This window comes from Corticibacter populi (assembly GCF_004217315.1).
Taxonomy (GTDB): Bacteria; Pseudomonadota; Gammaproteobacteria; order Burkholderiales; family Burkholderiaceae_C; genus Lampropedia; species Lampropedia populi.
Genome location: NZ_SGWR01000003.1, coordinates 1 through 115343, shown reverse-complemented (window position 1 = coordinate 115343; position 115343 = coordinate 1). Strand labels below are relative to the sequence as shown.

Sequence of the window (115343 nt, the reverse complement as noted above, 5' to 3'; positions counted from 1 at the left end):
GGTGTCGGGGACGCCGGCTGCACGGCGGCCAGCCTCGATCGTCGAATCGGCGGCGTCCTCGAGCGTCTTCTGCGCCGGCCCGAAGCTGGTCGGGAAGCTGAAGCCACCGGCTCCCGTTCCCGAGCGACGATCATTGCTCTGGCTGGCGTCTTCGGGCTCCACCCAGCGCAGCGCCTCGCCGCCGAAGCTCGCGCCAGCGCCCTCGTCCAGGCCCAGCCCCACCGGCAGGTCGGCGTGTCCGTCCCTGCGGCCGCCGACACCTTCCAGGCGCTGTTGCAGTTCCTGCAGCAGGCCCTGCGTCTGCTGCCGCTCGGACGCCACCGTCTCGCGATCCTGGCGCAGCTGGTTGCGCTCGGTCTGCAGAGCGCTCTCGATGCGGCGATCGACCGCGCCTTCGCGCTGGCGCAGGCGCTCGTTCTCCTCGCGCTGCGTGCGATTGTCGCTGAGCGCGGTCTGCAGCTCGGTGCGAAGCTGCCGCACCTGGGCGACCAGGGTCGCCACGGTATCGCGCGGGGTGTCGCCTTCGATGCCCAGGGCCGCGGCTTCTTCGGCGGTCAGCCGGGCACCGGCCTCCCCCGCAGGCGCCTGCCCGCCGCCGGAGAACAACCGGATCCCGACGAACACGAGCAGCAGCGCCAGCGGGATCATCAACCACTTGAGAAGGCCGTTACTCTTCATGTGCCCCTCCGTGGCCGCTCAGGTTGGTTGCCGCATCCACCGGGCTGATGGCCGGCAGCAGTGCCTGCGGCAGGCCATGGCCGCGCGTGACCAGGTAGACGACCGTGGTGTCCTCCGGCGTGCCGGCGGGGCCGAGGTCGGCGTGCTGGAAGGTGGCGGTCATGAAGTCGCCCTGCAGCTCGCGCGGGTCGAGCCCGAGCCAGTGCGGCGACAGGTTGTTCAGGCGGATGGCGCTGACCCACAGGTCGTCCAGACGCCATGCCGCCAGGACGCGCGCGCGGATCGGCTTCGTCGGCATCAGGGTGTCGAGCGGCAGGTCGCGGCGCAGGTTCGCGCGCACGATGCCCGGCACCGGTTCGACGGTGCGCAGCGGCGCGTACAGGCTCTGTGCCGCGTAGCGGGTCAGTACGACCGGCAGCGGCGTCTCGCGGGTGCGGGTGGCGGGCGCCGCGCCCGCGCGCTCCTGCTCGCCGTCGATCTGCGCGCCGTAGCGCGGGGCCGGCGATGCGCCTTCGACGATGCGCACCGGCTCCAGCGGCGGCGCGTCGTCGCCTGCCGGTTCCGCGGCGATGTCCAGCAGGATCACGGTGCCGCTGTCGGCATCCTGCAATTGCAGCCGGGTCGGTTCGATCGGCTCGCTGGCGCGCAGGTAGACGGCCCCGGCCGCGCTCTGCACGCGCAGGCGCGCGCCGACCGACGCCGGCACGCCGACGCGGACGTTGCGATCGATGAAGATCACCCGTTCCTGGCCGACCACCAGCGGAACGGGAAGCGGCAACCGCTCCCAGCGCAGGATCTCCACGGCGTGCGCCGGGACGCAGGCGAACAGCAGGAACACCGCGCAGGCGTGCGGAAGGAAGCGGGTCATGGCGTTTCTCCCGGGGAGATGGCGGGCGGCGCGGCAGGCGCCGCGTCCGTCGGCGCGGCGATGCGCTGCGGCGCGCCGTCGTAGCAGTCGATGGCCAGGCCGAAGGGGTTGCGCTGCGGATCGACGTCCATCCGCGTGACCTTGAGCGGATAGCGCACCAGCGCCCGCTTGACCTGCTCCGAGCCGTGGTACTCGTCCGCGGTGACGTCGAGGGTCACCACCCAGTCCCGATCCGAGATCGCGCGCACGCGCAGCGCCGGGTTCTCGCCGTAGCCGCGACCCGGGATCTCGTAGATCCCGCGAACCCGCTGACGCAGTTCCCCGGCATTGCGGCGGTACTCGTAGTCCTGTTGCAGGAAGGCCTGGCAGGAGGACGTGAAGTAGCTCGACAGCGCGTGCAGGTTGCGCGGGTAGTCCTGGTCGCCATTGGTCGGCCAGCGCTGAAGCTGCTGCCAGACGTAGAACGTGAAGCTGTAGACGGACTCCGGCGGCACTTCCCACCACTTGCGCGTGCTGCCGGAGCGCAGATCGGGCGGCACGTGGATCGTCAGGTCGCGCGGTGCGCTCCACCAGCCGACGCCCATCACCAGCGCGAGCGCGAACAGCGCGCCGGCGCCGATCCGCAAGGTCTTGATGTGCGCCTGCAGGTGCGCGATCTCGTTGCGGAACCGGCTCACGGTCGCTGGCTCCTGCGCGTGCTCCAGTGCCCCGAGCGCGTCACCAGCACCTTGCCGCCGACGAAGGACGCGAGCAGCGGGCGGCGGACGGCCAGCCACCACTGGATCTGCCGGTACAGCCAGGTCTCGGGCCGGCCGCGCTTCATGCGCCGCAGCAGCCCGCCACCGACGAAGACGCCGGCGGCGATGGCGAGCACGATGGCCGTGGGAACGATGGCGATCGTCGACAGCGCGAACGCAAGGGGCACCCCGATCGCCAGCCCCGCCGCGGCCGCCAGGCTGGCGCAGACCCACAGCTCGTCGGCCGTGAGCCCGCGCACGACGACGGGGTGGCGGTTGAGGCGATGCGGCAAGAACGCCACCGTCCCGTCCGGACGGATGTCCTGGTCAGCCATGACGGCGCCTTCAGAGGATGCCGGTGGCTTCGGTCAGCAGCCAGATGCCGACGACCAGCAGGATGGCACCGACGGCGACCGTCAGGCCGAACTGGCCCCACGTGGCGCGGCCGGTGTGGATCTCGGCATAGCGCGTGTAGGCGTGGTAGCAGACGCCCACGAACATGGAGGCCACGACCAGCAACGCGATCAGCAGCACGATGTCGTAGCCGTAGTTGCGCAGCGTGTCCATGATGCCCGAGCCCGTGCCGCGGGACGGGTCTTCGATCGTGGGCAGGCCCTGGGCCTGGACCAGCGGAGCGACTGCGAACAGCATCGGCAGCGCGGCCAGGCGCGCAGCGCGGGGCGAACGGAAGAGACGGGCGAGCGGGTTCATGATGGCGACCTTTGCGAGTTACGAGAGCAGGAAGAAGGTCAGCACCAGGTACATGGCGATGAAGCGCACCACGACGCCCAGGAACTGACGTTGGGAAAGGCGTTGCTCGGCCCAGCCGGTGTAGGCGGTGCGCATGGCCCACACGCCCCAGACCAGCAGGACGGCGAACACGGCACCGACCAGCACGACCGACACGGCTGCGGGCGCGAACCCGCCGTTCGCCTGGAAGGCGCTGATCTGCGCGGCGTTCATGGCGCGGCCTCCGGCACGCGCGGCGTCGGCGTGGGCTGGCGGTAGTCGCCGAGCAGCTCGGCCGGATCGCGCGGCTGCGCGCGGGGCGGGCTCAGGTAGTCGCCGATGCCGGCGCGCATGCGCGCCAGGTCGGCCGTGAGGCGGGCGTAGTCGAAGTGGTAGCGGGCGCGCTCTTCGCGCGAGACCCCGGCCTCCTCCACCAGCCGGTCGATCGCATCCACGTGACGCAGCACGGCTGCGAGACGGGCGCGCTCGGGCGTCGCGTCATCGGCGCGGGCCGGAGCCGGAATGCCCAGGCACAGGCACAGCGCCAGGAGGAACCCGAAGATGCAGCGCCAGTCGGTGGAGGGAGAGAAGGACATCGGCATGTGCCAAACCGCGAATCACGAGGAATGGCCACATGCTCTCGGCGCGCTGCCGATCGCGCCGCTATGAATGCGCAACACGAGACGACCGCGTTGTTGCCGTTCGAGGTCGAACGCGGGCGCCGGTCAGGTATGGCTGACTCCGGGATCCAAAGGAGGCGCTACAGGTACTTCTTGAAGGTGCTGGCGGCGATGCAGACCGCCGCGCCGAGCAGCGCGGCGCTCGGCAGGAGGATCAGCAGTGGATGCAAGCTGATAGGCAAGGCCAGGTAGGCGATCCACGGCAGCACCACTAGCGGCATGAGCGAGGCCTTGGCGCGGTGGTAGATGAATCCGGACTCCCGGCCCGCGCCGAACTTCCGGACGTCGCGCCGCACCAGCCCGTCGACGAAGCCGACGAAGGTGCTCATCAGGAACAGCGGGAGCGTCAGGAACAGCACCAGCAGCCTGACGATGAAGGTCAGCGTGGTGAACGCCGCGGCGATCAGGTAGCTCTCGGTCCAGACATAGACCTGGCTCAGGTAGTAGCGGAAGTCCCTGGCCGCTTCGTGGCTCGGTGCGCGCGCCTGGGCCGAGGCGTTGCTCATCCAGTCGAGCAGTCCGGTCTTCACGAAGATCCACTGGTAGGCGGTATCGACGAGCCAGTGCGCGGTGCGGCCGGGCTCCTGCACGAGGGCGCTGCGCGTGAAGTAGCTCGATAGCTGGTCCAGCTCGTACTGCAACATGCTTTGCGAGTGGCGCCAGCCCTGGTCCGGCCAGAACAGGTGCATGCCGATGCACTCGATGACGATCGACAGCAGCAGCGAGCCGATCAGCACGCCGAGCAGCCGCAGCGGCAAGGTGACGAGGTTCGCGAGCAGCCCGCGCTTCTGGGTCTGCTGGCGCTGGGCGGTGTTGGCTGGGTCCTTCACGGCCGGGCCTCGTCGCCGTCGCCACTGGACTCGGCTTCCGAGGCCTGCCGGAACCCTTCGAGCAGATCGTCGGGCAGGGACTGGTTCTGCAGGCCGGGCAAGCCGTGGTCCTCCCACCAGTCGCCGGCGTCGGCGTAGTTCCGGCGCATATAGCCGGCCAGTTGCTGCAGGTTCTCGGGCATCACCTCGTCGGCATCGGGTGCCGGCAGCGGCATGCGGATTTTCCAGAGGTTGCCGCCCTGCAGCAGCGCGAACGCCTGGCCCTTCGGCAACGCGACGACGTGCGATGGCTCGATCAGCGGCACGCTCTGGGTGCTGATGCGGTCCTGCGTATTGCTGGTGAAGTCCGTCGGGCCGTGGATGTCGGAACTGTCGGTCGCGCCGCTCACCACGGTGGTGGTGTAGACCTCCACCTTGGGCAACTGCCTGGTGAGCAGTTCCGCGGTCGCCGTCTCGCGCACGCGCAGCATGATCAAATTGTTGAAGTTGCCGATCACCTGGCCGGCCTTTGCCCGGTTGCCGATGCGCGCTTCGATGTCGCTCAGGGTCTGCGTGTAGGCGGTCACCTGCATGCCCGCGCCGCCGCCCTTGTTGATCAGGGGCACGAACTCCGCGCCCATGAGCTCGTTGAACTCGTCCGCATGGACATTGATCGGCAGCGGCTTGCCGGCCATGTGCTTGGGCAGCCCGTCGTCGATGCCGAACTTGTAGATGTGTCCTGCCACGGAGACGAGATCGGCGAACATCGAGTTGCCGACGGCCGCGGCCACGTCCGTGTCGGACAGCGCGTCGAGGCCCACGTAGACGATCGCCCGCTTCCGGATGATCTGCATCCAGTCGAAGATCGGACGCGGGTCGTTCAGGTCAGCGTAGTCGGGTGCCAGCAGCTGCGCGATCTTGCCGGTCGTCAGCTTCTCCAGCAGCGGCAGCAACGATGCAACGATCTTGTCGAAGTACGTGCGGTCGTACCGGACGGCGCTGCGCAAGCCATCGAGCACGGGGTCGTACACGCGCACTTGGGAGAGGTACTGCTCGAGCGCGACCACCCGGCGCTCGCGTCCGATCATGTTGCGGGGGATGTTCTTGTCGTTGATCCTGGCTTCGAGCTGCACGATCACCTCCCAGGCCTTGGGGTCGTGCTGCGCGAAATGATGCTGCGCGTATTCCATGAACAGCGCGTCGATGTTCACCACATGCCGCTGGATCAGCATGTAGTCGGGCCGCATGCCCAGCTCGACCAGGGCGCGCGCAATGATGTTGACGAAGCGCCATGCGAACTCGCGAAACGCGGCGCTGTTGCCCTCGCCGGAGAGTTGGCCTGCGACGCGGGTGGCGACCTCGCTGACGCGACCGAAGCGACCGACCGCGTTGTAGCGCGCCGACACGTCCGGCCAGCCGAGGTGGAAGACATAGAACTCCCCTTCGCGGCCCGCGCGCTTGGCCTCGACGTACATGCGCTTGAGCAGATCCGCGTCGCCCTTGGGATCCAGGACGATCACGACCTCGTGCTCGCCATTGACCTTGCGGCGGATGTCCTGCGTGATGAGCAACTCGGCGAGGCGTGTCTTGCCCACGCGCGTGGTGCCCAGCACCAGCGTGTGGCCCACCCGTTCGATCAGCGGCAGGGAGACATCGGCTTCGTCCGGCTCGATGCCGTGCAGGCGCGGCATCCCGCCGACCGGCGGCAGCGGGCGCACCGGATTGAGCGGGATGTCCCAGGCCGTGAGCCTGGCCAGGCGCGACAGCGGGAACGGCGCGAACTCCAGCCGTTCCTCCAGCCGGCGGGCCGCGCGGTAGGCCGGTGTGGGCTCGACATAGCGGCGGAACTCCGGCCTGTACGTCTGGACCAGGCGGTGCGTGTGCCGCTGCTCCCAGAGAAAGCCCCGGCCGATGAAAAGCCGCTGCTGGCTGACGGGCACGTCGCGGCTCGTCATCACGTAGCGCGGCAGCCGGCGGATGTTGCGCCGGTAGCGCAGGATGACTATGGCGTCGCGGAAGCGGACCGCGCCGAACGCGGCGAAGGCCAGCGCGCTACCGAAGCCGAGCAGCGGATTCAGCGCGAGCGACCACGGTGCCACCATGCACAGAAGCGCGGCGGCCGCGCACACGGCAACGGTATATAGCTCCACGGCTGGCCGTAGCAGCACCTCGATCGTGTGCGGCTGCGCCATGGCCGGCGTTTCACTGCTCGATGCCCGTGGAGGTCACGAGCACCGGGTAATGACGCAGGTCCAGGCGCCGGGCCAGGTCGTCGCCGGGCGCCGGCACCAGCGTCAGGCCAGCCGCCGCACGGCGCAGCGCGTCGAGCGCGGCGGCCGATTCCACGTTGACCACGATGCCCACCGCGCCGAGATCGCGCAGGATCGCGGCGCGCTGTTGCAGCCAGGCGCGCGAGCGGTCGTCGTCGCCGATCAGGAACAGCGGCTTCAGCCCGGGCGCCTGGATCACCCGGCGGGACACGTCGCCGGGCGAAAGCGTCGGCGAGCGCACCGGGAGCATGGCGGCCTCGGCCGAACGCCCGGACGGCGCACGCGGCACCTCGATGCGCGGTGGCGCCTGATCGCGGCGCGGCTGGAGATCGAGGGCTTCGTAGTACGGCAGCGCGGACGCGCCGCCATGGTCGTCCACGACGATCAGCGGAGGCGACTGCGCGAGCGCCGCCGGCATCGCAAGAAGCGACACCAGGCCATACAACGGGAAGCGGAAGCAGCGGCGCGTCATGGGGACTCCTCCAGGGCGGGTTGGGTGGCCGATGCCGGCGCTGTGCAGGCGCTGGCAGCCGCGGTTTCCGGGTCGTGTGGCGCCGTCTCGCACAGGCCGAGGTCGGAGGTGCATCCGCCGCCCGGCTGCTCGTCGAAGAACAGGGCGAACTGCCTGCCGCCGTGGGTCGTGCGGCTCCACGCCACCAGGGTGTCGATGCGCGAGTAGGTGCCGGGACGGTCGGCGTCCGTCGGATCGGTGACCGCGGGGAAGAAGGTGGCCGAGCGGCGCTTGTTGGCCGCCGACACCACGTTCTCCCACCGCCGGATGCGGTCGATGTGCGCGGGGAAGCGATCCGCGATGCGGCGCAGCTCGTCCTTCCTGCAGTTGATGCACGGCAGGCAGCCGACGCGCCGCATGCCGATGGCGTACAGCGGGTTCGGGCGCAGGCCATGACGGCGGTGCTGCGCCCACACGTCCTCGACGCTCCAGCGGAAGATCGGCCGCCAAAGCACGGATCCGGACTCGTGGCGATTGAACCGGGGCTGGCGCGCACGGTGCGCGCTCTCTTCGGCGCGCACGCCCAGCCATTGCAGCACCCGGCCACGCTTGAGCATCGGCCCGACGATCTGCGTCGTGATCGGGATTTCCTTGAGCTCGCCCGTGCAGAACTGGGCCATCCGCGACGGAAACCGGCCTTTGCTGATGCACAGGTCGAGATACGGATTGCCGGTGGGCGTGTGGAGTCGCGCCGCCTCCTGCACGATCTCATCGTCGATGCCTTGCTTCGGCCATTCGCGCAGCACGTACTCGCGATGGACGGCGAGCTGTCGCGTGAAATCGGCCCTGACGGTCTCGACCTTCGGCCCGCCGGTGCGCTCATGCAGGCGGGCGACGTATTCGTAGGTCAGTTCGTGCTCGTTCCCCGTGTCCGCGAAGACGGCGCGGTACGGCCGGCCCGATTCGAGCGCGAGCAGGTAGGTGGCGGTCGAATCCTTGCCCCCGCTCACGCTGACCAGGTGCTGCGTCTGCGTGCCCGTCGGCGCCGGGCCGGCGTGCCGGGCCGCCGTCATGGCAGTGCCCTACGGGTGTCGGCATCCAGCCGGCCGCGGCCGAGCACGCGCGCGAGGTGCTGATCGACACTGCGGCGGTAGCGCGCGGCCGGTGCGCCGCCGGCTGGCCGGTGGTAGCGGCCGATGGCGAGCAGCCAGTCTTCGCCGGGGCTGTGCTGCTCACGCAGGATTTCGGCGGCGATGCGCAGGTTGTCGTAGGGGTCGAGCAGGTCGCAGGGCTGGCGATAGCGATGCTTCTGGTAGCCGAGGTTGATCTGTCCCAGGCCGGCATCGATGCGGGTCGGCGGCACGTCGCGCAGGGCGCTGCGCAGTCCGGCGCAGGCTTCGGCGCGACTGGCGTAACGGCGCGACGCGCCGGCCACGTTCAGGCTCCAGGGCCAGGGCACCAGCCTGCCGTTGATCCTGGCGCCGCTCTCTTGCAGCGCGACGGCATACAACACGGTCGAGGGAATGCCGGCGCACTGGGCGGCGAGCTGATAGGCCGGCGGCGGAACTTCCTGTGCCGAAGCGATGCCGGCAAGCGTGGCGCCGAAGAGCAGCAGCGCGACGCGCGCCAGGATCAGGGCTGGCGCAGCCATTGCCCGTCGACCTGTCGCACGACGGCGGGCAGGTCGCCCTGCAGGCCGATGGACAGCCAACGGCCACCGTCGTGGTTGAGGGTGATGCGTCCGTTGCGCACCCGGGCGGGATCGATCTGGACGCGACGCGCCCATTCGCGGATGCGCGTGTCGTCGGCCCGGCTGCCGACGACGTAGATGTCGAACTCCGCGCCGGAGGCCTGCAACTGCCTCACGGTCTGGTCGCAGGTCGTGCAGGCGTCCTTGACGAACACCGCCGTGCGCCCCGAGCCCTGCGGAACGCCGGGCGCCGCGGCCGCGCTGGCGCCGGGCAGCGTGACGCGCCGCAGGGTCGGGTTGAACTGCTGCCACGCCGCGTCATAGGCGCGCTGGTACGCCAGCAGTTTCTCGACGCGGCGTGCTTCGGCTTGCACCTGCAGCTCGGCGTAGCGGCGGCGCTCTTCATCCGACCGCGCCTCGATGCCCAACGCGGTCAAGGGATCGAGGTTGGGGGACGAGATGCCGAGCGGACCCTGCATCAGTTGCTGGTAGCGGGCCCACTCCTCCGCGCGCAGTCCCCAGTCGCGCGCCAGTTGCTCCTCGCTGTGGGTGGTGGCCGCCGGCCGTTGCTGGCTGGGACTCTCGGTCGGCATCGCGCTGCGGGGGTTCTGCGCGATCGCCTGTGGAGCGCCCCAGGTCGCAAGGCCGGCGACCATGAAAAGTGTGAGGACGGCGGGCTTCATCAGTCCCTCGACGGCGCCAGGCGCCGAACCTCGCTGCCGTTGCGGAACACCGCGACACGGCCATCGATGGCCTCAAGCAGCCAACCGGCCTCCGATTCGCCCGTGCGCAGCAGGCGCGCCTGGCCGACCGCCGCCGCACCGGTCGGCAGGATCGAAACGAACCGCTCGCCGCCGCGCAGTTCCAGGGCCGTCACCGTGAACGGCGGTTCCGTGGGCTTGGGCGCCGATGCCTGTGGCGCACGCGGCCGCGAGGCCGCGGCGGGAGCGGTCCGCGCGCGTTCCTGCCGCGCCTCCAACTTGGCGATGCGGGCTTCGAGCGGCTGCAGGCCTTCGAGCGGCAACCGCTCGCCCACGGCCTGTTCGATCGCGGCAAGACGCTGTTCCAATCGCTGGCGATCGGCGGCGTACTGCGCCTGAGCCAGCGCGGGCGGCTGCTGGCCCTGTTGCTGGATCTGCTGCTCCAGCCCGGACAGGCGTTCCTCCAGCGACAGCACGCGCGATGCGTGGGGCGCGTCGGCCGTCTGTTCGGCCAGGCGCGACAGCGCGACGTGGTTGACCACCGTCGCTGCGCTGATGAGCACCAGCCAGGTCAGCGCGGCCGCGCGCATCAAGGTCGGGCGAGCACCCGCTCGCGGCACCGTGTTCATGGCTGGCCCTCCGACGGGATCGGGAACACCTCGACCACCGGCTCGCCGGCCGGCGCCGAGGGCGATGGTGGGTCGATGAAGGGCACGGGCGGGACGGCCTGGACGAAGCAGACCTGGCGCGCGCCGTCGTCCACCTGCAGATCCCAGGCCGGCCCGGCCAGCGTCAGCAGCGCGTCGCGCAGCATCAGCGGGCCGAGGCGGTAGTGGGCGGCCGGCAAAGGCATGCTCCGGAACACGGACGCGCCGCCGCCACTGCAGGCGCGGTAGCCCGAGCGGAGCAGGACGTAGGTCAGCGCATCGCCAACGGTCGCGTGCGGGGTGTCGGGGATCGAGACATCGACGATCTGGAGCAGCAGATCGCGTTGCGCGCTATCGGGAACGAGTTCCACAAGGGTGTAGCGCCCGTAGCGCACGACCGGCACGGCCTCGAAGTCAGGTTCCGGCACGACGGCCGGCGCCTCGCCGAGATCGATCCGCACGTCCTTGGGCGAGGTCGTCGCACAGCCCGTGCCCAGCAGGCCGACGGTGAGGCAGCACACGGCCAATCGCAACGTGGCCAGCGGCGCGGGGCGGAAAGGCAGCGGCATCGACCGGACTCCTGAAAGTGTTCAGGCCACACGATCGCTGCGTCGATTGCTTGGGTCAGCCGAGAATGGGCTTTGCACCGCACCCGCTTTTCCCTGGAACGCACGTCCCCCGAGGTCGTGGCGTGGTCGAGCAGCGAATGTCGGGGCGGAGCGTCCAGCCCGCTCGTGATCAGGCAGGCCCACAAGGGCGCGGTTGTTCGGTGACGGTGGTTATGCGAGGTGTGGCTCGCAGTGCGAGCGCGGAAAAAAAAGCGGCGGCCCGTGAGGGGCCGCCGCGCAGGGCTGGGTAGAGATCAGGCGGCGACCAGTTGCCGGGCCAGCGCCACTTCGACCGAATCACCGTCCTGGTTCAGGACGTCCAGCCCGGACTCGGGCACGTCGCCCGAGGTGGACTGCGAGACCATGATCTTCTTGGCCATCAGCCCGAGGCAGGTCATCTGCGAGGAGTTGGCGTAGCCCAGGTAGATCACGCGCACCCGATGCTTCTGACCGATGCGCCACGAACGCCTGGCCGCCTGTTGCAGGCTGTAGACGTTGTAGCCGCTCTGCATGAACACGATGGTCGGGAACTCCAGCAAATCCAACCCCGTCTTGACGAGCTCGGGGTTGGTGATGAGCACATCGATGCCGCGATCGAGCTGCTCGGCAATCCAGTCCTCCCGGCGGGAGGCCTCCACGCTCGCGCGCAAGACCGCCACCTTCAGACCTTCCTGCTCCAGCAGCACCTTGAGCCGCGACGTCGTGTCCCGCGTGCCGGTGTAGACCGAATAGACCAGGGTCTTGCGACCTTCCGCCTTCTCCTGCTTGCAGATCTCGATCAGTTCGCGCTCTTTGGGCATCAGCTCCAGCTCGTTGAACTGAGCCGGGACGAATGCCAGGGTGTTGCGCGTGCGTGGGTGCGTCACCACTTCCGAGCGGAAGCAGCAATCCGGCCATGCCAGCAGCACGTTGAGGACCACGCCGAGAAGGGTCGTGTCGCGCCGCGCCAGCGCCTGGCGCAACTCGGCCGTCAGCCGCCCGGAGAGGTCGCGATAGGCCGTGGCTTGCGCCGGATCCATCGCCACCTCGCGGAACTCCTCGTCATACGGCGGCAGGACGTTGCCACCGATGTCTCGCAGCTTGAGGAAGATCGTGAACGGCAGGATGCAACGCAGCACCCCTTTCGGGCCGAACCCCGGCGCCTTGACCGTTCTGACACTGACCTTCGTGCCCTTCGCGGTCTTGTGCGCGGTGCCGGTGCTCTCGGAGTAGATGTCCTTCAACACCCCGTGATCGCGCATGAACGCCATCGCGGCCGAGGTCATGCTGCCGGCCTTGGTCGGCCGGTAGCCGTCTTCGATCATTCGCCCAGGCAGGGCGCGGAACAGCAGATAAAAAAGATCGTCGCCGTAGCCGCCCATCAGCGTGCCGGTGAGCAGCAAGGTCTTGCGCGACTTCGCCGCCAGCACGCCCATGGCCTGGCCCTGTGCGGATCCGCCGTTCTTGTACTCGTGAGCCTCGTCGGCGATGAGCAGGTCGAACGTGCCTTGGGGCAGGTATCTCTTGATGAACTCCGAGGGTTGGTAGCCGCCCTCGCCGAACCCGAACTCCATGTTCGCCATGGCCCGTTCCATCCGGTGCGCCTGGCGGTCCGAGAAGACCAGTTCGCCGTCGCCATCCATGAGGTTGATGAACTCGTGGATGTTGTCGCCGAGCATCGAGGCGAGAAAGGCGTCGCCGAACTTCTGCATCAGCTTCTGCGCGGTGACTTCGCCGATGGTCGGGATACGCTTCAGCGCCTTGAGCACGGAGGAAGACTGGTCGCTGGCGGACAAGCCCCTCGGACGGATCAGCGTCCACAGCGGTGCGGCGCAATGGCTGCACTTGCGGCGGTACTCCTCGGCTTCGAGTTCGATCGGGTTGACCGGCTCGCCGTCCAGGTCGGTGATGACATGCCCGCAGTCCGGGCATGCGCCCACCTCGCCGTGGCGGGTGCGCCGATGGGTGAAGACCGGCTTCCAGTGGAACCCCATCCGCATCCTGACGCGGCCCAGGACGAAGAACTCCTGACCCGTGGGCTGCACACCCAACTGCTCGCGCAGCTTGATGAGCTTGACCAGCGTATCCGGGCCGTTGAGCACCCAGACCTTAGCGCCGGCCACCGTCTCCTGGATCTCGCGCCGCCACTTGTAGACAAGGTGCGGAGGCGAAAGAACCAGGGTGCGACGGTAGCCCTCGGCGTTGAGAACGGCGGCCGTGGCGATACCGACGGTCGTCTTGCCGCACCCCATCTCGCCGTTGACGATGGCGGCGCGTTCGCCGCGATCGACCAGCAACTCGGCGGCGGCGTGGACCACGTTGGCTTGCGCCGGGAACAACTGGCGCTTGAGGCCGGCCAGGAGAAGCTGACGTTGCGCCTTCGGTGTACCGGTGTAGACCGGCGGGTTGGCGCGGTTGAGGGAATCGAGCAGCTCGTCACCGAACTCGGTGACGAAATCCTGAAGGCTCAGGGTGAGAAGGGACGCATCCGCGTCGAGCAGATCGCCCTGGGCAGGTGCTATCTGCGCGGCGGTGGCTTCGAGATCGAGGGACATGGTGATGCTCCAAATGAAATGGGGCATGCACCACCCCCACGGGGCGATGGCATGCCCCGGTGTGGGAAGAGAAGAGCGGCGTGGCCGCCGTGCGTGGAGAGGATCAGTACTCGCTGGGCAGCAGCAGCGTCGTGACGCTGCGGTCCCGCTCGGTGATGATCCAGAGCTTCAGGTCGGGCGCGACCTGGTAGGACGAGAACAGGCGATCCTCGCCGGACTTCAACGCGGCGTCGTTCTGGCGCCGGTCGCTGTCGTCAAGGTCGCCCCAGTCGCCGCCGAGGTGGCGGCGCAGGTACGGCGCCGGGTTGAGCCGGCCCTGACGGACCAGTTCGTCAACGCCGAGGGTCATGACCGTCTGGCCGGGCGAGAAGCGCCGGGTCGGGGTCTGGGTGACGGGAGATGCTTGGGTTGCCATGGTGTGCTCCTTGGAGAATGAAGGGGCCACGGCACCCCGGCGGGGTGACGGAACCCCGTTGGGTGGATGAGTACGGAACAGGCGCTGGCGGCCCGTCTGGAGGAAGCGGCTACCGTCCCGAGGTCAGTCCTCGGACGGCAGCACGATGCGGGTCGCGCTGCGATCGGCTTCGGTGATGACGCGGATGTTCAACTCGCGGGTGACGATGTAGAGCGAGTCGAGGCGCTCGCCGGACGTCAGCGCAGCGTTGTTCTGCTGCCACTGCTCATCCGGGATATCGCCCCAGTCGCCCTGCGTGTGGCGCTGGAAGTACGGCATCGGGTCGAGCCGGCCTTCACGCATCAGATGGTCGATGCCTTCGCTGAAAATCAACGCCCCGATCGGGAACAGCAGACGCCTGCGATAGCGGTCACGAACGTCGTTGGCCATGGGATCTATTCCTGTGGGGATGGATCGGGCCACGCCCCCATCGGGGCAGTGACCCCGTTGGGTGGATGGAATCGACGGCGAGCCGTCGTGGATGAACCGCGATCAGCGGATGGTCAGCACCTCGCCTCGCGTGGACGAGTCGGGGGTCATGTCCCAGGCGCGGATGACGGGCACGAACTTGTCGGTGAGGATGCGGGTCTCGGCCACGGAGCCATCGTCGCGCTCGGTGTATTCCGTCTGGAGGGTCTTCTCCTTGTGGGTGTCCCCTTTGACGACCAGTACGCGGCCGCTCTTGGAACGCACCACGCCGGAGATCGCGCCCGCGGCCAGGGCCAGGGCGAGATGCCAGTGCGACAACGCACGCGCCGGAGGCCGCAGCGCTTTCTGCGCGGTGCCCAGGTGCGTGTCCAGCGACGGCCAGAGCCCTTGCAGCCGGCCGACTTCATCGGCGAACTGCTCCGGCTCCATCGTCACGCGGTAGAAGTGCTCCGGCTCGGCTTGCGCCGCGGGGACGGTGTACGGCAGGAACGGCCATTCATTCGGCAGTTCCTCGGCTTGCGTCTCGCCTTGCCCGATCTGCAACAGCAGACCGCGCGTAGCCTTGACCGCTTCCGATGCCTGGTCGCGCTGGCGAATGCGCCGACCGAAAATCACCACCTGCCGGAACTGCCTGTCCACCGCTTGGTAGATGCGCAGTTCGGCGAAGTGCCGGGTGAGCCAACCGACGAGTTCGGCATCGAGCACGTAGGACGGCACGATGAAGACCAGCACGCCGCCGTATTGCAGCAGCGGCAAGCTGCGTTGGTAGAACAACTTCTCCAGCCGGGCACGGCCCTGGCCCTGGTAGCCGATGTTGCCGTTGACGTCCTTGCTCAGGTCGCCATAGGGCGGGTTCAACCACAGCAGGCCGAAGGTCTGGCGGGAGATCAGCGTGTCCATGAGGTCGCCGTGGATGCAGTAATCGACCAGGTTGCGGGCATGGCGTGCCCGCTCGGCGTCGTACTCGACCGCGAAGGCCTTGGCCTGCTCGCGCCCGAGGGCATGGGCGGCTTCGGCGATCGCCACGCCTTCGCCGGCGCAGGGATCGAGGATGCACATGGGGCCGTTTGCCGGCGCCAGTGCGTTGAGGGCTCTTTCGAGTGTGGGTTCATCCGTGGGGAAGTACCCGTTCTTCACGAAGTTGCGGGCAAGCCGCGGAAACATGAGGGCCATTGAAATCTCCAGGTTGGCGGGGATGAAAAAGCGGAAGCACGCCGGGGCGTACTTCCGCGGGAGGGTCAAGCCGCTACCGCTTCCGGCGTCCAAATCCTGGCCGGATAGGGATAGGCGGTCAGCACGTCACTGCGGATCAGAGAACCCAGCGCCTGGGTCAGCGCCGGCACGTCGATGGCGAGCCGGTGGCCTTCCAGCGGCCCGAGGGCGAACGGAAGGCCAGCCAGCATCTGGCGGGTCTGCAACAGTTCCAGCACGGTCGCGCGCCAGTGGTCGAGCAAAGGCAATGGGCAGGTGTCCTGCACCAGCGTCCACAACCGGTCGAGCCGGTGCGTGGAGTCGCGGGGCAGCAGCGCCAGTGCGCTGGCGTTGGCCTTGTCCGGCCGCACGCAGCGCTTGTCGAACAGCCACACGTTGGAAAGCGACCCGAACAGCGTGCGCCGGTAGGCGCGTGTGGTGCGCTTCTCCAGGCGTTCGACATTGCCGACGAACAGCGGCAGCGAGCCACCCTCCGGGGTGATGATGTGGAACTGGTCCAGTCCCTGCTCGTCGCGCCCGAGGGTCAGGCGAGCGAGGAACTCCTGGACGGCGGTGTCGCGCGCCCATATGGACAGGAAGATCAGGTTGCCCTGGTCGTCGCCGACGCAGGCGTCGGCCATCAGATCCGGGCATTCGTCGATGCGGTACAGCGTCTTGGATGATTCGGCAGGCATGGTGATGTCCTCGGTGAAGGGGAACAGCACCGCCCGCTGGGGCCAGTGCTGCCCCGTGGGGTGGAGAAGGAACCGCTCAGTCCGGCTCGAACTGCCGGGTGTACGGGTTGAAGTGAAGGGGCTCGTCTGCCGCAGTGATCGGTGTGAAGCCGTCCAGGTAGATGTTGTTGAGGTAAAGGCCGCGGTAGGTCAGTGCCCGCCGTGCCTGCTCCTCGGTGAGGCCGTTGGCGACGAAGTAGTCGAGCATCTCCTCATCGGAAGACACCTCGTCGTTGGATAGCTGCACCTCGACGTAAGCGAGCGACGAGGGCGGGAGCGAAGTCAGGATCGGATCCATATCGTCTCTCCCAGGCTCAAGCCACAAGCACCGTTGCCGGCATCGTGGGCGTTCGCCGACGCGCGTGGAACGCACGCACGCCCTCGCGCCATTCGCGGGACTGCTCCGGTGCCATGTCGAGATAGGACGCCGGGCACGAGTAGTAGTACGGGTGCATGGCCTCCTCCATCGGCTTGTAGCCCCATTCGCCGCCGCTGCGTTCCAGAAGATCGCAGCGGATGTAGCGAAGGGACTGGCCGGGGGCGAGATTCCGATGCACGCCTTCCACCTTGGCGGTGACTTCGGCGACGGACCACAGGACGTTGCCGCGCAGCGCGTGGGCAACGACCTTGACGCTGGCGCGTTCGGTTTCCTGCGGTTGGATCAGTTCCGCGATCAGCTCGGATCGGGATTGCGGTGAGAAAAACCAGCCCATGAGGGTCTCCTGAAGAAAAGGAGCCGGAGCTTCCCCATCGGGGCAGAACCCCGGCGGGTGGTGAAATGCCGCCTGAGCGACGATGGAGCCAGGTTCCGGTTCTCAGTACGAGCCGCAACCGGCCGGGCAGCAGCCCAAGGTGATGCCGTGGGAGCAGCAGCCGTTTTCGGCAAGCCAGTCCTGGGTTTCCTGCCGCTCGGCAGGCGTTGCGTAGTCCCATTCCTGGGCTGCGATTTCCAGGGCATGAGCGCGCTGGTCTTCCGGCAACCGACTGACTTGCATGTCGATCTCCGAGCTGAAAAGCGTGACCCAGTGCTCCCAGGCGAGGCCGCAACCACGCTGGGCGTGCTCGGCAGCTGTCTTGCAGACAGCCTGCCACGCGGGTTCATCCAGCGCGGAACGGGGATCCCCGATGGGGTGTGAAGGGGTATCGCAAGCGATCATGGACATGATGGAAGCCTCCAGTAAGAAGTAGCCGGAGTCCTCCCCCGCAGGGAAGAACCCCGGCGGGCGGTGGAACGTCGCCGAAGCGACGGGTGGATCAGGCCTTGGCGAGATGCCAGTCCTGGGACAAGGGCTCGAAGGTGTAGCCCAGCATGCCGAGACGGTCGCGCTGCTGACGCAGGACGCGGCGATCGACGGTGGCATCGAGCTTGACGATCTCGTCCAGCGGCCAGAGCGTGCCGAACAGCGCCGCGTCGTCCGCCTCGGCCGAAGCCTCGGAGGTGACGGGGGCTGTGGTGGCGCTGCCGAAGGGCGTGGTATCGACCAGCGGATCACGCGGGCCGCGGGACTTCGCCTTGGCCGGTGCCTTGGCCTTGGCCGGCGCGGGGGCCTGCGCTTCTTCGTCGATCGGGTCGACTTCCTGCGGGCTCAACTGCCGGGCTTCGTCCCCGCTCAGGGCATCGACGTTGGACAAGGTCATTCCGCCCAGCAAGGCGCGGATTTCGATGACCATGCGGCCGTTGGCGTGGTACGTGGACGGCCGGATCTCGGCGATGACGAAATCGCCCTCGTACTTGCCTTCGTCGTACTGGTCGAGTTCGGCGTTCTTCACGACGAACTCGCCGATGGAGGTGGCGAGGCGGCCGACGTTGAAGTCGCCGTTCCTGCCGTGGATGGTCTTGATGGCCAACTGGCCTGGGAGGGTGATCATGGGTGGGCTCCTGCGGATAAAGGAACAGCCGTCCGCCATCGGCGCGAATGGCCGGTGGCGGATGGCTGCGGGGAGAAGAACAAGGCCCCGGAGAACGGGGCCTTGTGGATCAGCGGGTCAGAACGACTCGGCGGCCGCCAGTTCGGGGGCCTCGACGGGGGCTTCAGCGGCCGGCGCGGGGGACGCCTGGGCCGGAGCTTCCTGCGGGGCCGGCGCTTCGGAGGGGGCCGAAACGTCGCTCTCGCGTTCGTCGGAGTCGGTCGGCTTGGGCTCGGCCTTGTAGACGAGCTCGCCATCGACCTTGATCCAAGAGATGAACAGCAGGCGGGCCTTGAAGCTCACCCCTTGTTCGCCGACGCGCTTCCCCTTGGTGTAGGTGAAGACGTCGGCCCAGAGGTCGCCCAGGCGGAAGCCGATCAGGACCTTCTTTTCGGCCTTGACGGCGTCCTCGCAGCGGCGGACCAGGTGCTGCGCTTCGTTGCCGGAAACGCGGGTGTCGAAACGCACGTAGGACACGTCGTCGCTGGGACCGTTGAGTGCTGCGATGTCGCAGGCCAGGAAGGGGGACCCCTTCTTGGGCTTCACCTCGCGGATGCGATTGAGGTAGCCGAAGCCGGTGATGTGCAGGTCGAAGTAGGTTTTTTCGGTGGACGTGGTCATGATGATCTCCAGATGACAAAGATGCGGAGACACACCCGACCCTGGCGGGGAGGTGTGGAACCCCCGCGCGGGTTGAAGGAACGCTTGTGGCATCACCATCGTTGCCGATGGGCGTTCGCGCATGGATGCCGGTGCGAACTGGGATGATCAACGCGGTCGGAACCGCGCCGTAGCCTTGAAGATCCGGCTACCTGGGCATGTCGCTGACCGAGATCAGCGGAACATGGCAGCAGCGTGGCACGGTGGCGAACGACAGGCAGCGATGAATCGGCATCCGGTGCCCTCCCTTTTTCCCGAATGCACGCACTGCCCGCGCCCCCAAAGAAAAGCCCCCGCGAGCGGGGGCTGGATGGAGGTGGCAGGCGCTACCGTGCGCTGGAGATGGCCGGGACCGCCTGCAGGGACAGGTGCGTCTCGGTGGCGGACAACTCCAGGTCGTCTTCGCTGTGCAGGATGCGGGCGAATACGCCGTCCTGTATGTCGAAGAACTCCCCGAAATCATCGCCGCCCAGTTCGGCGTTCACCAGCGCCCACCAGTCGTCGAACGGATCGACGTCGGGGTTGCAGCCGACCGCGTAGGCGATCAGCTTCTGGCGTCCGCCGGGAAGGCGCTCACCGCGCTCGGCGAGGAAGTAGGCGCCTTGGTCCTTGGCGAGGACGACGCGGCACTGGTTGGCAACTGCTTCGGCTAACACCGGGCGCAGATCGACCCCCTTGAATCGCAGGGACATGGAGAAATCTCCTCAAGATTGGATGGAAGGAAGGCCGCGAAAGCCGCAGCCCGGCGGATCACGCCGAGAGGGCTTTGCGCGTGCGTTTGGCCTGCTCCAGGACGGTCACCTGGATCTGGCGCCAGCGACCGTCGTCGATACGACGCGCCAGCACCTCGCCGAGGCTGTCGAAGTACACCTCGTCGATGCGCTCGATGAGTTCATTGCCTTGATGCAGTTCGATCACATACACGTCGCCGGCACGGTCGTAGAGCACGGTGACCCGACCCTCGAACTTCGTCGTGGAGACGGAGAAGCTGATCGCCGGAGGCGTCTCGATGATCTTGGCCGGTGCCGGATCGACCCAGCTGAAGTCCTTGGCCCCGGCATCGACCAGCATGTGGGTGATCTTCCGGAAGCGGTCGGGCGCCGGCAGTTCCTCCAGTTGCTGGATCAGGTCGTGCAGTTCGGGGCACTTGGGTTCGGGGATGGGCAGCTTGGCCGGTGCCGAACCGAGGATGTGCGTCTGGATGGTGTACGGCTTGCCATCGGAGGTGTACTCGGTGCGCTCTTCCGGGGTGTCCGCACGCAGGCCGTCGAAGCGGCGCCGTGCGTAGGGCTGGACGTGCACCTTGGCGCCTTCGTCGGGGACGACGGTCACCAGGTCGCGGTCCAGCACCGCGAACTCGGCACGAGAGGTCTTGAGAACGATGGCGTCATCGGTCATCGCCACCACCTTGCCGTCGAAAGGCTTGGGATCGATCACGAATCCGAGGGTGGATTCCTGCGGCTGGCTGTCGAATAAGCGGAACTTGAACGAACGCACGTTGCGCGGGACGTGACCCGCAACGAGCGTGGCCATCTGGTTGCGAATAGCGGTACGGTCCATGGGAGACTCCTTGAAGAAATGCAAGGGACTCCCGCCCACAAGGGAGGAAGATCCCTTGGGGGGTGAATGGACGCGGTATGCGTCCGACGAGGACAAACAACCGGCACGGAGACCCGCGCCACAGTCTTGAAGGTCTCGACTGCCTGGGCATGCTGCCGGCAACGCCAGCGAACATGCCGCCAGAATGGCGAGGCGATGGCCTCAGTGTCTGGCGCAAATCGAATCCGCCCGTTCCCGTATTGGTTTCACGCAGCCAAAAAAAGCCCCTCTGTGGAGGGGCAGTGGGAAGGGTCAGAGATCCTCGTAGACGAAGTAGTGCATGCGCTGGGCCGGGAAGAACACATGCTTCCAGCGGTCACCGTGACTGTTGCCGCCATCGAACAACACCATCTCGTAGCGATCGAGGCCGGGGCCTAGAAGATCCAGTGTGTTGATGTGGCGCATGTGCAGCTTGCCGTCATTGCGCAGGAACGCCAGGGTCTGGCCCATGGCATCGTTCTGGCACATGGCGTTGATGCAGGCGATGAGTTGCTGATCGAAGTCCGTCTCTGCACCATGATCGCGCAGGAGGTGATCGACGATGCTGGGTAGGTCAAGGTTGTCGAGAGACCGATGCTTGTCGACCTGGCGCTGGCACAGGTCGCGGACGGTGCTTCCCAGGCGTATCAGCAGCGCGTTCAAGGCCTGGTTGGGAGGGGACATGCGACCGGCATCGTGCGAGCCGGGTGTCGGCTGTGAGTGGAACATGGGGATACTCCTGAACAAGAGCGGATCGGCGCTCCTCGCGGGTGGCCGATCCGCAAGAACGGTGGATGCTCCGGAGAGCGCGGGGACTACCAGTCGTACAGCGGCAAGCCGTCCAGCACCGGCGCATCGGCGTCGAACACCAGCATGCGCACGTCGGCGAGCGCGGCCAGGTGAAGTACCTCGACGAGGCACTCGGGCATGCCCTTCTTGCGATGCTCCTGCCGCAGGCGCTCGGCGGTCGTGCCGTCGACCATCTGCAGGTTCTCGTCCGTCCACGGCGTGCAGTACAGCTTGACGCCGATCGCCGGGCTGTACGGAATCCGGAACGCGATGAACAAGAAGCGGGTCGGCGTCGCGAGGTCGGCCAGTTCGGCCAGGTAGCGGCTGGCCTCCTCGGTGACGTGGGCGGAACTGATCTCCCAGCACCGGCTGTAGAAGCCGGTCTCGAATCGCAGATTGCGCACCACTTCCTGTGCGGCCTCCAAGGTGTAGCTGTCGCCGACGTGGATGAAGCCGCGCTCGACGGTTCGACCGTAGACGCTGTGAAACACGGCCTGGACCGTTCCGCTGCCGCCGCAAAGCGCGTCGAGTTCGGATGCCACGCTCTGCCCTTCGGTGATCAGCGCAAAGTCGTCATTGAAGACGCATGCCTGGAATGCCACCTTGTCGTCGGTAAGATGAGCTTGGGACGGATGCAGCGGCAGGAAGGTCTGAGGATGGCGGTCGTCGTAGCTGATGACGACAACGCGCCGGATCTCGAAATCGTGGTAGCCACGGGCGAAAGGATTTTCAGGTTTCGACATGGGATTTCTCCAGCAGAGGATGGCCGAGCCAATCCCCTGCGGGGGATTGAACCCCGGCGGGTGGATGAAGTGGTAGCGAGTTACTCCGCGCTGTGGTCGGAGAGGCTTTCGATCAGGTGCCAGATGACGCGTCGATGCAATTGCTTGCGCAACTGGTCGTCGCTGATGGCGCAGAGCAGGTCGAGTGTTTCCTGGGCGATCTGGGTGGCACTGGTCTGGATGTCATTGGCCAGGAGCGCCTTGCGCAGGTCGACCCCCAGATACAGAACATGCTCGGATGCGCTGAACAGGCTGAGTTCCCGGCTGAGAAAGCAGCCATCCCCGCCGAACTCGAACAGGCGGGGCTTGCTGCAATGCCAGCAGCCTTGCATGTGCAGTTCGACCAGGTTGTGGCCGTCGTCGAAATGCGTGGCGATGAGGAACAGCGCATCGAGATCCGCCGGGCCATCGAACGGGTCGTTGTCGATAAGCTGGTTCAGCGCTTCGCTGTTGTCGGTGCCGAAATGCCGCGACAGCGCTCTCAAGACCGATGCGACCGTGGGCGGTTCGTCGTCGGTGGCCTGTGAGGCAAGGTCCAGTTGCTCGGCCAGATCCGTGAGGGTTTCAAGCAGGTCGTCCCATTGCGGGTCGTTGCTCTCGGAAATGCGCGCGATGTAGACCTTGCCGTCGCCGGGATAGGTCTCGTCGAGGTTGAAGCCGCCGAAGAGCGCTCGGATGACCGGGGTTACCCGGTCGAGCACGAGCACACCGGTAGCGTCGTAGTAGTTGTTTGCCATGGGTTGGCTCCGGATAGGATGAAGCGGAGCCAGCCCGTGCGGACATGGCATCCGCAGGGGAAAAACCCGACGCCGGATGACGTCGGGCAGGTGGAAAGGCGCTGGATCACTCACCGAAATCGGTGGGGTCTCCCAGTGCCTTGAGGACATCGATCAGGCCGCAGTTCGCGAGGACGTACAAGTGGTTGTAGTCGTCGCCGGTGGGCGGCTGCTCGGACTGATTGATGCGAGCGTCGAGGTCGAGGATGCTCTGGCGGACGCTCTGCGCGAGCGCGAGCGGCGGTTCGCCGTCGTCATCCGGCGGCGGGTCACCCAGTGCCGTCAGGACGGCCAGCGGGGACAGCGCGTCGGTGAGGTGTTCGTACACCTCCGGTACGTCGCTGCGACAGACCGCCTCCTCCGGCTTCCCGCCGATCAGGAAGTGCGTGATCTCGTCGTCGTCGGCGCCTTCGGTGTCGTAGTCCACCACGGCGATGCATGGCAGCGGGACATGTGCAGGCCAGTCCTGGACCAGGAGGGCTTGTACGAGGCCGCCTTCGAGGACGACGGCCAGGGATGCAGGTCGGGTCATGTTCGCTCCTGGAAAAAAAGGAGGGACATGGCCCCGGTCGGGACGCATGTCCCTCTAGGGGTGGAAAGGAAAGTCGGGAGGTATGCCAGGCGTTGGCTTACCAGCCGTTGTAGTTGAGCGTGAGGTCGGCGATGACCTTGCGCCGCTGCAGGTCGAGGCCGCCGAAGTCGGACAGCCCCTCGAAGCCGCAACGCTTGAGCATCGCGCCGCCTTCGCGGGAGTTGTAGAAGCTGACCATCGCGGAGAGGAACATCCGCTGACCGCTGCTCAGGACACCCAGGGCGTCGTTGAGCAGCAGCATGTTGGGCCGCAGATCCCACTTGCTGGTGGCACGCTGCAGGCCTTCGCGTGTGCCGTCGCCGAACCACTCGACGCCGGCGATTTCCGCACCGCGCTTCCAGGCTTGGAAGAAGGCCTCGGGCGCTGCGGCGAAGTGCCGGTCTTCCATCGCGATCTGGTCGATGACTTCGGGGGGAATAGAAACAGACAGGTTCATGACAGTGCTCCGGATGGTTGGATGTCAGGGATGGAGACGCTGCTGCCAACGCCCCGTTGCCAGGGCGTGGCCTGCCGCGTGGTGGGAACGGAAGTACTCGACGGACTCACGAGAGACCGGTCCGTCGTCGTCGGCAGTGCCGATGTAGTGGCCGGCGGCGCTCTGACGCACCTGCAGGGGCAGGCGCTTGTCCGCATAGACCAGGGCGAGATAGCCGATGGAATCGGCACGGGCTTGTGCAACGCTCAACGGCGCCGATGTGGACGCAAGGGACATGGGTTCTCCTGGCTGAAGGAACCGGGAGGCCATGGCCCGACGGGCATGGAACTCCCGAGGGGTTGGACACGAAGGCATCTGCGTCACGTGGACGCTCGTCCGCGGTGCGATGCGAGGCGGACTGGTGGGTATCGCGGGAAATCCCGCGGCAGCCCCGAACCCCGGGCTGCTGGCATGGTGCTGACAAGGTCAGCGACGCATGTCAGCGAGCATCGATCGCGTTGTGCGCCTCGGTCATGCCGAAATGGGAAGTGGTCAGCGCCCCGATTGCCGAACTCCGTGGACAAAAAGAAGCCCCGCAATGCGGGGCTTGGATGGGCACACGACGACGCGGGCGGATCAGGACGGATCGTCCTTGACGACATGTTGCTGCCACAGGGCGAACGCTTCGTCTGCCGGCAGCTCGGCCAGGATGACGACGGGCTTGTCCTGCCGGGCGCGCAGCGACGCGAAGTAGGCGGCCTTGTCGGCGATGGCCTTGAGCTTGGCGCCTTTCACGAACAGCAGCCTGCCGTCCTTCACGAACAGCACCTTGTTGCCGATGTCGCGCTGAAACGCCGATCGGATCTTGCGTTCGGCGTGCATCGTCTCGGCCAGGTGATCGACGAGATAGTCCAGCGTGATGTCGATGGTCAGCCGGCGGGTGCTGTCGTCGGGGTCGGGATAGTCGGTCACTTCGGGCGGAAGCGTCTCGGCGTACGCCGCGGCTTGGCGAATCTGTTCCCGGATGGGTTCTCCGAGCACGCAGGGCCAGACGATGGTCTGGCCGCCCTGGCCGTCGTTCTTGGCATAGGCGATGGCCTGGCCGTCGAACAGCACGGTGGCGGTGAAGCACAGGGTTTCCTCGCTGGCGAACTCGGCTACCTTGAGGTTCTTGAGGGTGATGCGCTGTTGGGTCAGATGGGTTTCCATGTGGCACTCCTGCTTGAAAAGACGGGACGTGCCGCATCCGCCGGGATGTGGGTATCCCGTGCGGGTGGAAGGAAGAACGAGCATCGACGCCCTGGGGCGTTCGTCCGCGGGACGATGCGAAGCGGACGGGTGGGTCGGCGCGGAAGGCTCCGCGGCGCAGCCTGGACGACCTTGGCTGCTGGCATGGTGCTGACGGATCAGCGACGCATGCGCGGCAGCTTCGGCCGGATCGCGGCGGCCGTCATGCCGGAATGGGGAGCCGGGGGCGCCCTATTCGAGGACGGATGAAAAAAGAACGCTCCCGAAGGAGCGTTCATGCGATGGGCTCAGGACGTGACTTCCTGCAGCTTTCCTTCGCCATCGAACACCAGGTGTACGGTCGCCCCGGCCAACCGCTGCAGCGGACTGTGGCGCAGCGAGTTCGGCAGCAAAGCACTGACGACAGCGGCCGGATCCAGCGAACGGCCCACGGCGATGAAGGTGGCGATGGCGTCCGCGTCCTCATCCTCGCGATTCTCGTCGTAGCGATCGTCGAAGATGTAGTCGCAGACAAGCCGCGTGACCTGATCTGTCCCAGGCGTGAGGTAGAGGGTCTCGCCCTGGCGCACGGCTTCGACCGTATAGTCGCCCGGCTCGCCTTCCAGGCTGACCTGAAGCGTCTCGACCAGTTTCAGCACCAGCGGATAGTCGGCCAGCGGAGGATTGGCATCCTCATGCAGGGTCGCCCCTTGCCTGACGACGATCTGGCTCGGATCGACGGTCTTGACCAGGCCATTCAACCAATGCCCGGGATCGAGGTGGGCTTCTTCGAGCAGGAAGGCTTCGCGCGCCTCCAGATAGACCTGTGCCACCAGTTCGTCGACCACATCTTCCTCGACGTGCCAGACGCCGGTGGCTTCGAGCGCCTCCTTGGGGACAATGCCTTCGAGCACGTAGCGCTCCCAGTACCGCCGGTAGCCGGGCGGCTCGCCGGCCCAGTCCCGGAACCAGCTTCGCTGCGCGAATGGCACGTCGTTGAGCAGGTCGGCGTTCGAGGAGCCCAGGCATGTCGATCCATACCGTTCGACGAACTCGCTGCCGGTCAGGCGTGCCTTGGCTTCGATCAGGGTCTCGCGATAGGCCTGATCGATCGCGGCCTGGATGCGCTTGTGGTCCTCCGTCTCGTTCAGCAGATGCTGCCGATCCGGAAGCCGGGCGATCAGATCGTCGCGCAGCAGGATGACCTGATGGTGGTTGCTGAACGTGGGTTGCGTGCCGATGGGCAGCCCTTGCAGGAAGCATCGCCACTGGGTGCGCGACGCGGACAGATCGAGCAGCACGCGGCCCATCCCGGTCTGCCTCCATTGCAGGGAGGGGTCGGAAAGCGGCCGGGCGATCTCGACGCCGTTGAACAGCACGGGGACAGGGAATGCCTCGCACAGCCGCGCAAGCTCGCGTTGAACCCACTCGGCCAAGCCCAAGCCCGCCTGCGGGGAAGCAACGCCCTCCAGGCGGATCTCGGTGCCGTTGCACAGTGGCGCGCGAACCACCTCGACGTCGCCGCCGCTGATGATGGTTGCGGTATCTGCCTGAAAGGCTTGATCGATGGAGCGCACGCTCAGGCGCCGGGCGAAGTACAGCGTGGACAACACGCCCAGGCCAAAGGCGTTCTCGCGGGCGATCAGCGCGTCGTCCCAGCCGGACTCGGCGATGTGGATGAGGGTTTGCAGATCGTCGATGCCCGTGCCGTCGTCGCCGACGGTCAGCGTATCGTCGTATGCGGTGACGTGTATGTATGTGGCCTGGGCGCGTCGGGCGTTCTGCAGCAGTTCGCCCAGCATGGAGGTCTGGTTGAACGCATGGCGCAGGTTGGCGATCAGGCGGTGCTGATTGGTCTTGAGACGAATCGTGGACATGGTTGAACTCCTTGGACAAGTGATGCGCCCATCGAGGCGCGTGGAGGAATGGCGCTCAGGCAAGGCGAGCGCAGGCGATGGCAGAACTGGATGGGCCAGCTACCGGGCGAGGTGAGGAAAGAAGAGGCATCGACGCCATGGCTGGCGTGCGTCCGCCGGTGTGATGCGGCGCGGACTGGTTCGGTCGGTGCGGGAGACCGCATCGCAGCCTGGAAGACCGTGGCTGCTGGCATGGCGCTGACGGATCAGCGGCGCATGGCGTGAGAATGAAAGCTCGGCGCGGCGGCGTCGCCGGGGAATGGCGGTCGCGGACTACCCGGTTTTCTGCATCGCCTGGAGCAGCCGCCCTCCCAGCCACGCGACGCACGGCACGGCCATGGAGTTGCCGACGGCCTTGTAGCGAGGCGCATCGGATGCAGGTTCGCCGCGGTACGGCACCAGCGTGTAGTCGTCCGGCATGCCCTGCAGGCGTTCGCACTCCACCGGCATCAACCTGCGCACCTGCCACCGCGGCCAGCCCGTCCCGCCAGGCTCGATCGGCGTGTAGCGGAAATGGGCTTCAAGGTCAGGTGCCAGCACATGGCCCTTGTCGCTGCCGCCGCTGCTTGCGCGCAGAGCCGACGCGATCTCGTCGCCCAGCTCAGTAACCAGGCCCTGCTCGCGGCCACGCAACGCCAGGCTCAGCACCATCGGCCGGCCCTGGCCCGGCTTGCCCCCGCCGGTGGAGAGCACGCCTGCAATCTGCCCGTGGCCTGCTTCGTAGCGCAGTTCGCCACGCGAGTTCTGTGCGAAGGCGATCGCCGGCACCACCCCCGCATTCGCATGGCTGTGGCGGTGTCCACCCGCGCGCAGCGTCGGCGCCAGTTCCACCGCAGCATCCGCACCGTGATCCTGGGCGGTGAAGGCGATGATCGGAATGCCGCGGCCGGTGCCATCTTCGCTGCAGCCCTTGCCGCCGTTAGCGGTGCTGAGCGTGTGACTGATGCTGCCGGTCACCGACTGCGCCAGGAACGTCTCGACCTCGAAATCATTCTTGGGGCCGGGCGCCGCGGTCAGGCAGGCGGCGACGTCGATCGGCCCCGCGGTGTTGCCGCCGCCGAAGCCGAGCGTGACCGTCACCTTGCCGTAGGGTGGGTTCAGTCCTGCATAGCCGCCTGCTGCCGCAGGGCGAGCGCCAGCAGCGTGGGCAACGTCTTCCCACGGCGCGAAGCCCGGCGAAGAATCCCCACGCAGGCCGTCGCGCTCAAAAAGTACTTCTGCGGGATCGAGGTCGTTTCGACCACTTGCCACAAGAAACACACGGCGACGGCGCTGGGCGAGGCCGAAATATTGAGCGTCGAGGACGCGCCACGCGATGCGGCGGCGGGGTCCAGACACACAACCTGCGTGCGTCCAGCGCGGCCCTGCCGGTTCGAGCGCATGGCCTTCGCCGGCAAGTGCACCCAGCAGGCAGCCAAAGGCATTGGAGCGGTCGGAGAGCACGCCCGGGACGTTTTCCCAGACGAGCGTTGCTTCCGGGCGGTGGTCTTTGGTACGGGCTTGATCGATGGCATTGGCTAACTCCACATAGGCAAGGGTGAGCGCGCCGCGCGGGTCGGACAGACCCAGGCGGTCGCCGGCGATGCTGAAAGACTGGCAAGGGGTGCCGCCGACCAGGATGTCCGGGGCGGGCACGCGGCCCGCGCGAACCTGGCGGGCGATCCCGGTCATGTCGCCGAGGTTCGGGACACCGGGATAACGGTGGTGGAGCAGCGCGCTCGGGAAGGCATCGATCTCGGCAAACCAGGCCGGTTCCAGCCCGAGGGGCTGCCACGCCAGGCTCACGGCTTCGATGCCGCTGCATACGCTGCCGTACCGCAGGGCGGTCGGGGGGTGGGGGTTCATGGGCAATCTCCTGTTCAAGGGGGTGGGTAGGCAGGAGAAAGGCGCCGAAGGCTTGCGCCTTCGGCTGCGGAGGAAGAAACCACCCGTGGGCTGTCGCAGGACGTGGCCGTCGGTGGAGCCTGTCGCTGCATCAGCAGTCACCCGACCCGTGTCGTGGTTGGGGTCGATATCCTTCGGCACACATCCGCGCACAAAGGGAGCCCGTCTTTTCACCGGTGGGCGCCGGTACGGAGTACGGTCGACCCGAGAGGTCTCCCGACGACTCGCGTGCGGCGCTGGCCGGCAAGCCGTGGGGAGACCTCTCGCGGTGGATGCAAGCAAGAACGATCAGCGGAATGGCGGCAAGCGCGATTCGTGGAAGGGAATGGCCTTCTCGTCCCGCCGGGTTGGCCGGACGGGACGCGCACACCGTTGCAGAAGGAGACGCGCGCTGGGGACTCCCGCCGGGGAGGCGGGACAAGTGCCGCACCGGGATGGCGCGGCAACGGGGTTCGTGGGCGTCAGTGCGCCCTGGTCTTGCTGCTGCGCTTGCGCGGGGCGCTACGCTTGCTCGGCGACGACGATTCGACGGGCTGGGTGCCCTTGCAGTCGGGATAGCGGCTACACGACCAGAACGCCCCGCTCTTACCGGTGCGCTGGCGCATCGGTGAGCCGCACAGCGGACACGCCGGGGATGGCGGCAGCTTGATGGAGAGCGTCGCCCCGCGGTACTGCTGGACGAGCTGGGAGATCCATGACGACTGCTTCTCGACGAAGCTGTCCAGGGTCATCTGGCCGGCTTCGATCATGTCCAGTGCCTGTTCCCAAACGGCGGTCATGCCAGGATCGGCGATAGCGCCGGGCACGGCGTCGATGAGGGTGAAGGCAGCATCCGAGGCGCGGACCGCACGCCCCTTCTTCAGCAGGTAGCCGCGTTCGAGCAGTCCCTTGATGATGTTGGCGCGGGTCGCCTCGGTGCCGATGCCGGTCGTCTCCTTCAGCTTCTGCTTCAGCCGCGGATCGGTGACCAGTTTCGCCACGCCCTTCATCGCCTTGACGAGCTCGCCCTGCGTGTACGGCTTGGGCGGCAAGGTCTTCAGCGCCTTCAGCTCGACGTGGCCGACCTGACAAGATGCGTTCGCCTGCAGCGCCGGCAACACCTGGCTGCGCTGCGCGTCCTCGCCATCGTCTTCGGAGGGCGCCGCGGCCGCCAATGCCTGGCGCCAGCCGGTGACGACGATCTGCTTGCCGACGGCCAGCAGAGACTGGCCGCCGCATGCGATCCGTGCCTCGGTGCGGTCGAACTCGTGGAACGGCAGGAACTGCGCGAGGTAGTGCGCGCGGATCAAGCGATAGACGGCCAGCTCCTTCTCGCTCATCGCGGACAGCTTCGCCGGCTCAAGCGTGGGGATGATGCCGTGATGCGCGGTCACCTTGCCGTCGTTCCACGCGCGCGAGCGCTGGGTGCGGTCAAGCTGGTCGATCAATGGCCGCACGCCGGGATCGGTGGCGAGCACGGCATCGAGCACGGCCGGCACTTCGGCCAGCATGCTCTCCGGCAGGTAGCCCGAATCCGAGCGCGGGTAGGTCGTGGCCTTGTGGGTCTCGTAGAGGCTTTGCGCGATATCGAGCGTTTCCTGCACGTCGAGGCCCAACTGCTTGGAACACACTTCTTGCAGCGTGCCGAGATCGAACGGCAACGGCGGGCCTTCGCGAACCCGTGCGGTGTCGACCGAAAGCACCTGCGCCGTGCCGGCCGCGCGCATGCGCTCGGTAGCCTGCTGGGCCACGGGATGCTGCAGGCAGCGGCCGGCGTCGTCCGTGCAACCTGCCGGAGGGATCCAGTTCGCCGTGAACGACTGGCCGGCGTGGGCCAGAGTCACGTCGATCGCCCAGAACGGGACGGAGACGAAGCGTGCGATCTCGCGATCGCGGTCCACCACCAGCTTCAGCGTCGGTGTCTGCACCCGGCCCACCGACAGTACGCCGGTGTAGCCGGCCTGGCGCCCGAGCACGGTGAACAGCCGGCTCAGGTTCATCCCGATGAGCCAGTCGGCTCGCGATCGGGCGAGCGCGGAGTAGTACAGCGGCAAGGTCTCGGCCGACGGCTTCAGCGCACCCAGCGCCTTGCGGATGCTCGCGTCGTTCAGCGCGGACAGCCACAGGCGCTGGATCGGGCCGCGATAGCCGCACAGATCGAGGATCTCGCGGGCGATCATCTCGCCCTCGCGATCGGCGTCCGTCGCGATCACCAGCTCGGTGGCCTGGCCGACGAACTGCTTGACGGTCTTGAACTGCGCCGCGGTCGTCGCCTTGTGTTGGACGCGCCAGCGCTCGGGAATGATGGGCAGGTCGTCGATCGACCAGCGCTTGTAGCGTTCGTCGTAGCCCTCGGGCGCGATGGCTTCGACGAGATGACCGATGCACCAGGTGACGACCACACCGGAACCGCTGTAGCAGCCGGAACCGCGCTGTCCGGCGCCCAACACCCGGGCGATGTCCTTGCCTTGCGAAGGCTTCTCGCACAGAAACACGCGCATGAAGCCTCCTGGATGTGCGTGACGATCTACGAATGAGCGTCAGCATTCCCATCAGGCGGGCGTGCGACAGCAAACAACACGGAAGCGGGAGACACCCACTTGTGCAGGTGCACTGCACGGACACCACGCTGGCGCATGGGAGGCGGGGGATGGCTGCTACAGCCGCTTCCGGTGGGCGCTGGGGGCACGCCTGCAGGTCAGTTGCGAGGAACGGTTCTCGGGCGTAGGATCTTGAGTCAGGCGCCCGCCCAAGCTCTGGACAGCTTGAAACAGGCAATCAGCAGTTCCTGCAGCATCCTTCGCGTTCAACCATCCGGGATACCGGCTGTTCGAGATCGCGACAAAACGTCCAGCGCACCGATCGAACAGCTTCGGAGTATTCGGATGAGCAATCTCGTACGTTCTGCCGCCTATGCGGCTTCCCAGGCGCTGTCCGCACAAGGCCTGACGGTCAAGCGTTCCCACCTGTCTGAAATCATCGCCGCACTGCTGGGATATCGCACCCACGCGGCCCTCGCGGTGGAAGAGGCCGATCCCAAGCTCGACTACCACCTCGACGACGCCGAGGTCTATGTGCTCCACCTGCCGATGGGGGAAGCGCGGGTCGGGGAACTCGGTCTCTCCGAGGGAGGCATGAACCCGTCTGCGGTCACCACGGCATGCATCGACGCGTTGAAGGCCAGCGCCGGATCGGTGGGCGTGTACGTCGGCGTGGCCGATTTCTATGACTCGCATGCCCGGCAGGCCTTGGCCGAGGCGATCTACGACGATGACGACGTGGCCGGCGCGATGGCCGAGAGCAATGCCTCGTTCCCCGACGAGCCCGAGATGGACATCGAATGCCCCGCCACGGCGGATCTGTGGGCGGCGGTCGGCGAGTGGGCGATCGAGGCCGACGGTGACATGACGGGCGAGTACGACCCGGAGGGTGACCGCATGTTCAACGGCGACACCCTGAACTGCCGCGGCCGCCTGCTCTACAACAAGGCGGGACGTGCGGGACTGGTGCTCATCGAAGCCGGCGGGATGGCCGGCGCCGACGATGGCTGGCGCGACCTGGATCGCGAGGACGAACTGGAGTACCGCCAGAGCCTGGAGACCCAGCAGATACCTTGATGGAGAAGCAGCAAGCCCCCGGCGGCAGTCTCCATGCCGCCGGGCCTTCGTAGTCGGCCGGTCATCGCCTGGCGAGGTGATTCCTCAGCAGATATTCCGGCAGGCCCACTGGACGATGTAGGCCGGAGCTGAGCAACCCGAACACGTACGCCAGGCTCTTCGCCTTCACATCTCTGGGTCACTCTCGCGGTGTCCGGATTCCTCGCAGCATGAGGTTGAGCAGGTAGTCGTTCCGCGTCTCATCAGCAGCGATCGATAGCACGATGCCGCCGATGAGTTGCACGAGGTCACCTGGGGTGAGGTCCGGGTCCACCGCGCGGGCGGCAAGCGCCCGGTCCAGCACGTTGCCGACGGCGTCGTCGATCTGTTCTCGAGCGCGGCGGTCGAACTCGGGATCCCGTTCGGAAGGCTGGCTCAACTCACAGATAATAGCCCGGTTCGCCTGCGAGAAGGCAACGAACGCCTGCAGCCATTCGACGAGCCCCTCCCAGGGTTTGTGCGTTATCGCCAGCTCTGCGGCGAGTGGACCGAGCTGCTGGAGATCCTCTTCATAGAGCGCTCGGACCAAGTCGATGCGTTTAGGGAAATTTCTGAAGAGCGTGCCGATACCGACGCCCGCCCGTCTCGCGACATCGTCCATGGACGCATCGTGCTGCTTCTCGGCGAAGACCTCGCGAGCGGCAAGGAGCACCCGCTCCCGGTTTCGACGGGCGTCGAGCCGCATTGCCCGCCGGAGCGGAGCCGCCTCACCTGACGCGGGGGGATCTGTTGCCAACGTTGCACCTCCTTCGCAGACTGAGTGTAGTGGAGTTAAACTCCGGTTATAGTGGAGCGGCACTCCGCTTAGCGAGCGCTAAGGACTTCAAACGCCATGACGAAGACACCCTTCATTATCGCCGCGCGGCGCGGACCTGGGCGCAAAGGGCCGCGACATGCGCCCTCCATCCACCGGATGCGGCGATCGGATCGCATCACCCGGATACGGAACCTCGTGTCGGAAACGGGAGGCGGTGAGTGATCGGCGATTTCCCGACGCAGCATGCCCTCGCGGGCGGGCGAGGACAAGCCACCGACGACCGCCTCGCACCCGGCACGCCGCTTGTGCTGGGCATTCTCGTGGTCTCGACCTTCGTGGTCGTGCTCAACGAAACCATCATGAACGTGGCCCTGGCGAGCATCATCCACGATCTCGGCATCTCCGCGGCGACGGCCCAGTGGCTGACGACCTCCTACCTGCTGACGATGGCGATCGTGATCCCGACCTCGGGCCTGCTGCTGCAGCGCTTCAGCGTCCGCCAGGCATTCATCACCACCATGTCGCTGTTCAGCCTCGGCACCCTGATCGCGGCGCTCTCGTCGGGCTTTCCCATGCTCCTGACCGGACGCATCGTGCAGGCGGCAGGCGCCGCGGTGATGATGCCCCTGCTGATGACGGCGGTGCTGCACACGGTGCCGGCACGCCGACGCGGCTCGATCATGGGGACGATCTCGATCGTGACCGCGGCCGCGCCCGCGCTCGGCCCCCCGGTGTCGGGTGCGGTGCTCAGCGTGCTGGACTGGACCTTCCTGTTCTGGACGGTGCTGCCGATCGCGGCGGCGATGCTCCTGCTGGGCATTTTCCGGCTGCGCAACGTGACGCAGACGCGCCGCGTCCCCATCGACGTGCTCTCGGTCGTCCTCTCCGCGCTCGCATTCGGCGGCATCGTGTTCGGCCTTGCGAGCATCGGCGAGTCCGCACACGGGGAGGCGCCCATCGCCCCCTGGATCCCGCTCGTCAGCGGCGCCCTCTTCATGCTGGTGTTCGTCGTCCGACAACGACGCCTCGCCCGTCACGACCTCGCGCTGCTGGACCTGCGCACCTTCCGCACGCCCCAGTTCGCGGCCGCGATCATCGTCACAGCCCTGGTGGCGATGACCCTGTTCGGCACGCTCACCGTGCTCCCGCTCTACCTGCAGGACGGGCTGGGCGTCGGCGCGCTCGCCACTGGCCTGCTGCTGCTGCCGGGCGGCCTGCTCCTGGCAGTGCTCTCGCCGATCGTCGGGCGCCTGTACGACCGGGTCGGTCCCGGCCCGCTCGTCGTGCCGGGGGCCATCCTGCTCGCCCTGTCGCAGGTGGTCTTCGCCCTGACCCTCTCGCAGGACGGTTCTCCACTGCTGGCGATGGCCATGTTCACCGTGATGCACATCGCCCTGGCCTTCCTCTTCACGCCGCTGATGACCTCGGCGCTCAGCCCGCTCCCCGCCTCGCTCTACTCGCACGGCAGCGCGACCTTCTCGACCGTGCAGCAGCTCGCCGGCGCCGCCGGCACGGCGACGCTCGTCACGCTCATGTCCATCGGCTCCACCCGAGCCGGACCGGAAAGCGGTATCGCCTCCGGCATCCAGGACGCCTACATCGGTGCATCGGTCATCGCCCTCATCGCCGTGGTCGGCGCAGCGGCCCTCACCCTGATCGCCCGAAGACACCGCCCAGCTTCCTGCAAAGAGATCGAATGAGCCATCGCAGGATGCCGGATTTTCCGCTAGACACGTCCACTAAAGGAGCCACCTCATGAAGAACGATGGTCCGGGAATTTCGAAAAGACAATTCGCTCGCCGCGAATTTCTGGCGGCGGCCGGCGGCGTTGCCCTCGCGCCGCTCCTGTGCGGCCTGGCCTCCACGGCATTTGCGCAATCGACACCTGCGGCCTCGTCGCCTCGGACCGCCCGTGTGGAAGGTCGACGCCGGCTCGGTGACCTGGAGGTATCGAGCATCGGCCTGGGATGCATGGTCCTGATCGGCGAGTATGGTCCGGCCGGGGAAAAGAGCGAGCAGATCAGGCTCATCCGCGACGCCCATGACCGCGGCGTGACCTTCTTCGACACCGCCGAGATCTATGGTCCCTTCACCAACGAGGAACTGGTCGGGCAAGCGCTTCGCCCGATCCGCAACGACGTCGTCATTGCCAGCAAATTCGGCTTCAACGTCGATCTGAAGACCCGCAAGGCGCTCGGCGGCTTCAACAGCCGGCCAGAGCATATCAGGCAGTCCGTCGAAGCCATGCTGGTGCGGCTGAACACCGACCGCATCGACCTGCTGTACCAGCACCGCGTCGATCCCGAGGTTCCGATCGAAGACGTCGCGGGCGCGGTCCGGGATCTCATGGCCGAAGGCAAGGTGCTGCACTGGGGTCTGAGCGAGATGGGGCCGAACACCCTGCGCCGCGCCCATGCCGCGCTGCCGGTCACGGCGGTGCAGAACGAATATTCGATGCTGTGGCGTGGGCCGGAGCAGCAGATCCTGCCGATCTGCGAGGAACTCGGCATCGGCTTCGTGCCGTACAGCCCGCTGGGCACGGGCTTTCTGGCCGGCCGCGTCAAGCCGGGCACCGCTTTCGGCCCCAACGACCCCAGGCCGCAGGCGTCGCGCTTCCAGGGCGGGAACCTGGAACACAACCTGGCCCTATTCGACCTAGTGAGCGCCTGGGCCGAGCGCAAGTCCGCCACCCCCGCCCAGATCTCCCTCGCCTGGCTGATGGCGCAGAAGCCATGGATCGTTCCGATTCCGGGCACGACCAACATCGAGCACATGCGGGAAAACCTCGGCGCGAGCTCGGTGAGGTTCACCCCGCAAGAGCTCGCCGAACTGAACACCGCCGCTTCGAAGATCGAGGTGCGGGGCCAGCGCCTGCAGGAGACGGTTCTCTCCTGGTCGGGCGTGGAAGCCCCGCCCAAAAAATGACGGGAGATCTCTTCATCCGCGTCGCGGTTCGCAGTTGCAGGCCGGGAAAAAGTCGATGGGCATGTTGCCACGCGGTCCAAGCGCGGCAACACGGCCATGGGGCGCACCGGGCATTGCATGCTGAAGCGCCGGCGAGCGCTGTCGCGGTGATCGGTGTCCGCGATAGCGGGGCCAGTCCAGCGGCGACCAATTACGACAATTCCCGCACCGCGGCCATCACCCGCGGCCGTGGGCAGCGCGAAAACACGAAAACGGAGGAAATCAGATGAAGCATTACGCACCCCTCGGCCTGACGCTGCTGGCTTACGCATTCGCGGCGATGCCGGCGATCGCTCAGCAGACGCCCCCCCATCCATCCGAACACGCCTTCTTCTCCAGGCCGGACCTGCCCACGTCCGTGTTCTACGATGCCACTGCCACCCACGTTCCGCTTGCGCCCAAACTCAACGCGCTAGATTCGGTTCTGGTCGATGTCGACAATGACGGCGATCTCGATGCCGTCATCGCGGTCGAATACGGTGTCAACCGCCTCTATCTGAACGAGGGCGGCGGCAGGTTCAAGTACGTGCCCGGCGCCTTCGGCAACGTCATGCACGACAACGAGCATGTGAGAGCGGCCGACTTCAATGGCGACGGCAATATCGACGTGGTGTTCGTGGCAGAAGAGGACGAGGTCCACCAGCTGTATTTCGGCGACGGACGTGGCGGCTTCACCGATGTCAGCGACCGCCTGCCACGCTCCAGTCAGGGCAACGCCCTGGCGGTGGGCGACCTGAACGGGGACGGCCTCCCGGACATCCTCGTCGGCAGCACCGGCGAACAGGGACACGGCGGCAAGGTCGTCCCGGCTCGCAACCTCCTGTTCCTCAACGATCCGGCACGACCGGGGCATTTCCGCGACGCCAGCGACACCCTGCCCGGCGAGGACGACCAGACCGGAGGCCTGGCCCTGGCCGACATGGACGGGGACGGCGATCTGGACATCGTCGTCGGCAGCCCGACCCAGCCAAACCGCCTGTTGATCAATGATGGCGCGGCACGCTTCACTGACGCCTCGGAGCGGCTGGACCTGCGCGTGCCGATGGAAACGACCGAGGTCCATGTGTTCGACGCCAACGGCGACGGGCTGAACGACATCCTCTTCTTCAACATCACCAGCAACAACGGCCAATGGGACAAGGACCCGCAGACGCGGCTGTTGGTCAACGACGGCAAGGGACGCTTCGTCGACGAGACCGCCGCGCGGCTGCCGGCGCACACCTTCTCTAGCTGGGCCGGAACCGTCGTGGACTTCGATGGCGACGGCGCGCAGGATCTGCTGGTTGGCGCCGTGCAGGTGCCCGGCTTCGTCCCGCTTCAGATGCGTGCGTGGCGAAACGACGGCAAGGGCCACTTTACCGACGCGACGCTGGACGTCGTGCCGGGAATCACGGTCGGACGCAGCTGGAGCACGAGCACCGGTGATCTCGACGGCGACGGCAAGACCGACGTGCTGATCGGCGGCTGGAGTACGCAGGCACGCCTGCTGCTGAGCGATGTCGAGGGCTACCGTGCGACCATGCCGGAATCGCCAAAGCTACCCGCCCCCGCGCCATTCTCCGCCTTTCAGCGTCGCTGAAGCCGCGCACAACCGTAGTCGGCGGACGCCGCCGCGCATTGGATGACACTCGCCTTTGCGACATCAGGGCGGCGGCACGCTGTTTCGTGTGGCAGCAAGCTGGTTCAGCTCGGCATTGCAGATAGGTAGGAGAGAAAGCGCCGAAGGCCGCAAGGCCCTCGGCTCAAGAGAATGTCACCACCCGTGGGCTGAGTCAGGAATCGGTCGTCGTCAAACCCTTTCCTGTCACAGCAGCGGGCGCGTCGTCGCAAAGTGGCAGCGGCGAGGCTCGCCGCCGCCAGTTGCCCACGCTACGAGTCCGCGGCGCCTTCGTGCTCGGCGTTCGACGGCTTGGAGCTGAGCTTCACCGACTCGACACGGAACGGCAGGATTCCGACGCGCCGGGCCTCGATCTTGAAGGTAACGCGCTCGTTCTCGTCGGCGTCTTCCCACTCGTCGCGGACTGTGCGGCCATCCACCAGCACGCGCATGCCCTTCTGGTACAGCGTCTGCCAGTGCTCGGCATCGCGATGCCATAACTCGACCGGTGCCCAGTACCCGCCGCGATCCTCGAACGAGCCGTCCGGCTTGGGCACTGGATTGTCGAAGTAAACGTTGAGGCGAAGAAGCCGGCGGGGCTCTTCGTTGCCGTTGGGGAACTCGCGATACTCCGGCGCGGAGCCGATGTTGCCTTCGCCGTAGAAGTGGGTGCTCATGGTGCCTCCTGGGGGGTGGTGGGGGAAATCGACGCGCCGTCCCTGGGGTGGATGCGGCGCAGGTAGTCCGCTTCGGCCTGAGCCAGCTTGCTGGCGCACTCAAGGGCCTGGCGGGCGATGCTGTGGGTGAGGCTGATCTGCATGTTCAGCACGAGTCGCTGCCGCTCCATTGCGTACAGGTCGTCGATCAGGCGCTCGGGCGTGGCGGGGCTGGCGATCAGTCGCTGCCACAGCGCCACCCCCATGGATGAACGATCGGTGTTGCGCCAGCGAAGGAAGGTTGTGCCTGCGCCAGTGGCCTGCTGGGCCAGATGCACGTCGAGGAGATTGAAGGGGTAGGCACGCGCCTGCGGCAGTACCCGCTGCGTCGCCAGCGCGATCAGGCCGTCGCGCAGTGACACGCATTGGCTGGCCCAGGTCTCCAGACTCCCCTTACCTTTAAAAGGCAAAGGGCTTAAAAGGCCTTTTAGGTAGCCCGCGTGTTCCAGCCGCTGGAAGTCCGCCTGTTCCAGCGGCGCGAAGTGCCAGCGCGCTTCGGGCAATTCCCCGGTCATGCCGGTTCATCCCCATCGGCGGATTCGGCTGCCTTGGTGGACTTCCTCGAACGCCTGGGTTTGTCGGGTCGCGCCGGATCCTCCGCAGGCAGATCCGAAGATGCTTCCGCAGACGCATCAACGGGCGTGTCGACAGACGCACCGCCGCCAACTTCATCCGCCGGTTCCGCAAGAGCACTGGCCCTGGCCTCGGTAGGCGTGCGTGGCGTCGCAGACAGCGGACTGCGGCGCAGCACCGGCGGCGCAAAACGGGACCGTCGCGCGCCTTCCAGCACGTCCTGCGGCAGCTCGCCGAACTTCTCCAGCGCTGCGTGCGCCGCCGCGTTCTTCGCCGCGAAGTCGTCGCGGGTGCAGCCGGAATAGCGATACTGCTGGGCCAAGCTGAAGAGGCTGCGCAGCGCGTGCGCGCCGTCGTTGAGCCAGCGCTCCAGCGTGCCGCGATCGATCAGGGCGGTGTGATGGGCCAGGATCAACTTGCGCGCGAGATCGTCGTAGTCGGCCAGCAGGTAGACGGCCATGAAGCCCAGCTGCGCATTGACGAACAGCGGAAGCTTCACGGGCTGGACGTTCAGGTTCTCGCCCAGGCTGAGTGCCGGCGGCACGTCGGCAAGCGCTTGGTCCACCTGTTCGCGCAGTGTTTGGAGCGTGGCCTTGGTCTGCTCCAGCTTCTCCTCGACCCGCAACATCCACCAGTCGCTGTAGGGATCGTCCTGCTCCGATCCCCGCTTCATCTTGTTCATGTTGCCGATGAAGCCGTTGAGACCGATGATGCCCGGGCGTCCTTCCGCGGGCGCGCGCCCATGCCAGATGCGGGACGCATGGTGCGTATGGAGCGTCAGCGTCATCGCGCTGCGCAGCGATCCGAGGTTGAGCTGCAGAGGTTCGTTGGCCATGTGGGCGACTCGCTGAAGAAGAAACGAGTCGCCAGCATCGGGATTGCCCGGAAGGCCGTCAGTCAACAAACCGCATCCGACGCCCGCCCGGTTTGTCTGTCGCGGGAAGGCCGTGTGTCCCAGCTATCCCCCGGGGATAGCTCTGCCGCAGGCCAGGGTTGTGTGCTGGCGACGGCGGCGTGCCGGAAGGCTGTCTGTCCCAGCTATCCCCGGGGGATAGCTCGTTGCCTCATGTTCTGCGCAGGACTTCGCGCAACCGCGCAATGTGCGCGCGCACCACCTCGGGATCCGCTGGGGTGAAGGTGCTGGCCGATGGTGGCGTCGCAGCGGGCGGTGGCGATGTTGCCGCAGGAGTTGTTGGCTGAGCGGCGTCGCCGGCCCATGCCTTGAACTCGCCGCGGATGGCCTTCTGGATGATCCCGAACAGGTAGCCGGCCGGGTTGCGTACCGTGCTGCTTCGGCAACGTGCCGCCCATTCGTCGAGTACCGCCTGGCGCTGCCCTTCGTCCACCTGCCGAAGGGCCACCAGCGCGCCGGCCTGCTGTTCGTCTTTCAGGGCCAGGAAGCGCTCGGGCAGCTGCAGGTCGTGCAGCCCGCGTGCGCGCGGTACTGTACGTACTTCATTGATACTGTCTTTCAGTACTGTACGGCCCGTCTTCGGAATCCGAAGTGAGCCGTTTGGCGCGGCTTTCGGGCCTGCTTCGGATTCCGAAGACGGGTGCGCGCCATTCCGAAGAAGGGCATCCTGGCCTTCTTCGGATTCGTGAGGGACGCCGTCCTGTGGATAACTGCCAGGCCCGAATCCGCCCTCGGCCATCCGCTGCGCCAACACCTGCAGGCGGGACGGCAGCGTGCGGCCGCTGACCAGCGGATCGTCGGCGATCTCCTTCAGGGTATGCAGGCCCACGATCTGCACCGCCTTGCTGGCATGCGTAAGCGCCTGGCTCACAAGCCCCAGGTAATCAGGATCCAACTGCATCGCTTCAAAGGGCGTCAGAGGCTCGTCGTGCAGCACATAGAGGTTGCCCTGGATGCGACCTGTCTTGGGGTCGCGCCGGCGACGCACGAGGCTGATCCAGCGCGTCAGGCGCAGCAGTGTGAGCGCGCGTGCGATGGTCTCGTGAGAGGCCAGTGCCGTACACGGCATCGAGGCCAGGTAGGGCCTGAGCTGATCGTAGGTCGGGAACGCGGTGAGCCCATCGCCGTTCAACTGCAAGCGGAAGACTTGCCAGGCGTTGCGTTCCAGCGGGGTCAGGCGCTTGTCGAGAAAGAGCGTTCTCGGCACGCTTTCATGGCGATTGCCGCTGAAAAGGAATCCGTCTTGGGGCGATGCCGCTCCCCGCGGCGGCTGCAGGTTTTGCAGGGCCTCGTCGAACAGCGCGGACAGCGCAACGGGGCCTGCCCGCCTTGGCGACGCGTCCGTCGCCATCGTCTACACCTGTCCCTGTTCGATCCAGCTGCGAATCGCTGCCCAGATCACCGACATCGGCACCGCCATGGATTCGGCCAGGTCCATCGTCAGGGCCAGCATCTCCGTCTCGTCGCCGGGAGTGATGCCGCGTTCCTTCATGCCGGCCTGCCATTGCCGCCACAAGGCCACGTCCTGCGCTTCGTCCAGCACCGGGTAGCGTCCCCGGCGCTTGGGCAGGCCAAGGATGTTCCGACGCAGCGCGACTTCCTGGTGGGTCAAGCCGAAGAACTTGCTGATCATCTCGGTGCTCGAACCGAGCTTCAGCATCCGGTCGACCGTGGCGATCTCCTTCTCCACGTCGTCCACCTGGGTCAGCAGACGCTTGAGCACGTCCCGGTTCACCGATACGGAGCACCAGGACACGTTGGCATTGGCCAGCACGCTCACCAGCGCCGGATGCTTGAGTGCATCCAGCTCTTCCTCGCCGAAGCCCATGGCTTTGCAGCGGCGAAGCTGACCGTTTCGCAGGTCGTGCAGCGCCTGGGCGATCACGGCTTGGTTGAGCGGATGTGGTGCCGACATGCTGATCTCCCGCGCGCTCAGGGGCTGCCCGCATCGGCGGATGGCATGCCGGCGTCCAGATCGGCGAGGCGGCGTGCCAATCGAAGCAGCCGGAACAGCTTCACCAGCGCCGTATCGCTCAGGCGCGAGGTTGTGCCACCCCAGCCATGCAGCATCGGCGCCAGGTCATCGGCAAGACGGGCGGGATCGGATCGCGCCACCCCTTCCTGATGCCCACTCAACGCGCTCAGAAGGTTCAGCACGGGGGCAGACGCATCGGGGAGCGCCGCGGCCGCCCTGGGCGCCCCGCAAACGAAGCCGATGCCCCCGGTGCTCGGCTGGACATGGCTGGCCAGTCCTGCTTCCTCGGCGATCTCGCACGCGAACTGAGCGATATGGACGCGCAAGCGATCGGGTACATCGAGACCGGGCTCGATGTACCAGACGTCCGAAATCGGATACAGGCCGCCTGCCTGGACAGGGATTGCGCGCAGCGCGTCGGCCTCGAAGTCAGGTGGAGAGTCCCCCATCTGATCGGCCACTAGGCGCTGGATGGATTGCAGCCGTTCCGTGGTCGGTGCCGGCGAGACAATGTGTGCCTGCAGACGCTGGTCGCGATCGTTCTGCTGGGTGGTGTCCTGATGCGCTTGGCCCTGATCTTCTGTCGCTGTCGGCGTCGCGGTCGAACGTGTGGTCGGAGGCGCGGTGGGCAGGATCGTGTCCGGCGCAGCGGGTGCATCAGAAGGTGGTGAGGGACGCGGTGTAGTCGCGGCCGGTGGCGGGACCTGCGGAGGTATGACGGCAGGAGGTGCGGCCGTGCTGTCCGGTGCCGGTTCACTCAACAGCGCCCGCTGCCGACTCTCGCTGTCGTCGACCTCCAGGCTCAAGGTGTCGTAGTCCGCCTGTAGCAGCTCGGACATCTGTCCGATGAGTTCATCCTGAACTCGCCGGGTAGAGAACTCCTCCGGCTTGGTGTCGAACTGGGTCAGCACGTCCTGGAACAGCGTGGCGAAATCCACCGTGAGGTGCTTGGCCAGCGCGCGGCGTTCCCAGACGCGCTCGCAGGCGCGCCGCAGCACGGCGATCCTCTCGACCTGCCGCCGGCCCAGGCCACCGTAAAGCACGGTGGGAATGGCTGGCAGCAGGTACTGCACGGCATCCTGCATGCGGCTGATGTGCGATTGCTGCACCGGAAGGCCGTCGGTCGTCAGGCGCCTGGCGAGTTCGGATTGCGACAGCGGCTTGCCGGACTCCTGCTCGTAGAGCGCCTGGGCCTTCTGGATGCCCAGCGCGCGCTCGATGAAGGTCAGGCCGCCACGCAGTTCGTTCTCGGCCAGGTGACCGGTGAGCGCCACGATCTCCCCGCGCTCCGGCCAAGGGCGGAACATGCATGGAACGCGAAAGAAGCGCTCATCCTTCATCTCGGCCCAGAGCTCGCGCAGGATGGCGAGCCGCGTGTTGCCACCATTGCGGATGATGTAGTGGGGCTCGCCGGGACGACGGGTGATGGCGGGTGCGGCATCGAGCCCACGTTCGCGTATCGACGCCTTGATTTCCTCGTATGCCGGGTTGCGCTTAACGCGTGGATCGTGATCGTAGGGGCGCAACTGATCGAGGGTGACGACCATGGGGGTGTCGGCGATCGGGTCGCTCAGCGCTGTGGCCGACGGGCCGTTACGCTCAAAGCCGGCGGCCATGAGCTTGCCGGCCATTTCCTGGTGCGTAAGATCAGCCATGACCAGTTCCCCGGTCCGCACGGCCCTGGCGGTCGGCGCGCCGAATCTGCGCGCGGGCATTCAGGCCGGCCCGATGATCGCTGGCGGTTGAACTGGTGTAGATCGGTGCGCAACCGGTCTTTGTGAACTTCAGGTGCCCGCCGGAAGTTCGCTTGACGCGCCAGCCCTCACCAATGGCAAACTCGATCAGGGCACGCAGTCGCTTGTGGCCGCGCGCCAGTTCATGCGCGTTGGCCATGGGGCAGCCTCCCTGACCGGTCAACCTTCAGTGGGTGACCGGTCACCAGGATCAGGCGGTCGCGCCACTGCGGAAAGAGCTCCATCGCGAGTGCGCGCATTGTGTCGAGCGCTGCAGGCGCGACTCTGCCGGGCGGTTGTCGATATTCGACACGGTGTACCGGCAGGCCGCGTGTGGAGGCGCGTGGATAGGCCTCGATGGCTGGCACATTGGTGTCCAGCACGCGAATGCCGACATGCTCCTGGAACAGGTCGCGTAAAGCTTGCTGGATCAATCGCGCGTTCGAAGAAACGGAAAGTACGCGATTGATGAGCAGGTTCAGCGGAGGGGGCTCGATACCGAGATGGCGGTACGGCGCGATGTCCTCAAGCAACTGAATGGTGCCGCGACGTAGCTCGCGCGCGGCCAGGATTTCAGGTGTTACGGGCGACAGCGCCAGATCGGAGGCAAGCACCGCCATCTCAAGAATGACACTGCGAGCACCCTGAGTGTCGATCAGCACGAGGTCGTACAGCGGCGCCAATGCCGGCAGCAGGTGGCGCAAGCGCAGGCGACCATCTGGGGCATGCAGCAACAGCGTGCTCAGTTCTCCCCGGTCATCGTTGGACAGAACCAGATCCAGGCCCGGGATGGCTGTCCGAGAAACCAATTGCTCGAAATCCCGCTCATTGAACGCCAGCATCTCGTAGATGCCACGGGATGCGCGATGCGTTAGTTCGTAGTAGGACGACAGCGTGGGTTGCACGTCGAGGTCGATCAGCAGAACACGCAGACCTGCATCGGCCACGATGCCGCCGAGATTGGCAGCGGTCGTCGTCTTGCCGACGCCGCCTTTGGTGGAGATGATGGATACGACGCGCATCTTCTCCCCCTCAGCCGTTGCGTGAGAGGGAGGGTTGCGGCACCCTGTTCTTGAGGCGTTCGCTGATCCAGAGGTCGATCTCGGCCGAGTCCCAGCCCACCGCACGAACGCCGAGGCGAAGCGCTTGAGGGAACTCCCCCTTCTTCATCAGCGAGTAGAGGTGCGCGCGCTTGAATCCTGTTTTGGATTCGACCTCCTCTAGCCGCAGGATGCGGCGTTCGCCCGGCGGTAATGCAGGCGTTTGCAACATGGCGGTCACTCCTTAACGCTTAGTGGCGTTTGTTGGCGTGACCCTCATTAAATAGAGCGAATTGAGGAAATGCACTGCAAATGCAATATTGCGGACTGCACATGCAAGCTTGCAAATTTCGGCAAGTGGTGATCAGTGAGATGGAGGCTAACCGGTGGCAGCGCGGAGTTTGCGGCGTGACTGAGCGAACTTCCCGTTCAACGTGCGCTCGGCGATCCCCATGATCCCGCCATGATTCGCAACCAGCGCAGTGACGATCGCCTCTTGGCTCTTGAAGCTTGAATAGGGTGTGCCAGCTGGCGACTGGCTCAGCATCAGGTCGAGCATGCCGCCGATGATGTGCTGGTAGGTGGACTCGGCCCGATCGGTGATCGGGCATTCATGGCAAGCAGGGATCGTTTCACTTTGCTTGAGAAGGTTCTGGTGCGCTTCTCTCAGCGTCTGGAGTTGTTGACGGCATTGCGCGAGTTCCGCCTTCAGCGCTTGGCGTTCGACCAGCAGGGCTTGTCCGGTTTCCAGGGTGATGGTGGGATGAGAGATTCGCTCAGCACGACTGAAAAGGAATCCAGGTCGCTGTTCGGGGTAGTGGTGGGTCATCCAGCGCTTGAGATCTACGTGCCTGATTGTCAAATCGGGCGAATCCCAAAGCGCCTCATCGCTGCGCGTGATTCCAAGGTGTCCGTAGGGGAGCTCGCCATTGAAGATGGCGTCGTAGATGCGCTCATTGCAAAGCCGCAGTTCGGTCCAGCGTGGGCAATCGACTGTCTCCGGCATACTCGGTGGCGACGTGATAAGGCCAATGATGTACTTCTTGTACTTAAGTAAGCCTGCCCAACGGATTGCTGCTTCGATGGGGCGATAGTAGACCTTGGCTATGGGAGGGCTGTCGTGCATGCGTCCATCTCCTACGATCAAATCTCTACATCCAAATCTCCTGGGGCCAGGAAGCTCCTGGCGCTATGAATTCGTTGGGGGCGAGCGGTGATCGAGCCAATGCGCGTGCCCGCGCGTGCTCATCGCAAAGATGCCCCGTCCCTGGTGATCACAGACCGTTTGCTATTGACTGCCGGTTGTCGCGGGAGCCCAATCTCGATGCAGGCCACGGCGGGCCGCATCGGGATAGGGCTTGTACCCGCTTACGTGAGCGTTGTTGCTTGGTGATTTATCTGCAAGACCGCTCTTGCATCAGCTGTTTCGTTCTCGGTCTCGACGCCACGGCTTGCATGCTGATCTGCGCCGGTGGAGATGGCGGAGGGCTATGTGGTGGGGCTTGCACCAGGCCGGCTCAGACCAGCGCGGCATGCTGTCTGACTGAAATAGGCTCACGGTTGCTGTTGCGCGTGCGCCTCAGAGGCTTGAGCGGGTAGACGCATGGCGCAATGGTCACTCGACTTCTAGCGCGGTCATGTCTCGATGTTGGCAATGTGCGCCCCGATCACGTCATCCGCCGAACTACACGCGTGTTCGCGCCGCTCGCCAAAGGCAGATCAGCTTGCGGATCTGCTCGATAGGAAGTCCCAGTTTGCGAGCATGGCGCACGAACTACCGTCGTCGCTGACCATGCATGCTGTGGTGGCGGTAGTTGCCCGCGCAACGATGTAGCGGGCAACTGGATACGCTAGGCGCCGGTAACGGCTTGGTGCTGGCCGAGCACGGCTGATCCGACATGATGGTAGGCACGGTCATCGTGCCGTTACTCCTGAAGTCGACGATCTGTGATCGCGCCAGCACGGCCAGCTTGGAAGGTTGCGTGATCAGCGTATCGTGGCGGTTGGTGGTGCTCGCTGGATGTCCGTGGACAAAGGAGCTTGTCAAGTGATTGTCCGTGGGCCAAAATATGGTCGCAACTCGGAAATCGAGTTCAAATAATCCCTTTGGAATCAGCGGCTTGGGTGTATCTTCCTGTTCCCTTCACCCGCTCCATTTCGGCTTTGGTAAGCAATGCTTCGTTGCGGCCGCACACCCTGACCTGCCCCCAACAGCCGTACCAGTCTGAAGTTAGTGAAGTCCGCCAACCCCCAGGAGAATGACGGACATGAAGAAGAGCAGATTCAGCGAGGAACAGATCATCGGCTTCCTCAAGCAGGCCGAGGCCGGCATGCCGATCAAGGAGCTGTGCCGCAATGGCGGTTTCAGCGACGCGACGTTTTACAAGTGGCGCGCCAAGTTCGGCGGCATGCAGGTCTCTGAGGCCCAGCGCCTGCGTGAGCTCGAATCCGAGAACGCCAAGCTCAAACGGCTGCTGGCCGAGGCCCACCTGGACATGCACGCACTCAAGAGCGTTCTGGGGGTAAAGCGCTAGCCCCACAGGCCAAGCGCGAGGCGATCGGGCTCATGGTCAGCGAACACCATCTCTCCGAGCGCCGCGCGTGCCCTCTTGTGGGGCTCTCCCGCGACAGCTACCGACATCCGCCTCAGACCGATCAGACTAACGTGGAACTGCACGAAAAGATCGTGGAGATCGCACACGGGCGTCGCCGGTTTGGTTACCGCCGCATCCACGATCTGCTGCGTGCGCAGTTTCCCGGGGTCAATCACAAGCGTGTATACCGCCTCTACCGGCAGGCCAACCTGGCTGTGCGTCGTCGCAAGAAGGGTAAATGCCCTGCCAACGAGCGGGTCCCGCTGCAACTGGCACGCACGCTCAACGAGGTCTGGAGCATGGATTTCGTCAGCGACAGCCTCTCGAGTGGCAGACGTCTGAAGTACCTCACAGTGGCTGACGATTTCAGCCACTGTGAGCGTGGAGATTGCGGTGGACTTTGGCATCTCAGGTCAGTACGTGACCCGGGTACTGGACCGCGCTGCGCTGTTTCGTGGATACCCGCAGGCGGTGCGCACTGACAACGGCCCGGAATTCACCAGCCGGGCCTTCATGGCGTGGGCGCAGTCACGTGGCATCCGCCACATCCTGATCCAGCCAGGACGGCCCATGCAGAATGGCTACATCGAGAGCTTCAATGGCAAGTTCCGTGATGAGTACTTGAACGAGAGCTGGTTCGAGACTTTGCAGCAAGCCAGGACAGCGGTGGCCGTCTGGCGAACAGACTACAACGAAGTCAGGCCGCACAGCAGCCTCTGACGCACTCCACCGGCTCGCTTCGCCGAGTTGCATCGCCAGCGCGCTGGCGATGCAACTCAATTCCCATTAACCCCGAAACCCATCAAGTAATCTTCAACCCGGACTTCCACTTTTGATTGGTACGTCTACAGGGGGCAGGTCAACCCTGCCGGCAAGCAATCTTGTCACCATCCTCCGCCATCCCCCTCATGGCCTGCCCGCAGGCACAGACCATGCCGACAGCCAGGAGCGGCCAAAGGAATACAATGCCCAATCAGTTGCAATGCCAACTGTTGCCATGACACCCGTCTATTCCACACCCAGCATCGGTGACTATGAGGCCCTTGGCGCGCTGGCGGGCCAACTCAACCGGCTGTGGCGCAAGGCTATCAACGAAATCCTTGCGCCGCTGGGTCTGACCGAAGCCACCTGGCGCCCGCTGATCTACATCCATCGGGCGCGACAGAACCTCTCGCAGAACGATCTTGCCGATCTGATGGGTCTGGACCGCTCCTCGATCGTTCGCCTGCTCGACTCGCTCGAGAAAGCCCAGCTTACCGTCCGCCAGGAAGACACCGCGGACCGACGTGTCAAGCGGCTGCACCTGACCGATGAGGGGCGGCAGATCGCATTGCAGGCCGAGGATGCCTCCGCACAGCTGCACCGGCGCGTGTTCGCAGCCATCCCGGCCGACGTGCTCGCAACCACCCAGGCCGGCTTGCTGGAAATCCAGCGCCTGCTGGGCAATCACCAGAAAACATAAGGCCCGGCGATGTCCTCAGGCCTGTCTTCCGCGCCCTTGCGCAAGCCCGATCCCCCCCTGTGGGGTTTGGCCTTGCTGACGTTCAGCGGCACGCTGGCCATGCACATCTTCGTGCCGGCGCTGCCCGCCGCCGCCGCCACGCTCGGAGCGTCAGCCTCGCAAATGCAGCTGACCATCAGCTGCTACATCATGGGCCTGGCCGTCGGCCAGCTGATCTACGGCCCCGTCTCGGACCATTTCGGCCGTCGCAAGCCGCTGCTGGCAGGGCTGCTGCTGTATACCCTCGCCAGCGCAGCCGCCATGGCTGCGCCGGATGTCTGGACATTGGTGGCGGCGCGACTGCTGGCAGCACTCGGAGGCTGCGCAGGCATGGTGCTCGGTCGCGTCATCGTGCGCGACACCACGCGGGACACGCAGGACGCTGCCGGGCGACTGGCGTTGATGAACATGATGGTGGTGATCGGCCCTGGCCTGGCCCCCATCATCGGCGGCCTGCTCGCCGGCCATCTCGGCTGGCGCCTGATCTTCCTCTTCCTGACACTGCTGGGCCTTATCAGCATCGCCTACACGCTGTGGCAATTGCCAGAAACCCGGCCACCGGATGCGACCGCGCACCACACGTCAGCGCTGCGCGAATACGCGGCTCTGCTGCGCTCGAAGGAATACCTGGGCTTTGCGCTGGGCGGCGGCTTTGCGACGACCTCCATCTATGCCGTCATTGCCGCTGCGCCCTTTGTTTTCTCGGAACAGCTCGGACGGCCATCGCAAGAAGTCGGTTTCTCCCTGGCGCTGATCATGGCTGGCATGGTGTTCGGCAACATGCTGGCGCGCCATCTGCTGCGCCGCATCAGCATCAGGCGCGTGTTGCTGGGCGCCAATGCCCTGAGCCTGCTGAGCGCCCTGTGCATGCTGGGTATCAGCTTGGTGGCCGGTCCAAGCGTGGCATCCTTCGTCGTGCCGGCTTTTGCATTCTCCGTCGCGGCCGGCTTGACCAGCCCGGCAGCAGCGACCGAGGCCATCAGCGTGAAGCCGGAGATGGCCGGCGCTGCATCCGGCCTCTACGGCTGCGGACAGATGCTCATTGGTGCTGTCTGCACCTTGTTTGCCGGCGTTGGCAGCAACCACGCCGTCTCGGCCGCAAGCACACTCATGGTGGCCAGCCTGATCGGCCAGGTGATGCTGCGCAACGCGTTGGGAAAGGTCGGAACGATCGACCGTTCAGCCAGTTGACGCCATTCGGGCAACAGGCCCCCCCCGAAGCCAACGCCACAAACGAAAAGGCCTGGCGCATGACGCCAAGCCTTTGGATATTTGGTGGGCCCTGTAGGGATCGAACCTACGACAAACGGATTAAGAGTCCGAAATCGCTATTTTTATTGGTATTCTTCTTTGTTGATGGTTTCATTGATTATCAATGAGTTAGGTGAATACTGTCGGCAGGTCTGACCATCTTTCGTTGATTCGCATTGCTAAAAATTCTAGAATCTTGGCTACACAGTGGCTACATGGATGCGGCCCTGTAGCCACCAGCGAGAGCAATGCATGGCACGACCCAAGAAAACTGAATCCCCCGATCTAGCCGAGCGCGTCAACCTGACGGCGGGCGCCATTGCGCGCTTGCGCTGTCCGGTCGACGGCAAGACGCAGGCCTTCCTGCGTGACAGTGAGGTTCCCGCCCTGCGGGTGCGCGTGACTAGTAACGGCGCCAAATCCTTTGTGTTCGAGCGCAAGCTCAACCGCCAGACCATCCGCCTCACCATCGGCGATGTCCACGCATGGAGCATTGAACAGGCGCGCACGGAGGCGCGTCGCCTGGCAGTCATGATCGACGCCGGTATCGATCCCCGTGAGGTTGCGCGTCAAAAGCAGGCAGAACAGCAGCGGCTGCGCCAACAGGCACAAGCGTGCGAGCGCGCTGCACAGTTCACCTTGGCGCGGTTGCTGGATGCGTACTGCCACTATCTGAAGGATATGGGCCGCTCATCGCACGCCGATGCGCGCAGCATCTTCAACTTGCACGTCAAATCCGCCTGGCCAGAGATCGCCGCAATGCCCGCTCGGGAGGTAACCAGTGAGCAGGTTGCCGCCATGATGCGCAAGCTGATCGAAGCTGGCAAAGCGCGCACGGCCAACAAGCTCAGGGCCTATATGCGCAGTGCCTACCAGATCGCCAAGGCGGCCAAATCCAAGCCTTCCATTCCTGTCGCCTTCATGGACTACGGCATTGTCAGCAATCCCGTGGCCGACACCGCCCCCGATGAAGCAGCAAACCGCCCGGACAAGCGGCCCTTGACGGCACAGCGACTGCGTGAGTATTGGCGTGCCATCTGTGCGGTGGAAGGCTTCAAAGGTGCGCTGCTGCGCGTGCACCTGTTGACCGGAGGGCAGCGCATCGCGCAGTTTGTGCGCTTGCGCACGGCCGACATCAGCGCGGAATCCATCCTGCTGTATGACACCAAGGGGAGGCCCGGGCATCCCCCTCGGCCCCACGTCGTGCCGCTGACTGCGGCTGCCGCCAAGGCGCTGGCCGAGTGCGAGCCTGCGGGCGAGTGGGCATTCTCCACCGATGGTGGCCACACGCACGTTGCGCCCACCACACTGAGCCATTGGGCTGCGCAGGCGGCAGGCGAGAGGATCCCTGGCTTTCAGGCCAAAAGGCTGCGTTCGGGTGTGGAAACCTTGCTGGCAAGCGCGCGGGTTGCCGCCGACATTCGTGGCCGCATTCAAAGCCATGGCATTACAGGCGTGCAGGCCCGGCATTACGACGGCCATGAGTATATGGACGAAAAGCTTGAAGCGCTGCAGACGCTTTATCGACTGCTGACGCAACCACAGGACGGCAATGGATAGGGCGTGGAGCAGGGCCTGACGCAGGAGGCCGAGGCGACCGCGTTGTTTGGCGTGACACAGCCACGCGTATCGGATCTGGTGCGGGGAAAGATCACCCTTTTCTCGCTGGACACACTGATGGACATCGCTGCGATGGCGGGCATGGCGCCTGTTGTGAAAATCTCCAAGCCGAAGCGAGGTGTTCTCGGCAGGCCAGATGCCAAGCCAGCGAAGGCGCTAGCTTTAGCAGTTCGCACCAGCATGCAGTTGCATGAGTGGCGATGCAGCGTAGATCGCGTGCGATGTTGATGATTCACCAAAGAATGCAGTAAGATAGAAGTGTTGATTGCCTGATTGGGCGACCAACGTGGGAAGCTGTAGCGCAGGAGTGCTCAGTGTTTTGGGATTGACGCTTGCCTGTTCGTCAGGCATGCGTCTCGTCAAAAGCTGATGACCATGACGATTGCGCACACCATTCCATGCTCTCTGGACCGCGAACTGCGGTCTGCACTCTCGACGGCAGAAGCTGCCGCACATCTCAATCGCAAACCCCAGACATTGCGCATCTGGGCCTGCAAGGAAAACGGCCCGATACGCCCCATTCGAATCAATGGGCGGCTTGCATGGCCTGTCGCTGAACTTCGCCGTGTGTTGCAGCTGACCCAGGAGTAATCCGCCATGGCGGGCAACTCAGGGTCCCCCGCTCTGTTCATGCGGGTACAAAAAATCAATTCCCCATCGACGTTCGGTGCTGCGTGTCGGCATAACAAGCGCGAGCAATATGGCAAGGGCATTGACCGCAGCAGAAGTCATCGCAACTATTGCCTCACGCCCTTCGCTACAGCCCGTGAGACGCAGGAGAAGGCGCGACGCAAGCTGCGCGCTGCGGGACTGGGCAATGGCAAGGGCTTGAAGCCGTTGCGCAAGAACGCGGTGCATGCGGTTGAGTTTCTCTTCAGCCTGCCCAGTGAGTTTTTGGGGGATCAGCGGCAGTACTTTCAGGATTGCCTGGAGTGGATTCATCGCCACGTCTGCGTGCCTGAAAACGTGCTGAGCGCAGATGTGCACCTTGACGAAGGTGCGCCGCACATGCATGTGATTATCCTGCCCTTGATTGAGGGAAGGATGCGGGGAGCGGACGTAGCCGGTAAAGGCCCGGTGTTACGACAATACGGCGCGTCTTTTTTCAGTGAAGTGGCTAGCCGGCATGGGCTCCAGCGTCGAGGCAAGGCGAAGGGCGCCCGACGCCAAGCCATCATCGCGCGCATACTGGATCACTACCGCAGCAACACCCCCCAAATCTTGAGCGATCCAACCTGGCCGGTTATTGCGCAGGCGATCGAACAGGATCCGGAATCCTTTCTTGGGCGCATCCTCCCGGATGCATTCCAGCCCAGCATGCAGCAGCAGGGGCAAGCCCCCACGCCGGCGTCCGCCCACCACGCCGTTGATGGGGTGGGTCTGCAGGCAGACGGTCCGAACGATGAAGCGGCAGAAAGTCTATGCTCTGTTGACTTTACCTTGCCCATGCAAGGATTGGCAGGGAGGCAAAAGACCGCACCAGGCGCTTCGTCGATGGAACAAGCCGAGGAAGTGCCGGCGGCCGCAGGTCCTCTTGCTCCGGCACGACCAGCGCATCTTTGCAGGCCTGTGCCAGTCGCCCTTCCTGCGACGTCAGCTGTGGCGATTGCAGGCAGTGCGCTTATCGCCTTGAGGCGCTGCGCCAAGGAATGGTGGCGTTCTCGCACGCATTCCAGCTGTGCGCCGTCAAAAGCCGTGCCCGCATTGGCACGGGCACCACCTCCACCCGATACATCCAACCAGATGGGTCTGCGATCGACCCGCATTCGTGCACCGTGCAAGCGGCGCACGGTTGCAGGAAAAAGTGAAAGTTTCCAATGGATTTCGAGAAAAATTTGGAGGTTTTATGGGTGGTTCCGGTAGCGGGCGACGGCCCGACAGCACGCGGCGCAAGGTAACGACAAACGCTGTACTTGATGTGCGGATGTTCAAGCGCCTAGGCCTTTTCCGGGAAGGGCAGGCGACATGGTTGTCCGGGATAGACAGCAAGGGGAGCGATTGTTCTATCCACGTTCCGCAGGCGCGTGACAAAGTGGTGCTGATACACGCTTGGCAGCGCGACGCGCATTGCCGGGAAATGCAGCATCACGAGATTGCTCTGGAGTGGGTGCCGTGCCATCTGGGCGGGCAGCGCCCCTGGTTTCGTTGCCCGGTTGCAGCCTGCCGTCGCCGGGTGGCGTGCATTTATTACTCGCCGACAGGGCAATGGACCTGCCGATGTTGTCAGGCACTGGTGTACGAGACGCAGTACGAGCGGCCCAGCTTCAGGTTGATGAGCAAGGGCGACAAAATCCGCAATCGGCTGGGCTGGGGCCCAGGCATCCTCCGGCCTCCTGGAGACAAGCCCAAATACATGCATTGGAGGACGTTTGAACGCCTGCGCATTCGTGAGCAACGCATTGCGCAAGCCTTGGCCAGGATGATCTTGCCGCAGCCATGATGCGCTGATGGGGGCTGACGTGCAGGGCGGCAGTCTGTCTGCTAGAGTCAAGCTTTCCCACCATCGCCCAGGGCGTTGGGATGCAAGGTGCAAGCGATGGCTTGCACATTCATCGTGGTGGGAAATCGCCTTTGGGATTACTCCTCGGCAAGAGCGAGGGTGACGCCGCTATATGCAGCAAATCTCCGGCATGACAGCCTGTCTTTGCATGTCGGCTGTGCGTGGCAGGTGATGGGGTGGTGGTCGGCGGTTGTCTGGCAAGAAGCCAAGGTTCTGCAGTGCCTATTCAGCTTCTCGCAGACTCCTGAGCATGGCAGATAGTTGCGATGCTGTGGTGGGCATCATGGCATCTGGCTGTTTGCGCTCTTCAGGCGGGAACAGGTAAAGCTCGCGCACCATCTCCCACGCCTCGTGGTTGGCGAAGCCCGCTTCCTCCAGTTGCGTCATTTCGCGGTGCGTCTGCTCGGCCGCGTCCTTCAGCGCTTGGCCCAGCCGACCCGACTCCTGCAGTTGTTTGTATCGGGTCGGCTGGAATTCCTTCCAGTGATCCCGTGCCTGGCTGATCCAGTGCTGCAGGTTCATCGCTCACTCCTTCAAAAAACAGGCTCGTATGTGCCTGGCACGGATCATTCTGGCATCCATCCCAGTTTGGCCATACATCCATCAAACACTGCATCCTGATTGCGTTTGGCGCGCAACATGACGCCCAGTGCCACGCCTTGGGCATAGCCTCCCATGAAGGATTGGGCCGGGTTGGCAACAGGCGTTACCGTCGTGGCATAGGTGCCGTTGCTGTAGTTGCTGGTGCTGGAGTTGTAGGTGTTTGTGGTTCCGGAGATGGCATATCCGGAAGGCTGAGATGTGGGCACCTGGATGTCTGGCATGGGAGCGTTTCCGAGGGCCACCTGTTTGCACTGGCCAGTCGCAATGGCCAATTGCTGCTGTAGCACAGCCGGGTCATTGACCAAGTTTGGATTGTTCCACTGTGTGGCGCAGCCTGATATCAGCGTTGCCAGCAGGCCAATCATAGTGATCTTGGTGGACATCGTCATAAGTTCTCCTCTTCATTTGGAAGGTGTTACCACTGCTGAATTGCTCAAAGTGGACGGTGCCTGAATGTCAATCACGCTGCTGTAGCGCCAGCAAACCATCCATCAATTTCAAATGATGCAAGCGGGCCCGCTCTGCCATCGCCTTGTCCTGCATCGCCAGAGTGGCTGGGTGCAGCAGTGCGCCTTCAATGACACCACGTCCGGGAATGACTTCAGCGACAAATCCGATCGTTTCCTCCGTGTCATAGCGTCTGCCCATCCCTACAACCACAACAGCCTCAGAATTGCGCGCCAAGCGTGCATCTTCGTAAACGTTGAACGCAACAGTGGCGGGATCTATTCCGCGAGCGCCGAACCAGAGTTTTGCGCAATCCAGTAGATCGGCGGCCGCATATCTGTGCCGATGCTTGAGCCATATCGACGCCACCGAAGCGACGGCTACCGCCAATAGTCCCCACCAGAACATTCCACACTCCCTCGAACTCAAAAAGAGATTTAAAAGCAGTAGAGTAACATACTGTAGATTGTAAAGGCGAGATCGGGGATCCTCAGATGAATGCCATCCCCCTCGACTTCCGCTTCAACTGGTTCAGCACGCCAGCGCATTTCAGCCAACATGAAACGCCTGCGCAGGGAGCGCGGCCTCAGTCAGGAGAAGCTGGGAGAGCATGCCGATTTCCACCGCACGTACGTGTCTCAGTTGGAGCGCTGCGTGACCAATATTTCGGTGGATGGACTGGAGCGGCTGGCCAGTGCGCTGGGGGTGGATATGGTGGAACTGCTGCAGCCGCTGGAGGATGGACGGCGCGATGCGTAGTGCTCAGGCTTGAGGCCGAGCGTGTTGCAAGTATGGGATCAGGACTTGTTTGCCTCCTGCCTCAGGGGCCGAGACGCTACTTACTCGCGCCGTAAGCACGGTCGGCAATGACCGTTTCGGCCAGTGTGTCCACCAGCAATGCGTTAGTGCCTTCCAGATCGTGGGCCTAGGGTAGCTCTGTAAAATCCGTCACCCAAAGGAAAGTGGGGCGTTTGAGCAGACTTTGAGCACCAGTCATCCAGCAATCGAGCTTTGTGCCTGCTCCAGACGCACTCACGCCTGTACTGGTGACAAGGTTCGCCGCACCATCCACAGATTGGCGAGCGCAAACATCACCTGCAGTTTGTTGTCGTTCTTGGCGATGCCCCGGTGAGCTGCTGCCGGTTGCATTAACACCGACTAAGCTTTTTGAGCCTCCTCAAACTGTAGGGGACTGACATACCCGAGCGTCGAATGCCGGCGTGTCGGGTTGTAGAACCGCTCAATGTAGTCGAACACGTCGGCCCGGGCCTGCTCCCGGGTACGGTTACCTTTCGGGCCGTCCGCTCAGTCTTCAGTGAGCTGAAGAAACCCTCCATCGCCGAGTTGTCCAAGACCTCGCCGGCCCTGCTCATGCTGCAGGTGATGCCTTGCTCTTTGAGCCGCGTCTGGAAGTGCTCGATGGTGTACTGGCGGCCTTGGTTCGAGTGATGTAGCAACGCCACCGGCTTGCCTCTTCGCCAAACAGCCATCATCAGCGCATCGGCCACCAATTGCGAGGTCATGCTCTCCTGCATCGACCAGCCCACGATGCGCCTAGCGTAGAGGTCCCGCACCATCGCCACGTACAACCAGCCTTCAGCCGTCCAGATGTAGGTGAAGTTCGCCACCCACTTCTGGTTCGGTTCATCGGCCTGGAATTGCCGCTCTAGCACGTTGTCAGCAATCGCACTGCGCTGGCCCCGGTCCTGGGGTAGGTAACCCGCGTCGCCATGGTCTGACACGCAGTGCCTGCTCCCGCATCAGCCGCTCGATGCGGTGCAGCCCGCACGTCTGGCCTTGCTCCAGCACATCGTGCCATACACGACACGCACCGGACGCGCGGTCACGAAGCACGACGATCTGGTGGACCTGCGCGCTTAGCATCTCATCGCTGAGACTGCGCCGACTCCTGGGCAGTATGAGCCTCGCTTAGAAGCCACCTCGCGAGACACCAGGCGCCTCGCACATCAGACTGGCCGGGCACGCCCCTCGGTGTTTCGCCACGAAGCCGCGCTCTCGCAGACCAGTTGCGCCGCCGACCTGACGTGCACTCCGACCAAGGCTGGCACTGCAAGATTCAGCCCTACCGTGCGATGCCCGCGCGACGCGGAGTCAAGCAAGGCATGAGCCACAAAGGCAACTACTTCGACAACGCGGCGATTGAAAGCTTCTTCGGCACCCTGGAGGTCGAATACTTCCATCTCGAAAGGCCCGACAGCATTGATGTGCTCGAAGCGAGCGTGCATGATTACATCCACCACCACCACAAGCGTATCAAGCTCAGGCTGCAGGAGCTCAGTTCGGTATAGTGCCGATTGAGAAGCACTGCCTTAGCGGAGGTATCGTGACCGTCCAACTTCTGGGGGGGGCAGTTCAAACCCGGCGCGGTTTATGCTGCTCTTTGTCGGTTACCTGGCTGTATTGAGCGACTGTGGAAGCCGTCATGCGCAACGAACAGATCGGCCTTCCAGGCCCGCCCCCGGCCACCATGCCCTTCATCGATCATGGCCCGGCCAAGATCGTGAATCCACGCTCAAACCGCTGCACTTCGACTGCAGCATCACCCCTGAAAACCTGCACACGGGCACCTGCGCCACGTGGCGCCTGTGCGCCGCTCGACTCCACCAAAGACCAAAATGGTGGCGAAACCAGAGGCGCATCGAGCAATTGTCCTGCATCGGAACTGGCATTCGCCTGCAACTGGCGATAGGTCTGCATCACCTTGCGCACATAGTCGTGCGTCTCGCGGTAATTGGGAATGCGGTTGCCTGAACGCCGCACCGCCCCTTCTCCTGCGTTGTAGGCGGCCAAAGCCAGTTCGACCTCACCATCAAACAGCCGCAGCAGATCTTTGAGGTAGCGGCTACCCGCATCCACATTGACCTGAATCCCATGCAGGTTTCGACGCAGGTCTGCCGCATCCGTGCCCGGTACACCGTAGCGGCGTGCAGTGTCCGGCATCAACTGCATCAGCCCGATGGCTCCCTTGGGCGAGATCGCTCGCACGTTAAAGCCGGACTCAGCCTCGGTCACGGCATGCAGCAGCATATAGTCCAGCCCATGTCGCTCGGCTGCCTGCTCAAGAACACGCCGTACCTCTGGCGGGGCCCGACGGCTAGCTGGTCCCGTCGTCACGTTAACTTGCGCCATATCCTTGAACAGCAATCGGTAGTTCTCGTCAAGCGGCTTTTCCGCAAACTGGGCCTGCCCATCTGCATCAAAGGACACATAGACATCCGCACCATGCGCGGGTACCGCCAACGTCAGCCATATCATCAGTACTAGCCAGTAGCTGCCGATACGCCCATCGACCGTATGGGATATCCAGAACATGAACGCCTGCCTCGCCTATAATTACATGATAATGATTCACATTATACTAATAAGAGGCGCACGCTCGTAAAACAGTGGAACAGGCGCATTTTGACCGGGGCTTGTTGTGGGGGCCATGAATGCAGCACGACGCCGGGGAAGATACACAAGAGGCCAACATGCGGATTCTGTTGGTTGAAGACGACAACAAAGTGGCCTACTGGCTAGGCGCCAAGTTTCAGGCTAAGGGTCACTATCTGATGCTGGCGACAAGTGGCGAACATGCCTTGAAGTTGCTGGCGTCGCAGGTATTCGACATCGTCGTGCTTGATCGCATGCTGCCAGGCATTGACGGCATCGAGGTGCTTGAGCGTTTGCGTGGCAAGCGCCACCCACCGGTGATCATCCTCTCGACCATCGACCAAGCCAGCGAACGCGTGGTCGGCCTGCGTGCGGGCGCTCAAGACTACCTAGGAAAACCATTCGACTTCTCCGAGTTGCTGGTGCGCATGGAACTGCTGGTGCAGCGCACGGATCGCTTGCTTAAGCGTGAATCCCGTCTGTACGTGCAGGATCTGCAAATCGATCTGATCCTGCGTGAAGTCTCACGCTCAGGTCAGATCATCGATCTCACAGAAAAAGAATTTCAACTGCTGCACACCTTGGCGGAACATGCCGGACAAATCGTGCCGCGTGGCATGCTGCTAGAAAAAGTCTGGGGTCTTCAATTCGACCCCCAGACTAATTTGATCGACGTGCACGTCTCCAAGCTTCGCGCCAAGATCGACAAAGGTTTTGATACGCCTTTGCTAAAAACCATCCGGGCAACAGGCTATGTTCTTGGCTGACATTTGCGCTGCCCGGCCGTCATGGGCTGATCGCCTGCAGTTGGTCTGGCATGACTGCAACAAGGCCTGGGCGCCGTTTTGGCGCAGCCTTCCAGCACCGCCCACACAATCCGTGCGGCCACGCCCCGGTCTCCCTCGCACCAATTATTTCCACCAAGCGGCCTGTTTTTCATATGTGTTTCTGCTGGTCACGCTCGCATCCGTCATATCGGCCCAGCTTCTGCTGGAACAGGTGCTGAACACGCACGTCAAAGACATGCTAAACGCCGAGATTCAGGCGCACAAGATGCTGCAACAGCACGATAGCGCCGAACAACTTGCTGACACCTTCCGCGGGCGCGAAGGCCTGACGATGCGGCGCGAGCGGGCGGTGGCCGTCCAGGCTACCGATGGCCGGCTGCTGTTTGGCGCCGCAGAACTGCTGTCACCCCAACTCTGTGCGGATAACAGCCCTTCCTGCACGGGCTGGTTGCAGGCGCTGGTGACATCAGGCAAACACCGCGATCACCAATGGCTGGGGCTGTCCTACCCCTTGCCTGACGGTGGTCGATACATCATCGCTTATGACATTCTGCCGATGATTGACCGTCTGTATCCGATTCCGCTGGCAGCTGGTCTCAGCATCTTGACCATTCTGCTGGCAAGCCTTTGGGCGGGCCTGTACTTCAGCCGCAGTGCCGTGCGCCGCATCAACCGCATACGGCACACCATGCGGCTGTTCGCACACGGCGACTTGCAGGCGCGCGTACCCATGTTCAACACTCATGACGAGTTCGACTTGCTGGGGCAGGACGTCAATCGCGCACTGACACGCATCGAGCGTCTGATGGAAGAGGTGCGCAACGCCACCAACCATATTGCCCATGAGCTGCGCTCCCCCCTGACCCGCCTGCAGCAACGCCTGAGCAATATCGCCGAGGCGGCCAGTGACGACCCTGCCATTGGCCTGGAGCTCGAGCTAGCAGAGGAGGAGACGCAGCACATTCAATACCTGTTCCGCACCGTACTGCGCATCAGCGAGATTGAAACCGGCCGCTGTCAACAGGAGTTCTCCACCATCCGCTTGCTTGATCTGTTTACCGACATCAAGGACTATTACGACGTCCTCGCCGAGCGGCGGGCGATCACGCTGGCATTGGCTACCGTGCACCCGGCATCAGACGAAGTGATCATCGGTGATCGCCCGCTGCTGTTTCAGGCACTGGGCAATCTGGTCGACAACGCCATCAAATACTCTCCCATGCACAGCACCGTAACACTGATAGCGCGCGCCGTACCCAGCGGTCTGGAAGTCGGCGCCGCAGACGAAGGGCCGGGCATTGATGCGGATCTGCACGATCAAGCAATACAACGGTTTCAACGGCTCAACCATGACCGGACCGTGCGCGGGCATGGCCTCGGCCTGGCGTTGGTTCAGGCCGTCGCCGAACTGCACGGCGGCCATCTGGTGCTGCGCGATAACAGCGACTACCGCAGCCACTCTCAAGCTGCAATGACTACAGGCTTACGTGGGCTGCAGGTCTGCCTGTTCATCCCGACACCAGCGGCGCCAGTTCCTAGTCCAGTGCCGAAGACGCCGCAATCATGAAGCATTCTTAATGATCCCGTCATTGCCCTTCAATCGGAAATGATTTGCAATATAGCCATCGAATGGACAGCTCAGTCTTGAGACTTGTCCCGCTTCTTTCTGTTTCTGTCCTTGTTTTTTTTGGAGCAACTCCTGTGACTTCCCGGATCCGACAATTCCTGCGTGACGAAAGCGGCGTTACCGCCATTGAGTACGGCATTCTGGCTGCAGCCATGGCGGCCGCGATTGGCGTGATCTTCGGCTCTGATGGTGCCTTTATTACCGCACTGCGAGAGAAATTCAGCAGCATTGCCTCGGACATCACCGCCTCCGGCACCGATATCAAGGACTCGGCCAATTAAGGCCCAGACGCCCCATCAGCGCCCTGCTACCGCTTGCCGTGACCTGCATCATCGTTATTGCTGCCATCGTATGGACATCGGTAACAGACCTGCTCTACCGCCGCATCAGCAACCGCATCGTTGCCACGGTGCTGCTGCTGTGGATGGCACGGACAGGTTGGTTGTTGACATTCGGCACCGCTGATGGCGCTTCGCTTAGCGGCCTGCTGCCTGCTTCTATCGTGCTGGTGGCAGGCTATCTGCTGTTCAGTATGGGATGGATGGGCGCTGGTGACGTCAAGCTGATGGCCGTACTTTGCCTGTGGATGAATGACCAAGCTTTGATCTTTCTGATAGCCACAGCGCTGGCAGGTGGATTACTGGCGCTGTGCATGCCTGTGATGCGACATCTTGAGCGGGCGCTGGCGCTGGCGCTGATACAGGTCGCCGGGAGATGGCCGCGACTGGGCATTCCCGCTCCCTATCTCTTTGGCAATGCGTCTGGCAACGACCTACCCTACGGCTTGGCCATTGCTGCGGGCGCAGGATTCACGCTCTGGCTCGGCAGTTAGCTGTCGCTAGCCTAACCCAGACCCTTTTCACAGAGATCCGCCAATGAAGGTGCGATCCGCACTAAACATTGAATAAAAGCACGAATCAGTCACATTTGTTATGAAAACTCGATCCTTGATTCTTCTGGTTGGCGCGATCACGCTGGCCGCAGCCACTGCACTGGTGGCACGCGCCCTCATGCGACCACCACCACCAGTGACCATCATCAAAGAAGTCGAAGCGCCAGCAGCACCCAACCAACGCGTGCTCACAAGCAGCCGGACATTGGTGCCCGGTGACTTCATTGACGGCGCAGCCTTGAGCTGGCAAGAACTGTCCAGCGATGCGGTGCGGGTCGATCATCTAACAGCCATAGGTGAGAGCGCACGCCGGCAACTTGAGCGTGAACTCTATGGGGCAACGCTTCGTCGGCCTGTTGCCGCAGGTGTTCCATTAACACGCGATGCACTGGTATATGCCGGTGAGCCGGGGTTTCTGGCAGCGGTGCTCACGCCCGGCATGCGTGCGGTATCCATCCCTACCAATGTGGTGGCGAGTAACGCCGGCCTGGTCAATGCAGGAGATCGGGTCGATGTCATCCTGAGCCTGAACCGCGACGCGCTGAGCCCGCCAACCGACACACCCAACAGTACCTACGCTGCCTTGGCTGCACAGACCATCGTGCATGACGTGCGGGTGCTGGCGCTCAACAGCAGCACTGCCAGTATCGCCCCAACAGCTAACGATTCTTCGGAAGATCAGCCAGCCAACGGCAGAAGTGGCAACCGTGCCAATGCTTCTACACGCGCATCTTACGAAAGCATCACATTGGAAGTCACACCAGCCGCGGCAGAACAACTGGCACTTGCACGCGAGGTCGGTGCTTTGCAGGTGGCACTACGCAGTGTTCGTGACCATGATGACGCAGCGAGTGCCGACCCCAGCGCACTGGCCGAACTCGCACGTAGCAGCCGCGAGGTGACACGCATTGGCGATACGACCTCCATCTTCAACGGAATCACAAACCACACCCAACGGCCCATTACCGTCAAGACTTACCAAGGTGCCCAGCAGGGCCAACAGATCTTCGGCGACGCTCCCTGATGCTGCGACTGCATCCCGTTAGATGTCATTTCGCCAACACCGCTGCGTAGCCTTTGTTGCGCCAACTCCTGTCACTAGTTTCATCCCTGCCATGACCATATCCGCGCCTTATGTCAGGCTGCTCACCGCTGTCACGCCACCAGAGCTGCTGATCTCGCTGGGCTTGCTGGCCAGTACTGCCGCTGCCGCCACGGAAGCCACGCAACTGCCCACTGTTGCCATCAACACTCAGCCGACCGATTTGCCGGCACATTTGCAAACCGTGCAGCAAACCGGGCAAGTCACCTTGCATGTGCGTGAAGGCAACCTGCTGCAACTGCCACGGGCTGCTGCCAAAGTGCTGGTGGCAGATCCCCGCATCGCCAGTTTTCAGGTGCCCTCCCCTACCAGCGTGTTCGTGTTCGCCCAATCCGTAGGCACCACGACACTGTATGCACTGGATGCACAGGATCAGGTGATTGCCGCCATTCGCGTCATTGCCGAGCACAACCTCAGCGAACTGCGCGAGCAAATCAAACGTTCGGTGCCCGGTGTCAACATTGAGCTGGAGCCGGCCCTCAACAACCGCATGATCGTGCGCGGTAGCGTACGCACGCCGATGGAGGCGCGCCAGGTCGTCGAGCAGGTCCAGGCCTATCTCGATGCAGCGCGCAGCAGCAGCGGTGCGGCCGGTGGCGGCGGAGCAGGGGGGAGTGCCGGCGCATCCACCAGCAGCGTTATCAACCAGCTCAAAGTCCAGCTGTCCTCGCAAATCAACATCCAGGTGCGCGTGGTCGAAGTCTCGCGTTCGCTCTCGCACGAACTCGGCTTCGACTGGGGCGCAGCGCTGAATAGTGGCAGCGGCAGCCTGGCCTTTGGCACGGGCAATGCCACAGCACTGTTCGACGCCAGCAGCGCCTCGGCACTGCTGCCCGCAACCAGCACCGGCGGTGCGATCCTGGGCGGCATCACGACGCGCGGACGTTTCAGTCTCGGTGGCCTGATCTCGGCCCTCTCCAGCGAGGGCATGGCCACCTTGCTGGCCGAGCCCAACCTCACCGCCATGTCCGGTGAAAGCGCGGCGTTCGCCGCAGGCGGCGAAGTGCCGATCGTCATCATCACCAACAACAACGTACAGATCGACTACAAGTCCTACGGCGTGATCCTGCGCATGACACCCACGCTGCTTTCGCCCAACCGCATCAGCCTGCACATCGCTCCCGAAGTCAGCGAGCTGACCGACGAAGGCTCGGTCACGCTCTCCGGCGGCTCAACCATTCCGGCGCTGAAAGTACGCCGCGCCGACACCACCGTGGAACTGGCCAGCGGCCAGAGCTTTGCGCTGGCCGGCATGCTGCGTTCGACCACCTCCCAGACCATCTCCGGCGTGCCCGGGCTCAGCAGCATTCCCTGGATGGGACGCCTGTTCGAGCACGAAGCGTCGGCGAAAGAGGATACCGAACTAGTCATTCTGGTGACGGCCAACGTCGTCGACCCCGTCGCCGCGGGCGAATTGCAGGTGCCCGGCCGAGGCCTTCCAGCCATCGACGAACACCTGCCGCAACAAGCCGCCATCGGCTACCTGTACTGATGACAAAGAGGCACCCAACCATGCGAGCCCATGCTTTCCTCCCCCGTCCCTGGCGATTTGCCGTACTGGCGCTACCCCTGCTACTGGCCGCCTGCGAAAGCCCGCTGCACGCCGTGCGCGAACACCGTTTCGGCTCCGGCACAACACCCGCAGCCCCCTCGGTACGCCCGCAGGCGCTGGCGCTGGCATTGCAAGCCGCCCCGGATGGGCACGGCCTGACGCCCGAATCACTGCAGCAGGCAAACGCCATGCTGACAAGCCAGGGACGGCTGTCCAGCCAGGTGCTGACCATCACGCCCTTCAATGCGCGCGGTGAACTGCTGGCCCCACGCCTGGCCGCAGCGCTGCAACGCGCCGGCGCGCAAGCGCCACGCATCGCCCCCATCCCCGCTGGCGAACGGCTGGCGCAGGCCGGCCAGGCCCACTGGGATCTGGAGCTGCAATCCGAAGCCCTGATCGTCGACGTGGCCGACTGCCGTATCGCCGAGAACAGCGCATGGACCATCCACCCCTACTATGGCATCGGCACGCTCGGCTGCGTCAACCGGGCCAACATCGCCCGCATGACCACCGACCCGCGCGACCTCGATCGACCACGCACGCTCGATGCCACCGACGGCACCGTGGCCGCCGCCGCAGTGCAGCGCTACCAGGAAGGCGACATCCACGACCTGATCGACATCGACTTCGAAGAGGATTGACCGGCCATGAGCGATACCACCCCCGACACCCGTGGCGATGCACCAGCAGCACTGGCCGTCTTCGCCAGCGTCGCCGATTTGCCCGCCATCAATGATCTGCTCGGACGCCTGCGCCGCCCGGTCGACGCATCGCACGTCGGCGGCCCCGCGCAGGCCAGCACCTGGAGTGCCACGCAGCCCTGCCCGGCCCTCCTGCTGGTGGACATCGACGGTGTGCAAAACCCGCTGACGGCCCTGCTGGAGCTGGCCACCCAATGCGGCCCCGGCACCCGCCTTATTGCACTGGGCAGCCGCCAGGACATCGACTTCTACCGCCAGTTGCTCAGTGCCGGCATCTTCGACTACCTGCTCAAGCCGCTGCGGCTGGACGTGCTGGCCGACACGCTCGCGCGCGCCGACGACGACGTGCCGCTGGGCCAGTCGGGCGCGGCGCGCGTGGGCCGCACCGCCGCCTTCGTCGGCACGGCCGGGGGCCTGGGCTGCAGCACGCTGGTAGCCGCGCTGGGCCAGTGGCTGGCCGGCACCCGCCAGCTGCCGACCGCGCTGGTCGATTACGACCGTCGCAATGGCGACCTGCCATTGCTGCTGGGCCTGGAGGCCGATGCCGGCCTGGCCAGCGTGCTGGAAGCACCGGCCATCGACGCTCGGCTGCTGCAGCGCACGCTGCAGGCCGTGCAGGCGGACGCGAATGCCGCCGCGCGCCTGCACTTGCTGGCGCAACGCCCCGGCACGGAATCACCCGTTCCCGCCGATCGGACCCTTGAAATCGGCGGCGCGCTGGGGCAATTGTTCTCCCTGTCGCTTTGGGATGTGCCGGCGCACCGCCCCGCCGGCAGCGACGCAGTGCTGGCGCATGCAGAAATCCGCGTCGTCATCACCGAGCTGAGCGTGCAAGGCGCGCGCAACACCCACCGCCTGCTCAGCGAAATCGGCGACGAAAGCCAGGGGCAAAGTCTGCTGCTGCTCAGCAGCTCCGCCCATCAGGCCGGCCTGCCAGTGCTGGAGGTGGCGCAGTTCGAGGACTTCGTCGACCGCGCCATCGACCTGCACCTGCCCCATGCCGGCAACGCCCTGGCGGCCAGCCTGCTGCAAGGCCCGCTGAATGCCGATGCTGCCCCCGCCTATGCGACCGCCGTCGCCCGTCTAGGCCAGCAACTGCTTGGTTTGCCGCAGCCGGATGAACAGCCCGCCGGGCTGACGCAACGTCTGGCAGGCCTGCTGGGCCTTCGTGCCAGGCACGCCGGCAACGCCAAGAGCGCCCGCGTCAGTGCGCGGGCCTGAGTAACCAGCTCTCCCTGATTGCCGACAGAGTCCGTCACACCATGCTGCTTCGCAAACCCACCCCGGCAGTGCCCGCTGCCACAACGCCCATCACCACAAGCCCGCAAGCGCCGGCCGCCGCCCCGCTGAACACAGCAAGCGCCGCTGCGCAGCAGCTACCGGCCGGCGCCGATGCGCATCGCGCTGCCGCGGCGCGCCGCCCCGGCAGCGTCCCCCCGGCGAGCAAGCCGGCGCCGGTGCAGGGTGAGCACGCCAGTCAGCGCCGCATCATCCGCGACGAACTGTTCGCGCAGATCGACCCGCTCAAGGCAGCCAGCATGCCACGTGAGCAATTACAGGTTCAGATCGATGCGCTGATCCGCCGCATCTGTGATGAACAGCGCTTGCAGCTGGCCAGCCAAGAAGAGGATGCAATTGCGCGGCAGATGCTCGACGAGATGGTCGGCATTGGCCCGATCGAGCCGCTGCTGCACGATGACACTGTCAACGATATCCTCGTCAACGGCGCCCGCCAGGTATTCGTCGAACGCTTTGGCAAGCTCGAACTCACGCCCATCACCTTCATTGATGAGGAGCATGTCTTCAACACCGCGCAGCGCATTGCCGCACAGGTAGGCCGGCGCATCGACGAAGCCAACCCGATGGTAGATGCCCGACTGCCCGACGGCAGCCGCGTCAACGTCATCACACACCCGCTGGCGCTGGGCGGAACGACTATTTCGATCCGCAAGTTCATGCGGCGCGATCTGTCCGTGGAATCCTTGGCCGAGCGTGGCGCCATGTCCAGCGAGATGGCGACGCTGCTACGTCGTGCCATGGAGGCACGCCTGAACGTCATCGTCTCGGGTGGAACAGGCGCGGGCAAGACAACGCTGCTCAATGCGCTCTCGCAAAAAATCGATCCGCAAGAACGCATCGTCACCATTGAAGACTCGGCGGAGCTGCAATTGCAGCAGCGCCACGTGGTACGGCTGGAAACTCGGCCCGAAAGCACCGAGGGCACGGGCCGAATCGACCAGCGTGACTTGCTCAAAAACGCCTTGCGCATGCGCCCTGACCGCATCATTCTCGGCGAGGTGCGTGGCGGCGAATGCTTCGACATGCTGCAGGCCATGAACACTGGCCATGACGGCTCGCTGTGCACGGTGCACGCCAACAGCTCGCGTGATGCGCTCTCGCGGCTGGAGAACATGGTGATGATGGCCAACATGCAACTGCCGCTGGCTGCCATTCGGCGCCAAATCGCCAGTGCGGTGGACATCATCGTGCAAATCGAGCGCATGCGCGATGGCGCGCGGCGGCTGGTGTCCATCGTCGAAGTCTGCGGAATGGAAGAGGACGTCATTCAGACGCAGGAGCTGTTCAGCTTCCGCAGCCGCGCGGGCTCCAATGCCACCCGCGTGCTGGGCGAGCACATCAGCAGCGGCCTGCGCCCGCATTTCTATATCGACAAGGCCCACCTGTTCGATCAGGACGCCGCCTGACGCCCGAAAGCTGCCATGCTCGATCTCTTCACCCTGCTCGTATTCCTGCTGGTACTCGTGGGCTTCTATGCCATACGCTCAATGAGCCGACGCCGCCAGCGCGAAGAAGCCATTGCCAAACGCATGGCATTGCTGCGCCAGCAACTGGAGCAGGCAGGCCATAGCGCAGCCGTGCTGGAAACCGAAAACTCCATAGCACTGCCTACCGAACGGACTCTGCTGCCTGGCTGGCCATGGCTGGGCCAGCGCCTGGAGCGTGTGCGTGCAGGCCTCACCACCCTGGGCTGGCATAAAAACCTGCGCATGCGCATCGTGGCGAGTGCCAGCGCAGCCTTCATTGCTGCACTGACACTGGCCCGCATGACCGGCACCTCCTTGGTGCTCGCCCTGCTCATAGCGCCCATCCTATGGCTGCTGCTGTGCACCTGGGCCTACCAAACGGCCATGGCCAAGCACTTGGCTGCGCTGGCGCGGGCATTGCCCGAAGCAATCGATGCCATCACCCGCGTCTGCCGCGCCGGCGTACCGCTACACGGTGCCTTCAGCGCGGCAGCAGACCATCTGCAGGGCCCCTTGTCCGCCGAGTTGCGCCAGATTGATCACTGGTTGAAGCTGGGCATGCCACTCAAGCAGGCCATGCAACAGTCAGCCACGCGCGTGCCAATGGCTGAATACCGTTTCTTCGCCGTCATCCTGATCATCAGCCAGGAATCGGGCGGCCGTTTGGGCGACACGCTGGAGCGCCTGGCTTCCACGCTCCGCGCACGCGCCGAACTTGGCATGAAGGTGCAGGCCAAGACCTCCGAAGCCCGCGCCTCGGCCAAGATCGTGGCCATGCTGGTGCCGGGCGTGCTGCTCTATATGTATCTCAACGCCCCGGATGACTTCCGGTTCATGTTCAACGATTCTGCCGGCATCAAGGTCATGGTCTATGCCGCCATCAGCGTGGGCCTGGGCCTGCTGATCACGCACCTGATGGTTCGGCGTATCCGTTGATTCTCTACCGGGAGCCCCCCATGACAACCATGTTCTCCGACCCCTTCGTCCGCGTCCTGCTGCTGATATTTGTCGCCGGGCTGGCGCTGACGATCTGGCTCTGGCGCAGTGCCACACGCGCCAATCCGCTGCATGTCCGGCTCAGCGCCGCCCCAGGCAAGCATCTGACGCCGGTCGCCGACCCGGCCGCCATCGTGCGCACCGGTGCACCACTGCCGCCGATGCTGACGCGTATTGCTGCTTTTGGCGAGAAGCTTGGTGGTACCGGACAGGACAGACAAGCCAACATCCGCCTGCTGGCCCAGGCCGGCTGGCGCCGTCCCGAGGCGCTGGGCCTATTCATGGCCATCAAGTACGGTTGTGGCATTCTGCTGCTCAGCGTAGCACTCTGGGGCGTGCTGGGCCCGCAGGATCGCTTCGGCCTGACCGGCCTGGCGGTGGGCCTGATCGCGCTATTTGCCGGCACTACGCTGCCGGAATTTTTGGTCAAGCTGCGCGCCGCGCGACGCCATGAAGCCCTTTCGCGCAGCATGCCCGACGCGCTCGACCTGATGGTCATCTGTGCCGAGGCCGGGCTACCCTTTCCGCGCATTCTCAAGACCGTCTCACGCGAGTTGGCCCTGAGCGCCCCGACCATGGCCGACGAACTGGCCTACACCAGCGCCGAACTGCAACTACTGCCCGACCGCACGCTGGCCTTGCGCCACCTGGCCGAGCGCACACGAGTGCCCACCATCGAGAGCATGGTCGGCTCGCTGGTGCAGGCCGAGCGCTACGGCACGCCGCTGGCGCAGGCGCTGCGCACCATTGCCGAGGAAAGCCGCAGCCGCCTGATTCTGGAGCTGGAGGAAAGGGCCGGCAAGCTGCCCGCGCAGCTCAGCGTGCCGCTGATGACGCTGATTCTCCCGCCCGTCGTCGCCATCGTCGCAACCCCCGCGCTGATGCGCGTCATCCGCACCCTGCTGCAATGAAGATATTCCTCACCACCGCCCGCTGGATGCTGCTGGCCGCGTGCACGCTGCAGTTGACCGCCTGCGGCGGCATCACGCTGCAAACTGCCGGCGAAACCAGCACCCGCAACTTGGCAACACCCGTCGTCAAGACGCAGGCATCAACCGCCGAACCCCAAAAAGCCCCGGTTTCCGCCGCTGACGGCCTGAAACTGGCCCGATTGCTGCGCGACCAGGGCCGTTACGAAGCCGCCGCGGGCGTCTACGGCCAACTGGAACAACGCGGCGACCTGCAGCCGCTGGAGCTGCTGGAATATGCCAGCGTCGCCGCGCGGGTGCAGACTCCGCAGGAAAGCTTGGCGCTGTACGGACGGGCACGCCGCGCGCTCGAAGCCGGCCAGCAGCCCGTGCCCGCAGCGGCCCGTGCCAATCTTTGCAATGGTCTGGGCCGCGCCCGCATGGCCACCGGTCAACGCGATGCGGCACTGGCCGATTTCGACTGCGCACTCGCAGCCGACCCCGACAACGTCACAGCGCTCAACGCCAAGGGTGTGCTGCTGGATGCGCGCGGCGAACACACGCAGGCGCAACAGTTGCTCACACGCGCCAGCGAACTCGACCCCGCCGACTTCCGCATCCTCAACAACCTGGCGCTGTCACACCTGTCCAGCGGCGATACGGCCCAAGCCATCCGCCTGCTCTCGCAGATCGAGGCGCCGCAATGGCCCACCCTCAAGCTCAACCTGGCCTTTGCCCAGAGCATGACGGGCGATGACACCGGCGCCCGCAAGACGCTAACCACCATCATGACACCGGCGCTGGCCGGGCAGGCCCTGGCCGATTTCAGCGAGCGGCGCGCGCGCATCGCGGCAGGCGCCTCGGTGGCCGAGGAATTGCTGGCCGCCAGCCGCCAGTTGCTGCCGCTGCGCGAAGCGGGCAGCCAGGAGGGCGACCGTGGCTGAATACACCACGCACCGGCAGACCCGGCCGCGCCAGCGCGGCGTGCTGTCCGTGGAGGCCGCCTATGTGCTGCCGGTGGTGATTGCCGCCGCCATGATCTTCATGGAGCTGGGCAACGTCGGGCTGACCATCAACATGGGTGCCAGCGCCTTCGAGCGCGCCATGCAGCAATTCCGCCAGGATGGCGTACTGGCCTTGCAGGACGGCAGCGCCGACATGGAGGCGCTGCTGCGCGAGCGCATGGCGTCAGCCTCGCATGGCTACCTTGCGGAGGACAACATCATCACCATCGACGTACAGACCTATACCAACCTGGACGCGCTGGGCGATGGCACCGCCAGTCAGGAAGATGCCGACGGCAACACCGCAACAGGCGGTGATACCGACGTGCCCGCCTGGCGCGTCTCAGTGGAGATTCGCAAAAGCTTCATTACCCCGCTGCCTCGGCTGCTGGGGGTGGACAACAATGCCTTCCGCTACCGCTATCAGCAAGTGCTGGCCTATCTGCCGCAGCAGGAGCGCGCCGAATGAGCCTGCCTCTTCAACGAACGCTGAGGCGCATACTGAACCAAAGGCTTGCCTCTCGCAACGATCGGCAACCGCCCAGCCATTGGAACAATCTGCGCCAGCGTGGTGCGATCGCAGTCGAGGCTGCGCTCGCGCTGCCCATCCTGATCGGCATCGGTTTGATCGGCGCGGATATCCAGCGCATCCACACCGAGCGCATCCGGCTCGAGAACGCCGCCGGCGTTATGGCTATCAACCTCGCCGTGCAGCCCGAGCTGAGCTTGGCCGGGCTGGACGCACTGGCCGATGCCGCCATGCAAGGCCACACCGATCGCCAGCAACTCATCATCCTGAGCGTGCTGCAGTCCGGGCGCATCGCCTGGGCGCTGCAGCGCGGCGGCGCCGACGACCTTTGCGAGCCCCAAAGCGCCGCAGGCAGCTACACCGGCACCTTGCCGGAAGACCCGCCCGAAGACAGCGACGCCACCGCCGACGACACCGATGCCAGCACGCTGTCGATGGTCGTGGTGCGGGCCTGCCGCGACACCAGCGACATCGCCCTCTCCGGCGGCCTCGTCATGCCACAGGTCCTCGATACCACCAGCATCTTCCGCGCCAACAGCCTCAACATCACCCTCGATGAAGACCTCCAGGCAGAGAGTGATGCCAACGGCCTTGCCTACAGCAGCACCTAGGACGCTTAAGAGAAGGAGACATCATGGTCATACGCATCCCCTTTGCCAGAACCTCCCCCACCCCACAGTGCGCAAGACAACGCGGTGGTGCCACTGTGCTGCTGCTGCTGCTCATCGTCGCCGTCATGGCACTGGCTGCCTACAGTGCCGACGGCCCACGCATGACGGCAGACGCCGCCCAGCTCAAACGCGCCACCGATGCAGCAGCACTGGCAGCCACCCAAGCCTACGCGGAAGATGGTGAAGCGGACATACAGGCCATAGCCGAGCGCTACATCAACGCCAACCTCGGCATGGATTCTGCGCAAACGGGCAATCAGTTGCGCATCACCACCACCATCATCGAATCGGATGGCGACGAGGGAGTGCGGGTCAGCGCCACCTTCGAGGCCGCATCCCTGCTCAATGGCGCGGGGCCGCAAGACGTCACCGTGTATTCCACTGCCGTGGCACGCAACAGGACGCTGGAAGTAGCACTTACGATTCCCAACACCCTCAGTGAAAACGCACCCAACCTCTCCGTACTACGCCGCTTGGGCAAGGATTTCGCACAAAACCTTATCGGAGAGCGCGACAACGTCTTCCTCTCGCTGGTGCCTTACAGCCAGATCGTCAATGTCTACGATGCCGCGCACCCTAATCGCATCCGCCAGTGGGCGGCTCCCGGCGCACTTAACCCTGTGGAGCTGACCTCTCTATTCCGTAGTGGCTACGGTAGTCTGGCAGACAACCGCATCCCCGACCGCCGCGCGAATTTGCTATGTCTATACCGTGGCTTGAACCAAGGTGAAAACTATTTTTGGGATCAGGCACCCAGCGGCCAATTCCTCATTCACTATCGCCACGACCTGCCAATCAATGGCAGTCCGGGCGCCCCGCCCATTTTCTGGGTTGGACCGAACCCGGATTTCGGCAAAGCCACCGGCGTTAACGACACACGCTATATGACAGCAGATCGCGGCTGCCCGCATGCCCCACTGCTTCCATTGACTAACGACCTGGGCAAAATTGCTGACCGGCTGGACATCATGTCCACCCGCTTCAACAACAATCACGCTATCGCTATTGGATGGGCTGCCATGAGCCTGTCGCCTGCCTTTCGAGGCAGTGCAGGCTGGGGGCTGAGCGATGACCTCCCCAAGGATTTCAAGGCTGATGGCGGCAACAGCTATAAGGCCATCATCTTATTGGTTAATTCCAGTGGACTGCGTTGGTTTGATTCCGACGCCTACAACAGCTATGTGGGCCAGCCGATCGATGGCTGTAGCAGCACAGGCTCGAGTTCAAACTCCAGTGGGGACGATGATGAAGACAGCAGCAGCGGCTCCGGGGCGAACAATCAAGTCGCCTGCAATGACGATGCCATCATCACCCGCCGTTTTGCCAATCTGTGCGAAAGCTTGCGTGAGCACGACGTACGCTTTTTCATGATCGTCACAGGCAGTGACGAAGTTGATGACAGCGATACCCCTGAGGCCGACACCATACCAAGTGCATCAGCCTTCCGCCGGATCGCAGGTGCCGGCCTGCGCACCTGTGCCGTAAAAAATACCGACCTTACTTACTACAACGGCCTGGACTTCTCTGTGTCCGAAGGCAAGTTTTCCGATCGCCTGGAAGACATCATAAGTGAGCTGCGCCAGCAGACCAACGACATCCGCCTCATTGATTAAGCGCAAGCAAGCGCCAACGTCCATCTGCCACCTGTTTTGACGACTAACGAAAGCAACCATGACTATTCGCAGTCCATTCCAACGCTCCAGCCATGCTCTGGCCCTGGAGCCCCGCATCCTCCTTGATGCCGCCATGGTGGAAACCGCCAAGGAAGTCGCACAACAGTCCACAGAAAGCGATAGCTCTGGCAGCAGCTGGATTGATCGTCCCGTTATCACGGCTGCCCCGGTAGATGTAAACCTCACCGTCAAGGATAGTAATGACGAATTCCCGCAAATTGACCTGTTCAGTGACGTTGACGTAACCCCAAACGGTATCTTTGGTGAAGACGCCACCTGGAATGATGAAGAGCAAAGAACCAATGGCAACCCATTGAACGACCTCACCATCACTGTCAGCACATCTGGCACATCTCACGCCCTCATCATCGACGGCAGCACGGTTTTGCTGGAGAACACCGGCATCATCCCTGGCACCACAGCGGATAACGGCTATACCTACACCGTGCGCGTCAGTGGCTCCACTACTACCATCGTTATCGCCGTCGACTCCTCAAACATCGAGGAAGCCCGCCAATCCGAAGGGGTCGCGCGACTGATCGACAGCATCGCCTATCAAGCGCAGGGCCTTGACGTCTCCACCAGCGACGTATCAGTCAGTCTCCAACTGGACGAAACACGCTACGACGGTGCTCAGGGCAACGCTACCGAAGGGCGTATCACATCCACCATCCACATCACCCGTGACAGTGACCTGCCCGTGGCTCCAAATGTAGGCACCGGGCTTACCGTAGAGACCGCCGAGTCTTTTGACAGCTCAAACGGTGTGCCTGGCGCGGATCGGGTGATTTACTCCGTTGATGGCAACTATGCCTATGCCGCAGGTGCGGGTAGCTTCGCCATCTTCTCCGTCGACGCCAGTGGCCGCCTCACATTAGTCGACAGCGTGGCCGTGGATGGCATGAGCGAAGTTGGCGGCCTGATTGCCAGCAGTGACGGCAAATCCGTCTACAGCCTGTCCAGCAACGGCCAATTGGTAGAAATGGCCGTTGGCTCAGACGGTAGCCTCAGCTACGTCAACAGCTATTCGGTAGGCAGTGGGTCTTCCGGCAGCCTGGCCATCTCTGCTGATGGCAGCCAAGTCTATGCCGACAGTGCCGACCGCCAGATTCGAGTTTTCACCCGGGACGTCAGCTCCGGCAGGCTGGTCGTGTCACAACAATTCCCCGCATCCACCATTGCCACCACCGTCTACGACGCACTGAACGATGGTACGGGTAACTACAGGGGAGCCACCATCACCATCTCCCGTGGTACTGGGGCCAATGCTAGCGATGACTACACACTCAACACCAGCTACGATGGCGGCACGCTGCGGTACAGCGATGGTGAACTGCTGTTTACAGACTATTCAAACTGGCCATATGTCGAAAAGTCCGTCGCCACTTTCATCATCACCGACGGCACGCTCACCATCACCTTCACCGAGGACGTCAGCACCGAGCTCGTCAACCGCGTACTCAGCCAAATCAGCTTCCAGACCAGCACACCAGAAAACGTCACATTGACGCTGAATGTAGGTCAAACCACCCAGAACATCGCGCTTGACGGCAGCTACGAGTTGCAACCCTTGCAAGCGCTGCAAGACGCCATCCGCGCAAGCACCGTCATCCAGGCGGGCAATTACCTGTATATCGTCAATAACGGCGGCAGCTTGTGGGGAAATCGTACGCTGGAGGTGTACCAGCGCAACGGCGACGGCACATGGAGTGTGCTGGACAACGGACTGCAGCTCAGCGCCGACACCGACTGGGACGCAGCGACAGACCCCATCGCCGTGTCGGCAGATGGTCTATACGTGTACCTCAGCGCGCGTGATTCCGGCACATTGGATGTCTACTTGCTGGATGCTGAGTCCGGCTTTCTGAACCCTGTCAACTCCATCGCCCTGCCCGGCGATGCTGACAACGCAAGCGACCTGATCCTTGACGCCGAAGGCAAGACCCTATACGTGCTTACTGACGATGGCAGCGTCAGCATCTACAGCGTCTCCGGCAGCCGTCTAACGCTGCAAGGCAGTGTCTCTGGCGTGGCCAGCAGCGGTGATATGGCACTATCGGATGACGGCTTGTCGCTGGTCGTCGCCAACGGCGACAACATTACGCGTTACAGCCTTGCGCAAACCCTTGATCTGGGCACCAGTCTTGCCTTTGCCAGCGACTTGAGCATTGCGGACAACAATTCCGACAAACTGGCTGATGGTGTCGGCAACTATGCTGGCGCCAGCATTACCATCCGCCCTAGCACAACCAGTGGCAGCTTCGACTTCGAGGAAAGCAATGGCTTGCGCCTCGCTGACGGCAAAATCCTGAGTAATGGCTCGCCCATCGCAGACTTCTCGACGAATGAAGACGGCGCACTGACCATTATCTTTACCAGCGAGACCAGCACTGCCATCGCCAATCTAGTGCTTCAGCAGATCACGTATACCAACAGTGACACTGCCGCAGCTGGCAGCTTGATCACATTAAGCATCACGGTCAGTGACGGCGAATTGATCAGCGACGAACAGAGCGTGACACTGCGGGTCAATACTACGCCCGCGCTGGATGCGTCTGCTGCCGACGGCTATACCTTGGACAACGCTGTCAGCGAGACAGCCTACAGCTTTACCCTGTTTGAAGGCCTGTTCGGCGACATTGACGGTGACGCGCTGACCTGGAGCGTCAGCGGGCTGCCTGATGGACTGGCGTTCGATGCGCTGACACGGACGATCTCCGGCAGCACAACCCAAACGGGCTCCTTCAACATTATTGTCACGGTCGCCGATGCTAGCGGCGGCACCAGCAGCTTGGAACTAGCACTGGAAGTCACACAAGTTGCCAACCGCGCACCGCAGGTCAACACAGATGCGACCACCAGCGTTTCGGGAACGCTCACAGAAGGTGTTGCCGGCAGTGTCACGCTCGACAGCAGCCTCTTTAGCGAGCCTGACGCCGTCTATGGTGACAGTCTGATCTGGACAGTTTCAGGCCTGCCTGACGGCGTAACCTTCGATGCCGCAACACTGACGCTATCCGGCACAGCAACGACTGTTGGCGACTACACATTGACCGTCATGGTCACCGACCAGTCGGGACAAAGTGCTCAGACCGAACTGACAATGCGCGTCATCACTGCGGTTGAAGCGGAGAACCAAGCGCCCAACATCGGCGCCGATGCCGATTCGCTTTACTACGTCGCCGGAACCATCAGTGGTTTTGGCAGCACTGGTACCTACGTCAACGGGCTTGTGCTCTCCAGTGACGAAACCATTTTGGTGGTCGCCAGCAGCACCGGCAACAATGGCAACGGCACGCATTATCTGAATATCTACAGCCGCGACACCACGACCGGCGAACTGACCTTGATTCAGGTATTCACCCAAGGCGCACAAGACGACCCTGACACCGCTGTCATCGAATTGGATGGACTGCAAAACGTCACATCCGTGACCTACTCTGCCGATGGATCGCAACTTTACCTGACAGGCTACGACACCACCGGCAGCACCAGCAACCATGCACTGGTGGCGTTCAACGTCAACAACGACGGCACGCTGAGCTATGTCGGCCACTCGGACAACATCGGCGAGAAGGTGCTGCACGTCAGTGTGGATGAAAGCACTGGCACGCTCTACGCGCTATCGGCTACCACGCTCTATGCCTACGGCGTTGACAGCGCTGGCACGTTTACGCAATTGAGCAGCCATACACCAGCCAACGGATTCGGCACAGCGGTGACCATGCGCGTCGTCAATGACACTGCGTATGTCCTCTCCGGATCACGCTTGACGGTTTACAGCGTCGCCGACAGCGGAGAACTCAGCTATGTTGGCCAGATGGCACGCTCCGGCGACCAACTCACCTATACGAACGCCGATGGCATCAGTGGCGATAGCGTAACGATACCGAATAACGCGCTCAGCGGCAGCATCTCCATGACTGTCTCCGAGCAGGGTTACGTCTACGTCGTTACGACCAACGGCTACCTCACCACGCTGCAGTACGACCAGGCTGCAGGTACATTGGTTTATTTAAATGCAACCAGCGTCTATTCACAGCTCGGCTACTATCCTTATGCCGTGCAAATTTCCGCCGATGGATCCGTGCTGTACGTAGCATCGGCTGCGTCCACCACCATGGTGGTCTACAGCATCGGCGACGACGGTGTGCCCGCAACCTATTCGTCCGTAGCGCTGGGCGCCACCGGCATATCGCGGTTTGCCGTCAGCGCCGATGGAACGTCTATTTACGGCGGCAAGCACCTCTTCTTCGGTAACGTCACGCTCAGCAGCATTCAGGCCGCTGGCGCCAGTGCATCGTACACAGAAGGCGGAGCGGCCATTCAACCGGCTGCCAACGTGAACTTGTCCGATGCCGAGTATGACGCGCAAGGCAGCTACAAGGGCTCGACGCTGGAAATCGTCCGCACAGAAGGTGCCAATGCAGCAGACGTCTTCGACTTCCAGAATGCCAACGGCCTGACACTGAATGGCAACACCATCTTGCTCGACGGTACGGCCATCGCCAGCTTCGAGAGCACGGAGGGCAAAGTTACCATCACCTTCACGGCCGACGTAAGCAAGGAAACTGTCAACGCAGTGCTCCACCAGATCAGCTACGCCAATACCAGCAACGACCCCGGCAGCAGAATCTCGCTCACACTATCCGTAGCGGATGATTACGCCGCAAGTCAGTTTGGCCTGCTGCTATACGTGTCGGAAATCAACGACCCGCCGACCTTGCAAGCCATCGGAAGTGAAACCAGCTACGTGCCAGGGGGCAGCCCCACCGCGCTTTTTGATGATGTCATGGTCTCTGCAACAGAAAGCAGCCAGAGCATCACGAGCATCACGCTCACTGTCTCCGGGCTGAGCGACGGTTACAACGAAAGCCTGGGCATGGCTGGCGACAACGCTGTCTTTCTCATTGATGGCGCCAGCAGCTGGCCGTATTTCTCCATACAAACCGTGGATGCAGATGGCAACGTCCAGCAAGACTGGTACAGCGCCTCAATTTCCGTCAGTGTCGATAGTGACGGCATGGCCACTGTGACGATCACGTCAAGCAACGGACTCCCGGTGGATGCGGCTAAAGCGCTGGTTGAAAGTCTGACCTATGCGAACAGCGCCGGCAGCGAGGCGACTTCTGGCGACCGGGTCATTACCTTGACTTCAATACAGGACAACGGTGGCACCGACGTCTCTGGCATTGACACGACCGAGTTGACCGGCATCACCACAACCGTCAGTGTCGGCCTGTCCAATACCGCGCCCACTGCTACAGCCACCGGCTTAACATCGACTTATGTTGAAGGCAGCGACGGTGTCGCGCTGCTTAGTGATGTCACCATCAACCCCGGCGAGGCTGGGCAAGCCATCGGCCACCTGACATTCACGGTCAGCGGCGTCAAGGACGGCCCCAGTGAGGTTCTGACCATCGACGGCACTGCCATCGCGCTGGTCGAAGGCTCAGGCACCACCAGCAGTGGCCATGCATACACTGTCACGCTCAATACTGAAACCGGTGTTGCCACGGTCTCCCTCGGAGGGGCGAAAGACGGAACATCCGATTACGCCAACTTCTATTTCACCTCCAGCATCTCACTGACAGACGCGCAAGCCATGCTGGAAAGCATGACGTACGCCAATACGTCAGACGACCCAACCGAGGGCGAGCGCAACATTACGTTGGCCTCGCTCACCGACACGGGCGGCACTGCTAATGGCGGAGTCGATACCTCCGCACTCTCGATTGCCGCTACCGTCACCGTCAGTGCGATCAACGATGCCCCCACCATTGATGCGCAGGCAGCCGTGGTCAGCTACAGCGTTGCCAGCACCACCGTCAACTTGTTCGGCGACGTGACCCTGTCCACTATCGAAGCTGGTCAGAACATCCACACGATAACCTTCACCGTTTCGGGTGCCAGCGATGGTGGCAGCGAGATACTGACCGTCGACAACACGGCCATTGCCCTAACTGCAGGCAGCGGCACTACTGTCAATGGTCACATCTATAGCGTCATTGTTGATAACGACGTCGTGACCGTGACTATCAACGCGAATGGCGTTTTGTCCACTGCGGCAGCGACAAGTCTGATCGAGTCAACATCCTATGCGAACAATAGCAACACGCAAACTGCCGGTGCGCGCAGCATCGGATTAAGCATCCAGGACGATGGCGGAACCGCCAATGGTGGCAGCGACAGCGCTGTTCTGACCGCTACTGCCATCGTGACTGTCGTCGAGAATGCAGCCCCTAGTCTGGACTCCAGCCTCGGCAATCACGCATTCTCGATCGCGGACAGCTTGACCAGTATTACCGGGCTATCCAATATTGCGGCCTCGGCCATGAACAGTGCCGGATCAGCCCTGTACGTCGCCAGCAGCGATGGCAGCATCGCCATCCTCGCGATTGATACACAAAGCGGCGGGCTAACGCTGCAGCAAACATTAAGCACAGGCCTGTCATCAATCAACACGATCAATATCAGCGCTGACGGTGGCACTGTGTTCGTCTTGGGCAATGACGGCGATGCACTGGCCATATATACCGCTGCAGACATGCAACTGCAGCAGACACTGGTCACCGAAAACCTGGTCGACTTCTCCATTGCAGAGGATGGCGCGATTTATGCGGTCGATGGGAACTACTCGGGCCTTCGTGTCTATACCCTCGATAACGGCAGCTACACACTCACACAGAGCATTGCAGCATCCACCAGCACTGAGCCTTACCTATTCAGTGGCGTGCGCATCACCGTCTTGGGCAACTACGTTTATGTGGCAACCGACCCAATCGCCGACAGCTTGCCTAACACTTTGATCGTCTACCAGCGTGCCAGCGACAGCACACTCACGGCCTTGGCCCACATCCGGGACGGCAGTGACGCCAGCTTAGGCAGCCCTCTCGCCATCGTGGCATCAGACGATGGCGGAACTGTTTACGTAGCCAATGATGACCGCGTTTCTATCTTCGCTTTCGACAGCATCAGTAACACTCTCACCCAAATTGGCACTATTGACAGTCAGTCCACCATCGGCGCTATCGCGCTCTCTGCTGATGGGCGGACGCTCTATGTCGTCCATGCAGACAGCAGCATAGGCCGCTACCAAGTCTCGGACGATGGCCAACCAATATTGCTGGAGACCCTGCAAGGAGAAACCCTGACGGGTGCAACCAATATCTGGGCGGGTTCAGAAGGCACGCTGGTGGTCAGCGGTGCCGGAGGGGTGACAAGCCTAAGCGACCGTTTAGCGGACGAGATCGAGCTGACCTATGGCGAAAACACCACCATTCCGCTAACGGACATGCTTATGTTGTCCGATGCCGACTACGACATCCTGGGCGACGGCTCGGGCAACTACAACGGCGCCGCCATCGGCATTGCACGCTCGGGCGGCGCCGACGCCAGCGACAGCTATGGCTTTGCCGACAGCAACGGCCTGACCTATGCGGATGGCGTCATTTCGCTGGCCGGCACCGCGATCGCCACCCTCACGGTCGATGGCGGCGCGCTGACCGTCACCTTCACCGCCGACGTCAGCACCGCTACTGCCAACCTGGTGCTGCAACAGATCACCTACACGAACACCAGTGACGATCCCGGCAGCAGCATCGCGCTGGAGCTCACCGTCACCGATCAGTACGACGCCAGCACCAGCGTCACGCTGGCGCTGGCCGTAACGCAAGTCAATGACGCGCCCACCCTCACCAGCACCGGCGCGACCACCAGCCACACCGAAGGCGGCAACGCCACAGCCCTGTTCAGCGGCACCGCCGTCGCCACGGTAGAGAGCGGCCAGAGCATCACCAGCCTGACGCTGGCCGCATCCGGCATCAGCGATGGCACGGCCGAAACGCTGACCATCGATGGCACTGCCATTGCGCTGGTGGCGGGCTCCGGCACCACAGGCAGCGGGCTTGCCTACACCGTCACCGTGGCCGATGGCTCCGCCACCATCACGCTCGCCAGCAGCACCGGCATCACCGCCAATGCAGCGGCCGCGCTGGTCGATGCCATCGCCTATGCCAACGCCAGTGATGACCCTACCGCAGGCGCGCGCACCATCACGCTGACCTCGATCAGCGACGATGGCGGCACCGACAGCGGCGGCAGCGATACCACCGCCCTGGCCATCAGCGCCACCGTCACGGTGATTGCCGTCAATGACGCGCCCACCCTCACCAGCACCGGCGCGACCACCAGCCACACCGAAGGCGGCAGCGCTACGGCCCTGTTCAGCGGCACATCCATCGCCACGGTAGAGAGCGGCCAGAGCATCACCAGCCTGACGCTGACCGCATCCGGCATCAGCGATGGCACGGCCGAAACGCTGACCATCGATGGCACTGCCATTGCGCTGGTGGCGGGCTCCGGCACCACAGGCAGCGGGCTTGCCTACACCGTCACCGTGGCCGATGGCTCCGCCACCATCACGCTCGCCAGCAGCACCGGCATCACCGCCAATGCAGCGGCCGCGCTGGTCGATGCCATCGCCTATGCCAACGCCAGTGATGACCCTACCGCAGGCGCGCGCACCATCACGCTGACCTCGATCAGCGACGATGGCGGCACCGACAGCGGCGGCAGCAATACCACTGGCTTGGCCATCAGCGCCACCGTCACGGTGATTGCCGTCAATGACGCGCCCACGCTCATCAGCACCGGCGCCAGCACCGACTACGCCGCCAGCGGTAATGTCGTGCTGCTGTTCAGCGATACAGTCGTGGACACCGTCGAAGCCAGCCAGACCGTGGCCGCGCTGACCTTCACCGCAGAGGGTATTGCCGACGCCACCGAACAACTGGTGATCGATGACACCGCCATCACGCTGACCGACGGCAACACCGGCAGCACCGCCAGCGGCTACACCTATAGCGTCAGCCTGGCAAGCGACGGCACGGCCACCCTCACCCTGACATTGGGCGATGCCGGGCTGAGCACCGATGCCGCCGCCGCGCTGATCGACGCCATTGCCTACCAGAACGCCAGCAGCAGCGTCAGCACCGGCACGCGTACCGTCACCCTCACCAGCGTGCAGGACAACGGCGGCACGTCCGCCGCTGGCAACGACACCACCGCTCTGGCCATCAGCGCCAGCATCACCGTGATCAACAGCGCGCCACAGGCCGATGCCACCGACTACGCGCTGAGCCCCCTCACGCAAGGTGACACCTACAGCGCAACGCTGCCGGACAGCCTGTTCAGCGATGCGGATGGCGACACCCTGAACTGGAGCATCGACGGTCTTCCCGAAGGGCTCGGCTTTGATGCGAACACCCTGACCATCAGCGGCAGCACCACGGCAGATGCGGGCAGCTACACCATCACCATCACGGCCACCGACGCCAGCGGCAGCACCGCCACGCAGACGCTGGTGCTGACAGTCGCAGCCGCCACGCCGGACGCCCTGCGCACCGACATCGGACACGGCTGGCCGGCCAGCGCCGGCACATCCGCTCTAGCCACTCTGGCCGATCCGTTCGCCGCGCCGGACTGGTCGGCCCAGGTGGCACGCGGTGCACCGCTGACCAGCGCCGCGCTGAACGCCACGGCCTGGACGCGTGCGAACAGCTTCTCGACCGCGGATGGTCTGCTCGACGCCCTGCGCCAACCGCTGTGGGAAGACACGCCGAACGTGTCCGCCGAAGTTCTGTTCGCCGATGGCAGTACGGCAACACCGCTGGTGCTGCTGGCCGCTGCCGATGCCCCTGCGCTCGAAGCCCGTGAGGCACGGGTAGTGGGCCAGTGGGTCTATGACCCCAGCGGCAACCGCATGGTCGCGCAACTGCCCGAAGGGCTGATAGCCAGCCGGCAGACCATTGCCGCGCTGGAGCTGCGCAGCGCCGATGGCCGTGCACTGCCAGCCGGCATTCGGCTGGATCTGACCAGCGGCAGCATCATCGCCCCCGGCGTACGCGCCGCCGCACTCGACCTGTTGCTGGTGCTGCGCACCACCGACGGCCAGAGCCTGAGCCTGCCCGTGCACATCGCCCCGGCAGGCGCCAGGTTGGCCGTCGCGAGCACGCAGGACGATGCCATCGCCATCGCCGCCAAGCCGGCGCTGAGCGATCAGTTGCGCCAAGGGCCCGCCAGTGACCTGCTGCACCAAGCCCAGACGTTGTTACGCCAACTGGCGGAAGCACCACCGGTACATGCAGAAGCCACCGATACCACGACGAACAGTTGACCCACTCCCGCATGTCGCACCATTTTTCCCGGACCATGACCATGAACCAGCCCAAGCACCTCTCCCTGTCGCCAGCGCTACGCCGCGCCCCCCGCTCCATGACACTGAGCCTGATTGCCGCCGCCGTATTGGCCGGCTGCGCCGTCTCACCACCAGCCGAGCACAGCAAACAAGACTTGCTGCTGCAGGCCAGTGCCGATCAGCGGGAGATGTTTGCCAATCAAGAGCCCGTCAGCGCCCCGATTACCCTGGATGAAGCCATTGCCCGCGCCGTCAAATACAACCTGCAGCAGCGCCTGGCGCTGATGGAGCGCGCACTGGAGGACAACCTAATCGACGTGCAAAAACAGGGCATGCTGCCCAAGCTCACCGCCCGGGCTGGGCTGCGCACGCGCAGCAATGACTACGGCTCGTCGAGCGAATCGCTGGCGACCGGCGTCGAATCCCTGGTGCCCTCGACCAGCCAGGAGCGCACCAGCAACTCGGCCGATCTGCAAATGACCTGGAACGTGCTGGACTTCGGCCTCAGCTACTTCGGCGCCAAGGCACAGGGCAACAAGGCACTGGCCGCCGAGGAGCGCCGCCGCCGCGTGGTCGCCGACATCATCCGCGAGACCCGCGCCGCCTACTGGAACGCTGTCACGGCCGAGCGCCTCAAGGATCAGGTCGGCGACACCCTGGCACAGGCCCGTCAGACCCTGGACTATGCCCGCCAGACCGAGCAAAAGCGTCTGGTCGCCCCAATCGTGGCGCTGCGCTACCAGCGCGATCTGCTCAACATGGTGCGCCAGACCGAGGCGCTGGACAACGAACTGGCGCAGGCCAAGGCCCGTCTGGCGGCGCTGATGAACCTGGCTCCCGGAACTTCCTTCACGCTGGCCGCGCCTGACGCCACCGCGCTGCAAGCGCCGCGTCTGGCCTACGAACTGCAGGACCTGGAAGCACTCTCCATGGTGCGCCGCCCCGAACTGCGCGAGGAAGGCTACCTGGCCCGCAACGCCGTGCTGGAAACGCGCATGTCGCTGCTCAAGCTATTCCCCAACGCTGCGCTGTTCGGCGGCCTCAACTACGACAGCAACAAATACCTGGTCAACCAAAACTGGGCCGACGCCGGCGTGCAGGTGAGCTGGAACCTGCTCAACGTGCTCTCCTGGCCCGCCATCGAACGCGCCGGGGAAACGCGTGAGCAGGTCGCCGACCTGCGCCGCCAGGCACTGCGCATGACCGTGCTCACCCAAGTACACGTCGCTTGGCTGGAGCGCGAGCGCGCCGCCGCTGCCTTCGAGCGCGCACAAGAGCTCAGCCGCCTGCAGGACGCCATCCGTACCCAAACCGAAAACGCTGCGCGCAGCAACTCCGAAACCCAGCTCGAACTGGTACGCGCCCGCGTCGAGACCCTGCTGGCCACCCGCGCCCGTGATCTCAGCTACGCCGAGTTGATCAATGCGCAGAACACCGTCTACCAAGCTGCCGGCATCGACCCGCTGCCCGAACGCATCGATGACGAAAGCGTCGCCGGCCTGGCCCGCAGCATCGCCGAGACCAGCCGCCTGATCGAACGCGGCCACATCGAGGTGCCCCGCTTTGCCAGCCTGAATGCCCCGGCAGAGATCGCCGTGCCAGCCAGCGCGCAGCCGCAGCCCATTGCCCGAGCCCCGCGGCCCGCTCCGGCACTGCGCACCGTGACCGGCCAGCCGTGGGAACACTTGGGCTCCGTCGGCTCCGCTCCCATAGCCGAAGTGGCAGCCGTTGCCGACGCTGCCGAGGCAGGCATTGCTACCCCCGTTCGCTGACAGGATGACCATGACCCAGGCACCTGACACCACTTTCCCGTCTGGAAGCTGGGTGGACATTGCGGCAGTCTCGCTGCTGCTGACGGTTGTTCTGACTCAGCCCGTCGCTGCACAACAGTCTGCATCCGCCAGCGCCGAGCTGCCCGGCACCGGCGGCACCCGAGCCCAACTCGTGGCTGTGCGGCACGCCGTGATTTCCAGCGAACTCGCCGCCAAAATCAGCAGCCTGCCGGTGCGTGAAGGACAGGCTTTCCGCAAGGGCGACACGCTGGTAGCCTATGACTGCTCGCTCAACCGTGCGCGGCTGGAGCGCGCCACGCAAGCAGAGGCCGCGGCACGGGAGAAGCTGGACGTTGCCGAGCAACTCGACCGCCTGGGTTCCATCAGCCAGGGCGACGTCGCGCAGGCCCGGGCCGCCGTCGCCGTTGCCAAGGCGGAAAGCAGCGTCGAGCGCGTCATGGTGCGCCGCTGCATCATCAGCGCGCCCTTCGCCGGCCGCGTGGGCGAAACCTATGTGCGCGCCGCCGAACATGTGGCCGAAGGCAAGGAACTGCTCAGCATCTACGACGACAGCGCCTTCGAGGTCGAAACCATCGTGCCCTCGCGCTGGCTGGCCTGGCTCAAGCCCGGCTATCCCATGCAGGTTGTGATCGATGAAACTGGCCAGACCTACACCGCCAAGGTCGCCCGCATCGCCGGCGCAGTCGATCCGGTCAGCCAATCGGTCAAAGTCATTGGCCACCTCGACAACCAGCGCGCGCAGGATGCCGCCCCGCTGTTGCCGGGCATGAGCGGCAGCGTTCTCGTCGCGGCACCTGATACCGCACCATGATGCCAGCACGCGACCCAAACGACGCCCCCCCCCTCAGCCGCCGCCTGAACACCAATGGCAAACCCGCGCCTGACACGGCAAACGGCGCAGCCCAAACACCATCGACGCCATCCGCTACCGCAAGGCCCGCCAGGCAGGCGGCGCCCCGGCGACCCGCGACTCCTGCAGCCCCGACGGCCGCCAACTCGGACGACCCTGGCGCCGTGCTGGCGGCGCTGGCCCGGCTGGAGCAGCGCGCCCGCGCCTGCACCGATGCGCAGGCCTTGGGTTTTCTGATGGTCAACGACACCCACGCGCTGGCGCCCTACCGTCAGGCCGCGCTGTGGCTGCGCGAGCCCGGTGATGGCGACGGCCGCATCGCCGCGCTCTCCGGGCTGGCCGTGCCTGACCGGCATGCCCCCTTCAACATCTGGCTGGCCCGGCAAATCGCCCACCACGCCGACTCAGCCGCCGGGCACAGTGCTGGCGCCATGCCCCGGCCCGACGCGATGCAGGTGACGGACGATGCCGCCCGCTGGACCGAGCACCTGCCAGCCCATGCCTGGTGGCTCCCCCTGCCGCTGCAAACCCGCGCCAATGGCACGGCCCCAAGCCCAAACGATGCGCAGGCAGGCCTGCTACTGCTGCGCGATACGCCCTGGCTGCCGCGCGATACCACGGCACTAAACCTGCTGGCCGATGCCTACGCCCACGCCTGGCGCGCACTGCGACTGGCGCGGCAGGCCAGACCAGGCCTGAGGAGCTTGCGCAGCAGTCTGGCGCACAGCAAGCGCCAGCGCTGGATCATGGCGCTGGTGGCAGTCGCACTGTTATTGCTTTTGCTACCCGTGCGGCAATCGGTGCTGGCACCTGCTGAAGTGGTGGCGCGCGCCCCCGAAGTCGTGCGCGCACCGCTGCAAGGCGTGGTCGATCGCATAGACGTGCAGCCCAACCAGAGCGTCACCAAAGGTCAGTTGCTGGCCGCGCTGGATTCCCGTGAATTGCAGGGCCGCCTGGAAGCAGCGCGTCAAACCCTTGCCGTGGCCGAGGCCGAATGGCGGCGCGGCCAACAGCAGGCGCTGTTCGACCCCCGCACCAAATCAGAGTTGGGCCTGCTGCAGGGCAAGCGCGACCAGGCCGCCGCCGACGCGGACTACTACGCCCAGACCATCGCTCGCACCGAGCTGCGCGCCGAACGCGACGGCATCGCGCTGTTCGACGACCCGGCCGACTGGATCGGCCGCCCCGTGGCACTGGGCGAGCGCATCATGCAGGTGGCCGACCCGCGCGATGCCGAACTGGATGTGTCGCTGCCCGTCGCGGATGCCATCGCCCTGCCCGAGGATGCCGAAGCGCGCCTGTTCCTCAACGCCGCGCCGGCCGCCCCCATCGCTGCCACCGTGTCACGGGTCGGCTACCGCGCCACGCCCACCGCCGACGGCACGATGGCCTACCGCGTGCGCGCCCGCTTCGATGCGCCCATCGATGACAACGCGCTGCTGCGCGTCGGCCTCAAAGGCACGGCCAAGCTGTATGGCGAACGCACCGTACTGGCCCTGTATCTGCTGCGTCGGCCGCTGGCCACGCTGCGCGTCTGGTTGGGGCTGTGATGCCAACAGCCGCCGCCTTGCCGCCGCAGTCCGCACTGCCCCGCGCCGCGCCGCCCGGCACAGCCGCGGCGCTGGCACCGCTGCGCGAGGAACTGCTGCTGCACCGGGCGCCTTCCGGCCACGATGGCGCGCCCGCTTGGACGCTGGAAGACCCCGGCCGCAACCAGTTCTTCCAGATCGGCTGGGCAGAGGCCGAAATGCTGGCGCGCTGGCACTTGGGCGCCCCGCAGCGCGTGGCCGAGGCCGTCAGTGGCCAGACCACGCTCGACATCACCGCTGCCGACGTCGAGGAGCTGGCACGCTTTCTCGATGCGCAAAGCCTGCTGCAAATGCGCGGCGCCAAGACCTGCGAGCGCTACCAGCGCGAAGCCCAGGCGCGGCACAGCCGCAACTGGGCAAGCTGGGCCCTGCACAACTATCTGTTCGTGCGCATCCCGCTGGTACGGCCGGACGCCTTTCTGGAGCGTACGCTGCCTTGGGTGCGGTGCGTGTTTCTCAACCGCCGCTTCGCGCTGGCCACCGCGCTGACGGCACTGCTCGGGCTGTTTCTCGTCACCCGCCGGTGGGATGCCTTCGTCCACACCTTCCTGCACTTCTTCACGCCCGAAGGCGCGGCCATTGCCGCACTCACGCTGGCCTGCACCAAGGTACTGCACGAACTCGGCCACGCTTATGTCAGCAAGCACCACGGCTGCCGCGTCGCCAGCATGGGTGTGGCCTTCATGGTGCTGTGGCCGGTGCTCTACACCGACACCTCGGGCGCCTGGCGGCTGGCCAGCCGGCGCCAACGCATGGCCATCGGCGCGGCCGGCATGCTCACCGAAACGGCACTGGCCGCCTGGGCCACGCTGGCCTGGAGCTTCCTTCCCGATGGCGTGTTGCGCAGCGCCGCCTTCATGCTGGCCACCACCACCTGGCTGCTGACGCTGGCGGTCAACCTCAACCCGCTGATGCGCTTCGACGGCTATTTTCTGCTGGCCGACGCGCTCAACGTGCCCAACCTGCAGAACCGCTCCTTCGCGCTGGCGCGCTGGCGGCTGCGCGAATGGCTGTTCGGCTTCGGTGACGACAAGCCCGAAGTCTTCGCCCCATGGCGCGAGCGCACGCTCATCGTCTATGCCTTCTGCGTCTGGGTGTACCGCTTCTTCCTGTTCCTGGGCATTGCGCTGCTGGTCTATCACTTTGCCTTCAAGCTGCTGGGCATTCTTCTGTTCGCCATCGAAATCATGTTTTTCGTGATCCGTCCCATCTTCACCGAACTCAAGGCTTGGGTGCAGCGCCTGCGCGCCGGTGGCGCGCGCTGGAACCGCCGCAGCGCCTGCACGGCTGCGCTGCTGACTGCCGCCCTGCTGCTGCTCGCCCTGCCCTGGCATGCGCGCATTGCCGCGCCGGCCCTGGCCCGCGCGGCCGAGCAGGCCCGCCTGGTCGCCCCGACCGGAGCCCGCATCGAGCACATTCTGGCCGAGCCGGGCCAGGCCATCGCCGCCGGCAAGCCACTGTTCGTGCTGTCTGCGCCTGACCTAGAACATGAGCTGAACACCCTGCGGCGGCGCATGGCCGTGCTGGCCTGGCAGAGCGACTTCCATGCCATCAGCCGCGAAACCGCCACCGCCGTACCGGTGGCGCAGCGCGAACTGCAGGCCGCTGGCGAACGTCTGGCCGTGCTGGAGCGCCAGCAGGCCCAACTGACGCTCGTCGCCCCCTTCGACGGCATATTGGCCGATCGCGCCGAACCATTGGCCACAGGTGACTGGGTAGCCGCTGGCGAATGGCTGGGCACGCTGGCCGCGCCGGAGCACCGACTGGTGGAAGCCTACATCACCGAAAACGAGCTGCACCGCGTGCGGATTGGCGACGCGGCACGCTTCGTCCCCGAAGACCCCGGCCAGCGCGCCTGGACGCTGCGCGTCATCGATATCTCCGCCACCGCGACCCGCCGGCTGACTGCCGCGCCCGAGCTGGCCTCGCCCAATGGCGGCGGCATTGCCGCCGAGCGCGCACCGCCTTCGGCCCGCGCCGAACAACAACAGTCCGAAGGCGGTGAATGGGTACCGGAGCAGGCGGTCTACCGCGTCCTGCTGCAGCCGAACGCGTCGCATACGCCCGAGGCAGTGCCGCTGCAAGTGCTGCGCGGCACCACAGTCATCAACGGCCAGACCGAGAGCCTGCTGCACCGGGCCTGGCGTCAAGTCACCGCGGTACTGGTACGGGAAAGCGGCTTTTGAAGATGCAACAACCACCCAAGCAAAAGCCCCAGCGGCAAGTACGCTTGAGATGCGTGACATATGTGCTTGCCTGTCTCGCCATCTGGATGATCGGCGCATGCGTCAATGCCGCTGCCTTCTTGTGGCTACCGTCATTGGTGCTCAACAACTGGGCTTTCGGGCCTGCACGGCTTGGCAGCATTAACTTCAGTCTGGGCCTGAGCCTCGCAGGGCTTGCCATCGCAGGTTTGCTGAGCCTGCTGCAGTGCCGACTTGGGCAGGAGCACCATCATCCTTACCGTTACTGGCGAGCACTGCTGACGGGTCTGATCAGCTACCTGCTGCTCATGCTCGCATTGGTGCTGTGGCTGAGCGCTCAGCCGGGGGGCCTGCACTGCCATGGTGGCTTTTGGCACTGCCTGCAGCGGGGTGCTACAGGCTGGCTGCTCATTAGCGGCTACGGGGCACTGTTCAACAGCGCCAACCTGCTGGTCACCGTCCCCGGCGTTCTGTGGCTCTGGCACCGCGTCATCCTTCAATACCACCAAACGCCTGCAGAAAAACCACTTGGTTTTCTTAAAAAATTTTAACGTGCGAAGTATGAAGGCCTGCTGTAAAAACGGCTTATTCGAACGTCCATGCGACCACCTTTGGCGCTACTGCACTATCCATCCATCACGATCATGATCACTGCAACACTCGAACGTCCGCAGCTCTCCGCTCGACTCAAACTGGAGACCAATGCCCAGCATGAACGCATGCATCAACTGATGGAGTATGGCGCCCCGTTCTCCAGCCCTGAGGCGTATACCCGCTTTGTGGCCGCGCAGTATCTGTTCCAACGTGATATCGAGCACTTGTTTAAGAACGCCGCAGTGCAAAAGGCCGTGTCGGACTTACATGTACGCGGCCGCCTGGAAGCATCGCTGGCCGACCTTAAGGATCTGGGTGCCGAAGTGCCGCAGGACCGGCTCGCCAGTGCCGATGTGGCCATGCCCGAGGCGCTGGGCTGGCTCTATGTCTCGGAAGGGTCCACACTGGGCGCAGCTTTCCTCTTCAAGGAAGCGCAGGCCAGTCTTGGCTTCTCGGCGGCATTCGGCGCACGCAATCTGGCCGCTTATCCGGAAGGCCGTGCCACGGTCTGGCGCAGGTTCGTCGCGGCCCTCGACAATGATGCGATCGGCAATGAGCAACACGACGCCATCATTGCAGGAGCAAATGCCGCTTACGACCGCTTCGGTGAACTGCTGACGCGCTACTTCGGTCAGGCCTGATGTTCGGATCAGCCTGGCCGCATGTGCGAACCAAGCGACGGCAGAAACAGTTGCCGGTGCAACCGGTCACCACTGCCAGATCACGGCTGACGCAAGCACTGCTGTTGGCGCTGGCCGTGAGCTGCTTGGTACTGGCTGCACTCGGTGCCATACTCCCTGGGCTGCCCAGCACCGAGTTCATACTGCTCGCGGCTTGGGCCGCCGCGCGCAGCTCGCCGCGTTTTCACGCATGGATGCTAGAGCACCCGCTGTTCGGCTCTACGCTTCGCTGCTGGCAGGACGGCAGGTGCGTGAGCCGGCGCGCCAAATGGCTGGCCAGCTTCTCGATGACGACCTGCTCCATCTTGCTGATCGTCTCCGTGCCACATCCCTGGCTGGTGGCGGTGGCCATCGCCTGCATGCTGGCCGTGCAGGTCTGGCTGTGGAAGCAGCCTGAAACAGTTGCGGCAGTTGCCCATGCCGCCACGGTGTCAACCAGCGGTGTCGACTGCACCGATCAGACAACACTGGCCTCGCGCGCTCAAGCTCCACCAGAGCCATAAATCACCGGCGAGCCGACCAGCGGCGCCGTCTCAGACACCACGACGAACGCGATCAACCAGTTAATTGATACACTTCACCTCCCGCGCCGCAGCTTCGAGTTCAGCGCGCCATGCAGCGCGTCGCTAAGCAGACCAGACGTCTTGCCATGCGGTACGCGACGATCTCGCCGTTGTACAAGTCCATGCAGGCCGACAGGTAGAGCTTGTGGCCCTTCACGTTGAACTCGGTGACATCGGTCGCCCACTTCTGGTTGGGCGCGGTTGCGCAGAAGTCGCGCTGCAGAACGTTGGGCACCTGCGCATCACTCATGCCTGCAACATGACCGGAGCGCTTCTTTGCGCGAATCAACGCGCGCAGCCCCATCTTCCGCATCAGACGCTGCACGCACTTGTAGTTGACCGGTTCCTGCGTCGATCGGCATAACGCAGCCGTGATTCGTCTGTAGCCATAGCGACCCTTATGCTCGTCGTAGACAGCGCGGATCTTGGCCTTCATGGAGCTTTGTTGATCGCGTTGGATCGCTTGGCACTGGTAGTAGAACGTACTGCGCACCACGCCTACTACCTGCAACAGGTCCGCCAATTTATGATGACGCCTCAACCCGGCAATCAGACGCGCTTTGTCGGCGCAGCTGACCTCTTCGACCGGATTAAGGCCTGCATTTTTTTAGGTACGCGACCTCCGCACGTAGTCGATCGTTCTCTTCGCGCAGGGCCTGCGCCGCATCGGTTGCGACTATGTTCGCCGGCGCTGCACAGCGTCGTTTTGGCTTCATCTTGGGACGCTCTTCTTTCTCGCTCTTGAGAGCCTGCAGGCGGCCTTGATCGATATTGCGTCGCCAGATCACGACTTGGTTGGGATTGCGGATGCCATAGATCGCCGCGACCTGGCGGCTGAAGAGCTGTTCGCGATCTTGATGGGTCAGCACCTGCAGTTTGAACTGCGCACTGTACGTGCTGCGCTTGGGGCGCAAGCCGTCAATGCCGTGCAGGCGGTAATGGCTCACCCAGGTGCGAATCTTCTCCTCGGGCACCGCCAACCGGCGAGCCAGCAGCTTCGCGCCCCCTTCGCCCGCCAAGAAGCTCTGGACGACTTCCAGCTTGAACTCCGTTTTGTACTTCTTCGTGAAACCCCTTGAAGTTCGTCCAACTTCTGGGGGTCAGTTCAATACCGGGCGATTCAAACGGTACTACTAGAGACCCGATCTAAACTCCTACTATTGAAACGGCTTTCGTGTTGAGGTACGCCTCCATCGCCTCGGGCCCACCCTCCGTGCCGTAGCCGGAGTCTTTGATCCCACCAAATGGCAACTCGGCCGATGGCGTGGCCGGCTGATTGATCCATAACATACCGGTCTCGACTCTATGGGCCAGCAGTTGGACGTTCTTAAAAGACTGGGTGAATGCGTACGCGGCCAAACCGTAGGACAGGCGATTGGCTTCGGCAATCGCATCTTCAAGCCGTTCAAACGGCAAGATTCCCGCAATGGGGCCAAACGGCTCCTGGTTGAAAAGGTCGGCTTCGGTCGTTTCCACGCGAACAAGCGTTGGAGCAAAAAAGTTGCCAGCCGATCCGACGCGATGACCACCAGTCAACACATGGGCGCCGCGTTGACGGGCATCTTCGACCAACTGCTCCATGGCGGTGACGCGACGCGGATTGGCCAGCGGCCCCAGCGTGGTGCCTTCTGTCAGACCATCGCCCAGTACCAAGCCTTCAGCATGGTGCTTGAAGGCCTGCGCAAACGAGTCGACGATGCTCCTGTGCACTAGAAAGCGCGTTGGCGAGATGCAGACCTGGCCGGCATTGCGGAATTTGGCTGCGCCCACGGTTTTTACGGCCAATTCGACGTCGGCGTCTTCGGCCACGATGACTGGCGCGTGGCCACCCAGCTCCATGGTGACGCGCTTCATGTGCAGGCCTGCCAGAGCGGCCAGTTGCTTGCCGATGGCGGTTGACCCGGTGAATGTGACCTTGCGGATGATTGGGTGCGCGATCAGGTGGCTGGAGATTTCTGCCGGATTGCCGAACACCAGCCCCACCACGCCGGCCGGCGCGCCTGCGTCGACGAAGCAACGCAGCAGTTCAGCTGGCGAGGCCGGGGTTTCTTCTGGCGCCTTGCACAGAAACGAGCAGCCGCAGGCCAGCGCAGCGCCGATCTTGCGCACGATCTGGTTTACAGGAAAGTTCCAGGGTGTGAAGGCGGCGACGGGGCCGATGGCTTCCTTGAGCACCATTTGCTGCGCGGCGGTGTTGCGGCCCGGAACGATGCGGCCATACACACGCCGGCCTTCATCGGCAAACCATTCGATGATGTCTGCGCCAGCGTCGATTTCGCCAAGCGCCTGGACAAGCGGTTTACCGTTTTCCAGCGTCAATAGCCGGGCGATGGCGTCGCGGCGCTCGCGCAGCAAGGCGGCGGCCCGGCGCATGACGGCGGCACGCTCATAGACCGAGGCATCGCGCCAGATTTCAAAGCCTTGTTGCGCGGCAGCGAGCGCGCGGTCCAAGTCGGCGATGCCGGCGTGGGCGACCTGGCCGATGACCTGGCCAGTGGCCGGGTTGTGTACGGCAATGGTGTTGCCGCTGATGGCATCGACCCATTCGTTGGCGATCAACAATTGAGTGTTGGGATAGGAGACAGTCATGGATGGGATTTCAGAGGGTGACGCGGTGGCAATGGCTGCACTTTGATTGTGCAGGCGATCCTGTTGCGGAAGCTGCGGTTAAGCGGCTTCCTGAACACGTTCTTTGAAGACGTTCTTATTGGTTGAGACGGATGTTGGCCGTCTTGATGACGTTGCCCCACAGCGCTTGCTCCGACTGCACGAAGCGGGTGAACTCGTCGGGAGACATGGGCATCGGCTCGATGCCGATTTCTTCGAGCTTGCCGCGGGTCTGGCTGTCGTGGAGCGCGTCCGTAAGTGACTGGCTCAAACGCGCCACGACGGCGTCGGGCAGTTGCGCTGGGCCCACCAAGCCTTGCCAGGCATAGGCCTCAAAGCCGGGCACGCCCGCTTCCGCAAGCGTTGGCACATCGGGCAAAAGCGGCAGGCGCTGCGGGGTGGCCACGGCGAGCACGCGTACTTTTCCGCTTCGGATGGCCGAGAGGCTGGGGGGCAGATCGGTGAACATCGTCTGCACCTGGCCCGCCATCAAATCCTGCAGCGCCGGCGCCGAGCCCTTGTATGGCACGTGCATCAGATCGGTACCGGTGCGCTGCTTGAACAGCTCCAGCGCCACGTGCTGGGGTGAGCCAGCGCCGGGGGTGGCATTGGAGATCGCACCGGGCGACTTTTTCACCAGTTCCAGCAACTCCTGCACGTTTTGCGCGGGAAAGTTGGGCGTGACGGCCAGCACCAGCGGCATGCGGCCGAGCCCGCCGATCAGGGTGAAATCGCTGTTGGGGTCGTAGCTCAGCGACGTGTACATCGCCGGGTTGAACGCCAGCGTGCCGGAATCGGCGGTGCCAATGGTGTAGCCATCCGGTTGGGCGCGCGAAAGCGCGGTTGCGCCAATGATGGTGGCTGCGCCTGGGCGGTTGTCGATCACGATGGACTGGCCCAGGTCCTGGCCCATGCGGCTGGCCAGGTTGCGCGCCATCACATCGGTCGTACCGCCAGGTGCATACGGCACGATCCATTTCAGGGGCTGGTTGGGATAGGCCGTAGTCTGGGCCTGGGCGGCGATGCTGCAGCTGAGCAGGGCTGCAGCGATGGTGCTTACGAGAGCGTGGTTCATGGTGTTGTCTCCTTGCGCGATGGCAATGGTGGTGGTTGTGGTGAAGCGCTGGTGTTGCGCGCACCCTGCATGGCAGGGCGCCGCAGTTTTCTCTTCGTTCAGAAGATGTCGGGTTCCGGCACGGGCTTGCCGAAGGTGGTTTCGAGGAAGTCGAAGTCGCAGCCCTCGTTGGCCTGCTTGATGTGGCGGCCGAACATCCAGCCGTAGCCGCGCTCGTAGCGCGGCGGTGCCGGCGTCCAGGCGGCGCGGCGCGCGGCCAGTTCCTCGTCGCTGATCTCCAGGTGGATGGTCCGCGCCGGCACGTCCACGGTGATGCGGTCGCCGGTTTTCACCAGTGCCAGCGGGCCGCCGATCGCCGCTTCGGGCGCGCAGTGCAGCAGGCAGCCGCCGTAGCTGGTGCCGCTCATGCGCGCATCCGACAGACGTAGCATGTCCTTGACGCCCTGCTTGAGCAGCTTGGTGGGGATGGGCAGCATGCCCCATTCGGGCATGCCGGCGCCCAGCGGGCCGGCGTTGCGCAGCACCAGAATGTCGTCGCCGGTGACGTCCAGATCCGGGTCGTCCACGGCCTTCTTGAGGCTCGGATAATCGTCGAACACCAGTGCGCGGCCAGTGTGGCGCAGCAGGTGCGGCGCCACGGCGCTGGGCTTGATGACCACGCCGTCGGGCGCCAGGTTGCCGCGCAGCACAGCGAGCGCACCCTCGGCGTAGATCGGCTTGTCCAAGGGGCGGATCACGTCGTCGTTGTAGACCTCGGCGCCGGCGATGTTTTCGCCGATGGTCTTGCCGTTGACGGTGAGCGCCTCGGTCTTCAGGTGCGGGCGGATGCGCTCGAGCATGCCGCGCAGGCCGCCGGCGTAGAAGAAGTCTTCCATCAGGTAGGCGTCGCCGCTGGGGCGGATATTGGCGATCACCTGCACACGGCGGCTGAAGGCGTCGAAGTCGTCCAGGCTGACGGGGTGGCCGGCGCGGCGCGACATGGCGATCAGGTGGATGATGGCGTTGGTCGAGCAACCCATGGCCATCGCGCAGGCGATACCGTTCTCGAAATTGGCGCGCGTGAGCATCTTCGCGGGCGTGAAGTCGTCCCACACCATCTGGACGATGCGGCGGCCGCACTCGGCACTCATGCGGATGTGGTTGGCGTCGGCTGCCGGGATGCTGCTGGCGCCCGGCAGCGCTAGGCCCACGGCCTCGGCGATGCCCATCATGGTGGCGGCGGTGCCCATGGTCATACAGGTGCCGTGGCTGCGCGCGATGCCGGCTTCCATCTCTTTCCAGGCCTGCTCGGACAGGCGCCCGGCGCGGCGCTCGTCCCAATACTTGAAGGCGTCCGAGCCCGAGCCCAGCACCTTGCCCTTCCAGTTGCCGCGCAGCATGGGCCCGGCGGGCAGATAGATGAAGGGAAGGCCCATGCTAAGCGCTCCCATCGTGAGGCCCGGTGTGGTCTTGTCGCAACCACCCATCAATACGGCGCCATCGACGGGATGGCTGCGCAACAGCTCCTCGGTTTCCATCGCCAGGAAGTTGCGGTAGAGCATGGTGGTGGGTTTGACCATGCTCTCCGACAGGCTGATCGCCGGCAGCTCCAGTGGAAAGCCACCCGCCTGCAGCACGCCGCGCTTGACGTCTTCGACGCGCTGCTTGAAGTGCGCGTGGCACTGGTTGGCGTCGCTCCAGGTGTTGACGATGGCGATGATGGGCTTGCCCATCCAATCCTCGTAGCCGTAGCCCATTTGCAGCACGCGCGAGCGGTGGCCGAAGGAGCGAAAGTCATCGGGGGCAAACCAGCGCGCGCTGCGCAGGCTCTCGTAAGGTATAGCCATGGTGGGATTCTTTTGTAGAGAAGTCTGGCTGCGCTGCGCGCAGACACAGCACGCGCTACCGCCGGCAAGGGGCCAGTCGACTGCGGACTTGTTGCAATGAGTTAAAGGACTTTGCCTGGATTCATCAGGCCTACTGGATCGAGTGCTTGCTTGACGCGCCGCATCACATCTAGCTCGATGGCGCTCTTGTAGAGCGGCAACTCATGGCGCTTGAGCTGGCCGATACCGTGCTCGGCGCTGATACTGCCGTGCAGGGCGGCGACTGCATCGTGGATCACCTGATTCACCGCATCGGTCTGAAGTTGCCAGGACCCAGGCTCAATGGCAGCGGGGGCGCTGACGTTAAAGTGCAGGTTGCCATCGCCCAGATGCCCGTAGACGATGGGCCGCGCGCCGGGGAACGCCTGGGCCAGTTGCGGCAACATCGCCGCCACGAAGGCGGGGATGCGGGAGATGGGCAGCGACACATCGTGTTTGATGTTGCTGCCATCCATTTGCTGGGCGTGCGTGATGTTCTCCCGCAGCATCCACAGGGCTTGCCCTTGGGCCACGTTGCCAGCCAGTGCGACGTCTTCCAGCTGACCGTCTTCCATGCAGGCCATCAGGGCCGTCTGCATGGCCTCGCGTAATACGGCATCGTCGCCACCATCGGCGGCCTCCATCAGCACGTACCAGGGCCAGTCGCCCTGCAGCGGCGCAGGCGTGTCAGGAAAGTAATGGCGCACCAGTGCGATGGCTTCACCGGATATCAGCTCAAACGCTGTGAAGCGCTCGCCCAGGCGCTGACGCATGGCCCCCAGTAACTGCACAGCCTGTGCGACGCTGGCGACACCGGCAAAGGCTACGACGCGGGCATCGGGCGCGGCAAACAGCTTGACGGTGGCGGCGGTGATGATGCCCAGCGTGCCCTCGGCACCGATGAACAGCTGCTTGAGGTCATAGCCGGTGTTGTCTTTGCGTAGCCCCCGCAGCAGATCCAGGCGCTCGCCATCGGGCAGCACGACCTCTAGGCCCAGCACCAGATCGCGCGTGTTGCCGTAGCGCAGCACCTGCACGCCACCGGCATTGGTGGCAATGTTGCCGCCGATCTGGCACGAGCCTTCCGCCCCGAGCGAGAGCGGAAAAAGACGCCCAACTGCAGCTGCCTGCTGTTGCAGCGTTTGCAGCACGCAGCCAGCCTCTACGGTGGCAGTGTTGTTCTCGACGTCGATGTCCAATATGCGGTTGAGGCGCCCGAGTTGCAGCACCACTGCACGGGGGCCAGTGCTGCCCGGCACCGAGGCACCGCACAAACCAGTGTTGCCGCCTTGTGGCACGATCGCTACGCCCGTGGCTGCGGCTAGGCGCACGATGGCCTGCACCTCTTCGGTGTTGGCCGGGCGCAGCACCGCTAAAGCCGGGCCCTCAAACTTATTGCGCCAGTCGCGCGTGTAGGCCGACAGGTCATCGCCGCGGTCGCTGGAGAGCACGTGGGCATCGCCAATGAGCGCACGTGCTCGCGCCAGCCAGGATTGGGAGTCGAAAGACATCGAAAACTCTTTTAGTAGGAGGTGGTGGCGCCAGCGCCGGTTGCGCTGCGACCAAAGCGGGCGGCGGCTGCATCCATGGCATCGCGCAACAGGATCGTGTCCAGCGCCACGGCGATGAACTGAACGCCAAGGTCCAGGCATTCGCGCGCGCGCTGGGCATCCACCATCAAAATGCCCGATGCCTTGCCTGTGGCGCGGATGCGGGCCAGAGCATCGTTGATGATGCGGGTGACTTCCGGGTGTCGCATCTGGCCGGCATAGCCCAAGCTGGCGGAGAGGTCTGCCGGGCCAATGAAGATGCCGTCAACCCCGTCCACTGCTGCGATGGCTTCGATCTGATCAAGTGCCTCTGCCGTTTCAACCTGGACTAGCAGGCACAACTCGTCAGCGGCGCGCGCAACGTAGTCGGTGGTGCGCCCAAAGTTGGAGGCTCGGGTTGAGCCGCCCATGCCGCGGATTCCTTCAGGCGCGTAGCGCATCGCGCGCACGGCCGATTCGGCTTCTTGGGCGTTCTGCACGAAAGGCAACAGCAACGTTTGCGCGCCAAGATCCAAGTAACGCTTGATGAGCACCGTGTCGTTCCAGGCCGGACGCACCACAGCGTGCGTGGGCAAGGTGCCGGGCGCGGGCTGGGCAGCCGCCAACGCACGCAACTGTTCGAGCATCAAAGGCACGTCGGTGGGCGTGTGCTCGGTGTCCATCAACACCCAGTCGTAGCCGGCGCCGCCGATCAGTTCACTCACAAAGGGCGAGGGGATGGTGGACCAGATGCCGATCTGCGGCTGGCCCTCGCGCAGAGCGCGCTTGAAGTGGTTGACTGGGAGCACGGTTACTGGACCTCAATGTTGGCTTTTTCCACCACGTCGATCCAACGAGCGACTTCTGCAGCGACGAAATCGCGGGCCTGTTGCGATGTGCCGGGCGTTGGTTCATTGCTCATAGTCGCCAGCCGCTCAACAAAGTCTGCTTCGGCGAGGATGCCCTGGGTGGCATCGTTGAGTCTCTGCACGATGTCATCCGGCAAACCGGCTGGGCCAGCAAGGTTTGCCCATGAATAGTTAACGACCTGCGGTTGGCCAGCTTCGGCCATGGTGGGCACATCGGGCAGAGCAGGAAGACGGCTCTCGCTGGTTACTGCTAGTGCATGCAGCTTGCCGCTTTGCACGAACGGAATGGCGGAAGTAGCGGGTACGAAGAGCAGGTCGGCGTGGCCACCGGTTAAGTCGGCCATCGCGGGCGAGTCTCCTTTGTAAGGCACGGCGTTGAAGCTGATGCCAGCGCTTTGTTTGAGCAGTTCGGTCGTCATGTGGCCCGACGAGCCGATGCCGGTCAGGGCCATATTGAGCGAGTCGGGATTGGCTTTTGCCATATTCACGACGTCAGCCAATGTTTTCTCGTTCAGGGTGGGTGCTGCCAGCAGCAGCATGGGGCCACGACTGATCATGGCAATGTGGGTGAAATCCTTGCGCGTGTCGTATTTGACGTTCTTGTTCACCAGTTGATTGATGGCGTGTGAGCCAGGCCCACCGATGATCAGCGTGTACCCATCGGGTTTAGCTCGCGCGACGAAATCGGAGCCGAGTGAGCCGTTAACGCCCGGCTTGTTCTCCACGACGACGGTTTGATTCAGCGCTTTGGACAGTCGATCACCTACTAGACGCCCGATTGCATCGGTTTGTCCGCCTGGAGGAAATGGAACGATCAAGCTGATTGGTCGGCTTGGATAGTCTGATTGCGCTGCAACTGTCAGCGGCGCGAGCGCTGCCGCAGCCAAGAGCAAAAGAAGGTGCCGTCGATAAACTCCGCGAACTTTAACCATCGTTGTCTCCGTCATGAATGATTGCGCAATCATTTCAGTTTTAACGGCGCGTATCCATTCGGGACTACTATTAGATTTAGTCTGCAACGCATGGTTGCTGTCAGTGCTATCATGACAACGCAATCATTGGTGTATCAAGTGTTCGCAGGAGGCAACGCGTGTCCACTCGCAGTTTTTCGCGCGGCGCTGCTGCGCCAACCCTCAAGGATTTGGCTCGGCTGGCGGGCGTTTCACCGATTACCGCGTCTCGTGCGTTGCACCGTCCGGAGCTGGTGGCGGAGTCCACACGTTTGCGGGTGCAATCCGCCGCGGAGCAGTCCGGCTACGTGCCCAATTCGTTGGCAGGTGGTCTCACTTCGCGCCAAACGCGACTGGTGGCGGCCATCGTGCCGACCATCGGACACTCGCTGTTCTCGGACATGGTGGGTGCGCTGATCACTGCACTGGCTGAAGCGCGGTATGAGACGACGCTTGGCATTTCCAGCTATGACGTAGAACACGAGGAGACCTGGCTTGCCGCCATGCTCAGCCGACGTCCTGACGGGGTGGTGCTCACAGGGACCGAGCACACGATGCGCACTCGTCGCTTGTTGCTCAGCGCCGATATTCCGGTCGTAGAGCTTTGGGATTACATACCTCACCCTATGGACGCGGCCGTTGGGTTCTCGCAAGAAGAGGCAGGTCGCGCTGCCTTCCACCATTTACGTGCCTGTGGCTATAAGCGGCCGGCCATTCTGCGCGCCGATGACAGTCGCGCGCAGCGTCGCGCACAAGGTTTCTTGCGGGCGGCTGCCGAACTGCAGGCGCCAGAGCCGGTGCAAGTGGTGTTTCCTGAGCAAAGGCCGCAGCTCGGCCGTGGGCGCGAGGCACTGACTGCCTTGCGCGCCAAGTGCGACCATGCCGATGCCGTTTTCTGCAGCTCCGATGCTTTGGCGCAAGGCGTACTTGCGCACGCCCATGCGCTGGGTCTGAACGTACCGCAACAGCTGGGTGTTATGGGATTTGGCGATCAGGCGCTGGCAGTCGATTGTGTCCCGGCGCTCTCGACTGTGCGAATTGATGGCGCCAATATTGGCCGCCTAGGTGCGCAGGATCTGATTGCGCGCATGCGCGGGGGCCAGCCAGAGCCGGCCCGGGATGTGGGCTTTGCGGTGATTGCCAGAGCCAGCACGGCATTGAAAAGCTAACTAGCAGGGCACCCGTGGCGTTGGGGGTGTTTGCTGGCCACGCAGGTACAGGCAAAGAAAAAGCCGTCGCCGGGCGGTTAAGGTTGCCCGGGCGATGCGGGGTTAGCGGCCCTCGTGGGCGACGAAGTGCCAGCGGGCGCGGGCCGGGTCGATGGCGTCGCAGCGGTCCATGTAGAGGCTGCGCCAGCGGTGCGAGGCGTCGAACGTGGAGTCCGACTGGTCGCCGGCGGTCATGCACAGGCCCGAGCCGTGCAGTTCGACACGGCCGTCGTCGTGGATGACAAAGCGTTGCAGCGCCTCGGCATCAAGAAACGGCGTGCGCTCGCCGCAGCCGCGCGGCACCACGGCGGCGCCCGGCAGTGCCCGGCCGTTCAGGCCGGCGACGGTGGCACAGGCGTTGTAGGCGGGAAAGCGGATGCGGCCGTTGGCCTCGATGGACACGGCTTCGTCCTCGTAGAGGCCGGGCTTGCAGTTGTGCGCGGTCATCGGCAGGTCAAAGCGGATGTGGGGCCCCGAGCCGACGATGTCCAGACAGTAGCCGTCCTGCGGGCGGTCAAGGCTATCGATCAGCTTGAAGTGGCCGACCGCCGGCGTTTGCCGGGCCGCTGGCGCGGAGCGCGCGTCTTTGGGCTCGGCCGCAAAGGCCGAGGCGGCGAGTGCCAGCAAGGCCGTCAGCGCCGTAGTCGCCATGGTCGTGGGTGCGTGCATGCTCAAACTCATGCGCATGGGTGCTCCGCCTTGGGCAGGCACTTGACCCAGCCGATGAAGGTGTCCATGTAGGTCTTGAGGAAGTCGTGACTGGCGGCGCCGACGTTGCCTTCGGCGTCGAGCAACTCGGGCGTCCAGCGGATGAAGGCCTCAGGCTGGCCCAGCGTGGGCATGTTCAGGTAAGCCAGGATGTTGCGCAGGTGCTGCTGCGCCATCGAGGTGGCGGGGCCGCCCGCAGCGGTGCCGATCACAGCGGCCGGAATGCCCGACCAGGCGCTGGTGCCGTAGGGGCGGCTGGCGCCGTCCAGTGCGTTCTTGAGCAGCGCCGGCACCGAGCGGTTGTGCTCGGGCGTGACGAACAGGATGCCGTCCTGCGCGCGCACGGTGTCCTTGAGCTGCTGGAAGGCGGCCGGGTAGGCGGCGTCGTCGTCGCGGTTGTAGAAGGGCAGCGCGGCCAGATCGATGAAGGTGAACTCGGCCTCGTTCTGGGCCAGTTTCACCAGCGCCTGGGCCAGCTTGCGGTTGATGGACGACTGACTGTTGCTGCCAACGATGACGCCGATGCGGAGTTTGCTCATGAAGGGCTCCTTGGGTGGTTGCAGAAAGAGAGGAAAAGGCAAGTGCAGGCAGGTTGGGCGCTCAGTCCAGCACGCCGTGGGCGAGGAAGCGGCTCTCGCCATCGACGATGGGCGCGGCCAATGTGTCGGGCAGCACGGCATCGAGCGCGGCCGAGTATGGCTGGGCCAGGTGAGCCTCATGCGCGGCGGCGCTGTCCCAGCGCTCGATCAGCACGTAGGTCTGCGGCGTGAGGGTGTCGCGGTAGATCTCGAACACGGCGTTGCCAGGGGCCGAGCGGGCGTGCGGGAACACATCGCGCCAGGCCTGCACGAAGGTGGCTTCGGCCTCGGGTTTGACCTTGAGCACCACCAGCACGTTGCGCGACGTGGCAGCATCGAGCGGGGCGCGGCGCGTGGCGGCGCCGGAGGGCTGCACTTCGACCAGCGTGTGCAGCGTAGACGCTTGGGCACCTGCGGTGCGCACGGCATTCTGCACGGCGGTCAGATGGGGCTGGCTGTCGTGCTGCGCGATGGCGGCCTGGTCGGCCCAGCGCTCGAACAGCAGCAGCGTTGGCGTGCCGTCTTCGGGGCGGAACACCTCAAACGAAACGTTGCCGGGCTCGGCGCGCGAAGCCTGCGCATTGGCCTGCATCACTGTGGCAAATTCGTCGTAGGCAGCGGGGCTGAGGGCGATGGTGCTGAACAGCGCAGGCGCGTCGGCGTCGGCATTGGCCGCAGGGCTTGGCGCGGTTGGCGTGCTTGAGCACGCAGTCAATGCGCACATCGCGATGGAAGCGGCGAACAGGCCCAGGCGGGGCGATCGGAACATGAAAACTCCTGTCAAAGTGGGGTGCGGGCAGGCTAGGAGGCGTCAGACGATGTCGTCGACCACGCCGCCATCGACGCGCAGCGCGGCGCCCGAGGTGGCCGAGGCCTGCTCGGAGGCGACGTAGACCACCATGTTGGCCACTTCTTCGGTGCTGGCCGGGCGCTGGATCACCGAGCTGGGACGGTGGGTCATGACGAACTCGCGCCCCGCCTGCTCCAGCGTCTTGTCGGTGCCGGCGATCTGCTTTTCCAGCATGGCAATGAAGCCATCGGACGTGGTGGGGCCGGGCAGCACCGCATTCACGGTGACGCCGCTACCGGCCACGCGCTTGGCCAGGCCGCGCGAGAGGCTCAACAGCGCCGTCTTGCTGACGCCGTAATGGATCATGTCGGCTGGAATGTTGCGCGCCGACTCGGACGAGATGAACACCACTCGCCCCCAGCCGCGCTGCACCATGGCCGGCAGCAACGCCCGCGACAGTCGCACCCCCGACATCACGTTGAGCTGCCAGTAGTGCTCCCAGGTGGCATCGTCGGTGTCAAAAAAGTCCAGCGTGCCGTAGGTGCCGGCGTTGTTGATCACGATGTCGATGGGCTGGCTGCCCACGCCGTCCAGCAGCATCTGCACGCCGGCGGCGTCGCCCAGGTCGGCGGCGACGGCATGTACCTGCGCATCGGGCGCGGCTTCGCGTAGCGCCTGCAGGCCGCGCGCCACGCTGGCCTCGTTGCGGCCGTTGAGGATCAGGCGCGCACCGCTTCGGGCCAGCCCTTGCGCGATGGCCAGTCCGATGCCGCCGGTGGAGGCGGTGACGAGGGCGGTCTTGCCGGAAAGGTCGATGTTCATGGGGACTCTCCTTGTGTGAGCGGGAGCGGCGCCAATGCGGCCAGTGGGTGGGGCATGGCACCGTCCCGAATGACCTCCGGCCGCGCGGGCCGAGGGGTGCGAAGCTGCCTGCTTGCAGCTCGGGTGCTGCGTGTTGTAGCAGCGTTGAGGCTTACGGCAACCGGTAGGCGATGACGTAGTCGCCGCGGTTGTCGTTGGTGCCGGTGCGCGTAGCGCCGCCAGCGACCACCACCACGTACTGCTTGCCATCGGCGCCGACGTAGCTCATCGGCGCGCCCTGCCCGCCCACGGGCAGGCGGCCGCGCCACAGCTCTTCGCCGGTGTCGTTGTCCATGGCGCGCACGTAGTAGTCGAGCGTGCCGTGGAAGAAGGTCAGGCCGCCGCCAGTGACCAGCGGGCCGCCCATGGTCGGCATGCCCAACGGAATGCGCACGCCTGGCACGATGCCGTGCACTGGCGCATCTTGAATCGTGCCCATCGGCACCTGCCACTTGGTCTCGCCAGAGGCCAGGTCAATGGCGCTCAGTGTGCCGAATGGCGGCTTGAAGCAAGGCACGCCCAATGGCGAGATGAACATGGAGCGCTCAACGCCCCATGGCGTGCCGGTCTGGGTGGAGTACTCCCCCTCAGTGCTTGGCTTGAGGCCGATGCGCAAGGCCTCGTCCTGCTTGATGAAGCGGCCCCACTGCGCCATGCGGATGTCGTTGACGATCAGCGTGCCAGTGGCCGCGTCGAGTGCGCCGCCGCCCCAATTCATGCCGCCGTAGTAGCCAGGGTAGATCAGCGTGCGCTGCTTGTCGGACAGCGGGGTGAATTCGCCCTCCCAGCGCATCTGTTTGAACTGGATACGGCAGTAGAGCTGGTCGAAGATCGACGCGCCCCACATGTCCGATTCCTTGAACGGCTCGGTTCCCACCGAAATGGCCGAATGCGGCTGCGTATCGGCCACCTGCATGCCGGGCATCGCGTCGGTGGAGACCTTGCGGTACTCCACCGGCACCACCGGCGTGCCATCGCGTCGGTCGAGCACGAACACCTGACCACGCTTGGTCAATTGGATCACCACCGGAACGACACTGCCGTCGGCTTTCTTCAAGTCGTGCAGGATGGGCTGCGACGACACATCGTAGTCGAACTGATCAATGTTAGCGGTACGGAAGTGCCAGCGCTCCTTGCCGGTCTTCAGTTCCACGGCCACGATCGAGTCGTTGTACTCGTCGGAATAAGGGTGGCGGTTGCCAGTCCAGAAATCGGGCGTCTGGTTGCCTGTGGGAAAATAGGCTAGGCCCAGTTCGGGGTCGTAGGCGGCCGTGCCCCAGAAGTTGGGTGTCTCTGGCGCGTAGGTTTCGCCGGCGGGCAGCGGGCTGCTATCGCTGGCGCCACGAGCGGCATCCCAGGCCCACAGCAGTTCGCCGGTAGACACGTCGAATCCACGTACTACGCCCGAGGGCTCGCCCACCGTGAGGTTGTCGTTGAGGCGCCCACCCACCATGACCACGCCATCAGCCACGAGCGGTGCCGAGGTGACGTTGTAGGTGCCCTCGTCACTGGTGGCAGGGGTGGGACTCAGGCCCACGGTCAGATCGACGAAGCCCTGGTTGCCAAAGTCCTCGCACAGCTTGCCGGTCTGGGCATCGAGCGTGAACAGGCGCGCGTCGATGGTCGTGCTGACGATGCGCTTGCGGCAGGTGGCTGGCATGGCTGTGTTCGCCTCCGTGGTGTGTCCATCGGGCGAAGGGCGTAACTGATCCAGATCAGCGTAGCCGACGCCCCGGCAGCGCTTCCAGCCGCGAGTGCTAGCGGTGATCTTCGGTTGGGGGTCGTACCGCCATTTTTCCTGGCCGCTCACGGCATCGACGGCGATCACCTTGTTCAGCGGCGTGCACAGGTACAAGGTGTCGTCGATCTTGAGCGGCGTGACCTGATACTCAGCGCCATCGACGGCCAAGTCGCCGGTGCGGTAAGTCCAGGCCACCTGCAAATCCTTGACGTTGGCCTTGTTGATCTGATCGAACTGCACGTAGCGGTTGCCACCCGTGTTGCGGCCCCAGGCCGGCCAGTCGTTGCCGCTGTCCTGACCCGCATCAGGGTGGACGACCGGGGCACTGGCGTCCGGTTTGGCGACCACCGTAGGGTGCGGGCGGAACATGCCGGCGAAGATGCCGACGATGCCCGCCAGCAATACCAGCGCCAGCGCGCCAGCGGGCTTGCGGCCCAGCGCGGGCCGGTCGCCGACGTCGCCATCACGGTAAAGGCGCGGCGCGGCGATGGCGGCCACCAGCGCCACCACCAGGAAGGCGATCGAGCGCGGCACCCATTGCCAGAAGTCGGTACCGACTTCGCTGAATGCCCAGATCGCGCTGGCTAACAGCAAGGCCAACGCCAGCCACAGCGCCCAGGCGCGTGCGCGCACCAAGCCTACACCCACCCCCGCCATGGCAAGCCCGGCAAACAGGTAGAACCAGGAGCCACCCAGGGCGATCAGCCAAGCCCCCCCTGCGGCAAGCACCAGACCCAGGAGGGCCAGCAGCCCTCCGACGATACGCATCAGCAATGGCGAGCGTTTGGAAACCGTAGCCATAGGAACCTCTTTTTTTTAGTTACAACGCATGTCGCCCTGGCCTTCTGCGGGCTTGTGCGACAGTCGGGTATCAGCCGGGCGCTGCGATGTGCGGCCCAGCCAGAGCGCCACGGCCAGTGCTGCCATGGACAGCAGCGCCGCGACGGCATTGGGAGCGGCCAGTCCAAACCCGTGTGCGATCACCAGTCCGCCCAGGGCGGCCCCGATCGCATTGCCAAGGTTGAACATGCCGATGTTGACCGACGAGGCCAGGTTGGGTGCGCCGGCAGCGCTGGCCTTGTCCATCACCAGCTTCTGGATGGGTGAGACGCTGGCAAAGCCAAACGCGGCCATCAGGAAAACGCAGACCGATGAGGCGACGCGGCTGTCGACCAGCAGCCAGAACGCCAGCAGCACCAGCGCCTGGCCGCCCAGGGTGACGTAGAGCACCGGCATCAGCGCGCGGTCGGCAAAGCGCCCGCCCACCAGGTTCCCGATGAACAGGCCGAGTCCGAACAGAAACAGGATGAAGGTCACGCCGTTCTCACCAAACCCGGCCACCTCGCGCATCATCGGCGCGATGTAGGTCAGCGAGGTGAAGAAGGCGGCTGGGCCGAGCACGGTAATGGCCATCGCCAGCAGCACGCCGGGGTCAAGAAAGGCGCTCAGCTCGGGGCCCAGGCGCGGCGGGTCGCGGCGCACGGTATCGCGCGGCAGCCAGGCAACCAGCGCGATCAGCGTCAGCACGCCAATCGCCGCCACCGCATAGAAGGTGGCGCGCCACGACACGGCATGACCCAGCCAGGTACCGGCCGGAATGCCGGCGAGGTTGGCCAGCGTCATGCCGGTGAACATCAGTGCGATCGCGCTGGCACGGCGCTGCGGCGGCACCAGCGAACTGGCGATGATGGCGCCCACGCCGATGAAGGCGCCATGCGCCATCGAGGTGAGCACGCGCCCGGCCAGCGCCCAGGCAAAGCCCGGCGCGGCCGCGGTCAGCAGGTTGCCCAGGATGAACACGACCATCATCAGCACCATCAGCGTCTTGCGCGGCAGGCGGTTGCCGAGCATGACCACGGCCGGTGCACCCACGAACACGCCCAGCGCATAGCTGGTGGCCAGGTTGCCCGCTGCGGGCACCGAGATGCCGAACTCCTGTGCCGCCAGCGGCAGCAGACCGGCGATCACAAACTCCGTGACGCCGATGCCAAAGGTGCCCAGCGCCAGTGCCCAGATCGCCAGTGGCGTGCCGCCAGCTTTTTGCAGTTCAAGCGTCTCCGAACTCATGCGATCGCCGCGCCGCCATCCACCAGCACGGTCGATCCCGTGGCGTAGGGGGTGGAAGCCAGGAACAGGATGGCGTTGGCGATGTCTTCGGGCTGACCCGTCACGCGCGCCGGCAGCGTGGCAGCAGCGTTTTCGTACATCTTCTGGCGCTCGGCCTCGGGCATGCCGCTCCATAGCGGCGTGGCGATCATGCCGGGCGAGACGGCGTTGACGCGCACCTTCTGCGGCGCCAGTTCCAGCGCCAGGCCGCGCGCCAGCGCTTCGAGCGCGGCGTTGATGGCGCCTTGCAGCACCCAGTTGCCGGGGCGCACGCTCAGGAAGCCTGAAATGAAGGTCAGCGTGCCGCGCTCGCGGATCGAGGCCACACGCGCCACGCGGTAGGCTCCCCAGAACTTGCTGTTCATGGCGCTATACGCATCGGCCAGCGGCAACTCGCGCACCAGGCCACCGGGTGTCTGGGCGGCGGTGACGACGACGTGATCGAAGCTGCCCGCCTGGGCGAAGTAAGCTTCGACCGATGCATCGTCGGTGGTGTCGAGCACGGCAGTCTGTACGGGGTGCGTCACGCCAGCGCCGATGCGCGCTGCAGCGGCATCCAGATGCTGCTGATTGCGCGAGGCGATCACGACCTGCGCGCCGGCTTGAGCAAAGGCCTTGGCGGCAGCTTCGCCGAGGCCAGAACTGCCTCCGACGACCAGAATGCGCTGTTGGTCAAACGAATGCGACATGAGGAAACTCCTGATCTTGGTTGTATCAATCGGCTACGCCCGCTATCCACTTCCGCACTGACGATCGTCGAGGTTTCGACGTCAACCCAATCAGGCTTTACTGAATGCCGTGCTACGAATGCTCGAGGCAAGATGAGCACTGATAAATCACTGATGGATAAATGAGCAGAAAATCATCTGAAGCAGTGCTGCAACGCAATCTTATCATTTATAAAATAATATATAATACTTAAAATAATCAATTGTTAATTCTTAATTTAAGAATAATGGATCAAATCAGTCTTTTCCGTCTATTCATTACCATTGCTGATAACGGCAGCTTGGTCGCTGCGGCTCGTTCACTGGCGATCGCCCCTTCAGTTGCCACACTCGGGCTGCAACGTCTGGAAGAGATGGTCGGTGTGGTGCTGGTCACGCGCACCACACGGCGCCTTTCACTGACCCCGGAGGGGGAGCGATTCCTGCTCGACTGCCGGCGCATCCTGACGGAAATCCAGGAGGCGATGGACTCGCTATCCGATTCAGGGCCGTTGCGTGGCGACATTCGTGTGACTGCCACGAGCGACTTTGGCCGTAATAGTCTGGCGCCGGTAATAGATGGCTTCATGCGGTGTCACCCCGAAGTCCGCATGTCGCTGTTCCTGAGCGACTCCGTGCTTGACCTGACCGAAGCAGGCTTTGACGTGGCCTTGCGTATGGGATCGCCGAGCAAATTGCACTCCGACAACCGATTGCTGGTTCGCGGCACCCGCCAGGTGTGCGCATCTCCCGACTATTGGAAGCAAAAAGGCAAGCCATCTCACCCCAATGACCTTCTGCATCACAATTGCATGGTGCTTGCCCGGCCCGATGCGCCGCAGTCGCAATGGCACTTCCAGGACGGCAGCCGGGATTTTGCTGTTCGAGTCAGCGGCGACCGTACTGCCAACGAAGGCAACACACTGCGCAACTGGGCGATTGCTGGAGCAGGAGTTGTTCTGAAATCCAGCATCGACATTGCCGCCGATGTCGCGGAAGGGAGGCTTGTGCCTGTGCTTGAAGAATATGAGTTGGCGGAGCCCAATCTTTACAACCTCTACGCCGTCGTTGCTCCCGGTCGTCGGCAGAGTAGACGCATCAGAGCTTTCGTTGATTACCTGCAGAACAGCTTTGGGCATGGCATAAGGCGTCGCTGGCGAGATTGACGTAAACCTTTTGGGGCTCGGTCAGACACCTTTAAGTTTGTATGTCGAAGCAGTCGATGCGGTAACGTTGGTTCCGAACATGCTGATGACCTGCCCCCTGGGCTGCTGCCACTGGATGACTGCCTCTACACAGCTCCCGCACTTGACGCGTTCCTCGCTGCATTGCTGCCTGCAGCGCCATGGCATCTCACGGCTGCCCGAAATCAAGGGCGACCCGATCGGCTACGTCCATGTCGACATCGCCCAAGTACAGACGGCCGAGCGGAAGCTCTATCTCTTCGGAGCCATCGATCGAACCTTAAAGTTCGCGCTCACCGAACTTCATCCCTAGGCCGACAAGATGACGGTAGCGCAATTCCTGCGCAATGTGATCGAGGCTGTACCGTACGTCATTCATACGGTGCTCACCGACAAGGGCATCCAATTCACCAACCGCAGCTCAGACCGGTATGCCTTCAAGCACATCCTCGGTGGAGTCTGCGAGGAGCATGACATTGAACACCGCCTGACCCAGGTCAAGCACCCTTGGATCAACGGTCAGGCCGAACGGATGAGCCGAACCATCATCAAGGAAGCCACCGTCAAGCGCTTCCTCTACTACGATCACGCACAGCTGCGGCAGCACCTCGTCAACTTCATCGATGCCGACAACTTCGCTCGCATGCTCAGGACACAGAAGGGCCTGACACCCTGCGAATGCATCTGCAAGCAGTGGACAACCCGAGCCCGAGCGGTTCAGAATCCATCCGATCCATCTAATGCCGGGACTGAGCATCTAGCGAATCGATGGTTCTGCAGACCTCCTGACACCGCATGTGCTGATGATGTCAGGAGGTGAAGCTCGGGCGCGGGGTGTGCCACAGTGAACTATGGGGACGCACGTCGTTGAAATCGTGCCGCCTTTGGGCGATCTCCTGATATGTCTGTACCAATGTTTCGAACGATTGTTCGTCCAAACACTCGTGTCGAAGCTTGCTAGGCGCTTGATGCAGGCTCTTTGCGGCACACTACCTGCATCGATAGAGATAGATGATGCCGAATGCCGCGTGAAGCAACCCACGTCATGAAATCCCGACAGGTGAGTGCTAGCTTGGTCCCGCTGTATAGAGAAACCGTTACTGCGCAACCTTGCTCTTGGATACAGGCTTCGTGGAGATTCTGCTTTCTGTCGGCTACACAGCGGCTACATGGAGCGCGTCGCAAGAAAAAAGCACTTACCGCTTTCGCGCCAAGTGCTTGATTTCAATTAAATTCTATGGTGGGCCCTGTAGGGATCGAACCTACGACAAACGGATTAAGAGTCCGCTGCTCTACCAACTGAGCTAAGAGCCCTTTGCTTGCTCCACGACTACGGCAGAGCAATTAAGGAAGGCATGATTATAGGCCAATTTCACGGCACGACGGAAAAACCTGCAAAAAATGAACCATTAAGGGGAAAGAAAGTGGTCAAGCCCGCTGCGTCATCCCATCGGCCAGAGGCATTCGGGAGACTGGCGCCTGCGACAAGTACCGCGCCTGCAAGGCCTCTTGCTCCTGTGCGCGCAGGCCAAGCCCGTCCTCCAGAAAAGCCGGCATGCCGCCGAAATGCCTGTCGATCTCACCATAGGCGGCCTCCAGGAAAGTGGGGGCGACCCGCCACAGCACGTTGAGCACGCCTTCTGGCAGCACCAGCCCTGACAGCGCCGGACGCAGATAAAGCGCATTGGTCAGCAGATAGTCATGCATGATGGCTGGCTGCGCCACCCCTAGCACCTCCAGCAGCAAGGCTGCCGCAAAGCCGGTGCGGTCCTTGCCAGCGGTGCAGTGGAAAACCAATGGTCCCGGCGCCTCAAGCAGCAGTTCGAAGAACCGCCGGTATTGATCGGTATTGTCGCGCACGAATGCCGCATAGGTTTGTTCCATCAACGCATGCGTCGCGGCCTCATCCAGTTGCCGGCCCGCCGTCTGCAGCGCATGGATTTCCTGCACGACCTGGGGCTCGATGGGCAGGTGCCAGCGCGTCACACCCGCCATTTCATACGCATTGGCCCGGCTCTCACGCTCTCCGCGAAAGTCGATCGCATCTCGCACTCCCAGCGTTTTGAGGACCTGCCAATCCGCCGCCGTCAGGCCGGAAAGATGGTCCGACCGATACAGCGTGCAGAGCCGCACCTGTCGTCCATCCCGCGCGGGATAGCCGCCCAGATCGCGGAAGTTGCTGGCGCCCTGCAGCGCCACCGCCCGCCGTTCCGCCAACGCCTGATCAGCTTGCGACTCATACATATCGTGAATTATTGCAACCATGACTTGATATTGACGCCTTGAAACAGAACAGACATGCTGGCAAACATCTTGCCAGCGCCAGCCCATCTTGAACACTTAGGCAAAGCCCGCAAATGGAGGCACAATCGATAGCCTGCATCATGTGCCCCGCCATATCGCCGCCCCGCTACATCGGGCGCTTTGCCCCTTCCCCTACTGGCCCACTGCACCTGGGCTCGGTCGTCGCAGCGCTGGCCAGCTGGCTCGACGCCCGCGCCGCCCAGGCACAAGGCTTTGCCAGCCAGTGGCTGGTGCGCATCGAGGATGTCGATACGCAACGCAGTCGGGCGGAATTCGGACGCTACATTCTCGCGCAGTTGGAAGCCCTGGGCCTGCAGTCGGATGCTCCGCCACAATGGCAAAGCACCCGCCATCGCATCTATCAACAAACCCTCGATGCGCTGCGCCAGCGCAGCTTGACCTACCCTTGTAGTTGTTCCCGCAAGGACATCGAGCAGGCCTGGGCTGCACGAGGCATGCAGCGCTTCCGATTCGAGACCCTGGCATATCCGGGCACCTGCGCGCAACGGACGCAAGTGTCACCGGTCAGGGCATGGCGCCTGCACACGGCAAAGGCGCAGGCACCCGACGCCATAATCGCATGGGAGGACCGCAGACGGGGCCTACAGCAGCAGGACGTAGCCAGCGCTGTGGGCGATTTTGTGCTGCTGCGCGCCGATGGCATGTGGAGCTACCAGCTCGCCTGCGTGGTCGATGACGCTCTGCAGGGCGTCACGCACATCGTCAGAGGAGAAGATCTGCTCGACAACACCGCGCGCCAGATCCTGCTGCAAAAAATTCTTCACCACCCACAACCGTCGTATCTGCACATCCCGCTCGCCCTCGATGGTCGTGGCGAAAAGCTCTCGAAAAGCAATGGCGCACCCAGCATCGATGCAAAGCAACCGCTGGTCGTGCTGTGCCAGGCCGCAGAACGCCTCGGCCTGCCGACATCGAACCTTGGTCCCAGTCATCGGCCGAGCGATGCGCTGCAGAGCTGGGTCCACGCCTGGCCGCAGCGCTATCCGCTGCCGAGCAGGGGGGCCTGAACATCGACACATCCATTGCCATTGCAGGCAGGAAGCGGATCGAGTCCGGGCATTCTTTCGGGCACAATTTCACCCATGCAAGACCACAGTCCATCCCCAGGCACGGAAGCCAGAACCGTCTCGGCGACTTCCGGCGAGCACACCCGACACCACAAGAAAATCCGCAGCTTCGTCATGCGGGCCGGTCGCACCACGACCGCCCAGCAAGAGGCGCTGGATACACTGAGTGCGCAATTTGTTCTGCCCTACCAGGATCAGGCCATCGACTTGGCCGCGGCATTTGGAAGGGATGCCGACACCATCCTGGAAATCGGCTTTGGCATGGGGGATGCCACCGCGCACATTGCCCGCCAGCGGCCCGATGAGAATTTTCTGTGCTGCGAGGTGCACATCCCTGGTGTCGGCGCGCTGCTCAAGCGCATCCGCGATGAAAACATTCAGAATATCCGCATCATTCAGCACGATGCGGTCGAAGTGCTGCAGAACATGCTGCCCATGCAGGCACTCAGCGGGGTGCATATTTTCTTCCCCGACCCCTGGCACAAGAAACGGCACCACAAACGGCGCCTCATTCAAGCACCGTTCATCGAACTGTTGCTTCCGCACATTCGGCCTGGCGGCTATCTCCATAGTGCAACAGACTGGGAGGAATACGCCCAGCAAATGCTGAGCGTATTGGAGGCCAACCCGGTCCTGCATAATCTTGGGCAGCTCGACAGCGGTTATGCGGAACGCCCCTGGTATCGCCCCATCACCAAGTTCGAGCAGCGCGGTCGCCGGCTCGGCCATGGCGTGTGGGATGTTTTGTTTACCACTTCTCCATCGGCGAACTAAAACATCCAGCCGGATCCATGGAAAAGGCGCCATACAGGCGCCTTTTCCATGACTGTCCTTCTGCTGCGGTGCCAGCTCGTCCTCGCCGAATTCTTGGGTAATCCGGCATATCAGCAAAGCGAAACCCCCCACAGGGACGACCTGAGGGGGGTTTTCAATAGGAGCCTGACGATGACCTACTTTCACACGGGA

Annotated in this window: 105 protein-coding genes, 1 tRNA gene and 8 pseudogenes (1 of these 114 running past the window's edge); 41 read left to right on the top strand and 73 right to left on the bottom strand. The window is 64.1% G+C overall.

The window, feature by feature from the left end; all coding sequences use genetic code 11:
• From EV687_RS11410 to EV687_RS11230, 37 genes are all read right to left on the bottom strand, one after another.
• Positions 1-678, bottom strand: partial view of a TIGR03752 family integrating conjugative element protein gene (locus EV687_RS11410; RefSeq protein ID WP_122228703.1) — the 5' portion only. Its footprint begins 756 nt before the window's first position; the window shows 678 of its 1434 coding nt (coding positions 1-678); the start codon lies at positions 676-678; the stop codon falls past the left edge of the window.
• The gene (locus EV687_RS11405) at positions 668-1546 is read right to left on the bottom strand and encodes a TIGR03749 family integrating conjugative element protein (protein ID WP_122228705.1); all 879 of its coding nucleotides are present in this window, start codon (positions 1544-1546) and stop codon (positions 668-670) included. Before EV687_RS11405 ends, EV687_RS11410 begins: the two co-directional genes overlap by 11 nt.
• Entirely contained in the window at positions 1543-2223 is a 681-nt protein-coding gene (locus tag EV687_RS11400) for a PFL_4703 family integrating conjugative element protein (RefSeq protein ID WP_122228707.1), read from the bottom strand. The genes EV687_RS11405 and EV687_RS11400 overlap by 4 nt, the downstream gene beginning before the upstream one ends.
• Positions 2220-2618, bottom strand: a complete 399-nt coding sequence (locus tag EV687_RS11395) for a TIGR03750 family conjugal transfer protein (protein WP_122228709.1) — start codon at positions 2616-2618, stop codon at positions 2220-2222. The genes EV687_RS11400 and EV687_RS11395 overlap by 4 nt, the downstream gene beginning before the upstream one ends.
• Before the next feature lie 10 nt (positions 2619-2628).
• The gene (locus tag EV687_RS11390) at positions 2629-2934 is read right to left on the bottom strand and encodes a TIGR03745 family integrating conjugative element membrane protein (RefSeq protein ID WP_242612647.1); all 306 of its coding nucleotides are present in this window, start codon (positions 2932-2934) and stop codon (positions 2629-2631) included.
• Positions 2935-3012: 78 nt separating this feature from the next.
• Entirely contained in the window at positions 3013-3246 is a 234-nt protein-coding gene (locus EV687_RS11385; protein WP_122228713.1) for a TIGR03758 family integrating conjugative element protein, read from the bottom strand.
• Positions 3243-3608 carry an integrative conjugative element protein, RAQPRD family gene (locus EV687_RS11380; RefSeq protein ID WP_122228715.1) on the bottom strand — a complete coding sequence of 122 codons (366 nt, stop codon included), beginning with the start codon at positions 3606-3608 and terminating at the stop codon, positions 3243-3245. Before EV687_RS11380 ends, EV687_RS11385 begins: the two co-directional genes overlap by 4 nt.
• A gap of 164 nt (positions 3609-3772) precedes the next feature.
• Positions 3773-4522 (bottom strand): TIGR03747 family integrating conjugative element membrane protein, encoded by a 750-nt coding sequence (locus tag EV687_RS11375; protein WP_122228717.1) that lies wholly within the window; start codon positions 4520-4522, stop codon positions 3773-3775.
• Positions 4519-6693, bottom strand: a complete 2175-nt coding sequence (traD, locus tag EV687_RS11370; RefSeq protein WP_122228719.1) for a type IV conjugative transfer system coupling protein TraD — start codon at positions 6691-6693, stop codon at positions 4519-4521. The genes EV687_RS11375 and traD overlap by 4 nt, the downstream gene beginning before the upstream one ends.
• Positions 6694-6703: 10 nt before the next feature.
• Positions 6704-7243 (bottom strand): integrating conjugative element protein, encoded by a 540-nt coding sequence (locus tag EV687_RS11365; protein WP_122228721.1) that lies wholly within the window; start codon positions 7241-7243, stop codon positions 6704-6706.
• Positions 7240-8295, bottom strand: a complete 1056-nt coding sequence (locus EV687_RS11360) for a phosphoadenosine phosphosulfate reductase domain-containing protein (RefSeq protein ID WP_122228723.1) — start codon at positions 8293-8295, stop codon at positions 7240-7242. The genes EV687_RS11365 and EV687_RS11360 overlap by 4 nt, the downstream gene beginning before the upstream one ends.
• The gene (locus EV687_RS11355) at positions 8292-8873 is read right to left on the bottom strand and encodes a transglycosylase SLT domain-containing protein (RefSeq protein WP_122228725.1); all 582 of its coding nucleotides are present in this window, start codon (positions 8871-8873) and stop codon (positions 8292-8294) included. Before EV687_RS11355 ends, EV687_RS11360 begins: the two co-directional genes overlap by 4 nt.
• The gene (locus tag EV687_RS11350; protein WP_122228727.1) at positions 8855-9595 is read right to left on the bottom strand and encodes a TIGR03759 family integrating conjugative element protein; all 741 of its coding nucleotides are present in this window, start codon (positions 9593-9595) and stop codon (positions 8855-8857) included. The genes EV687_RS11355 and EV687_RS11350 overlap by 19 nt, the downstream gene beginning before the upstream one ends.
• Complete coding sequence (locus EV687_RS11345) at positions 9595-10242, bottom strand: hypothetical protein (protein ID WP_122228729.1); 648 nt, start codon at positions 10240-10242, stop codon at positions 9595-9597. Before EV687_RS11345 ends, EV687_RS11350 begins: the two co-directional genes overlap by 1 nt.
• Complete coding sequence (pilL2, locus tag EV687_RS11340) at positions 10239-10829, bottom strand: PFGI-1 class ICE element type IV pilus protein PilL2 (protein WP_122228731.1); 591 nt, start codon at positions 10827-10829, stop codon at positions 10239-10241. Before pilL2 ends, EV687_RS11345 begins: the two co-directional genes overlap by 4 nt.
• Positions 10830-11122: 293 nt before the next feature.
• A complete protein-coding gene (locus EV687_RS11335; RefSeq protein WP_122229007.1) occupies positions 11123-13402 on the bottom strand; it encodes a helicase-related protein in 2280 nt (759 codons plus the stop codon).
• A gap of 103 nt (positions 13403-13505) precedes the next feature.
• Positions 13506-13817 (bottom strand): hypothetical protein, encoded by a 312-nt coding sequence (locus EV687_RS11330; protein WP_122228733.1) that lies wholly within the window; start codon positions 13815-13817, stop codon positions 13506-13508.
• 123 nt (positions 13818-13940) lie between these two features.
• A complete protein-coding gene (locus EV687_RS11325; RefSeq protein ID WP_122228735.1) occupies positions 13941-14246 on the bottom strand; it encodes a hypothetical protein in 306 nt (101 codons plus the stop codon).
• 102 nt (positions 14247-14348) lie between these two features.
• Positions 14349-15470: a DUF6094 domain-containing protein gene (locus EV687_RS11320; RefSeq protein WP_423201090.1), complete on the bottom strand. Its 1122-nt coding sequence runs from the start codon at positions 15468-15470 to the stop codon at positions 14349-14351.
• Between the two features lie 53 nt (positions 15471-15523).
• Entirely contained in the window at positions 15524-16171 is a 648-nt protein-coding gene (locus EV687_RS11315) for a hypothetical protein (protein WP_122229009.1), read from the bottom strand.
• A gap of 76 nt (positions 16172-16247) precedes the next feature.
• Positions 16248-16508, bottom strand: coding sequence for a hypothetical protein (locus EV687_RS11310; protein ID WP_122228739.1), 261 nt, complete (start codon positions 16506-16508; stop codon positions 16248-16250).
• A 16-nt stretch (positions 16509-16524) separates the two neighbouring features.
• Positions 16525-16923 (bottom strand): hypothetical protein, encoded by a 399-nt coding sequence (locus tag EV687_RS11305; protein WP_122228741.1) that lies wholly within the window; start codon positions 16921-16923, stop codon positions 16525-16527.
• Positions 16924-17025: 102 nt separating this feature from the next.
• A complete protein-coding gene (locus EV687_RS11300) occupies positions 17026-17373 on the bottom strand; it encodes a hypothetical protein (RefSeq protein ID WP_122228743.1) in 348 nt (115 codons plus the stop codon).
• 91 nt (positions 17374-17464) lie between these two features.
• Positions 17465-18079 carry a DUF3275 family protein gene (locus EV687_RS11295; protein WP_122228745.1) on the bottom strand — a complete coding sequence of 205 codons (615 nt, stop codon included), beginning with the start codon at positions 18077-18079 and terminating at the stop codon, positions 17465-17467.
• A 117-nt stretch (positions 18080-18196) separates the two neighbouring features.
• A complete protein-coding gene (locus EV687_RS11290; RefSeq protein WP_122228747.1) occupies positions 18197-18739 on the bottom strand; it encodes an STY4534 family ICE replication protein in 543 nt (180 codons plus the stop codon).
• A 365-nt stretch (positions 18740-19104) separates the two neighbouring features.
• Positions 19105-19470, bottom strand: coding sequence for a DUF3085 domain-containing protein (locus tag EV687_RS11285; protein WP_122228749.1), 366 nt, complete (start codon positions 19468-19470; stop codon positions 19105-19107).
• 58 nt (positions 19471-19528) lie between these two features.
• Entirely contained in the window at positions 19529-20338 is an 810-nt protein-coding gene (locus EV687_RS11280; RefSeq protein ID WP_122228750.1) for a GTPase, read from the bottom strand.
• Positions 20339-20629: 291 nt separating this feature from the next.
• Positions 20630-20905, bottom strand: a complete 276-nt coding sequence (locus EV687_RS19335; protein ID WP_122229011.1) for a uridylate kinase — start codon at positions 20903-20905, stop codon at positions 20630-20632.
• A gap of 266 nt (positions 20906-21171) precedes the next feature.
• Positions 21172-21888, bottom strand: coding sequence for a DUF5983 family protein (locus EV687_RS11270; RefSeq protein WP_122228752.1), 717 nt, complete (start codon positions 21886-21888; stop codon positions 21172-21174).
• Between the two features lie 80 nt (positions 21889-21968).
• Positions 21969-22664: an Mce/MlaD family protein gene (locus tag EV687_RS11265; protein WP_122228754.1), complete on the bottom strand. Its 696-nt coding sequence runs from the start codon at positions 22662-22664 to the stop codon at positions 21969-21971.
• 106 nt (positions 22665-22770) lie between these two features.
• Positions 22771-23235 (bottom strand): hypothetical protein, encoded by a 465-nt coding sequence (locus EV687_RS11260; RefSeq protein ID WP_122228756.1) that lies wholly within the window; start codon positions 23233-23235, stop codon positions 22771-22773.
• Positions 23236-23332: 97 nt separating this feature from the next.
• Positions 23333-23731 (bottom strand): hypothetical protein, encoded by a 399-nt coding sequence (locus tag EV687_RS11255; RefSeq protein ID WP_423201085.1) that lies wholly within the window; start codon positions 23729-23731, stop codon positions 23333-23335.
• A gap of 24 nt (positions 23732-23755) precedes the next feature.
• A complete protein-coding gene (locus EV687_RS11250) occupies positions 23756-24007 on the bottom strand; it encodes a hypothetical protein (RefSeq protein ID WP_122228758.1) in 252 nt (83 codons plus the stop codon).
• Between the two features lie 339 nt (positions 24008-24346).
• Entirely contained in the window at positions 24347-24919 is a 573-nt protein-coding gene (locus EV687_RS11245; protein WP_122228760.1) for a hypothetical protein, read from the bottom strand.
• Positions 24920-25245: 326 nt separating this feature from the next.
• Positions 25246-26814, bottom strand: a complete 1569-nt coding sequence (locus EV687_RS11240; protein ID WP_122228762.1) for an ATP-binding protein — start codon at positions 26812-26814, stop codon at positions 25246-25248.
• A 312-nt stretch (positions 26815-27126) separates the two neighbouring features.
• Entirely contained in the window at positions 27127-28698 is a 1572-nt protein-coding gene (locus EV687_RS11235) for a DNA cytosine methyltransferase (RefSeq protein WP_122228766.1), read from the bottom strand.
• A gap of 500 nt (positions 28699-29198) precedes the next feature.
• On the bottom strand, positions 29199-31217 hold the full coding sequence (locus tag EV687_RS11230; RefSeq protein ID WP_122228768.1) for a DNA topoisomerase III: 2019 nt from the start codon (positions 31215-31217) through the stop codon (positions 29199-29201).
• Between the two features lie 384 nt (positions 31218-31601).
• On the opposite strand from EV687_RS11230, the gene EV687_RS11225 reads away from it, so the two are divergent.
• The gene (locus EV687_RS11225) at positions 31602-32333 is read left to right on the top strand and encodes a hypothetical protein (RefSeq protein ID WP_122228770.1); all 732 of its coding nucleotides are present in this window, start codon (positions 31602-31604) and stop codon (positions 32331-32333) included.
• A 178-nt stretch (positions 32334-32511) separates the two neighbouring features.
• On the opposite strand, the gene EV687_RS11220 is transcribed toward EV687_RS11225, so the two are convergent.
• Complete coding sequence (locus EV687_RS11220) at positions 32512-33108, bottom strand: TetR/AcrR family transcriptional regulator (protein WP_165392824.1); 597 nt, start codon at positions 33106-33108, stop codon at positions 32512-32514.
• A gap of 239 nt (positions 33109-33347) precedes the next feature.
• On the opposite strand from EV687_RS11220, the gene EV687_RS11215 reads away from it, so the two are divergent.
• The 3 genes from EV687_RS11215 to EV687_RS11205 all read left to right on the top strand — a co-directional run bounded on the left by EV687_RS11215 (position 33348) and on the right by EV687_RS11205 (position 37672).
• Entirely contained in the window at positions 33348-34829 is a 1482-nt protein-coding gene (locus EV687_RS11215; protein ID WP_122228774.1) for a DHA2 family efflux MFS transporter permease subunit, read from the top strand.
• Between the two features lie 55 nt (positions 34830-34884).
• A complete protein-coding gene (locus EV687_RS11210) occupies positions 34885-36054 on the top strand; it encodes an aldo/keto reductase (RefSeq protein WP_122228776.1) in 1170 nt (389 codons plus the stop codon).
• A gap of 265 nt (positions 36055-36319) precedes the next feature.
• Entirely contained in the window at positions 36320-37672 is a 1353-nt protein-coding gene (locus tag EV687_RS11205; protein ID WP_122228778.1) for an FG-GAP repeat domain-containing protein, read from the top strand.
• Positions 37673-37962: 290 nt separating this feature from the next.
• On the opposite strand, the gene EV687_RS11200 is transcribed toward EV687_RS11205, so the two are convergent.
• From EV687_RS11200 to EV687_RS19395, 11 genes and pseudogenes are all read right to left on the bottom strand, one after another.
• A complete protein-coding gene (locus tag EV687_RS11200; RefSeq protein WP_122228780.1) occupies positions 37963-38367 on the bottom strand; it encodes a single-stranded DNA-binding protein in 405 nt (134 codons plus the stop codon).
• The gene (locus EV687_RS11195; RefSeq protein WP_122228782.1) at positions 38364-38921 is read right to left on the bottom strand and encodes a DUF3158 family protein; all 558 of its coding nucleotides are present in this window, start codon (positions 38919-38921) and stop codon (positions 38364-38366) included. Before EV687_RS11195 ends, EV687_RS11200 begins: the two co-directional genes overlap by 4 nt.
• Positions 38922-39022: 101 nt before the next feature.
• Positions 39023-39814: pseudogene (locus EV687_RS11190) on the bottom strand (PFL_4669 family integrating conjugative element protein); the annotation flags it as partial.
• 229 nt (positions 39815-40043) lie between these two features.
• Positions 40044-41243 carry an STY4528 family pathogenicity island replication protein gene (locus EV687_RS11185; RefSeq protein WP_122228784.1) on the bottom strand — a complete coding sequence of 400 codons (1200 nt, stop codon included), beginning with the start codon at positions 41241-41243 and terminating at the stop codon, positions 40044-40046.
• Positions 41244-41246: 3 nt separating this feature from the next.
• A complete protein-coding gene (locus tag EV687_RS11180; protein WP_122228786.1) occupies positions 41247-41807 on the bottom strand; it encodes a DUF2857 domain-containing protein in 561 nt (186 codons plus the stop codon).
• 17 nt (positions 41808-41824) lie between these two features.
• Positions 41825-43522: a ParB family protein gene (locus EV687_RS11175; protein WP_122229015.1), complete on the bottom strand. Its 1698-nt coding sequence runs from the start codon at positions 43520-43522 to the stop codon at positions 41825-41827.
• On the bottom strand, positions 43515-43760 hold the full coding sequence (locus EV687_RS11170; RefSeq protein WP_122228788.1) for a type II toxin-antitoxin system HicA family toxin: 246 nt from the start codon (positions 43758-43760) through the stop codon (positions 43515-43517). The genes EV687_RS11175 and EV687_RS11170 overlap by 8 nt, the downstream gene beginning before the upstream one ends.
• Positions 43744-44622 carry a ParA family protein gene (locus EV687_RS11165; protein ID WP_122228790.1) on the bottom strand — a complete coding sequence of 293 codons (879 nt, stop codon included), beginning with the start codon at positions 44620-44622 and terminating at the stop codon, positions 43744-43746. The genes EV687_RS11170 and EV687_RS11165 overlap by 17 nt, the downstream gene beginning before the upstream one ends.
• A 10-nt stretch (positions 44623-44632) precedes the next feature.
• The gene (locus EV687_RS11160; protein WP_122228792.1) at positions 44633-44872 is read right to left on the bottom strand and encodes an AlpA family transcriptional regulator; all 240 of its coding nucleotides are present in this window, start codon (positions 44870-44872) and stop codon (positions 44633-44635) included.
• A 147-nt stretch (positions 44873-45019) separates the two neighbouring features.
• On the bottom strand, positions 45020-45766 hold the full coding sequence (locus EV687_RS11155) for a hypothetical protein (RefSeq protein WP_122228794.1): 747 nt from the start codon (positions 45764-45766) through the stop codon (positions 45020-45022).
• A 558-nt stretch (positions 45767-46324) separates the two neighbouring features.
• On the bottom strand, positions 46325-46411 hold the full coding sequence (locus EV687_RS19395) for a hypothetical protein (protein WP_423201089.1): 87 nt from the start codon (positions 46409-46411) through the stop codon (positions 46325-46327).
• Between the two features lie 496 nt (positions 46412-46907).
• Here EV687_RS19395 and EV687_RS11150 point away from each other — a divergent pair.
• From EV687_RS11150 to EV687_RS11115, 7 genes and pseudogenes are all read left to right on the top strand, one after another.
• Positions 46908-48044: pseudogene (locus tag EV687_RS11150) on the top strand (IS3 family transposase).
• Between the two features lie 187 nt (positions 48045-48231).
• Positions 48232-48696, top strand: a complete 465-nt coding sequence (locus tag EV687_RS11145; protein ID WP_165392823.1) for a MarR family winged helix-turn-helix transcriptional regulator — start codon at positions 48232-48234, stop codon at positions 48694-48696.
• Between the two features lie 9 nt (positions 48697-48705).
• A complete protein-coding gene (locus EV687_RS11140) occupies positions 48706-49926 on the top strand; it encodes a Bcr/CflA family efflux MFS transporter (protein WP_122228798.1) in 1221 nt (406 codons plus the stop codon).
• Between the two features lie 312 nt (positions 49927-50238).
• The gene (locus EV687_RS11135; protein WP_122228800.1) at positions 50239-51546 is read left to right on the top strand and encodes a tyrosine-type recombinase/integrase; all 1308 of its coding nucleotides are present in this window, start codon (positions 50239-50241) and stop codon (positions 51544-51546) included.
• 3 nt (positions 51547-51549) lie between these two features.
• Positions 51550-51690, top strand: a pseudogene (locus EV687_RS19185) (helix-turn-helix domain-containing protein); the annotation flags it as partial.
• A gap of 513 nt (positions 51691-52203) precedes the next feature.
• On the top strand, positions 52204-53469 hold the full coding sequence (locus tag EV687_RS11120) for a plasmid recombination protein (protein ID WP_122228804.1): 1266 nt from the start codon (positions 52204-52206) through the stop codon (positions 53467-53469).
• Positions 53453-54046, top strand: coding sequence for a hypothetical protein (locus EV687_RS11115; RefSeq protein ID WP_165392822.1), 594 nt, complete (start codon positions 53453-53455; stop codon positions 54044-54046). The genes EV687_RS11120 and EV687_RS11115 overlap by 17 nt, the downstream gene beginning before the upstream one ends.
• 282 nt (positions 54047-54328) lie before the next feature.
• Here the strand turns inward: EV687_RS11115 and EV687_RS11110 are convergent, their stop codons facing one another.
• The 3 genes from EV687_RS11110 to EV687_RS11100 all read right to left on the bottom strand — a co-directional run bounded on the left by EV687_RS11110 (position 54329) and on the right by EV687_RS11100 (position 55564).
• The gene (locus EV687_RS11110; protein WP_122228808.1) at positions 54329-54628 is read right to left on the bottom strand and encodes a hypothetical protein; all 300 of its coding nucleotides are present in this window, start codon (positions 54626-54628) and stop codon (positions 54329-54331) included.
• A gap of 44 nt (positions 54629-54672) precedes the next feature.
• Positions 54673-55098, bottom strand: coding sequence for a hypothetical protein (locus tag EV687_RS11105; RefSeq protein WP_130466495.1), 426 nt, complete (start codon positions 55096-55098; stop codon positions 54673-54675).
• 67 nt (positions 55099-55165) lie between these two features.
• Entirely contained in the window at positions 55166-55564 is a 399-nt protein-coding gene (locus tag EV687_RS11100) for a hypothetical protein (protein ID WP_122228812.1), read from the bottom strand.
• Positions 55565-55714: 150 nt separating this feature from the next.
• On the opposite strand from EV687_RS11100, the gene EV687_RS11095 reads away from it, so the two are divergent.
• Complete coding sequence (locus EV687_RS11095) at positions 55715-55915, top strand: helix-turn-helix domain-containing protein (protein WP_242612600.1); 201 nt, start codon at positions 55715-55717, stop codon at positions 55913-55915.
• A gap of 273 nt (positions 55916-56188) precedes the next feature.
• On the opposite strand, the pseudogene EV687_RS19175 reads toward EV687_RS11095, so the two are convergent.
• Both EV687_RS19175 and EV687_RS19170 read right to left on the bottom strand, forming a co-directional pair.
• Positions 56189-56287 (bottom strand): annotated as a pseudogene (locus EV687_RS19175) (IS5/IS1182 family transposase); the annotation flags it as partial.
• A 27-nt stretch (positions 56288-56314) separates the two neighbouring features.
• Positions 56315-57163 (bottom strand): annotated as a pseudogene (locus EV687_RS19170) (IS3 family transposase); the annotation flags it as partial.
• Positions 57164-57279: 116 nt separating this feature from the next.
• Here EV687_RS19170 and EV687_RS11080 point away from each other — a divergent pair.
• Positions 57280-57465 (top strand): IS3 family transposase, encoded by a 186-nt coding sequence (locus EV687_RS11080; protein WP_162846591.1) that lies wholly within the window; start codon positions 57280-57282, stop codon positions 57463-57465.
• Between the two features lie 193 nt (positions 57466-57658).
• Here EV687_RS11080 and EV687_RS11075 read toward each other — a convergent pair whose 3' ends face one another.
• Positions 57659-58489, bottom strand: a complete 831-nt coding sequence (locus EV687_RS11075) for a lytic transglycosylase domain-containing protein (RefSeq protein WP_122228822.1) — start codon at positions 58487-58489, stop codon at positions 57659-57661.
• Positions 58490-58608: 119 nt separating this feature from the next.
• Here EV687_RS11075 and EV687_RS11070 point away from each other — a divergent pair, with 119 nt between their 5' ends.
• The 23 genes from EV687_RS11070 to EV687_RS10960 all read left to right on the top strand — a co-directional run bounded on the left by EV687_RS11070 (position 58609) and on the right by EV687_RS10960 (position 92168).
• Positions 58609-59316, top strand: coding sequence for a response regulator transcription factor (locus EV687_RS11070; protein ID WP_242612599.1), 708 nt, complete (start codon positions 58609-58611; stop codon positions 59314-59316).
• Positions 59317-59491: 175 nt separating this feature from the next.
• Positions 59492-60904: a HAMP domain-containing sensor histidine kinase gene (locus EV687_RS11065; RefSeq protein ID WP_165392821.1), complete on the top strand. Its 1413-nt coding sequence runs from the start codon at positions 59492-59494 to the stop codon at positions 60902-60904.
• Positions 60905-61038: 134 nt separating this feature from the next.
• Positions 61039-61245, top strand: coding sequence for a Flp family type IVb pilin (locus EV687_RS11060; RefSeq protein WP_122228826.1), 207 nt, complete (start codon positions 61039-61041; stop codon positions 61243-61245).
• Between the two features lie 38 nt (positions 61246-61283).
• Positions 61284-61796: an A24 family peptidase gene (locus EV687_RS11055; RefSeq protein ID WP_207226446.1), complete on the top strand. Its 513-nt coding sequence runs from the start codon at positions 61284-61286 to the stop codon at positions 61794-61796.
• A gap of 115 nt (positions 61797-61911) precedes the next feature.
• Entirely contained in the window at positions 61912-62880 is a 969-nt protein-coding gene (cpaB, locus tag EV687_RS11050) for a Flp pilus assembly protein CpaB (protein WP_165392820.1), read from the top strand.
• Positions 62881-62971: 91 nt separating this feature from the next.
• A complete protein-coding gene (locus EV687_RS11045; RefSeq protein ID WP_122228832.1) occupies positions 62972-64450 on the top strand; it encodes a type II and III secretion system protein family protein in 1479 nt (492 codons plus the stop codon).
• A 20-nt stretch (positions 64451-64470) separates the two neighbouring features.
• Entirely contained in the window at positions 64471-65151 is a 681-nt protein-coding gene (locus tag EV687_RS11040; RefSeq protein ID WP_162846593.1) for a CpaD family pilus assembly lipoprotein, read from the top strand.
• Positions 65152-65157: 6 nt separating this feature from the next.
• The gene (locus EV687_RS11035) at positions 65158-66432 is read left to right on the top strand and encodes a CpaE/TadZ family protein (protein ID WP_122228836.1); all 1275 of its coding nucleotides are present in this window, start codon (positions 65158-65160) and stop codon (positions 66430-66432) included.
• A gap of 41 nt (positions 66433-66473) precedes the next feature.
• Positions 66474-67916, top strand: a complete 1443-nt coding sequence (locus EV687_RS11030; RefSeq protein WP_122228838.1) for a TadA family conjugal transfer-associated ATPase — start codon at positions 66474-66476, stop codon at positions 67914-67916.
• A 15-nt stretch (positions 67917-67931) separates the two neighbouring features.
• Entirely contained in the window at positions 67932-68912 is a 981-nt protein-coding gene (locus tag EV687_RS11025) for a type II secretion system F family protein (protein ID WP_122228840.1), read from the top strand.
• Positions 68913-68932: 20 nt separating this feature from the next.
• On the top strand, positions 68933-69883 hold the full coding sequence (locus tag EV687_RS11020) for a type II secretion system F family protein (protein WP_242612598.1): 951 nt from the start codon (positions 68933-68935) through the stop codon (positions 69881-69883).
• The gene (locus EV687_RS11015; protein ID WP_122228844.1) at positions 69880-70824 is read left to right on the top strand and encodes a tetratricopeptide repeat protein; all 945 of its coding nucleotides are present in this window, start codon (positions 69880-69882) and stop codon (positions 70822-70824) included. Before EV687_RS11020 ends, EV687_RS11015 begins: the two co-directional genes overlap by 4 nt.
• On the top strand, positions 70817-71353 hold the full coding sequence (locus tag EV687_RS11010; RefSeq protein ID WP_122228846.1) for a hypothetical protein: 537 nt from the start codon (positions 70817-70819) through the stop codon (positions 71351-71353). Before EV687_RS11015 ends, EV687_RS11010 begins: the two co-directional genes overlap by 8 nt.
• Complete coding sequence (locus tag EV687_RS11005; protein ID WP_122228848.1) at positions 71350-72024, top strand: TadE/TadG family type IV pilus assembly protein; 675 nt, start codon at positions 71350-71352, stop codon at positions 72022-72024. The genes EV687_RS11010 and EV687_RS11005 overlap by 4 nt, the downstream gene beginning before the upstream one ends.
• Before the next feature lie 23 nt (positions 72025-72047).
• Complete coding sequence (locus tag EV687_RS11000; protein WP_122228850.1) at positions 72048-73697, top strand: pilus assembly protein; 1650 nt, start codon at positions 72048-72050, stop codon at positions 73695-73697.
• A 58-nt stretch (positions 73698-73755) separates the two neighbouring features.
• Entirely contained in the window at positions 73756-83934 is a 10179-nt protein-coding gene (locus EV687_RS10995) for a beta strand repeat-containing protein (RefSeq protein ID WP_130466494.1), read from the top strand.
• Between the two features lie 41 nt (positions 83935-83975).
• A complete protein-coding gene (locus EV687_RS10990) occupies positions 83976-85727 on the top strand; it encodes a TolC family protein (RefSeq protein WP_207226445.1) in 1752 nt (583 codons plus the stop codon).
• A 10-nt stretch (positions 85728-85737) separates the two neighbouring features.
• Positions 85738-86559, top strand: a complete 822-nt coding sequence (locus EV687_RS10985) for an efflux RND transporter periplasmic adaptor subunit (RefSeq protein WP_162846594.1) — start codon at positions 85738-85740, stop codon at positions 86557-86559.
• Positions 86556-88148 (top strand): RND family efflux transporter, encoded by a 1593-nt coding sequence (locus EV687_RS10980; protein WP_207226444.1) that lies wholly within the window; start codon positions 86556-86558, stop codon positions 88146-88148. The genes EV687_RS10985 and EV687_RS10980 overlap by 4 nt, the downstream gene beginning before the upstream one ends.
• Positions 88148-90373 carry an efflux RND transporter periplasmic adaptor subunit gene (locus EV687_RS10975; RefSeq protein WP_122228860.1) on the top strand — a complete coding sequence of 742 codons (2226 nt, stop codon included), beginning with the start codon at positions 88148-88150 and terminating at the stop codon, positions 90371-90373. The genes EV687_RS10980 and EV687_RS10975 overlap by 1 nt, the downstream gene beginning before the upstream one ends.
• Before the next feature lie 2 nt (positions 90374-90375).
• The gene (locus EV687_RS10970) at positions 90376-90942 is read left to right on the top strand and encodes a hypothetical protein (protein WP_130466493.1); all 567 of its coding nucleotides are present in this window, start codon (positions 90376-90378) and stop codon (positions 90940-90942) included.
• 93 nt (positions 90943-91035) lie between these two features.
• Positions 91036-91626, top strand: coding sequence for a biliverdin-producing heme oxygenase (locus tag EV687_RS10965; RefSeq protein ID WP_122229023.1), 591 nt, complete (start codon positions 91036-91038; stop codon positions 91624-91626).
• On the top strand, positions 91626-92168 hold the full coding sequence (locus EV687_RS10960; RefSeq protein ID WP_207226443.1) for a YbaN family protein: 543 nt from the start codon (positions 91626-91628) through the stop codon (positions 92166-92168). The genes EV687_RS10965 and EV687_RS10960 overlap by 1 nt, the downstream gene beginning before the upstream one ends.
• Positions 92169-92268: 100 nt before the next feature.
• Here the strand turns inward: EV687_RS10960 and EV687_RS10955 are convergent.
• From EV687_RS10955 to EV687_RS10920, 8 genes and pseudogenes are all read right to left on the bottom strand, one after another.
• A pseudogene (locus tag EV687_RS10955) lies at positions 92269-92784 on the bottom strand (IS3 family transposase); the annotation flags it as partial.
• Between the two features lie 34 nt (positions 92785-92818).
• Positions 92819-93280, bottom strand: a pseudogene (locus EV687_RS10950) (transposase); the annotation flags it as partial.
• Positions 93281-93374: 94 nt separating this feature from the next.
• A complete protein-coding gene (locus EV687_RS10945; protein ID WP_122228868.1) occupies positions 93375-94817 on the bottom strand; it encodes an NAD-dependent succinate-semialdehyde dehydrogenase in 1443 nt (480 codons plus the stop codon).
• A 115-nt stretch (positions 94818-94932) separates the two neighbouring features.
• Positions 94933-95910, bottom strand: a complete 978-nt coding sequence (locus EV687_RS10940) for a Bug family tripartite tricarboxylate transporter substrate binding protein (RefSeq protein ID WP_122228870.1) — start codon at positions 95908-95910, stop codon at positions 94933-94935.
• A gap of 98 nt (positions 95911-96008) precedes the next feature.
• Positions 96009-97736 (bottom strand): L-arabinonate dehydratase, encoded by a 1728-nt coding sequence (gene araD / locus EV687_RS10935; protein WP_122228872.1) that lies wholly within the window; start codon positions 97734-97736, stop codon positions 96009-96011.
• Positions 97737-97837: 101 nt separating this feature from the next.
• Entirely contained in the window at positions 97838-99265 is a 1428-nt protein-coding gene (locus tag EV687_RS10930; RefSeq protein WP_122228874.1) for an FAD-binding oxidoreductase, read from the bottom strand.
• Positions 99266-99276: 11 nt separating this feature from the next.
• Positions 99277-100092, bottom strand: coding sequence for an HpcH/HpaI aldolase family protein (locus EV687_RS10925; RefSeq protein WP_122228876.1), 816 nt, complete (start codon positions 100090-100092; stop codon positions 99277-99279).
• A 2-nt stretch (positions 100093-100094) separates the two neighbouring features.
• Positions 100095-101084: a Bug family tripartite tricarboxylate transporter substrate binding protein gene (locus tag EV687_RS10920; protein ID WP_122229027.1), complete on the bottom strand. Its 990-nt coding sequence runs from the start codon at positions 101082-101084 to the stop codon at positions 100095-100097.
• A 158-nt stretch (positions 101085-101242) separates the two neighbouring features.
• Here EV687_RS10920 and EV687_RS10915 point away from each other — a divergent pair, with 158 nt between their 5' ends.
• Entirely contained in the window at positions 101243-102271 is a 1029-nt protein-coding gene (locus EV687_RS10915; protein WP_122228878.1) for a LacI family DNA-binding transcriptional regulator, read from the top strand.
• Positions 102272-102373: 102 nt separating this feature from the next.
• On the opposite strand, the gene EV687_RS10910 is transcribed toward EV687_RS10915, so the two are convergent.
• The 7 genes from EV687_RS10910 to EV687_RS10880 all read right to left on the bottom strand — a co-directional run bounded on the left by EV687_RS10910 (position 102374) and on the right by EV687_RS10880 (position 109783).
• A complete protein-coding gene (locus tag EV687_RS10910; RefSeq protein WP_207226442.1) occupies positions 102374-102979 on the bottom strand; it encodes an RICIN domain-containing protein in 606 nt (201 codons plus the stop codon).
• Between the two features lie 8 nt (positions 102980-102987).
• Complete coding sequence (locus EV687_RS10905) at positions 102988-103557, bottom strand: NADPH-dependent FMN reductase (RefSeq protein ID WP_122228880.1); 570 nt, start codon at positions 103555-103557, stop codon at positions 102988-102990.
• A 61-nt stretch (positions 103558-103618) separates the two neighbouring features.
• Positions 103619-104365, bottom strand: coding sequence for a putative quinol monooxygenase (locus EV687_RS10900; RefSeq protein WP_122228882.1), 747 nt, complete (start codon positions 104363-104365; stop codon positions 103619-103621).
• 42 nt (positions 104366-104407) lie between these two features.
• Entirely contained in the window at positions 104408-105208 is an 801-nt protein-coding gene (locus EV687_RS10895; protein ID WP_122228884.1) for an SDR family NAD(P)-dependent oxidoreductase, read from the bottom strand.
• 151 nt (positions 105209-105359) lie between these two features.
• Entirely contained in the window at positions 105360-107789 is a 2430-nt protein-coding gene (locus tag EV687_RS10890) for a membrane-bound PQQ-dependent dehydrogenase, glucose/quinate/shikimate family (protein ID WP_122228886.1), read from the bottom strand.
• A 15-nt stretch (positions 107790-107804) separates the two neighbouring features.
• Positions 107805-109055, bottom strand: a complete 1251-nt coding sequence (locus EV687_RS10885; protein ID WP_122228888.1) for an MFS transporter — start codon at positions 109053-109055, stop codon at positions 107805-107807.
• Entirely contained in the window at positions 109052-109783 is a 732-nt protein-coding gene (locus tag EV687_RS10880; RefSeq protein ID WP_122228890.1) for an SDR family oxidoreductase, read from the bottom strand. Before EV687_RS10880 ends, EV687_RS10885 begins: the two co-directional genes overlap by 4 nt.
• Before the next feature lie 266 nt (positions 109784-110049).
• On the opposite strand from EV687_RS10880, the gene EV687_RS10875 reads away from it, so the two are divergent.
• Both EV687_RS10875 and EV687_RS10870 read left to right on the top strand, forming a co-directional pair.
• Positions 110050-110967, top strand: a complete 918-nt coding sequence (locus tag EV687_RS10875; RefSeq protein ID WP_122228892.1) for a LysR family transcriptional regulator — start codon at positions 110050-110052, stop codon at positions 110965-110967.
• Between the two features lie 102 nt (positions 110968-111069).
• Positions 111070-111746: pseudogene (locus EV687_RS10870) on the top strand (DDE-type integrase/transposase/recombinase); the annotation flags it as partial.
• A gap of 48 nt (positions 111747-111794) precedes the next feature.
• On the opposite strand, the gene EV687_RS19390 reads toward EV687_RS10870, so the two are convergent.
• The 3 genes from EV687_RS19390 to EV687_RS10855 form a co-directional block, all read right to left on the bottom strand.
• Positions 111795-111959 (bottom strand): integrase core domain-containing protein, encoded by a 165-nt coding sequence (locus EV687_RS19390; protein ID WP_122228894.1) that lies wholly within the window; start codon positions 111957-111959, stop codon positions 111795-111797.
• Positions 111960-112223: 264 nt separating this feature from the next.
• A tRNA-Lys gene (locus EV687_RS10860) sits at positions 112224-112299 on the bottom strand.
• A 114-nt stretch (positions 112300-112413) separates the two neighbouring features.
• Positions 112414-113316 carry a tyrosine-protein phosphatase gene (locus tag EV687_RS10855; protein ID WP_341273261.1) on the bottom strand — a complete coding sequence of 301 codons (903 nt, stop codon included), beginning with the start codon at positions 113314-113316 and terminating at the stop codon, positions 112414-112416.
• 53 nt (positions 113317-113369) lie between these two features.
• On the opposite strand from EV687_RS10855, the gene gluQRS reads away from it, so the two are divergent.
• Positions 113370-114317: a tRNA glutamyl-Q(34) synthetase GluQRS gene (gluQRS, locus tag EV687_RS10850; RefSeq protein ID WP_122229029.1), complete on the top strand. Its 948-nt coding sequence runs from the start codon at positions 113370-113372 to the stop codon at positions 114315-114317.
• Positions 114318-114392: 75 nt separating this feature from the next.
• Positions 114393-115151, top strand: coding sequence for a tRNA (guanosine(46)-N7)-methyltransferase TrmB (gene trmB / locus EV687_RS10845; RefSeq protein ID WP_122228898.1), 759 nt, complete (start codon positions 114393-114395; stop codon positions 115149-115151).
• Positions 115152-115343 lie beyond the last annotated feature (192 nt).

Coding starts and splice junctions, on each gene's coding strand:
- EV687_RS11405 (WP_122228705.1), bottom strand. CDS start 1,546: ATGACCCGCTTCCTTCCGCACGCCTGCGCGGTGTTCCTGCTGTTCGCC.
- EV687_RS11395 (WP_122228709.1), bottom strand. CDS start 2,618: ATGGCTGACCAGGACATCCGTCCGGACGGGACGGTGGCGTTCTTGCCG.
- EV687_RS11390 (WP_242612647.1), bottom strand. CDS start 2,934: ATGCTGTTCGCAGTCGCTCCGCTGGTCCAGGCCCAGGGCCTGCCCACG.
- EV687_RS11385 (WP_122228713.1), bottom strand. CDS start 3,246: ATGAACGCCGCGCAGATCAGCGCCTTCCAGGCGAACGGCGGGTTCGCG.
- EV687_RS11380 (WP_122228715.1), bottom strand. CDS start 3,608: ATGTCCTTCTCTCCCTCCACCGACTGGCGCTGCATCTTCGGGTTCCTC.
- traD (WP_122228719.1), bottom strand. CDS start 6,693: ATGGCGCAGCCGCACACGATCGAGGTGCTGCTACGGCCAGCCGTGGAG.
- EV687_RS11365 (WP_122228721.1), bottom strand. CDS start 7,243: ATGACGCGCCGCTGCTTCCGCTTCCCGTTGTATGGCCTGGTGTCGCTT.
- EV687_RS11360 (WP_122228723.1), bottom strand. CDS start 8,295: ATGACGGCGGCCCGGCACGCCGGCCCGGCGCCGACGGGCACGCAGACG.
- EV687_RS11355 (WP_122228725.1), bottom strand. CDS start 8,873: ATGGCTGCGCCAGCCCTGATCCTGGCGCGCGTCGCGCTGCTGCTCTTC.
- EV687_RS11350 (WP_122228727.1), bottom strand. CDS start 9,595: ATGAAGCCCGCCGTCCTCACACTTTTCATGGTCGCCGGCCTTGCGACC.
- EV687_RS11345 (WP_122228729.1), bottom strand. CDS start 10,242: ATGAACACGGTGCCGCGAGCGGGTGCTCGCCCGACCTTGATGCGCGCG.
- pilL2 (WP_122228731.1), bottom strand. CDS start 10,829: ATGCCGCTGCCTTTCCGCCCCGCGCCGCTGGCCACGTTGCGATTGGCC.
- EV687_RS11335 (WP_122229007.1), bottom strand. CDS start 13,402: ATGTCCCTCGATCTCGAAGCCACCGCCGCGCAGATAGCACCTGCCCAG.
- EV687_RS11330 (WP_122228733.1), bottom strand. CDS start 13,817: ATGGCAACCCAAGCATCTCCCGTCACCCAGACCCCGACCCGGCGCTTC.
- EV687_RS11325 (WP_122228735.1), bottom strand. CDS start 14,246: ATGGCCAACGACGTTCGTGACCGCTATCGCAGGCGTCTGCTGTTCCCG.
- EV687_RS11315 (WP_122229009.1), bottom strand. CDS start 16,171: ATGCCTGCCGAATCATCCAAGACGCTGTACCGCATCGACGAATGCCCG.
- EV687_RS11310 (WP_122228739.1), bottom strand. CDS start 16,508: ATGGATCCGATCCTGACTTCGCTCCCGCCCTCGTCGCTCGCTTACGTC.
- EV687_RS11305 (WP_122228741.1), bottom strand. CDS start 16,923: ATGGGCTGGTTTTTCTCACCGCAATCCCGATCCGAGCTGATCGCGGAA.
- EV687_RS11300 (WP_122228743.1), bottom strand. CDS start 17,373: ATGTCCATGATCGCTTGCGATACCCCTTCACACCCCATCGGGGATCCC.
- EV687_RS11295 (WP_122228745.1), bottom strand. CDS start 18,079: ATGATCACCCTCCCAGGCCAGTTGGCCATCAAGACCATCCACGGCAGG.
- EV687_RS11290 (WP_122228747.1), bottom strand. CDS start 18,739: ATGACCACGTCCACCGAAAAAACCTACTTCGACCTGCACATCACCGGC.
- EV687_RS11285 (WP_122228749.1), bottom strand. CDS start 19,470: ATGTCCCTGCGATTCAAGGGGGTCGATCTGCGCCCGGTGTTAGCCGAA.
- EV687_RS11280 (WP_122228750.1), bottom strand. CDS start 20,338: ATGGACCGTACCGCTATTCGCAACCAGATGGCCACGCTCGTTGCGGGT.
- EV687_RS11270 (WP_122228752.1), bottom strand. CDS start 21,888: ATGTCGAAACCTGAAAATCCTTTCGCCCGTGGCTACCACGATTTCGAG.
- EV687_RS11265 (WP_122228754.1), bottom strand. CDS start 22,664: ATGGCAAACAACTACTACGACGCTACCGGTGTGCTCGTGCTCGACCGG.
- EV687_RS11260 (WP_122228756.1), bottom strand. CDS start 23,235: ATGACCCGACCTGCATCCCTGGCCGTCGTCCTCGAAGGCGGCCTCGTA.
- EV687_RS11255 (WP_423201085.1), bottom strand. CDS start 23,731: ATGAACCTGTCTGTTTCTATTCCCCCCGAAGTCATCGACCAGATCGCG.
- EV687_RS11250 (WP_122228758.1), bottom strand. CDS start 24,007: ATGTCCCTTGCGTCCACATCGGCGCCGTTGAGCGTTGCACAAGCCCGT.
- EV687_RS11245 (WP_122228760.1), bottom strand. CDS start 24,919: ATGGAAACCCATCTGACCCAACAGCGCATCACCCTCAAGAACCTCAAG.
- EV687_RS11240 (WP_122228762.1), bottom strand. CDS start 26,814: ATGTCCACGATTCGTCTCAAGACCAATCAGCACCGCCTGATCGCCAAC.
- EV687_RS11235 (WP_122228766.1), bottom strand. CDS start 28,698: ATGAACCCCCACCCCCCGACCGCCCTGCGGTACGGCAGCGTATGCAGC.
- EV687_RS11230 (WP_122228768.1), bottom strand. CDS start 31,217: ATGCGCGTGTTTCTGTGCGAGAAGCCTTCGCAAGGCAAGGACATCGCC.
- EV687_RS11225 (WP_122228770.1), top strand. CDS start 31,602: ATGAGCAATCTCGTACGTTCTGCCGCCTATGCGGCTTCCCAGGCGCTG.
- EV687_RS11210 (WP_122228776.1), top strand. CDS start 34,885: ATGAAGAACGATGGTCCGGGAATTTCGAAAAGACAATTCGCTCGCCGC.
- EV687_RS11205 (WP_122228778.1), top strand. CDS start 36,320: ATGAAGCATTACGCACCCCTCGGCCTGACGCTGCTGGCTTACGCATTC.
- EV687_RS11200 (WP_122228780.1), bottom strand. CDS start 38,367: ATGAGCACCCACTTCTACGGCGAAGGCAACATCGGCTCCGCGCCGGAG.
- EV687_RS11195 (WP_122228782.1), bottom strand. CDS start 38,921: ATGACCGGGGAATTGCCCGAAGCGCGCTGGCACTTCGCGCCGCTGGAA.
- EV687_RS11185 (WP_122228784.1), bottom strand. CDS start 41,243: ATGGCGACGGACGCGTCGCCAAGGCGGGCAGGCCCCGTTGCGCTGTCC.
- EV687_RS11180 (WP_122228786.1), bottom strand. CDS start 41,807: ATGTCGGCACCACATCCGCTCAACCAAGCCGTGATCGCCCAGGCGCTG.
- EV687_RS11175 (WP_122229015.1), bottom strand. CDS start 43,522: ATGGCTGATCTTACGCACCAGGAAATGGCCGGCAAGCTCATGGCCGCC.
- EV687_RS11170 (WP_122228788.1), bottom strand. CDS start 43,760: ATGGCCAACGCGCATGAACTGGCGCGCGGCCACAAGCGACTGCGTGCC.
- EV687_RS11165 (WP_122228790.1), bottom strand. CDS start 44,622: ATGCGCGTCGTATCCATCATCTCCACCAAAGGCGGCGTCGGCAAGACG.
- EV687_RS11160 (WP_122228792.1), bottom strand. CDS start 44,872: ATGTTGCAAACGCCTGCATTACCGCCGGGCGAACGCCGCATCCTGCGG.
- EV687_RS11155 (WP_122228794.1), bottom strand. CDS start 45,766: ATGCACGACAGCCCTCCCATAGCCAAGGTCTACTATCGCCCCATCGAA.
- EV687_RS11145 (WP_165392823.1), top strand. CDS start 48,232: ATGACACCCGTCTATTCCACACCCAGCATCGGTGACTATGAGGCCCTT.
- EV687_RS11140 (WP_122228798.1), top strand. CDS start 48,706: ATGTCCTCAGGCCTGTCTTCCGCGCCCTTGCGCAAGCCCGATCCCCCC.
- EV687_RS11135 (WP_122228800.1), top strand. CDS start 50,239: ATGGCACGACCCAAGAAAACTGAATCCCCCGATCTAGCCGAGCGCGTC.
- EV687_RS11120 (WP_122228804.1), top strand. CDS start 52,204: ATGGCGGGCAACTCAGGGTCCCCCGCTCTGTTCATGCGGGTACAAAAA.
- EV687_RS11115 (WP_165392822.1), top strand. CDS start 53,453: ATGGGTGGTTCCGGTAGCGGGCGACGGCCCGACAGCACGCGGCGCAAG.
- EV687_RS11110 (WP_122228808.1), bottom strand. CDS start 54,628: ATGAACCTGCAGCACTGGATCAGCCAGGCACGGGATCACTGGAAGGAA.
- EV687_RS11105 (WP_130466495.1), bottom strand. CDS start 55,098: ATGACGATGTCCACCAAGATCACTATGATTGGCCTGCTGGCAACGCTG.
- EV687_RS11100 (WP_122228812.1), bottom strand. CDS start 55,564: ATGTTCTGGTGGGGACTATTGGCGGTAGCCGTCGCTTCGGTGGCGTCG.
- EV687_RS11095 (WP_242612600.1), top strand. CDS start 55,715: ATGAAACGCCTGCGCAGGGAGCGCGGCCTCAGTCAGGAGAAGCTGGGA.
- EV687_RS11080 (WP_162846591.1), top strand. CDS start 57,280: ATGAGCCACAAAGGCAACTACTTCGACAACGCGGCGATTGAAAGCTTC.
- EV687_RS11075 (WP_122228822.1), bottom strand. CDS start 58,489: ATGTTCTGGATATCCCATACGGTCGATGGGCGTATCGGCAGCTACTGG.
- EV687_RS11070 (WP_242612599.1), top strand. CDS start 58,609: ATGCAGCACGACGCCGGGGAAGATACACAAGAGGCCAACATGCGGATT.
- EV687_RS11045 (WP_122228832.1), top strand. CDS start 62,972: ATGACCATATCCGCGCCTTATGTCAGGCTGCTCACCGCTGTCACGCCA.
- EV687_RS11040 (WP_162846593.1), top strand. CDS start 64,471: ATGCGAGCCCATGCTTTCCTCCCCCGTCCCTGGCGATTTGCCGTACTG.
- EV687_RS11035 (WP_122228836.1), top strand. CDS start 65,158: ATGAGCGATACCACCCCCGACACCCGTGGCGATGCACCAGCAGCACTG.
- EV687_RS11030 (WP_122228838.1), top strand. CDS start 66,474: ATGCTGCTTCGCAAACCCACCCCGGCAGTGCCCGCTGCCACAACGCCC.
- EV687_RS11025 (WP_122228840.1), top strand. CDS start 67,932: ATGCTCGATCTCTTCACCCTGCTCGTATTCCTGCTGGTACTCGTGGGC.
- EV687_RS11020 (WP_242612598.1), top strand. CDS start 68,933: ATGACAACCATGTTCTCCGACCCCTTCGTCCGCGTCCTGCTGCTGATA.
- EV687_RS11015 (WP_122228844.1), top strand. CDS start 69,880: ATGAAGATATTCCTCACCACCGCCCGCTGGATGCTGCTGGCCGCGTGC.
- EV687_RS11005 (WP_122228848.1), top strand. CDS start 71,350: ATGAGCCTGCCTCTTCAACGAACGCTGAGGCGCATACTGAACCAAAGG.
- EV687_RS11000 (WP_122228850.1), top strand. CDS start 72,048: ATGGTCATACGCATCCCCTTTGCCAGAACCTCCCCCACCCCACAGTGC.
- EV687_RS10995 (WP_130466494.1), top strand. CDS start 73,756: ATGACTATTCGCAGTCCATTCCAACGCTCCAGCCATGCTCTGGCCCTG.
- EV687_RS10990 (WP_207226445.1), top strand. CDS start 83,976: ATGAACCAGCCCAAGCACCTCTCCCTGTCGCCAGCGCTACGCCGCGCC.
- EV687_RS10985 (WP_162846594.1), top strand. CDS start 85,738: ATGACCCAGGCACCTGACACCACTTTCCCGTCTGGAAGCTGGGTGGAC.
- EV687_RS10980 (WP_207226444.1), top strand. CDS start 86,556: ATGATGCCAGCACGCGACCCAAACGACGCCCCCCCCCTCAGCCGCCGC.
- EV687_RS10975 (WP_122228860.1), top strand. CDS start 88,148: ATGCCAACAGCCGCCGCCTTGCCGCCGCAGTCCGCACTGCCCCGCGCC.
- EV687_RS10970 (WP_130466493.1), top strand. CDS start 90,376: ATGCAACAACCACCCAAGCAAAAGCCCCAGCGGCAAGTACGCTTGAGA.
- EV687_RS10965 (WP_122229023.1), top strand. CDS start 91,036: ATGATCACTGCAACACTCGAACGTCCGCAGCTCTCCGCTCGACTCAAA.
- EV687_RS10960 (WP_207226443.1), top strand. CDS start 91,626: ATGTTCGGATCAGCCTGGCCGCATGTGCGAACCAAGCGACGGCAGAAA.
- EV687_RS10945 (WP_122228868.1), bottom strand. CDS start 94,817: ATGACTGTCTCCTATCCCAACACTCAATTGTTGATCGCCAACGAATGG.
- EV687_RS10940 (WP_122228870.1), bottom strand. CDS start 95,910: ATGAACCACGCTCTCGTAAGCACCATCGCTGCAGCCCTGCTCAGCTGC.
- araD (WP_122228872.1), bottom strand. CDS start 97,736: ATGGCTATACCTTACGAGAGCCTGCGCAGCGCGCGCTGGTTTGCCCCC.
- EV687_RS10930 (WP_122228874.1), bottom strand. CDS start 99,265: ATGTCTTTCGACTCCCAATCCTGGCTGGCGCGAGCACGTGCGCTCATT.
- EV687_RS10920 (WP_122229027.1), bottom strand. CDS start 101,084: ATGGTTAAAGTTCGCGGAGTTTATCGACGGCACCTTCTTTTGCTCTTG.
- EV687_RS10910 (WP_207226442.1), bottom strand. CDS start 102,979: ATGCACGCACCCACGACCATGGCGACTACGGCGCTGACGGCCTTGCTG.
- EV687_RS10905 (WP_122228880.1), bottom strand. CDS start 103,557: ATGAGCAAACTCCGCATCGGCGTCATCGTTGGCAGCAACAGTCAGTCG.
- EV687_RS10900 (WP_122228882.1), bottom strand. CDS start 104,365: ATGTTCCGATCGCCCCGCCTGGGCCTGTTCGCCGCTTCCATCGCGATG.
- EV687_RS10895 (WP_122228884.1), bottom strand. CDS start 105,208: ATGAACATCGACCTTTCCGGCAAGACCGCCCTCGTCACCGCCTCCACC.
- EV687_RS10890 (WP_122228886.1), bottom strand. CDS start 107,789: ATGGCTACGGTTTCCAAACGCTCGCCATTGCTGATGCGTATCGTCGGA.
- EV687_RS10885 (WP_122228888.1), bottom strand. CDS start 109,055: ATGAGTTCGGAGACGCTTGAACTGCAAAAAGCTGGCGGCACGCCACTG.
- EV687_RS10880 (WP_122228890.1), bottom strand. CDS start 109,783: ATGTCGCATTCGTTTGACCAACAGCGCATTCTGGTCGTCGGAGGCAGT.
- EV687_RS10875 (WP_122228892.1), top strand. CDS start 110,050: ATGGATCAAATCAGTCTTTTCCGTCTATTCATTACCATTGCTGATAAC.
- EV687_RS10855 (WP_341273261.1), bottom strand. CDS start 113,316: ATGGGCTGGCGCTGGCAAGATGTTTGCCAGCATGTCTGTTCTGTTTCA.
- gluQRS (WP_122229029.1), top strand. CDS start 113,370: ATGTGCCCCGCCATATCGCCGCCCCGCTACATCGGGCGCTTTGCCCCT.
- trmB (WP_122228898.1), top strand. CDS start 114,393: ATGCAAGACCACAGTCCATCCCCAGGCACGGAAGCCAGAACCGTCTCG.